Raw genomic sequence first — 115,343 nt, 5'->3', positions numbered from 1 at the left:
GTCTTGGAGATGCTGGAGACCGCTTGTTCGGTACTAAATAAAATCCCAAAGTAAATAGTGAAATTAGAAGTTCGTTTTTGACTTGAAAGGAGGTTGAGTTTTTGTTTCTGTTTAGAGAATAGAGCAAAAAATTGACCTTTTTTGACCAAAAAGATATAATAGTTCTGTATTGAGTCGTAAGACTAAGAAAATTCAACATAAAACATAAAAGGAGAAATGAATGATTCCTGTAGTTATTGAACAAACAAGCCGTGGAGAACGTTCCTATGATATTTACTCTCGTCTTCTGAAAGACCGCATCATCATGCTAACAGGTCCAGTTGAAGACAACATGGCCAACTCCGTTATCGCCCAATTACTTTTCTTGGATGCCCAAGACAGCACAAAAGATATTTACCTTTATGTCAATACACCTGGGGGCTCTGTTTCAGCTGGTTTGGCAATCGTTGATACCATGAACTTTATCAAGGCAGATGTCCAAACAATCGTTATGGGGATGGCTGCATCCATGGGGACTGTTATTGCATCAAGTGGCGCCAAAGGCAAACGTTTCATGCTTCCAAATGCGGAGTACATGATTCACCAACCAATGGGTGGTACAGGTGGTGGTACCCAACAAACCGATATGGCAATCGCTGCAGAGCACTTGCTCAAAACTCGTAAGACTTTGGAGCAAATCCTTGCAGATAACTCTGGTAAATCAGTCGAGCAAGTTCATGCAGATGCGGAACGTGATTACTGGATGAGTGCCCAAGAAACACTTGAATATGGCTTTATTGATGAAATCATGGCCAACAATTCTTTAAGCTAAGCAACCTAGAAAGCAAACTCGACGGAGTTTGCTTTTTTTGGTATAATAGAGGAAGATTTCTTAGAAAGAGGATTCCTCATGTTTGAAAAAACAAATCGATCAGGATTAATCATCTATCTCTACTATAATCGAGATGCAAAAAAACTTCAGGAATACGGTGATATCTGTTACCATTCCAAAAAACGTCGTTACTTGCAGCTCTATGTTCCAACTGAGGAGCTAGATGAGTTGGTTGAGAGATTAGGTAAGGAAAGATATATCAAGAAAATTAGACGTTGCCATATCCAAGAGCTAGAAACCCCCTTCGTTGGGAATCTCTATCGGAATGAAGAAAACGTTATCATTTAAAAAAGTTAAACAAATACATTGACAATTTTCTGATAATTCGGTATATTCTTAACATACAATTTTTGAAACAACTATAAGGAGATTAAAAATGAAGAAAAAATTTGCCCTATCTTTTGTGGCTCTTGCTAGTGTGGCTCTTCTTGCTGCCTGTGGAGAGGTCAAGTCAGGAGCGTCAAACATAACTGGAAATCCAGTAGACGAAAAAACAATTAAAATCGGTTTTAACTTTGAAGAGACAGGTGCTGTAGCAGCTTACGGTACAGCTGAACAAAAGGGTGCCCAACTTGCTGTAGACGAAATCAACGCTGCAGGTGGAATTGATGGAAAACAAATCGAAGTTGTAGACAAAGACAACAAGTCAGAAACTGCTGAAGCAGCTTCTGTTACAACAAACCTTGTTACCCAATCAAAAGTAGCAGCTATTGTAGGACCTGCGACATCTGGTGCAACTGCTGCAGCTGTAGCTAACGCTACTAAAGCTGGAGTGCCATTGATTTCACCAAGTGCTACTCAAGACGGTTTGACTAAAGGTCAAGATTACCTATTTATCGGAACATTCCAAGATAGCTTCCAAGGGAAGATTATTTCTAACTATGTAACAAATAAATTGAATGCTAAGAAGGTTGTTCTTTATACTGACAACGCTAGTGACTATGCAAAAGGTATTGCTAAATCTTTCCGCGAAGCTTACAAGGGTGAGATTGTAGCAGATGAAACATTCGTAGCAGGTGATACTGACTTCCAAGCAGCCCTTACTAAAATGAAAGACAAAGAGTTTGACGCTATCGTAGTTCCAGGTTACTACACAGAAGCTGGTAAAATTGTAAACCAAGCTCGTGGTATGGGAATTGATAAGCCAATCATTGGTGGTGATGGATTCAACGGTGAAGAATTTGTTCAACAAGCAACTGCTGAAAGAGCATCAAACATTTACTTCATCTCTGGATTCTCAACAACAGTTGATGTTTCTGCAAAAGCTAAAGCTTTCCTTGAAGCATACCGTGCTAAATACAACGAAGAGCCTTCAACATTCTCAGCTTTGGCCTATGACTCAGTTTACCTAGTAGCAAATGCTGCAAAAGGTGCTAAAAACTCAGGTGAAATCAAGGACAACCTTGCTAAAACCAAAGATTTTGATGGTGTAACTGGTCAAACAAGCTTTGATGCTGACCACAATACAGTGAAAACTGCTTACATGATGACCATGAACAATGGTAAAGTTGAAGAAGCAGAAGTTGTAAAACCATAACATTAGAATAGTAATTGAAATGGGGAATGAGCCTTTGACTCACTCCCTGTTTCGGTGTTTATGAACTTGTGAAAATAATGAAATTTTCTAAAAAATAACGATAGAAAAGAGTGAATGCTATGCTCCAACAACTTGTGAATGGTCTAATTCTGGGTAGTGTTTATGCACTTTTGGCTCTGGGTTATACCATGGTTTATGGAATTATCAAACTCATCAACTTCGCCCACGGTGATATTTACATGATGGGTGCCTTTATTGGTTACTTTTTGATTAATTCTTTCCAAATGGATTTCTTTTTAGCTTTAATTATTTCAATGGCAGGGACAGCACTACTTGGTGTTGTGATTGAGTTTCTTGCCTACCGTCCTTTACGACACTCTACACGTATTGCTGTATTGATTACTGCCATCGGAGTGTCTTTCCTACTGGAATACGGAATGGTTTATTTAGTAGGTGCCAATACTCGTGCCTTTCCTCAAGCAATTGAAACAGTCCGCTTTGACTTGGGACCAATTAGCTTGACAAACGTTCAATTGATGATTTTAGCAGTTTCTGTCCTCTTGATGGTTTTGCTACAATTGATCGTCCAAAAAACAAAAATGGGGAAAGCCATGCGTGCGGTATCAGTTGATAGTGATGCTGCTCAATTGATGGGAATTAATGTAAATCGTACAATCAGTTTCACCTTTGCTTTGGGTTCAGCCCTTGCTGGTGCGGCAGGTGTCCTCATTGCCCTTTACTACAACTCTCTTGAACCTTTGATGGGTGTGACTCCAGGTCTAAAATCATTCGTTGCGGCCGTTCTTGGTGGTATCGGTATTATTCCTGGTGCAGCTCTAGGGGGATTTGTGATTGGCTTATTGGAAACTTTTGCTACTGCCTTCGGTATGTCTGATTTCCGTGATGCTATCGTGTATGGAATCTTGCTTTTGATTCTGATTGTTCGACCTGCAGGTATCCTTGGTAAGAATGTGAAAGAGAAGGTGTAAACAATGAAGACAAATCTTAAAGTAAATATTCTCTGGTTATTCCTTCTGTTAGCGGGTTATGGATTGATTAGTGTACTGGTTTCTGCTGGTGTTCTCAATCTATTCCATGTCCAAATTTTAGAACAAATTGGGATTAATATCATCCTTGCAGTAGGTTTGAACTTAATCGTTGGTTTTTCAGGCCAATTCTCACTCGGTCATGCAGGTTTTATGGCAATTGGGGCTTATGCAGCAGCGATTATTGGTTCAAAATCACCAACCTATGGTGCTTTCTTTGGAGCGATGGTCTTGGGCGCTTTGATTTCTGGTGCAGTCGCTTTGCTCGTTGGAATTCCAACTCTACGCTTGAAGGGGGACTATTTGGCCGTCGCGACACTAGGTGTTTCAGAAATCATTCGTATCTTTATCATTAATGGTGGAAGTTTGACCAACGGTGCTGCTGGTATCTTGGGTATCCCTAACTTCACAACTTGGCAAATGGTTTACCTTTTTGTTATTATCACAACTATTGCAACCCTTAACTTCTTACGTAGTCCGATTGGACGCTCTACTCTATCTGTTCGTGAGGATGAGATTGCTGCGGAGTCCGTTGGGGTAAATACTACAAAGATCAAGATTATCGCTTTTGTCTTTGGTGCCATTACAGCAAGTATTGCTGGTTCTCTTCAGGCAGGATTTATCGGTTCAGTTGTACCAAAAGATTATACTTTCATCAACTCAATCAACGTTTTGATCATTGTTGTATTTGGAGGACTTGGTTCTATTACAGGTACGATTGTTTCTGCGATTGTTTTGGGAATTTTAAATATGCTCCTTCAAGATGTGGCTAGCGTACGTATGATCATTTACGCTTTGGCTCTTGTATTGGTTATGATTTTCAGACCAGGTGGACTTCTTGGAACATGGGAATTGAGTCTATCACGTTTCTTTAAAAAATCTAAGAAGGAGGGACAAAACTAATGGCATTACTTGAAGTTAAACAGTTAACCAAACATTTTGGCGGTCTAACAGCTGTTGGAGATGTCACTCTTGAATTGAACGAGGGAGAATTGGTTGGTTTGATTGGACCAAACGGAGCTGGAAAAACAACCCTTTTCAATCTCTTGACGGGTGTTTATGAACCAAGCGAAGGTACTGTCACATTAGATGGTCACCTCCTAAATGGGAAAACTCCCTATAAGATTGCGTCACTTGGTCTCAGTCGTACTTTCCAAAATATTCGTTTGTTCAAGGACTTGACAGTTTTGGAAAATGTTTTGATTGCATTTAGTAATCATCATAAACAACATGTCCTTGCGAGCTTCCTACGCCTACCAGCTTTTTATAAGAATGAGGAAGAATTAAAAAGCAAAGCTTTGGACTTGCTGAAGATTTTTGATTTGGATGGCGACGCAGATACTCTTGCTAAGAATCTGGCCTATGGCCAACAACGTCGATTAGAAATCGTTCGTGCTCTAGCAACTGAACCTAAAATTCTCTTTTTGGATGAACCTGCAGCTGGTATGAATCCACAAGAAACAGCTGAATTGACAGAATTGATCCGTCGTATCAAAGATGAATTTAAAATTACCATCATGCTTATCGAACATGATATGAATTTGGTTATGGAAGTCACTGAGCGTATCTATGTTCTTGAATATGGTCGGTTGATTGCTCATGGGACTCCGGATGAGATTAAGAACAACAAACGCGTTATCGAAGCTTATCTAGGAGGTGAAGCCTAATGTCTATGTTAAAAGTTGAAAACCTCTCTGTGCATTACGGTATGATCCAAGCAGTTCGTGATGTAAGTTTCGAGGTTAATGAAGGTGAAGTTGTTTCCTTGATTGGTGCTAATGGTGCTGGTAAAACAACCATTCTTCGTACCCTTTCAGGTTTGGTTCGTCCAAGTGCTGGTAAAATTGAGTTTTTGGGAAAAGAAATTCAAAAGTTGCCTGCGCAAAAAATCGTGGCAGGTGGTCTTTCACAAGTTCCTGAGGGACGCCATGTTTTCCCAGGTTTGACTGTTATGGAAAACTTGGAAATGGGAGCTTTCTTGAAGAAAAATCGTGAAGAAAATCAAGCTAACTTGAAAAAAGTTTTCTCACGCTTCCCACGTCTTGAAGAGCGTAAAAACCAAGATGCGGCAACTCTTTCAGGTGGTGAACAGCAGATGCTGGCTATGGGACGCGCTCTCATGTCTACACCTAAGCTCCTTCTCTTGGATGAGCCGTCAATGGGACTTGCCCCGATCTTTATCCAAGAAATTTTTGATATCATTCAAGATATTCAGAAGCAAGGAACAACGGTTCTCCTAATTGAACAGAACGCTAACAAGGCCCTTGCTATCTCTGACCGTGGTTATGTACTTGAAACAGGAAAGATTGTCCTATCAGGAACAGGAAAAGAACTCGCAGCATCAGATGAAGTCAGAAAAGCATATCTAGGTGGCTAAAAAGGTCCGGGGGACCTTTTTGGTCGGCGGATAAGAATTGTGCAGCAATTCTCCTCTAGTCTGGGAGACTAGTTTAGGTTGCGGATGGAGATTGCGTAAGCAATTCTCCTTTAGTCCGGGGGACCTTTTTAGTCGGAGGATAAGGATTGCATAAGCAATTCTCCTCTAGTCTGAGAGACTAGTTTAGGTTGTGGATGGAGATGATAATAGGTTTTCAATACTAGTTGCTAGTATCCTTAACAACTGAAAGAAATATAAATAATGATTGCTAACTTGCACATATAGAGCTCTAGATTAGAGCTCTTTTTTGTAAAAGACTCAGATTATTCAAAATCTTGAAAAAGAGATGAAAGCGTTTGATAGATTTTCTAAGAAAGTGTATAATAAAAGTAGCAATATAGAAGGAGAAGTCTCATGGCAGTTAAAGATTTCATGACCCGTAAGGTAGTTTATATCAGTCCAGATACGACTGTAGCACACGCAGCAGATTTGATGCGCGAGCAAGGTTTGCACCGTTTACCTGTTATCGAAAACGATCAATTAGTCGGATTGGTAACAGAAGGAACCATTGCGGAAGCCAGCCCATCTAAAGCAACCAGTCTCTCTATCTATGAGATGAATTATCTTCTGAATAAAACCAAAGTAAAAGATGTAATGATTCGAGATGTCGTGACGGTTTCTGGCTATGCTAGTCTAGAAGATGCGACCTACCTGATGCTGAAAAATAAAATTGGGATATTACCAGTCGTAGACAATCATCAGGTCTACGGCGTCATTACAGACCGCGATGTTTTTCAGGCTTTCTTGGAAATCGCTGGATACGGAGAAGAGGGGATTCGCGTTCGTTTCATTACAGAAAATGAAGTAGGAGTGCTGGGAAAAATTGTAGCTCTAATTGTAGAAGAGGATTTAAATATTTCCCATACTGTTAACATTCCACGTAAGGATGGCAAGGTCGTTATCGAAGTTCAAATTGATGGAAAAATCGATTTAACTGCATTAAAGGACAAGTTTGAAAAAGAAGGAATTCAAGTGGAGGAGATCACTCATACCTCTGCTAAAGTCCTTTAAACCAGAGGCTTTAGAGCCTCTTTTCTTTTGCCGTCAAAAGCGGTGAAAAGCAAAATATGGAAAGAAATGAGAGATTATGGTATAATAAAACGATATGAAAAGGAGTATCTATGGACATTTCAGAAATTCGTCAAAAAATTGACGCAAATCGTGAAAAATTAGCTTCTTTCAGGGGGTCTCTTTGACCTCGAAGGCTTAGAGGAAGAGATTGCCATCTTGGAAAACAAGATGACAGAACCTGATTTTTGGAACGATAATATCGCGGCCCAAAAAACGTCGCAAGAATTAAATGAATTAAAAAACACCTATAACACCTTCCGTAAAATGGAAGAGTTGCAGGATGAAGTTGAGATTTTATTGGACTTTTTAGCAGAAGACGAGTCAGTCCATGATGAACTGGTCGAACAGTTGACAGAACTGGATAAGATGATGACCAGCTACGAGATGACCCTTCTCTTGTCAGAACCTTATGACCATAATAATGCAATCTTGGAAATCCATCCAGGATCTGGTGGTACTGAGGCACAGGATTGGGGCGATATGTTGCTTCGTATGTATACTCGTTATGGAAATGCCAAAGGCTTTAAAGTAGAAGTTTTGGATTACCAAGCTGGTGATGAAGCAGGTATCAAGTCTGTGACCTTGTCTTTTGAAGGACCCAATGCTTATGGCCTACTTAAATCAGAAATGGGTGTTCACCGTTTGGTTCGTATTTCGCCATTTGACTCTGCCAAACGCCGCCATACTTCCTTTACATCCGTAGAGGTTATGCCTGAGTTGGATGATACCATCGAAGTGGAGATTCGTGAAGATGATATCAAAATGGATACCTTCCGTTCAGGTGGTGCTGGTGGACAAAACGTCAATAAGGTTTCAACAGGTGTGCGTTTGACACACATTCCTACGGGAACTGTCGTCCAATCAACGGTCGATCGTACCCAGTATGGAAATAGAGATCGTGCCATGAAGATGTTGCAGGCTAAGCTCTATCAAATGGAGCAAGAAAAGAAAGCTGCGGAAGTTGATTCCCTTAAAGGTGAGAAAAAGGAAATCACATGGGGAAGCCAAATCCGTTCATATGTTTTCACGCCTTATACTATGGTAAAAGATCACCGTACAAGCTTTGAAGTTGCTCAGGTAGATAAGGTGATGGATGGAGACCTTGATGGTTTTATCGATGCCTACCTCAAGTGGCGAATCAGCTAAGATAGAAAGGAACTCATATGTCAATCATTGAAATGAGAGATGTTGTCAAAAAGTATGACAATGGAACGACTGCCCTGCGTGGAGTATCTGTTACCATTGAACCAGGAGAGTTTGCCTATATCGTAGGACCTTCTGGGGCAGGTAAGTCAACCTTTATTCGAGCTTTATACCGAGAAGTAAAGATCGAAAAAGGAAGCCTAACAGTTGCAGGCTTTAATTTAGTTAAAATTAAGAAGAAAGATGTCCCACTGCTACGTCGTAGTGTCGGGGTAGTCTTTCAGGATTACAAACTCTTGCCTAAGAAGACTGTTTATGAGAATATTGCCTATGCAATGGAAGTAATCGGTGAGAGCCGTCGCAACATCAAAAAACGTGTTATGGAAGTATTGGACCTGGTTGGTTTGAAACATAAGGTTCGCTCTTTCCCTAATGAACTCTCAGGTGGAGAGCAACAACGGATTGCGATTGCTCGTGCGATTGTCAACAATCCTAAAGTATTGATTGCCGATGAGCCAACAGGAAACTTGGACCCAGATAATTCATGGGAAATTATGAATCTGTTGGAACGCATCAATCTCCAAGGTACTACTGTCTTGATGGCAACCCACAATAGCCAGATTGTAAATACCTTGCGCCACCGTGTCATTGCCATTGAAAATGGCCGTGTCGTTCGTGACGAAGCTAAAGGAGAATATGGATACGATGATTAGTAGATTTTTTCGCCATTTATTTGAATCATTAAAAAGTTTAAAACGAAATGGCTGGATGACAGTAGCAGCAGTGAGTTCGGTTATGATTACCTTGACACTTGTTGCCCTGTTTGCATCTGTAATTTTTAATACAGCAAAACTGGCTACCGATATTGAAAACAACGTTCGGGTCATGGTTTACATTCGTAAGGATGTAGCTGATAACAGTGAAACGATTGAAAAAGAAGGTCAGACAGTTACCAATAATGACTACCACAAGGTCTATGATGCTTTGAAAGCTATGCCTGCTGTTAAGAGTGTTACCTTCTCAAGTAAAGAAGAACAGTACGAAAAACTAACGGAAACAATGGGTGACGATTGGAAGGTCTTTGAAGGGGATGCAAACCCTCTCTATGATGCTTATATCGTCGATACAAATTCTCCGAGTGATGTTAAAACGGTAGCTGAAGAAGCTAAGAAAATTGAGGGAGTATCAGAGGTTCAAGATGGTGGAGCCAACACTCAACGACTTTTTGAACTAGCTTCCTTTATCCGTGTTTGGGGATTGGTTATTGCAGGGCTCTTGATTTTTATCGCAGTCTTCCTCATTTCCAATACCATTCGTATCACTATTATTTCACGTAGTCGTGAGATTCAGATCATGCGTCTTGTAGGAGCGAAAAATGGCTATATCCGTGGTCCATTCTTGCTAGAAGGTGCTTTTATTGGCTTGCTTGGTGCAGCAATTCCTTCAGTCCTTGTATTCTTTGTTTACAATATGGTTTATCAATCGGTCAATAAATCCTTGGTAGGTCAAAACTTGTCAATGATTACGCCAGATGTGTTTATCCCTTTGATGACAGTCCTATTATTTATAATCGGAATTTTCATTGGTTCAATTGGTTCAGGGATTTCAATGCGTCGATTCTTGAAGATCTAGTTGGATTTAAATGCAAATTGCAGAACAAATCAGAAAAATAATACATATTTAAAAGAGAAGTTTTCGTAAACTTCTCTTTTTCCTTTCTAAAAATTAAAAAAATAGACAATTTTTTTATAAAAGCCTTTACAAAAAAAATAAAAGTGGTATAATTAATACATAACCAAATGCAAACGTTTTCGTAAAACGTTTGCCTAAATAAAATAAAGGAGATTTGAATGATGAAAGCTACATTCAAAAATGTCTTGTCTTTCGAATTTTGGCAAAAATTCGGTAAGGCTTTAATGGTGGTTATCGCCGTTATGCCAGCGGCGGGATTGATGATCTCAATCGGTAAATCAATCGTGATGATCGACCCAAACCTTGCTCCTCTAGTGATTACAGGTGGAATCCTTGAGCAAATTGGTTGGGGGGTTATCGGTAACCTTCATATCTTGTTTGCCCTTGCTATTGGGGGAAGCTGGGCAAAAGAACGTGCAGGTGGTGCATTTGCAGCCGGACTTGCCTTTATCTTGATTAACCGTATCACAGGTACTATCTTCGGTGTTACAGGTGATATGTTGAAAAACCCTGAAGCAATGGTTACTACTTTCTTTGGTGGTTCAATCAAGGTTGCTGACTACTTTATCAGCGTTCTTGAGGCACCAGCGCTTAACATGGGGGTTTTCGTAGGGATTATCTCTGGTTTTGTTGGGGCAACAGCTTATAACAAATACTACAACTTCCGTAAACTTCCTGATGCCCTTTCATTCTTCAATGGTAAACGTTTCGTACCATTCGTCGTTATTCTTCGTTCAACTATTGCTGCAATTGTACTTGCTGCCTTTTGGCCAGTAGTTCAAACAGGTATCAACAACTTTGGTATTTGGATTGCCAACTCACAAGAAACTGCTCCAGTTCTTGCACCATTCTTGTATGGTACTTTGGAACGTTTGCTCTTGCCATTCGGTCTTCACCACATGTTGACTATCCCAATGAACTATACAGCTCTTGGTGGAACATACGAAGTGTTAACTGGTGCTGCAAAAGGAACACAAGTATTTGGTCAAGATCCACTTTGGCTTGCATGGGTAACTGACCTTGTTAACCTTAAAGGTTCAAATGCTGACCAATACCAACACCTTCTTACAACAGTCACTCCAGCTCGTTTCAAAGTTGGACAAATGATCGGTTCATTTGGTATCTTGATGGGTGTCATCGTTGCTATCTACCGCAATGTTGATGCTGACAAGAAACACCAATACAAGGGTATGATGATTGCGACAGCCCTTGCAACATTCTTGACAGGGGTTACTGAACCTATCGAGTATATGTTCATGTTCATCGCAACACCGCTTTACCTTGTTTATTCAGTAGTTCAAGGTGCTGCCTTTGCTATGGCAGATATTGTTCACCTTCGTGTCCACTCATTCGGTTCAATTGAATTCTTGACTCGTACACCATTGGCAATTAATGCTGGTATTGGTATGGATATCGTTAACTTTATCTGGGTAACTGTTCTCTTTGCGGTTATCATGTACTTCATTGCCAACTTCATGATCAAGAAATTCAACTACGCAACTCCAGGACGTAACGGAAACTACGAAACAGCTGAAGGAACATCAGAAGAAGCAGCTCCTGGAACTCCAAAAGTTGCAGCAGCTTCTCAAGCCGTAAACATCATTAACCTTCTTGGTGGTCGTGCAAATATCGTAGATGTGGATGCATGTATGACTCGTCTTCGTGTAACTGTTAAAGACGCAGATCGCGTTGGTACTGAGGAACAATGGAAAGCAGAAGGAGCTATGGGTCTTGTCATGAAAGGACAAGGTGTCCAAGCTATCTACGGACCAAAAGCTGACGTATTGAAATCTGATATCCAAGATATCCTTGACTCAGGTGAAGTAATTCCTGAAACTCTTCCAAGCCAAATGACAGAAACTCAACAAAATACTGTACACTACAAAGGTGTAACTGAAGAAGTTTACTCAGTAGCTGACGGTCAAGTTGTTGCTTTAGAACAAGTGGAAGATCCAGTTTTTGCTCAAAAAATGATGGGTGATGGATTTGCAGTAGAGCCAGCAAATGGTAACATTGTATCTCCAGTTACTGGTACTGTATCAAGTATCTTCCCAACAAAACACGCTCTTGGTCTTGTCACTGACTCAGGTCTTGAAGTGCTTGTTCATATTGGTTTGGATACAGTAAGTCTTGAAGGAAAACCATTTACTGTTCATGTCTCTGAAGGACAAAAAGTGGCCGCTGGTGACCTTCTTGTCACAGCTGACTTGGATGCTATTCGAGAAGCAGGACGCAAAACATCAACAGTGGTTGTCTTCACAAATGGTGATGTCCTCAAATCAGTTAAATTAGAACAAACAGGTTCTCTTGCAGCTAAAACAGCAGTTGCTAAAGTAGAATTGTAATATACTTGGGGTTGGAAGCTGTTTTCCAACCTCTTGTTTTAGGAGAAAAGCATGAAATTTCTAACACTCAATACCCACAGTTGGATGGAGAAGGAAGCAGAGGAAAAATTCCAAATCTTACTCCAAGACATTCTTGATAAGGATTATGATTTGATTTGTTTCCAAGAAATCAATCAAGAAATGACTTCGCCTGAGGTAGAGGTTAACAATCACTATCAAGCTTTACCATCAGCAGAACCCATTCATCAGGATCACTATGTCCGACTTCTGGTTGAAAAATTGGCTGAGAAAGGGAAAAACTACTACTGGACTTGGGCTTATAATCATATTGGTTATGACCGTTACCATGAAGGCGTAGCTATCTTATCTAAAACACCGATTAAAGCCAGAGAAATTTTAGTTTCGGATGTAGATGATCCAACAGACTATCATACTCGCCGCGTTGCCTTGGCTGAGACAGAGGTTGAAGGTAAGGAACTTGCTCTTGCAAGCGTTCATCTCTCTTGGTGGGATAAAGGTTTCCAAGAAGAATGGGCACGATTTGAGGCTGTACTAAAAGAGTTGAACAAACCTCTAATTTTAGCGGGTGATTTTAATAATCCAGCTGGTCAGGAAGGCTATCAAGCGATTTTAGCTAGCCCATTAGGATTACAAGACGCGTTTGAAGTTGCGAAAGAAAGAAGTGGTAGCTATACCGTTCCACCAGAAATTGATGGCTGGAAAGGCAATACCGAGCCACTACGAATCGACTACGTCTTTACGACCAAAGAGTTGGAAGTAGAGAGTTTACAAGTAGTTTTTGATGGTCAAAATAGTCCACAAGTCAGTGATCACTATGGTTTGAATGCTGTATTGACCTGGAAATAATGAAAGAGGTTGGAATCAGAGGTTCCAACCTTTTAATCTATTCGAATCTTTACTACAGGACTGAGACTCAAATGGGGCTACTGCAATAGGACAAAATATGGTATAATTGAAAGGATAGAATCGAGGATAGTATGTCATTTAAGAAATTTCAATTTAAAAATTATATAGTAGAAGCCTTGGAGGAGTTGAAGTTTACGACTCCTACCGAAGTTCAGGAAAAGTTGATTCCTATTGTCTTGGCAGGTCGTGACTTGGTGGGCGAGTCAAAAACAGGTTCAGGAAAGACTCATACTTTCTTGTTACCCATTTTCCAGCAATTAGATGAAACTAGCGATAGTGTGCAAGCAGTGATTACGGCTCCAAGTCGTGAGTTGGCTACTCAAATCTACCAAGCAGCTCGTCAGATTGCAGCTCACTCAGATGTCGAAGTTCGTGTGGTTAATTATGTAGGTGGTACGGATAAGGCGCGTCAGATTGAAAAACTTGCCAGCAACCAACCACATATCGTTATCGGAACGCCAGGTCGTATCTATGACTTGGTCAAATCTGGTGATTTGGCTATTCACAAGGCCAAGACCTTTGTAATTGATGAAGCCGATATGGCCTTGGATATGGGATTCTTGGAAACCGTTGATAAGATTGCAGGGAGCCTTCCAAAAGACTTGCAATTCATGGTCTTTTCAGCAACGATTCCACAAAAATTGCAACCGTTCTTGAAAAAATACTTGTCAAATCCTGTCATGGAAAAAATCAAGACTAAGACAGTTATCTCAGATACCATTGATAATTGGTTGATTTCGACCAAGGGCCGCGACAAGAATGCTCAAATTTACCAGCTGACTCAGTTGATGCAGCCTTATTTGGCAATGATTTTTGTTAACACCAAAACGCGTGCTGATGAATTGCATGCCTACTTGACTGCTCAAGGATTGAAGGTAGCTAAGATTCATGGAGATATTGCTCCTCGTGAACGCAAACGGATCATGAATCAGGTGAAAAATCTGGATTTTGAGTACATTGTTGCAACAGACTTGGCAGCGCGTGGGATTGACATTGAAGGTGTTAGTCATGTTATCAATGATGCCATTCCGCAAGACTTGTCCTTCTTTGTTCACCGTGTTGGACGAACTGGGCGCAACGGACTGCCTGGTACGGCTATTACCCTTTACCAGCCTAGTGATGACTCGGATATCCGTGAGTTGGAAAAATTAGGTATCAAGTTTACTCCTAAGATGGTCAAAGACGGAGAGTTTCAAGATACCTATGACCGTGATCGTCGTGCTAATCGTGAAAAGAAGCAGGATAAGCTTGATATTGAAATGATTGGCTTGGTTAAAAAGAAAAAGAAAAAAGTCAAACCTGGCTATAAGAAGAAGATTCAATGGGCGGTGGATGAAAAACGTCGCAAAACCAAGCGTGCTGAAAATCGTGCACGTGGCCGTGCAGAGCGAAAAGCCAAACGCCAAACATTTTAAAAACTCAGTAGAATTACCTGATTCTACTGAGTTTTTATTTCCTGAACTATTCAAAGTAGCCAATAATTATATATTCAAAATAATTTGATTAATAAAATAGTAATTGCTTTAAAACTTGTTTTTAGTCCAATATTTTATTGAAATCGTAAGGAAAAAATTGAAAACTATACAATTTTGTGTTATCAAATTATAAAACAATCGGATTATATAATATGATCCGTGAAAAGAAAAGGGGACTTCTATGGATAAATCATTTATGAAACAACAACGTTTTTCATTCCGTAAAATGAAAGTTGGGTTGGCTTCTGTAGCAATTTTGTTTGCTTTTGCTCAGGTCGGACAAGTGTCTGCAGATGAAACAACAAAACCGGCATCTGCTTCAACTGAAACAGTAAAGAAAACTGAAGCAAGTAAATCGGCAGTCGAAGCTGCTGTGGCAGAAATTAAAGCTGATGAGGCGAAACCAGTCGTTAACAAATCAGATGCAAAACCTGGAGAGCTTGTTGATGTTTCTAAGAAGGTTTCACCTATTGACGTGAAAGAACGCCAAGAAGGTGATCAAAAGATTCATGAAGAAAGTGCAACTGTTGAAGTCACAAAGACAGAAGTGGCACCTGTAAAAAGCGAAGAACTTCCTGCTCCAAAGACTGAAACAACTGAGAGCACTTTGACTGGGAAAGACGAAGAGGGAAATTCTTATACTCAATATGAACGTGTTGATAAAACTACGTCCGTAGAGATGATAAAAGATACAAAAACGATTTCCAAATCAGGATCAGCAGATATCGTATTTGTTGTTGACCGTTCTTTATCAATGAAGAGTAATATTGATACTGTAAGAGATAATGTCAATAAATTTGTCGATAATCTCGCGAATAATGGGGTAACTGCACGCTTTGGTTTAGCTACATTTAGCGATGAGCTTTATGGCCGCACGTATAATTTAACTGATGAAGGTACAATTCTAACTAAGTTTGGTGACTCTTATTTCACATCTAATCCAGACGAACTAAAAAAAGCGCTCGCTGCAATTGAACTTGCTAATGGAGGTGATCCAGCAGAAACGCCGACACCTGCACTCAATCAAATTGTTTCGACATATGATTGGTCAAAATCACCTAAAAATAAAAGGTTTGCTGTCCTATTATCCGATTTTCCAATTAAGGAGAATCCGTCAATTCCAACGATTGCAGACACAATTGCAACATTAACTGCAAATGGTATTGAGAGAATTGTAGCAACCTCAAGTCCTTACCAAAAATATTACAAAGGTTTTACTAATGATAATAGAATTTTGGATTTAAGTGAGCAATTTGGAGATACCTTGACTAAAGATGTGGCGTCTTTGATTGTTGAAACTGTGACTGAAGGACACAATTATAAGGTAACGAAAGATAATTACCAATTCTACCTAGAACGTCGTACAACACTACCAGTTGTTCAGACAGAGAATCCGATTCAAACGACCTCTCTTCCAGTAGCTACAGCTCATAAACAAGAAGCAGCTAAACTCCCTGATACAGGAAGTAATGATACAGCGAACTATGGTATTGTGGGAATTGGCCTCCTAATGGCTGGACTTGGCTTAACTGTAAGCAATAGAAAGTCAAAGGAACAGTAAACCTAACTGGAAGATTGTTTGTAAAAACATTGTGATAAAAAATAGGTAGTTTGTAGATGAAGTATGCAGATAAGCATAGGTATGACCTTCTGTATTATGGAGCACAAGCCGAAATTTTATGACGAGAAAAGAGCCGTAAGGTTCTTTTTTCGATTTCGAGAAAATACTGCAAAAAAAAGCAAGAAGTGGTATAATGATAAGGTTATATAGTCCCGATAAGATGGTAGAAATTTCTATCAGTACTTTGTACTCGCAAAGAATGACGACTCCAAAGTCGCTCGTCCTTCTACGGTTGCCGCTATAACGCGGTCACCCTATGCGCCTTACTAGCTTCAGAAATAAAAAAACATCGTTTTTATTTCTTTCGCGTCGTAACTCTTAGACTATAGAAATACCTATCAGTACTTTGTAACTCTATAACAATATTTTTTAAGGGGGGACATTTTTATGTCAGAACGTAAATTATTCACGTCTGAATCTGTATCTGAGGGGCATCCAGATAAGATTGCAGACCAAATTTCAGATGCGATTTTGGATGCTATTTTAGCTAAAGATCCAGATGCGCACGTTGCTGCTGAGACAGCTGTCTACACTGGTTCCGTCCATGTTTTTGGTGAAATTTCTACACATGCTTATGTGGATATTAACCGTGTGGTTCGTGACACCATTGCAGAGATTGGTTATACGAATACAGAATATGGTTTTTCTGCGGAGACGGTGGGAGTTCATCCGTCACTTGTTGAGCAGTCACCAGATATCGCCCAAGGGGTTAACGAAGCCTTGGAGGTTCGTGGAAATGCAGATCAAGATCCGCTTGACTTGATTGGAGCTGGAGACCAAGGGCTCATGTTTGGATTTGCGGTGGATGAGACAGAAGAACTCATGCCATTGCCAATCTCACTCAGCCACAAGCTAGTTCGTCGTTTGGCAGAACTTCGTAAGTCTGGTGAAATCAGCTATCTCCGTCCAGATGCTAAATCACAAGTTACAGTTGAGTATGATGAAAATGACCGTCCGGTACGTGTGGACACAGTCGTGATTTCAACTCAGCACGATCCAGAAGTTAGCAATGAACAAATTCACAATGATGTGATTAGCAAGGTTATCAAAGAAGTTATTCCAGCCTCTTACTTGGATGAGCAAACAAAATTCTTCATCAATCCAACTGGTCGCTTTGTAATCGGTGGACCTCAAGGGGACTCAGGTTTGACTGGTCGTAAGATCATCGTGGATACCTATGGTGGCTATTCTCGTCATGGCGGTGGTGCCTTCTCTGGTAAGGATGCGACGAAGGTGGACCGTTCAGCCTCTTATGCAGCTCGCTACATTGCCAAGAACATCGTTGCAGCAGGTCTTGCTAAGAAGGCAGAAGTACAATTGGCCTATGCCATCGGTGTGGCCCAGCCTGTTTCCGTTCGTATCGATACTTTTGGTACAGGAACAGTAGCTGAAAGCAAGCTTGAAAAAGCAGCGCGTCAAATCTTTGACCTTCGCCCTGCAGGAATTATTCAAATGCTGGACCTTAAACGTCCAATTTACCGTCAAACAGCGGCTTATGGACATATGGGACGTACAGATATTGACCTTCCATGGGAACGTTTGGACAAGGTAGAGGCTTTGAAAGAAGCTGTGAAATAAAATGAAAAAGATTGGTAGTTGTGTACTACCAATCTTTTTTGCAAAAGAAAACCAGCTTTTGGCTGGTCTTCTTATTTTATAGGGATTGAAATCTCAATCAATTTATCAGAATAAAGCGTCTTGATATTGGCTTCATCAATGCTTTCCTTGTCGATTTTACGTTTTAAGAAGAAGTCTTGGATAGTTTCGATTTCAGGTTCACGAATAGCACGGTGTTTGTTGGAAATGAGGATTTCATAGTGAAGCGGGGCTTGTGTGAAAACTACATCTGTGTTTCCAGCAGAATAGACCTCGACAAGAGTTGCGTCTGTGCTTTCTAATTGGCTTTTAACAAGTTGCGAGTGTGAATTAGTCGTGTTGATAAGCTTCATAACAGTTCCTCCGATTTTCTAACTCTATTATAGCACTTTTTGGATAAAATCGTGTATTTTAGCCAATTCCATGCTGGATTTTCCAAGCTTCAATTCCCCATTTATGGCTACCACGTTTGAGTTTTTCAATAGCCTCGTCAATAGGAAACCAAGCAATATGATTAAAATCTTCCAATGGTTTTTGTACTTCTTGGAAAGAAATAGCTTCATAGAGATAAGCTGGATTGTAGTAGTAGGTATCACGGTGGCGAGAGTAAAAATACTCATCAGCTTGTCCATAATAGATTCCGATTTCAGCTGTAAAGCCAAGTTCTTCGATTAGTTCTCTCTTCAGTGCTTCTTGATGATCTTCGCCTGCTTCAATCTCTCCACCTGGCAAGAACCAAGCACCATTGGGAGCTTGAACTAGGACAATTTGTTTTTTCTCCGCATCCGGAATAACTGCGTACACACCATAGCGGGGCTGGTAAGTCACATTCTCTTTTTTATCACCATAAGTTGGGTTTGCCATTGCATTTTCCTCATTCTCTAGTATCTTTATTATTATCATAATGGACGAGGCGCTAGCTGTCAAGAATAAACCAACGAACTGGTGCAGAAAAAGCTACTTTGTCTTGGTCAATCCTTGTCTCGTTAAACTTTCCAACCCTAGCTCTTTAACTGGTATAATAAAAGAGAGGTGATTATATGGCCGAATCAAGACTATTTCGTATCCTATATCTACTTTTAGAAAAAGGCAGTGCAACAGCTCCTGAATTAGCCCGATTATTTGAAGTATCTGTACGAACGATTTATCGCGATATTGAGCGGTTGAGTATGGCGGGGATTCCCCTTTATTCGATACCTGGAAAGACGGGCGGAATCTTTTTAATGAAGGACTTTGTTCTGGATCGTACTCTCGTGTCGGAGGATGAAAAATTAGAACTTCTATCAGCTTTGCAAGGAATTCAAGCCCTGACAAATGACAGGCAAGATATGTTACTTGAAAAGTTGGAATCTATTTTTCAAGTTTCTACCAGCCCTTGGATAGAAGTAGACATGACTGACTGGAGGAAGCGAGAAGGTCAAAAAGAATTATTTGATAACATCAAACATGCTATTCTAGAGAAAAGGCAACTGGTGATTACTTATCTAGGTGGGAGTGGTCAGAAAACGATTCGTACAGTCGAACCCTTTAAACTCGTATTTAAAAAGAGAGATTGGTACCTTCATGCCTACTGTTGTTTGAAAGAAGAGTGGCGTTTTTTCAAATTATCTAGAATTAGGAATTATCATCTAACAACTGAAACTATGAAGCAGAAAAATGTGCTGGATTGCATCGATAGTTCAGATCAAGTGGCACATCAAATCAAAGTTTCCTTGAAGTTTAGTCCCAAGCTTGCTTTCCGGGTTTATGAAGATTTTTCAGAAGATGAGATTAGCTTGGGGAAAGATGGGTGTTATTATGTCAAGACAGTCCTACCAGAGCATGAAAGTCTGTATACTTACCTCCTGTCTTATCTAGATGGGGTGGAAATACTCGCCCCCAATCATCTGAAGAAGGAATTGCTTTCTAGATTAGAAAAAATCCAAAAACTTTACAAACCTTGACAAAAGATGTCAGGGTTTTGGTGCTATACTAGAGATAGAAAGGAGAAGAACCAAATGAAATACGAATGGAGAAAAGAAGCAAAAAATCTTTATCAAGTGAAAGCTAGGCCCAGCATCTTGCAGGTGCCAGGTCAATCCTATATCGTGATTGATGGTAAAGGTGATCCAAATCAAGAAGATTTTTCAGAACGCGTAGGGGCCTTATATGCCTTAGCCTATGCGATAAAGATGAAGTATAAAAAAGCTCCTCTGGATGAGGTTTACACGGATTTTACAGTCTTTCCTTTAGAAGGTGTATGGAAAAAGGAGAAGGAGGGAGAACTGGTAAAAAGTGAGCTTTCTTATAGCATTATGATTGGGCAACCCGATTTTATTACGCGAGAACTATTTGAGGTAGCTCTGAACGAGGTCAAAATCAAGAAGCCAAATCCTCTCTATGAGGCTATTCGTTTTGAAATGATAGAAGAAGGCCAAATCCTTGCTATGCTTCATGTAGGACCTTTTGATACTGAAAATGAGACTTTTGCAGAGATGGAGCATTTTTGTCAACTTCATAAACTCAAAAGAACTTCGGAAGTCCACCGAGAAATTTATCTCAATAACCTTCATCGAACGGAGCCAAGCAAATTAAAAACAATTCTTCGCTATCAAGTTCAAGAAGAGAATTAAAAAAAAGAACAGGAAATCTTGTTTCCTGTTCTTTTTATGAGATTTATTCTTCTATTTCAGAAGCAATCTCTTCTGTTTTCTCAGTTTTTTTGGCAGATTTGATTTGAATATTGCCATTGCTTGTCATAACTGCCTTGAGGTCTTTTTCACTTGGGTTTTCAAGGTAGAAGTCAGTGATGGCATCCTCGATATGGTCTTGAATAGTACGGCGGAGTGGGCGTGCCCCCATTTTTGGATCATAACCTAAGTCAACCAACTTTTCCTTGACCTTGTCTGTCACATCGAGGTGGATATTGTTGCTAGAGAGGCGTTTGTTGACATCCGCTAGCATGAGTTCGACGATTTGGAGAAGGTTGTCCTTGCTGAGAGGTTTAAATTCGATGATGCCGTCAAAACGGTTCATAAACTCTGGGCTAAAGAAGTTACCGAGTTCACCGAGGACAGAGTTGGTTCGACCTTCACGAGCAGCTCCAAAACCAACGCTGGCTTCGGCCTTACCGGTACCCGCATTTGAAGTCATGATAATGATAGCATCTTTAAAGCTAACTGTTCGTCCTTGCCCATCAGTCAAACGACCATCGTCCAATACTTGAAGGAACATGTGCATCACATCTGGGTGGGCTTTTTCAACTTCATCGAGAAGGATGAGAGAGTAAGGATTGCGACGAACTTTTTCAGTCAGTTGACCAGCTTCGTCATAGCCTACATAGCCTGGAGGGGCTCCGACCAATTTAGCCACACTGTGTTTTTCCATGTATTCACTCATATCAAAGCGAATCATGCTGTCAGCAGAACCAAAGAGCTCAATGGCTAGTTGTTTGGAAAGTTCTGTCTTACCGACACCAGTTGGTCCGACAAAGAGGAAGCTTCCGATTGGGCGGTTAGGAGTTCCAAGTCCAACACGATTACGACGGATGGCCTTAGCAATCTTATCGACAGCTTCATCTTGACCAATGACATGAGCTTTGAGGTCGTCTGCTAGATGGATAAGCTGAGACTGTTCTTTTTCTTTGAGTTCTCCAACAGGGATATTGGTTTTCTGCTCAATGATATGTTCGATTGTTTTCTCGCTAATGATAGGAGTATCCTGATCGGTCACCTTGTTCTTCTGCATTTCCTTGTACTTGGCAATCTGATCGCGGAAATAGGCAGCCTTTTCAAAGTCTTCCTCTCGAGTAGCTTGAGCCTTGAGATTCTCAGCTTCAATTAAACGCTGATCAATCACTTTAGGATCAACAAAGTTCAGCGTCAGATTCATCTTAGAACCAGCTTCATCTAACAGGTCAATAGCCTTGTCTGGCAAGAAGCGGTCTTGGATATAGCGATTGGAAAGATTTGCAGCAGCTTCGATAGCAGCGTCTGTGTACTTGACGTGATGGTAGTCTTCGTATTTCTTTTGAACCCCTTTGAGGATGATAATGGTTTCTTCGACAGTTGGTTCATCAACTTTGACAGGCTGCATACGGCGTTCCAAAGCAGCATCTTTTTCAATGATACGGTATTCATTGAGAGTAGTGGCTCCGACCATTTGCAATTCACCACGGGCAAGGGCTGGTTTGAGGATATTGCCTGCATCCATATTGCCATCACCTGCTGACCCTGCACCAACAATTTCATGGATTTCGTCGATAAAGAGGATGATGTCCTCGCGTTTGCGAATTTCTTCCATGAGCTTTTGCATACGTTCTTCAAATTGGCCTCGAATACCTGTTCCTTGGACTAGACTGACTACATCCAGACGGATGACCTGCTTGCCTTGGAGTTTATAGGGAACATCGCCATCGACAATCTTCTGAGCTAGCCCTTCGACAACGGCTGTTTTACCAACACCTGGTTCTCCGATAAGGACAGGGTTGTTCTTGGTTCGACGGTTTAGGATTTCGATAACGCGGATAATCTCCTCATCTCGACCGATAACAGGGTCAATATCTCCCCGACGAGCAATCTCAGTAATATTGATACCATATTCCTCTAGGAGTCCTTTTTCTTGACTAGGAGGTGTTTGAAGTGGGCCTCGGTTTTGAGGTCCATAACCACCGTTTCCTCCATATCCTCCACCAGATTGAGTTGGAGGGACGTTATTAGAAGAAGGTTTGAAATTGTTCAAATCATTGAAAAAGTCGCCGAAAGGATCAAAGTCATGATTGTTTAAGTCAGTCATTCCTTTAAAGAGGGTATTATTTGGATCTGTTTTGATAATTTTATAGCAATTTTGACAGAGATCAATTTGCTTTTGCTGTCCATTGATATTGGTATACAGATGAATTGTTGAGTCGTTAATTTTACAGTTTTGACAGAGCATACATCTACCTCATTTCATTCTTATTCTTGGTCTAAGAAAAAGGTCAAGAATAGTCAAAGTTTTATACTCTCATTATAGCATGATTAAGGTGTAAAGCAAGTAAAAAGATTGGGAAGTGGTCGTTTTTAAAAGAGGGATTTATGAAGAATCCAGCGACATTGAAGGTAAGAAAAAATCCCATTTGTGGTGACAAAAAGGATTCTCATTTATCGGGCCCTACTGCCCGTTGTTTTTATATTAGTAAAGGAGTTCGTAGATCTCCATTGCAATCAAATCAATGCTATCAAATGTATAAGTTTCACGAGCTTCTACATCGCGAAGGGTGAAGAGTGATCCGTTTTCTTCGTCATGGCTGTATGCAACTTCTGCGACAACAACACCTTCACGTTCAAAATTACGTTTTAGATTTCCACCATCTTTTGTCATTGCTTCTAGGCGGTTAATGATTCTAACCAAATGTGATTCCATTTTGATTCTCCTCCATTTCTTATCGTTTCTATTTTACCATAAACAAGAGGTAGTTGACTAGAAAAAAACTGTGATTTCTCTCTATTTCTCTATTCTATCAAGTTAATTGTTAAAATTAGGGAAAAAGGATTGCATTTTAATTCAATTCATGTTATAATCATACAATCTAATACATAGAAAGTTGATTGAATATGAATTTTTCTTTTTTACCAAAGTATTTACCATATTTTAACTATGGTGCTCTGATTACCGTATTGATTTCCATCCTTGTTGTCTGCTTAGGGACCATTATAGGTGTGTTACTGGCCTTTGCCCAACGTTCACGCTTTAAACCGCTCGTTTGGTTTGCAAATGTGTATGTTTGGATCTTCCGTGGTACTCCAATGATGGTTCAAATAATGATTGCCTTTGCCCTTATGCATATCAATGCTCCGACTATTCAAGTGGGAATTTTAGGAGTTGATCTTTCTCGTTTGATTCCTGGTATTCTGATTATTTCTATGAACAGTGGTGCTTATGTTTCAGAAACTGTTCGTGCGGGGATCAATGCGGTTCCTAAAGGGCAGTTAGAGGCTGCATATTCTCTAGGTATTCGTCCGAAAAATGCCATGCGTTATGTCATTTTGCCACAAGCTATCAAAAATATTCTTCCAGCTCTTGGAAACGAATTTATCACCATTATCAAGGATAGTTCCCTCTTATCAGCGATTGGGGTGATGGAGTTGTGGAATGGTGCAACGACAGTAGCAACAACAACTTATTTACCGTTGACTCCTCTTTTATTTGCAGCCTTTTACTATTTGATTATGACCTCTGTTTTGACAGTGGCGTTGAAAGCATTTGAAAAACATATTGGACAAGGAGACAAGAAATAATGACAGAAACCTTGATTAAAATTGAAGAACTACATAAGTCTTTTGGGAAAAATGAAGTTTTAAAAGGCATCAATCTTGAGATTAAACGTGGAGAAGTTGTGGTCATTATTGGTCCGTCAGGGAGCGGGAAATCAACCCTCCTTCGTTCGATGAATCTCCTTGAAGAAGCAAGTAAAGGTAAGGTTATCTTTGAAGGAGTTGATATCACAGATAAGAAAAATGACCTTTTTGCCATGCGTGAAAAGATGGGCATGGTATTCCAACAATTCAACCTCTTTCCCAATATGACAGTGATGGAAAATATCACTTTGTCACCAATTAAAACCAAAGGTGAAAGCAAGGAAGTTGCGGAGAAAAGAGCACAGGAACTGTTAGAAAAAGTTGGCTTGCCAGATAAGGCGACGGCTTATCCACAGAGTTTGTCAGGTGGTCAGCAGCAACGGATTGCCATTGCACGTGGACTTGCTATGGAACCAGATGTTTTGCTCTTTGATGAGCCGACTTCAGCCCTAGACCCTGAGATGGTTGGAGAAGTTCTAGCTGTTATGCAAGACCTCGCTAAATCAGGGATGACCATGGTGATTGTGACTCATGAAATGGGCTTTGCGCGTGAGGTAGCAGACCGTGTTATCTTTATGGCGGATGGGGTTGTTGTCGAAGATGGAACGCCAGAGCAAGTCTTTGAACAAACCCAAGAACAAAGAACCAAAGATTTCTTGAGTAAGGTTTTGTAATACCTCATTTTTAGAAGAAATGGAGTAGGCATCATGGCTTCCAGTAAAGAATATTTAGATTTTATTCTCGAACAGCTATCAGAGCTAGAGGAGATGAGTTATCGTCCAATGATGGGAGAGTATATCCTTTATTATCGTGGGAAGATTATTGGAGGAATTTATGATAATCGTTTGTTACTGAAGCCTGTGAAGGTGGTCATGGATCAACTGGGACAGACTAGGCTTGAACGTCCTTATGAAGGAGCTAAGGAGATGATTTTGATAGAAGACATTGAAGATAAATCATTTCTAATGAAATTAATTAAGGAGATGTATGAAGTCTTACCGGCTCCAAAAGTCAAAAAGAAAGCATGACAGATTTACCTAGTATAAATAGGCATAAAAGCTCGACAAGGGCTTTTTCTTATAGTTTCAGACTATAAGGTCCATTAGGCAAGAAGTGTTAGGATGGCGAGTTATTTTTTGATATAATAGAGGATATTTGATAGAAAAGAGAAGAGATATGGCTCAGATTATTGATGGGAAGGCTCTTGCGGCTAAGTTACAAGGACAGTTGGCTGAAAAGACGGCCAAACTAAAAGAAGAAACAGGTCTAGTTCCAGGATTGGTAGTGATTTTGGTGGGGGACAATCCTGCCAGCCAAGTCTACGTTCGCAATAAGGAACGGTCAGCTCTCGCTGCTGGCTTCCGTAGTGAAGTAGTGCGAGTTCCAGAGGCCATTACCCAGGCGGAATTGTTAGACTTGATTGCCAAATACAATCAAGATCCAGCTTGGCATGGGATTTTGGTTCAATTACCTTTGCCAAAACATATTGACGAAGAGGCAGTTTTATTAGCTATTGACCCCGAAAAAGATGTGGATGGTTTCCATCCCCTAAACATGGGGCGTCTCTGGTCTGGTCATCCAGTTATGATTCCTTCGACACCTGCAGGAATTATGGAGATGTTTCATGAATATGGGATTGATCTAGAAGGTAAAAATGCGGTTGTTATCGGTCGCTCAAATATCGTTGGGAAACCAATGGCTCAGCTTCTTTTGGCTAAGAATGCGACTGTGACCTTGACCCACTCACGCACCCATCATCTTGCCAAGGTGGCTGCTAAGGCGGATATTCTTGTCGTTGCAATCGGTCGTGCTAAGTTTGTGACAGCTGACTTTGTCAAACCGGGAGCGGTTGTCATTGATGTTGGGATGAACCGAGATGAAAATGGCAAGCTTTGTGGAGATGTTGATTATGATGCTGTTGCACCACTTGCTAGCCACATCACACCTGTACCGGGTGGAGTTGGTCCTATGACGATTACCATGCTAATGGAGCAAACCTATCAGGCAGCGCTTCGAACACTAAATAAGGACTAGGAAGATGAAATTCGTATTTGACCTGGATGGAACGCTATCTTTTGACTACATGACCATAGATGAGGAGATTCAGCAGGTTCTTTTAAAGGCTGAAGATTATGGGCATGAGCTTGTGTTTGCCTCGGCTCGCTCTTATCGGGATTGCTTGGGTTTATTAGGCCCTGAACTCAGTCAGCGCTTGGTCATAGGTTTGAATGGTGGCGTAGCCTATCATTTGGGGAAGGCTATCTTCGAAAGGAATCTCGATGCTAGAGTTTATCATGCGCTAGTGGATTATTGCCAGACTTATAATCTCCCTTTTTTTGCAGATGATTGCTTTGACTATAGTGGACAGATTGTAGAGAAGATTCCATTTATTTCCAGTGTGGATCCCCTAAAGGTAGCTCGTCATCAGAAACTCGAGGACTTAGGTACTCCGATTAAGGTAGTCGTTTATATGGGTGACCATGAGGAGTTGCTTGATGATCTGCTTGGTCAGCTAGAAAGACTAGGACAGGCTCATCTCTCCTATCATGCGCATGAAAAGTGCCTTTATGTTAATCCCTTGGATACTCATAAGGCGACAACTGTTGAAAAGTTATGCGGGGAGAACTTCATCGCTTTTGGAAATGACCAAAACGATATTGAACTATTTAAAACATCGCTCTATTCTGTCCAGATAGGAGATTTTGCTGGCCTTACTCCATATGCAGATGACACGTTAGAGATAAAAGGAGCTCCTTCTCCAGCAGTGGCAGCTAAAATCTTACAGACCTTTGCGGAATTTAAGGGAAAATAGTGTAGAAGGAGGTTTGCCCCTCCTTTTGTAGTATAATGGAGTGAGAGGAAAAATCGATGAAAGTGATTGATCAAACTTTATTAGAAAAAGTTATTATTGAACGTTCTCGTACCAGTCATAAAGGAGACTATGGCCGTCTGCTCTTGCTTGGTGGGACCTATCCTTATGGTGGAGCCATCATCATGGCTGCCTTGGCAGCTGTCAAAAGCGGGGCAGGTTTGGTGACCGTTGGAACAGATAGGGAAAATATCCTTGCTCTACACAGTCATTTACCTGAGGCCATGGCATTTTCTCTTCAAGATCAGCAATTGTTAAAAGAGCAGTTGGAAAAGGCAGAAGTTGTCTTGCTAGGTCCGGGTTTGCGAGAGGATGCATTCGGAGAAGAACTCGTAAGAAGGTTCTTTGACAGCCTTAGAAAAGACCAGATTTTGATTGCAGATGGCGGTGCTTTGGGCATCTTAGCAAAAGCTCATTTGACATTCCCATCTAGTCAGCTCATCCTAACTCCCCACCAAAAGGAATGGGAAAGACTGTCTGGTATAGTTCTTGACCATCAAAATACAGAGGCGACTGCTAGGGCTCTTTCTGCTTTTCCTCAAAGGACGATTCTAGTCGAGAAGGGTTCAGCGACTCGTATCTGGAAAGCTGGTCAGTCTGAATATTATCAGTTACAGGTTGGAGGTCCCTATCAAGCAACTGGTGGGATGGGAGATACTCTGGCTGGGATGATTGCAGGTTTTGCAGGTCAGTTTCACCAAGTCAGTCTCTATGAGAGAGTGGTGGCAGCAACTCACCTTCATTCAGCTATTGCGCAAGAACTAGCTCAAGAAAACTACCTTGTCTTGCCTACCGAAATTAGTAAAGCTCTTCCGAAAACAATGAAAAAAATATCTCAAAAAGGCAGCTAATACCTTGGTTGCCTTTTTATGTTGATGTAGCTTTGTTGATAAGGTTTTCAAATACCTCAGAACTAGCGACCAACTGCTGAACTTGCGTGAAATTCTCACTTTTAAGGTCTTGATTTTTACTCAAACTCGCAAGGAAAGCGAGATTGTTATCAAAGTTGAGGGGTGTCAAATCATGCTTTTTTTGATATAATTTTTAATGATGAATGCGAGAAATGATCGGTATGTGGTCGTTGATTTAGAGGCGACCAGCACCGGAAGCAAGGCAAAAATTATTCAAGTAGGCATTGTGGTGATTGAGAATGGTGAAATCATTGATCAGTATGCGACCGATGTCAATCCCCATGAACCCTTGGATTCTCATATCAAAGAATTAACGGGTCTGACCGATCAGCGTTTGGCTGCGGCACCAGAGTTTTCTCAGGTGGCCGGAAAAATTTTTGAATTGGTTAAGGACGGTATTTTTGTTGCGCACAATGTACAGTTTGATGCCAACCTTCTTGCAGAATTTCTCTTTTTTGAAGGATATGAATTGCGTACACCGCGGGTGGATACAGTTGAGCTTGCCCAAGTTCTATATCCTCAGTTTGAAAAGTATAACTTAGGTATCCTTTGTCAAGAGTTGGGCATTGAGCTGGAACATGCCCATACTGCCCTGTCAGATGCTCAGGCAACAGCTGAACTCTTGCTCTACATGCGTCAAAAACTATTTGAGTTACAAAAAGGGCTCTTAGAAAGCTTGCTAAAACTTGCAGACAACCTTCTCTATGAAAGTTATCTGGTGATTGAGGAGGTCTATCAGCAACAATCTCTCTTATCTTCGCCCGACTTGATGGAACTTCATGGGCTTTTCCTCAGAAAGGAAAGCAAAGCCTTAGTCCCACAAAAGTTATCCAAAGACTTTGCTAAAAACATTTCTTTATTGGGGCTGGAGGAACGTCCACAGCAGCTGGATTTTGCGGAGAAGGTTGAGCAATTATTGGAAGAACACCAAACTTCCTTTATCCAAGCCCAAACGGGACTGGGCAAGACTTATGGTTATCTCCTTCCAGCTTTGAACTCGGAGAGTGAAGCTGGAATCCTAGTGAGCGTTCCGACCAAAATTCTTCAAAATCAAATCATGCAAGAAGAAGGTCAGCGCTTAAAAGAGGTCTTCCATCTGGAAATTCATAGTCTCAAGGGGCCTCAAAATTACTTGAAACTGGATGCCTTTCACCGAGTCCTCCATCGACCGGAGTCCAATCGCCTTTTCACACGTTTTAAAATGCAACTGCTCATCTGGTTAACAGAGACAGAGACTGGTGACTTGGACGAAATCGGGCAGCTTTATCGCTACCAGCACTTTCTGCCGGAACTAGTCCACGATGGTAAGCTTTCAAAGAAAAGTTTATTTGCTACAGAGGATTTTTGGAAACGAGGGCAGGAAAAGGCCAAGACCAGTCGCGTTCTCTTGACTAATCATGCCTATCTGGTCACTCGTTTGGAAGACAATCCAGAGTTTGTCGACAACCGTTTGGTGATCTTGGATGAAGCTCAAAAAATGCTGCTAGCCCTTGAAAATCTAGCCCAGCAGGCTTACCGCCTTGAGGAACTTGTAACTCAAATTGAAAAGTCCTTGGAGTCAGTGGAGGATTTGGTTCAGAAACGCTTGCTTGAGAGTATCGGCTTTGAATGTCGTTACTTGATAGAGCACTATCAGTCAGGTCTGAAGAATGGAAAGTGGTTGGATTCTCTTGAAGAGTTGCGCCAGCATTTTTCGGAGTTAGCTCTCCCAGAGTATAGAGAGACTGCAAACTTTTTCACGTCGGACCGTGAATTTTGGCTTGCTACAGCAGAAAAATCGAGCAAGGATGTCTTGATTTGTTCAAGCAAAAAAGGCCGCTTTATACTAGCAGACCTATTGCCAGAAGATTGTAGGCTCCTAGGAGTATCGGCCACTCTTGAAATCAGCAATCGGGTTTCCTTAGCAGATTTACTGGGATTCCCAGATGCTCCACTTGTTAGGCTTGATGTAGCAAAGCAGGAACAACAAGAAGTCTATCTAATTGATGACTTTCCTCTCGTTACCGAAGTTTCACCTGTTGACTATGCTAGTGAAGTGGCTTCTGTCATTCGAAGCTTACAAGCCTTTCAAGAACCCTTATTGGTCTTGTTTACCTCAAAAGAAATGTTGCTGGCAGTTTCGGACCTGCTCGACCAACCTCATCTAGCTCAGTATAAAAATGGGGAACCAAGCCAACTGAAAAAACGTTTTGAAAAAGGTGAGCGCCAGATCTTGCTTGGAACAGGTAGTTTCTGGGAAGGGGTTGATTTTTCAACCCATCCTTGTGTAATTCAAGTGATTCCGAGATTGCCTTTCCAAAATCCCCATGAACCGTTAACCAAAAAATTAAACCAGGAACTGCGTCAAGAAGGGAAAAATCCTTTCTATGATTATCAGTTGCCGATGGCGATCATTCGGCTAAAACAAGCCTTGGGTCGTACTGTTAGACGATCTGACCAAGGTTCGGTCGCTGTAATCTTAGACAGCCGTGTTGTCAGCAAGCGTTACGGCAAACAAATCGCTCAGGCCTTGTCAAAAGAAAGGGCTGTTCAGGTTCTTTCTAGAGAACGGCTAGAGCCTGCTGTAGCTGATTTTCTCCAATCCCATCGCAATAGAATGAAAGAAAAATCTAAGAAAGAGAAAAGGTAAAAAATATGAAACGTTCCTTCGACTCTCGAGTCGATTATAGCCTCCTCCTACCAGTGTTTTGTTTACTGGTGATTGGAGTAGTGGCCATTTATATAGCAGTTAGTCATGACTATCCAAATAATGTATTACTAATTCTAGGTCAGCAAATCGCTTGGATTTCCTTGGGCCTTGTCATTGGTTTTGTGGTCATGTTCTTTAATACCGAGTTTTTATGGAAGGTGACTCCCTATCTTTATGGTCTAGGGCTAGCTTTGATGATCCTACCTCTTGTTTTCTACAATCCAAATCTTGTAGCGTCAACAGGTGCCAAGAACTGGGTATCGATTGGTGGAACGACACTTTTCCAGCCATCGGAATTCATGAAGATTTCCTATATCTTGATGTTGGCTCGAGCCATTGTAAGATTCACTCAAAAACACAAGGAATGGAGACGGACTATTCCCTTGGATTTCCTACTGATTGGTTGGATGATCGCCTTTACCATACCAGTCTTGATACTCTTAGCCCTACAAAGTGACTTGGGGACTGCCTTGGTCTTTGTAGCTATTTTTTCCGGTATGGTTCTCCTTTCAGGTGTTTCGTGGAAGATCATCATTCCGGTTTTTGCGACAGGAGTGACTGCAGTTGTAGGTTTTATGGCCATCTTTATAAGCAAGGATGGACGTGCCTTCTTGCATCAGATTGGGATGCCAACTTACCAGATCAACCGCATCTTGGCTTGGCTCAATCCCTTTGACTTTGCACAAACAACAACATATCAACAGGCGCAGGGACAAATTGCGATTGGAAGTGGTGGCTTGTTTGGACAAGGTTTCAATGTGTCCAATCTCCTCATTCCAGTACGCGAGAGCGATATGATTTTCACCGTAATTGCTGAAGACTTTGGCTTTATTGGTTCAGTCTTTGTGGTTGCTTTATACTTGCTTCTCATCTACCGTATGTTGAAGATTACGCTCAGGTCAAATAACCAGTTCTACACCTACATTTCGACTGGTTTTATCATGATGTTGCTCTTCCATATCTTTGAAAATATCGGTGCCGTGACAGGCTTACTTCCTTTGACAGGGATTCCTCTGCCATTTATTTCTCAAGGGGGATCCGCAATTATTAGTAACCTCATCGGTGTCGGTCTCCTCTTGTCTATGAGTTACCAGACCAATCTAGCAGAAGAGAAAAGTGGAAAAGTTCCATTCAAACGAAAGAAAGTCGTCCTAAAACAAATCAAATAAGGAGGCCACTATGGCAACAGTAGCAGTTATTTTAGCCCAGGGTTTTGAAGAAATTGAAGCCTTGACAGTAGTCGATGTCTTGCGTCGAGCAAACATTTCTTGTGATATGGTAGGATTTGAAGAGCAGGTGACAGGGTCACATGACATTCAGGTAAAAGCTGACCGTATCTTTGATGGTGATTTGTCCGACTATGACTTGGTAGTTCTTCCAGGTGGTATGCCAGGCTCAGCTCACCTACGAGATAATCAAGCGCTCATTTCACAGATTAAAGCCTTTAACCAAGCAGGAAAGAAAATTGCTGCCATCTGTGCAGCCCCAATCGCTCTTCATCAAGCAGGTGTCCTGAAAGACAAGCACTTTACTTGTTATGACGGAGTTCAGGAGCAAATTACTGACGGAATTTATCAAAAGCAAACAGTAGTTGTGGATGGCAATCTAACAACTAGCCGAGGACCGTCAACCGCACTTGCCTTTGCCTATGAATTGGTAGAGCAATTAGGAGGAGATGCTGAAAGTTTACGAGACGGCATGCTCTATCGAGATGTCTTTGGAAATCAACAGTAAGACGAGAGTTCGGCTCTCGTTTTTTAATTTACTCCATGTCTAAAAAATGTTTCATATGATTGTCTTGCGATTTTATATCAAACTTTTATAAATCAATCAAGATTCGTTTAACATAAGAAGGAATCTATCTCTAGAAATGTTAGTGTTTTCAAGTTGTTAGATAGAATAGTTCAGATTTCTACTGAAATCAATAGATTCATGAAAAGATATAATATTCAATAAATGCTATATTAAACGGTCTTATCATGCGAATTAATCTGCTTGTATTAATTTGAAATATAAAGTACTTTCTCTGTAATATAATTGAAACATGTTACTAGTATATTAAAATTAGTAAGAATTTTTTGCATATACGAAACTGGGGGAGTGATATGTTGAAAGCATTTGGAAAAATATTCAAAGTCATTAGAGAATCAAAAAAAATGTCCCTGAAAGAGGTAGCTGCTGGTGATATTTCCGTAGCTCAGCTATCCCGTTTTGAACGGGGAGTTAATGGGATCACACTTGATTCTTTTTATTGCTGTTTAAAAAATATGGCCGTTTCCCTAGAGGAGTTTCAGTATGTTTACCATAATTACATTGATTCAGATGATGTGCTGTTTTCAAAAAAAGTAGCTGATGCATATCAGGAAAACAATGTTGTCAAGCTCCAAAATATTTTGTCAAGCTCAGAAGCTTTGACCGAACAGTTTCCTGAGAAGAAAAACTATAAACTCAATACGATCATTGTCAGAGCTCTTCTGTCTTCCTGTTGCTCAGATTTTCAGATTAGCAAGAAGGATATAGAATTCCTGACGGATCATCTCTTTTCTGTTGAGGAGTGGGGACGTTATGAACTCTGGCTTTTTACAAACAGTGTTGATTTGATGACCTTGGAAACGTTGGAAACCTTCGCTAGTGAGATGATCAATCGTACCCAGTTTTATAACAACCTACCTGAAAATCGCCGCCGTATTATCAAGATGCTACTTAATGTCATTAGCGTCTGTATAGAAGGAAACCATCTGCTAGTTGCTATGAGGTTTCTCAATTATCTCGACCACTCTAAAATCCCTGAAACAGATCTATATGATCGAACGCTGATTAAGTATCATAGGGCTCTGTATGCCTATAAGGTCGGGAATACTAATGCTCTCAGTGATATCGAGCAATGCCTATCTTTTTTTGAATTTTTAGATTCCTTTGGTGTTGCCCAAAAGCTTAAAGAACAGTTTGAAAGAATTTGCCTTTCATAGTTGTAGATGTGCAACAAAAAAAGATCATTTTGAAAAATATACTAGAATAAGGGCATAACTTTATACTAAATTCAGAAGGAGGTTTTATGATGGAGAAAAAGATTCATTATAAGATGCATAAAGTTAAGAAAAACTGGGTAGCCATTGCTTTGACTACCTTGGCCCTTATTGTAGCACCAAAGGTACTTGGTCTAGAACCAGGCGTTGTCCATGCGGATGATGTAAAGCAGGTTGTGGTTCAAGAACCTGCTACAGCTCAGACTAGTGGTCCGGGTCAGCAAACTCCAGCCCAAGCTAACGTAGCTTCTGAGAAAGAAGCAGAAAAAGCAACCCCTGCAGACAAGGTGACAGGCGATGTTGCTGCTAGTGAAAAACCTGCTAAACCAGCAGAAAATACGGAAGCAACAGTTCAAACCAATGCTCAAGAGCCTGCTAAACCAGCAGATACGAAAGAAGCATCTACAGAAAAGGCTGCTGTTGCAGAAGAAGTTAAAGCTGCTAATGCAATCACAGAAACTCCTAAAACAGAAGTAGCAGAGCAGAATAAACAAGCAGGGCCAACAACTGCCCAAGACCAAGAAGGCGACAAACGAGAAAAATCGGCTGTTGAAGACAAGATTGTTGCAAATCCAAAGGTTGCAAAGAAAGATCGCTTGCCCGAACCTGCTCAAAAACAAGGAGCAGTAGCTGAAAGAATGGTGGCAGATCAGGCTCAACCTGCACCTGTAAATGCTGACCATGATGATGATGTCCTATCTCATATTAAGACCATTGATGGTAAAAATTACTATGTTCAGGACGATGGTACAGTTAAAAAGAACTTTGCAGTTGAACTTAATGGTAGAATACTTTATTTTGATGCAGAAACTGGTGCCTTAGTTGATTCAAATGAATATCAGTTCCAACAAGGAACCAGCAGTCTCAATAATGAATTCTCCCAAAAGAATGCTTTCTATGGTACGACTGACAAGGATATTGAAACTGTAGACGGTTATTTGACAGCAGATAGCTGGTATCGTCCAAAGTTCATCTTAAAAGATGGAAAAACATGGACGGCTTCGACAGAAACAGACTTACGTCCTCTTTTGATGGCTTGGTGGCCTGATAAACGTACTCAGATTAATTACCTCAACTATATGAACCAGCAAGGTCTGGGAGCAGGTGCTTTTGAAAACAAAGTTGAACAAGCTCTCCTGACAGGAGCTTCTCAGCAGGTTCAGCGCAAAATTGAGGAAAAAATTGGTAAAGAAGGCGATACCAAATGGTTGAGAACGCTGATGGGTGCCTTTGTCAAAACCCAGCCAAACTGGAATATCAAGTCAGAGTCTGAAACAACTGGTACTAAAAAGGACCACTTGCAGGGTGGAGCTTTGCTTTATACTAATAATGAGAAGAGCTCTCATGCTGACTCTAAGTTCCGTCTGCTTAACCGTACCCCTACTAGTCAAACAGGTACACCTAAGTACTTCATTGACAAGTCAAACGGTGGTTATGAGTTCTTGCTCTCTAGCGACTTTGACAATTCTAATCCAGCTGTTCAGGCCGAACAACTCAACTGGTTGCATTTTATGATGAACTTTGGAAGCATCGTAGCCAATGATCCGACTGCTAATTTTGATGGAGTTCGTGTCGATGCGGTGGACAATGTCAACGCAGACTTGCTCCAAATCGCATCTGACTACTTCAAGTCTCGCTACAAGGTTGGAGAAAGTGAAGAAGAAGCTATTAAGCATTTGTCTATCTTGGAAGCTTGGTCTGATAACGATCCTGACTACAACAAAGATACTAAGGGTGCTCAACTAGCAATTGACAACAAGCTACGCTTGTCCTTGCTTTATTCATTCATGCGTAATCTATCTATCCGTAGCGGAGTAGAGCCAACGATTACAAATAGTCTAAATGACCGTTCTTCTGAAAAGAAAAATGGCGAACGAATGGCTAACTATATCTTTGTTCGGGCTCATGATAGTGAAGTACAAACTGTTATTGCCGACATCATTCGAGAAAATATCAATCCAAATACGGATGGTTTGACCTTTACCATGGATGAACTCAAGCAAGCCTTCAAGATCTACAACGAAGATATGCGCAAGGCGGACAAGAAATATACGCAGTTCAACATCCCAACTGCTCATGCTCTCATGCTCTCCAATAAAGACTCTATCACTCGGGTCTACTATGGTGATCTCTATACCGATGATGGTCAATACATGGAGAAAAAATCTCCTTACCACGACGCTATCGATGCCTTGTTGCGTGCTCGTATTAAGTATGTAGCAGGTGGACAAGACATGAAAGTCACTTATATGGGTGTACCTCGTGAGGCTGATAAATGGTCTTACAATGGTATTTTGACTTCTGTGCGCTACGGTACGGGTGCTAATGAAGCAACAGATGAAGGAACAGCAGAAACTCGTACTCAAGGGATGGCTGTTATTGCTTCAAACAACCCTAACCTCAAGTTAAATGCGTGGGATAAACTGCAAGTCAATATGGGAGCAGCCCATAAGAATCAATACTATCGCCCTGTGCTTTTGACGACCAAAGATGGTATTTCCCGCTATCTAACTGACGAAGAAGTGCCGCAATCGCTCTGGAAGAAGACAGATGCTAATGGTATTTTAACCTTTGATATGAATGATATTGCAGGCTACAGCAATGTACAGGTTTCTGGATATCTGGCTGTTTGGGTACCAGTTGGCGCTAAGGCAGATCAGGATGCTCGTACAACAGCAAGCAAGAAGAAAAATGCCAGTGGTCAGGTTTACGAATCTAGCGCAGCCCTTGATTCTCAGTTGATTTACGAAGGATTTTCTAACTTCCAGGACTTTGCAACACGCGATGACCAATATACCAATAAAGTCATTGCTAAAAATGTCAACCTCTTCAAGGAATGGGGAGTAACTTCATTTGAGCTACCACCTCAGTATGTATCTAGCCAAGACGGTACTTTCTTAGATTCTATCATTCAGAATGGTTATGCCTTTGAAGACCGCTACGATATGGCCATGAGTAAGAACAATAAATATGGTTCTTTAAAAGATTTGCTCAATGCTCTCCGTGCGCTTCACAGTGTCAATATCCAAGCCATCGCGGACTGGGTACCAGATCAAATCTATAACCTACCAGGTAAGGAAGTAGTAACAGCAACACGTGTCAACAACTATGGAACCTACCGTGAAGGCGCAGAAATTAAGGAAAAACTCTATGTAGCTAATAGTAAGACCAATGGGACTGATTTCCAAGGTAAGTACGGTGGAGCCTTCTTGGATGAGCTTAAAGCTAAATATCCAGAAATCTTTGAACGAGTACAGATTTCCAATGGTCAAAAAATGACAACAGATGAGAAGATTACCAAGTGGTCGGCTAAGTACTTCAATGGTACCAATATCTTAGGTCGTGGTGCTTACTATGTTCTTAAAGACTGGGCTAGCAACGACTACCTCACTAACAAAAATGGCGAGATCGTATTGCCTAAGCAATTAGTTAATAAGAATGCTTACACAGGATTTGTTAGTGATGCCAATGGTACTAAGTTCTATTCAACTAGTGGTTATCAAGCTAAAAATTCCTTTATCCAAGATGAAAATGGAAATTGGTATTACTTCGATAAACGAGGTTATCTTGTAACAGGTGCTCATGAAATTGATGGCAAGCACGTTTATTTCTTGAAGAATGGTATTCAACTTCGTGATTCTATCCGTGAAGATGAAAATGGTAATCAGTACTACTATGATCAAACTGGTGCCCAAGTTCTCAACCGTTACTACACTACTGATGGTGAAAACTGGCGTTACTTTGATGCCAAGGGCGTTATGGCTCGAGGTCTTGTCAAGATAGGAGATGGACAGCAATTCTTTGATGAAAACGGCTATCAGGTTAAGGGCAAGATTGTGAGTGCTAAGGATGGCAAACTTCGTTACTTTGACAAGGATTCAGGAAATGCTGTTATCAATCGTTTTGCTCAGGGTGATAACCCAAGTGATTGGTACTATTTTGGAGCAGATGGAGTTGCTGTGACAGGTCTTCAAAAGATTGGTCAACAAACACTTTACTTTGACCAAGATGGCAAGCAAGTCAAGGGTAAAATCGTGACACTTTCAGATAAGAGTATCCGTTATTTTGATGCTAACTCAGGAGAAATGGCAGTCGGCAAGTTTGCAGAAGGTGCCAAGAACGAATGGTATTACTTTGACCAAACTGGAAAAGCAGTGACAGGTCTTCAAAAGATTGGCAAACAAACACTTTACTTTGACCAAGATGGCAAGCAAGTCAAGGGGAAAGTAGTAACTTTAGCTGATAAATCCATCCGTTACTTTGATGCTAACTCAGGAGAAATGGCAGTTGGCAAGTTTGCAGAAGGTGCCAAGAACGAATGGTATTACTTTGACCAAACTGGAAAAGCAGTGACAGGCCTTCAAAAGATTGGCAAACAAACACTTTACTTTGACCAAGATGGCAAGCAAGTCAAGGGTAAAATCGTGACACTTTCAGATAAGAGTATCCGTTACTTTGATGCTAACTCAGGAGAGATGGCAACCAACAAGTTTGTCGAAGGTTCCCAAAATGAGTGGTACTATTTTGACCAAGCTGGAAAAGCAGTGACAGGCTTGCAGCAGGTTGGTCAACAGACTCTCTATTTCACGCAAGACGGCAAGCAAGTCAAAGGAAAAGTTGTTGATGTGAATGGGGTTAGTCGATATTTCGATGTCAATTCAGGAGATATGGCTCGAAGCAAATGGATTCAACTTGAAGATGGAAGTTGGATGTATTTTGACCGCGATGGTAGAGGTCAAAACTTCGGAAGAAACTAATCGAATTTAGCTCAATAAAAATCAAACTTTATCTGATGATATACAAAAACGATAACACCTTAAAAGGACGTTATCGTTTTTTGCTTGTTTGGAGAATAAATTACAATTGAAAAGAAAGATGGAATCATTGGAAACTGTAATGAATTAACAAGAGATTCCATATTGGAATAATCTTTTTCTGCACTCTATTGTGGTATTCAAAGCAATGAGGGTTCTATTTTTAAAGTTTGGAAATCCAAAAGCGTTTCGTTTGCGAATAATGACGCGGTTGTTAGTAGTTTCTATTTTTTAATTTGTACATTTGAGATAGGAAAGATTTTGCTTTATTATTCATAGAGGAGCTATTCTTCACAAAAAGGCTCCATCGATGCAATAGTGTTTTACTCTCTATAGAAATTATAGAGCCGAAAAATCTAGGAAATCATCGCTTTTTTCATAAAAAAATGGTATAATGAAGGGTATGAAATATCACGACTATATATGGGATTTAGGTGGTACCCTATTGGATAATTATGAGACTTCTACTGCAGCCTTTGTAGAAACCTTAGCCCAATATGGAATAGAGCAAGAACACGACCGTGTCTACGAAGCTTTGAAGGTTTCGACAGCTTTTGCCATCGAGAAGTTTGCACCAGATATCGAGGATTTTTTAGAGAACTACAAAGAAAATGAAGCGCGTGAGCTAGAACATCCAGTTTTGTTTGAGGGAATTCCAGAATTACTCAAAGACATTTCGGACAAGGGTGGCCGCCATTTCTTGGTTTCTCATCGAAATGACCAAGTTCTAGAACTTCTTGCTAAGACCCAGATAGCGAACTACTTCACCGAGGTGGTGACTGCCAGTTCTGGCTTTAAACGGAAACCAGATCCTGAGTCCATGATTTATTTACGTGATAAATATCATATTACATCTGGTTTGGTCATTGGTGACAGAAATATTGATGTAGAAGCAGGTAAAGCTGCTGGCTTAGATGCCTATCTTTTTAATAACGTTGCGACATTGAGACAAGCAATAGACATGTAAGAAAAGGGAAAAAATGACAGAAGAAATCAAAAATCAACAGGCACAGGATTATGATGCCAGTCAAATTCAAGTTTTGGAGGGACTTGAAGCTGTTCGTATGCGTCCAGGTATGTATATTGGATCGACTTCAAAAGAAGGTCTTCACCATCTAGTATGGGAAATCGTTGATAACTCAATTGACGAAGCCCTAGCTGGATTTGCCAGTCACATCCAAGTCTTTATAGAGCCTGATAATTCCATCACCGTTGTGGATGATGGGCGTGGAATTCCTGTTGATATTCAGGAAAAAACAGGACGTCCCGCTGTTGAGACCGTCTTTACAGTTCTTCACGCTGGAGGAAAATTCGGCGGTGGCGGATACAAGGTTTCAGGTGGATTGCACGGTGTAGGTTCATCAGTAGTAAACGCTCTTTCAACTCAACTAGATGTTCATGTCCATAAAAACGGTAAGATTCATTACCAAGAATACCGTCGTGGTCATGTTGTTGCTGATCTTGAGGTGGTTGGAGATACGGATAAAACGGGAACAACAGTTCACTTCACACCAGATCCAGAGATTTTTACAGAAACAACAACTTTTGACTTTGAAAAATTAAACAAACGTATTCAAGAACTAGCCTTTTTGAACCGAGGTCTTCAAATCTCCATCACAGATAAGCGTGAAGGTCTCGAACAGACTAAACATTACCACTATGAGGGTGGGATTGCTAGCTACGTTGAATATATCAACGAGAACAAGGATGTTATCTTTGATACACCAATCTACACAGACGGTGAGATGGATGATATCACAGTTGAAGTAGCCATGCAGTACACAACCGGTTACCACGAAAACGTCATGAGTTTCGCCAATAACATTCACACCCATGAAGGTGGTACGCATGAGCAAGGTTTCCGTACAGCGCTGACACGTGTTATCAATGATTATGCTCGCAAGAATAAACTGCTAAAAGACAATGAAGATAACCTAACAGGGGAAGATGTCCGTGAAGGCTTGACTGCAGTTATCTCAGTTAAGCATCCAAACCCGCAGTTTGAAGGACAAACCAAGACCAAACTGGGGAATAGTGAAGTAGTCAAGATTACCAATCGCCTCTTCAGCGATGCCTTCTCTGATTTCCTCATGGAAAATCCACAGATCGCCAAGCGTATCGTGGAAAAAGGGATTTTGGCTGCCAAGGCTCGTGTAGCTGCCAAGCGTGCGCGTGAAGTCACTCGCAAGAAATCTGGTTTGGAAATTTCCAATTTGCCAGGAAAACTAGCAGACTGTTCTTCAAACAACCCAGCTGAAACCGAACTCTTCATCGTTGAAGGAGACTCAGCTGGTGGATCAGCCAAATCTGGTCGTAACCGTGAGTTTCAGGCTATCCTTCCAATTCGTGGTAAGATCTTGAACGTTGAAAAAGCTAGCATGGATAAAATCCTTGCCAACGAAGAAATTCGAAGCCTTTTCACAGCCATGGGAACAGGATTTGGTGCAGAAATTGATGTCACTAAGGCTCGTTACCAAAAACTCGTTTTGATGACCGATGCCGATGTTGATGGAGCCCACATTCGAACACTCCTGCTAACCTTGATTTATCGCTATATGAAACCAATCTTAGAGGCTGGTTATGTCTACATTGCCCAACCACCGATTTATGGGGTTAAAGTTGGAAGTGAGATTAAAGAATACATTCAACCTGGTGCAGATCAAGAAATTAAACTCCAAGAAGCCTTAGCACGTCACAGTGAAGGGCGTTCAAAACCAACCATCCAACGTTATAAAGGTTTGGGAGAAATGGATGACCACCAATTGTGGGAAACAACCATGGATCCTGAACATCGCTTGATGGCGCGTGTTTCGGTAGATGATGCTGCCGAAGCAGATAAAATCTTTGATATGTTGATGGGAGATCGAGTAGAACCTCGTCGCGAATTTATCGAAGAAAACGCTGTTTACAGTACACTTGACGTCTAAAAAATGTGGGAAATAGTTCCCTTGGTTTAAAAAATATGATATAATCATTACGATTGTTTCTAGTATAAAAGGAGTTTGATATGTCTAATGGACAACTAATTTATCTAATGGTTGCAATTGCAGTCATTCTGATCTTAGCTTATGTAACAGCTATCTTTTTACGTAAGCGTAATGTAAGCAGATTAACGGCCCTTGAAGAAAGAAAAGAAGAACTCTACAACCTTCCTGTAAATGATGAGGTTGAGGCCGTTAAAAACATGCACTTGATTGGTCAAAGTCAGGTGACCTTCCGTGAATGGAATCAAAAATGGGTTGATTTATCTCTGAACTCATTTGCTGATATCGAAAATCACCTCTTTGAAGCTGAAAGCTACAATAATTCTTTCCGTTTCTTTAAGGCAACACACAAGATTGATCAGATTGAGAGCCAAATCGGCTTGATTGAAGAAGACATTGCTGCTATTCGCAATGCTCTCTCAGAACTTGAAAAGCAAGAATCTAAGAATAGTGGCCGTGTCCTTCATGCCTTGGACTTGTTTGAATCCCTTCAACATACCGTTGCAGAAGATTCAGAGAAGTATGGTAAGGCCCTTCCTGAGATTGAGAAGCAATTGGAAAACATCCAATCTGAATTCTCTCAATTTGTTACCCTAAATTCATCAGGTGACCCGGTTGAAGCTGCAGCAATTCTTGATTCAACTGAAAATCATATTCTTGCTTTGACACACATCGTTGAGCGAATTCCAGCTCTTGTTGAAACCTTGACAAAGGAATTGCCAGACCAATTGGCAGATTTGGAAGAAGGCTATCGCAAGCTGTTGGATGCCAACTACCACTTTACAGAAACAGATATCGAGTCTCGTTTCCAACTTTTGCATGAATCTCTGAAAAATAATCAAGAAAATATTCGTCAGTTGGAATTGGACAATGCAGAGTATGAAAATAATCGCATCCAAGAAGAAATCAACGCACTTTATGATATCTTCACTCGTGAAATTGCAGCTCAAAAAGTGGTTGAAAGTCTTCTTGCTACATTACCAACTTATCTCAACCACTTGAAAGAAAATAATCAGGTGCTTGTTCAGGACCTTGAACGCTTGACTAAAACCTACCTTCTTCCTGAAAGTGATGGCAATCATGTTCGTCGTCTTCAAGCAGAATTGGCTGCACTTGATACAGCTATCTTAGAGGTAACAGAAGACCAAGGCGAGCCAACTCAAGCCTTCTCTGTTCTTGAAGAACAGTTGGAAATGCTTCAAAGCAACCTCAAGGATATAGAGGATGAGCAAATCTCTGTTAGCGAACGACTTGCGCAAATTGAAAAAGACGACCTCAATGCTCGCCAAAAAGCAAATGTCTATGTGAACCGTTTGCATACTATCAAACGTTACATGGAGAAGAGAAACTTGCCAGGTATTCCTCAAAGTTTCTTGAAACTTTTCTTTACTGCAAGTCATAACACAGAAGATTTGATGGCAGAGTTAGAACAACCACAAGTGAATATTGAATCGGTTAAACGAATTCTTGAAGTCGCAACAAATGATATGGAAGCACTTGAAACAGAAACCTATGATATCGTTCAATATGCAACCTTGACTGAACAACTACTCCAATACTCAAACCGTTACCGTTCATTTGATGAGCGTATCCAAGAGGCCTTCAACGAAGCGCTTGAAATTTTTGAAAAAGAGTTTGACTACCAGGCGTCATTTGAAAAAATTTCACAAGCCTTGGAAGTTGCTGAACCAGGAGTCACAAACCGTTTTGTAACTTCATATGAGAAAACACGTGAAACGATTCGTTTCTAAACGAGAAGCTTAGATATTTCTAAGCTTTTTTATTTTTCTAAAAAGAAATCAGAATTCTTGTTTATCATTGAAATAATAGCCTCGATTTGATATGATGGAAATATGAAAAAAAATAGAGCGAAACGTGTTTCTCACGATAAAACGAGAAGGCTATTGCTTTCCCTTGTTGGAATCTTAGGAGTTGCTACGATTCTATTAGGGAGTGCTATTGGTTATAAGCTACTACAAAAGCAATCTTACGAACAAAAAATTGAAGCGCTAAAAAGCGAAAAGGACCAGCAATTCAACTCAGGTAGTCAGAAGGACCATTTCCGAAAAGGTCAAGCTGAGGTGATTGCCTACTACCCTCTGCAAGGAGAGGAAGTCATTGCGTCTGTTAGAGAAAAAATCAACCAGGATATCAAAGAAAAGCTGGAAGATAAAGAGGATTTGGTTTTTTATTATAGTGAGCAGTTGGACCCAGTCTTAAAGGGAGTTGTTGCTCGTAGTATCAGTAAGCAAGTCTACGATTTGTCTGCATCAAAGGTTGAAGAAAAAGAAAAGACTTCTTTAGGGAAAATTTTCTTGACTGAAGATGGGAAAGATTTTGACCTCAGCAAACTCTTCAAAGATGCAAGTAAGGCTAAGGAACTCTTACTGAGTCAAATCAAATCAACTCTAGAAGATAAGAAACTTGACCAGGCAAAAATTGATCAAGTTATAAAGAGCTTCACAGACCAAGAATTGACATCTTGGAGCTTTGATTATAAGGATAGTCAAATCATCCTTTATCCTGCTAATGCTGGAGAGACTGTTGAGGAAATTGCTTTGCCCATATCCAGTTTCTTTGATGTATTGGAGTCCTCTTATCTATTAGAAAAGGATGCTGAACTTTACCAAGCATACTTTGCTAAGAAAAATAAAAAAGTTGTAGCCTTGACCTTTGACGATGGTCCAAATCCAACTACAACCACGCAGGCTTTGGATACTTTAGCTAAATATGGTGTAAAAGCAACCTTCTTTGTACTTGGTAAAAACATTGCAGGTAATGAAAATCTTCTAAAACGAATGAAATCAGAAGGTCATGTTGTAGGAAACCACAGCTGGAGTCATCCCGTTCTTTCACAACTTTCGCTCGAAGATGCTAAAAAGCAAATCACTGATACAGAAGATTTGTTAACTCAAGTTTTAGGATCAAGCTCTAAACTGATGCGTCCACCTTATGGTGCCATCACTGATGATATTCGAAACGGCCTTGATTTAAGCTTCATCATGTGGGACGTGGATAGTTTGGACTGGAAGAGTAAAAATGAGACAGCCATTTTGACAGAGATTCAACGTCAGGTTCGCAATGGTTCTATCATTCTCATGCATGATATCCATGGTCCTTCAGTTAATTCTCTACCAAGTGTCATTGAGTATTTAAAGGGTGAAGGGTATACATTTGTGACCGTTCCTGAATTGCTCAATTCTCGCTTAAAAGCTCACGAGATCTATTACGATCGTGATCAATAATTGTTAAAATCTAAAGGGGCAAGTGTTCTGATAATCAGGATTTTGTTTCTTTAGATTTTCTTCACATAGAAAGGAGAAACGATGAAATCTTATACCCTTAATAATGGAATTTCAATCCCAGTTTTAGGATTTGGGACCTGGAAAGCTGAAAATGGAGAAGTAGCCTACCAAGCTGTTTTAGACGCATTGAAGGCTGGTTACCGCCATATCGATACTGCAGCTATCTATAAAAATGAGGAAAGTGTTGGTCGTGCTATTCGAGATAGCGGTATTCCAAGACAAGAAATCTTTGTAACGACCAAACTCTGGAATACCAATCACAGCTATGATGAAGCTCGCCAAGCATTTGAAGAATCAATGGAAAAACTGGGATTGGATTATCTAGATTTGTACCTTATCCATTGGCCAAATCCAAAACCTTTAAGAGAAAATGACAAATGGAAAACTCGCAATGCTGAAGTCTGGAGAGCGATGGAGGATCTTTACCAAGAAGGCAAAATCCGTGCCATCGGCGTTAGTAACTTCCTCCCCCATCATTTGGATACCTTGCTTGAAACAGCAAGAATCATTCCAGCGGTCAATCAGGTGCGCTTGGCACCAGGAGTTTATCAAGAGGAAGTGGTTGACTACTGTAGAGAGAAAGGAATTCTCTTAGAGGCTTGGGGACCTTTTGGCCAAGGAGAGTTGTTTGAACAGAAAGAAGTCCAAGAAATTGCTGCGAAACATGGGAAATCAGTGGCTCAAATTGCCTTGGCTTGGAGTTTGGCAGAAAGTTTTTTACCCCTACCTAAGTCAGTGACAGTCTCTCGTATCCAGAGCAATCTCGACTGTTTTGGGATTGAACTCAGCAATGACGAGCGAGAAGTCTTAAAGACAATTTCAGTGACTTCGGGCGCACCTCGTGTGGATGAGATGGATTTTTAGTTTGTAAAATCTATTTATACTGAAATAACAAAGACTAGGAATTTTAAATCCTAGTCTTTTTGTGTATAAAAAATCTAGATTGTTTGTATAATGAAATAATTTCATGGATTGAAATATAGGAACAAATTTAGAAAATATTGGTTTGATGGAGAAAATAACACGAATGATAAAATTCAATAAGTAAAATATATACGTAAATATTACATTTTTGTGACAATTCAGATTTTTATGAAAATTTATGATTATTTGCGTTATAATAGGTATACTTTAAAGAAAAAGGAGATTATTTATGAATAGACGACAACGTTTTTCATTACGGAAATACAAATTTGGTCTTGCTTCAGTCTTACTGGGGACTGCTTTGGTTTTTGGAGCAAGTCAAGTCAGTGCCAATGAGCAGAGTACAGGTGAAAATCAAGCTCAAACTCAGGAAATTAAGACAGAGCTAAAAGACGATAAACACTCAAACTCTTCAACTGACCAAACCAATACTAATGGGATAGCACCAGTAGTTGGAAAGAAACAAGAAGCTGAAACTTCTAAAGAGGATGCTAGTAAACAAGATGCTAAGGTAGAAGCTCCGGTTGATAAAACTGCTGAAGCCCAAGAATCAGGAAAAGATAGCGCAGTTGCAAAAGAAGTAGATCAAGGTGTCGTTCAAAAAGAAACAACAGTCGATACCAGTACAGCGCCTGCTACTGAGAAGTCCTCTACCATAGAGAAAAAAGAGGCTAAAGCAACGACAGCTCCTAAAACTACTGGAGAAACAGCAACTACTGAAAAAGAACAAGAAAAAGCTGAGTCTGCAAAACCCAATAGTCTTTCAAGCAATGATATCATCACAGTACCGAAAACTTGGAAGGCTGGTTACAAGGGGACAGGGACCGTTGTTGCCATTATTGACTCAGGGCTTGATTTGAATCATGAGGTTCTTCGAATTTCAGACCCGTCAAAAGCAAAATTTAAAAACAAGGAAGCCATCGAAGCAGCTAAAAAGGCTGCTGGAATCGACTACGGTAAATGGTATAGTGATAAGGTTGTCTATGCCTATGACTACTTTGACGGAACAGATAAGATCAAAGAAGCAGAAAGAACTTCTCATGGGATGCACGTAACAGGGATTGCTACTGGAAACCCTGATAAAGAAGCACCGAATGGTGAAAAAGTTTATGGTGTTGCCCCAGAAGCGCAAGTCATGTTTATGCGTGTCTTTTCAGATCGCCAAAAGACGACCAGTTCTGCTCTTTATGTAAAAGCGATTGATGACGCAGTTGCCTTAGGAGCAGATGCCATTAATATGAGTTTGGGATCTAGCACTGGTTCTATGGTCGATGCTGGTTCTGATATTGTCGATGCTATCAAACGGGCTCGTGCCAAGGGAGTTTCTGTTCTTATCTCAGCAGGAAATAGCAATACATTCGGAAATGGTTATTCAAAACCACTAGCTGAAAACCCAGACTATGGCTTGGTTGGAAATCCATCCACTGTTGAGGATTCGATTTCAGTTGCTTCTGTCAACAACAAAACATTGACGACAGCAGTTTTTGAAGTCAAAGGTCTAGAGGGAAATGCCGGCCTTCATAACGGAAAATTTGATTATAATCAACCTGAAGCAGATAAGGACTTTGAAAAAGGAAAAGAGTACGAATACGTCGAAGCAGGGTTAGGTCGTGAAGAAGATTTTGCGAAGTTGGATTTAACTGGGAAACTTGCCCTCATTCAGCGTGGAGCCATGAACTTTTCAGAGAAGATCAAAAATGCACGAAAACACGGTGCACTTGGTGCTTTGATCTACAATAATGTAGAAGGTGCAAACATCAATATGTCTATTGATGATGAAGCAAAGAAAATTCCTTCTGTATTTATTTCTAAACAGTATGGTGAAGCCTTAAAATCAGGAAACTACAAGATTGTTTTTAATGGTAAGATGGATAATCGTCCTTCTGATGTAGCCAATCAGCTATCTGACTTTTCAAGTTGGGGAGTGACTACCGATGGACAATTGAAACCGGACGTGACAGCTCCTGGCGGCAATATCTATTCATCCTTTAATGACAATACCTATGGTAGTATCAGCGGAACCAGTATGGCGGCTCCTCACGTTACGGGTGTTGCAGTTCTGGTTAAGGAATACCTTCAAAAACACCATCCAGAATTGACTCCTGAGCAAGTATCAGAGACTGTCAAGGCCTTGATCATGTCAACTGCAAAACCACATGTTAATAAGGACACAGGCACTTATACCTCTCCTCGTCAGCAAGGTTCTGGTATTGTGGACACAGCTGCTGCAGTGTCAACAGACCTCTATGTAACGGGTGAAAATGGTTATCCAAGTGTGACTTTGGGAAATGTTGGAGATCAATTTACTTTCAAGGTCACTGTACACAATATTTCAGATACTGACCGTACTCTCAAGATGGTGGTGAATACCAATACAGACGAAGTTCAAGATGGAAAATTCACCCTTCGACCTCGAAAATTAACAGAGACAGTCTGGCCTGAAGTGACGGTCAAAGCCCACAGCAGTCAAACAGTCACTGTTAAAGTAGATGCTCGAAAATTTGCTGCTGAACTCAGCAAACAAATGCCAAATGGCTATTTCCTTGAAGGGTTTGTTCGCTTTGTAGATCCAGCAGATGATGGAGATATTGTGAGTCTTGCATTTATGGGCTTCCGAGGTGAATTCCAAAATCTCCCCGCTGTCGAAAAACCAATTTACAATCTTGTTCGAGAAGGGAAAAATGGATTTTACACAGAGGTAGACAAGGAAAATCCTGCCGTTAATTACTCTAATGATGCTACCTATCTCGCAACCTTGCAAAATGACCTTCTAGTTTCTAAAGGTCAACGCCAAGGACGCCGAATTACCGTTCTTGGAATCGAACAAAATGCTGAAGGTAAGCATGTTCTTCAGTTGGACGAAAAAGGGAATGTCCGTATTGCTATTTCTCCAAACGATGATGGAAACAAAGACCTAGTTGAATACAAAACGGTTGCTTTGAGAAATCTTGTAAATCTTCGTGCAACAGTTTATGCGGCTACGGATACCAAGCATGAACATCCTATTTGGGAGGGCGATGCAAAGGATCTTCGTAAAAATTATTTTGATGGTGACAGTAGAAATCTGAAGAGTTATATTCTAGATAATACTGCTTGGAGAGGTCAGGATTTTGATGGCAATACCGTTGCAGATGGTTTATATGACTATGTTATTAGTTACACACCAGACGTTCCAGGAGCCAAAGAACAATACACGACCTTCAAAATTCAAATTGATACTCAAAAACCTGTCATCACAAGTGGTTATATTCGCTTTAAAGATGGAAACCAAGAATTCGTAGCTCGCAAACCAAAAGATGTCGGTCAAGGTGGTATCCTTTCAGAAAAAGTCTTCTATATCACACCATTTGACCAGAAAGGGACCATGGTTCTAACTGGGAAAGACCAGTCTGGAACTCGTGCGCTTGAAAACACCCATCTGATTAAGGCCAATGCTGATGGTAGTTATACACTTCCTAAGGATGTTGACAAGGCTAATATTTACTATCTTGTAGAGGATTATGCAGGAAATGTAGACTATATCTCACTTGCTGAACTTGTCCGCGATCAAAATAGTGGTCGAGTGAAAATTGCCTTGAAGGATGCAAAAACAAACCAGGATATTGATACCCTTTACGTCTATCGAATCAAAAATAGCAAGGGGCAATATGTTGATGTTGACAAGACAAAAGCGATTCATTTCTTACAGCTTGGTCATTATACAGCAGAAATTTTCAGTTATGACCGAACAGAATTGAAATTTATCAGTGCCTTATCCCAAGAGTTTGACTTGACGGAAGAAAATAGTTTCCAAACCATTACCTTCCTAGCAAATCTCCTAGAATATGCACCTGTGTCTGTTTCCTTCAATCAAGCAGTTCCAAAGACGACTACTGTGGTTCTGAAAGGAGAAGATGGGACAAGTATCACTCTTCCTGCTGAAAAATACGGTCAATACGCCTTTGGTAAGAAAGTTGCTACAGGTCGTTATGCTGTACAAGTCACCTTGCCAAATGGATATGAACTCCTTGAAGATCTTGTTTCCTTGCTCGTTCAGCCCGGTAGAAATAATACTTTGCGCCTATCTGTTGTGTCTAAGTTGGCCTTGCTTGCCTTGGTAAATCAACAAAAAGAACTGGTAGAAACATCTCGTTACTTTAATAGTAGTGCAGATAAGAGGAGAGCTTATGATCAAGCTTTCCAAGTTGCGCGGTCAGCCTTGTCAAGCAAGTTGAAGCAAGAATTGATTGATGGAGTTCTCGCTAGTCTTGAAGCTGCTGGTAAGGCTTTGGATGGAAAAGATTCGAATGTTGCAGCTTTGAAAGAAGCCATGAAAGCTTACTATGCAACGACTAAAACTGGAAGATATGCTAATGCCAAGGAAAAAGTACGTCGAGCTTATGATCGTGCCTTCCAAGAAATTGCCTTACTAGCTGTAGATCCTAAAGTCAAACAGGATCAAATTGACCAATCTCTCATTGCCCTAGCAACAGCTAAAAGCAAACTAAATGGCAAAGCTACTGACTTCTCTAGTCTGAAGAAACTGGTCAAAGATGAACGTCTTTTCCAAGAAAAAAATGCGAGATTTATCTACGCAGATAAGAAAGAAAAAGCTGCTTATCTTCTAGCCTTTAAAGAAGCTCAGGAACTCTTGAATGATCCAGGAGCGAGCCAAGAAGATGTTAAAGATGCCATTACAGCATTGAAACATGCCAAGCGAAATCTACATGGCAAAAAACCAAAAGCAAGAAGACATCCTTAAACAGGAGTTTCTGAAGCTTTACTGATAAATGAGTCTGGAACTTTGTTTTCAGACTCATTTTTGGTTTACACTAGCTAGAAAATCTGCTATAATACTAGCTAGGAAAGAAAGTCTTATGGCGTTCTTCAAGCGAGCTTGGGACAGTGGGAGCCAAGTAGAACAAGCTAAGAAACTGGCGCTTTCTGTCGTATTTTTTTAAAAAAAATGAAGTAATAAATTAGGGTGGAACCGCGTTTCTGACGCCCCTAGTCGCAAGGCTTGGGTGTTGAAATTCGGTTCTTTTTGAATTTCGTCTAATGCCTAAGTAGAAAGGAGCATAATGCTTAAAGGATCTTGTTTATGCAAAGCAGTGACCTACACTTTGGATGAGGAATTGTCGGAATTAGTTTTTTGCCACTGCTCATTCTGTCGGAAAGCAACTGCGTCTGCCTATACAGTGAATGCCAAAGTTAGTAGTAAAAACCTAGTATTGCATGGAAAAGAACAGTTGGTTACCTATAGTTCATCTCCAGGAAAACAACGCTATTACTGTCAGAACTGTCATAGTCAAATTTTCACTGCTCAAGAAAATATACCAGAAGTCTGTGCTTTGAAACTAGGTACAATAGACGAATGCGATCAGAATTTACAAACTGTTCCCAAACGTCATATTTTTCAGGACCCAGCTTTTTCTTGGTTGCTTGATGAATAAAGCTAAAAAGATAATATAAATTAAAGGAGTAAACAATGTCTAAGAAATTAACATTTCACTGCGTCAGTGGCAGAGACCTCCTTACAGTCGGATTGCCCCACGCTCAGCACTAGAGTGCTGAGCTAGACGCAGTACTAACTTGTCTTGCCTCGTATAATCGACGAGGCAGACTCGTGTCGCAAGTATTTTATAGAAAAAGGAGTAAATAATGTCTAAAAAATTGACTTTCCAGGAAATCATCCTTACTTTACAACAATTTTGGAATGACCAAGGTTGTATGCTTATGCAGGCTTATGATAATGAAAAAGGTGCAGGGACAATGAGTCCTTACACTTTCCTTCGTGCTATTGGGCCTGAGCCATGGAATGCGGCTTATGTAGAGCCATCACGTCGTCCTGCCGACGGTCGCTACGGGGAAAATCCTAACCGTCTTTACCAACACCACCAATTCCAAGTGGTCATGAAGCCTTCTCCATCAAATATTCAAGAACTTTACCTTGAATCTTTGGAAAAATTGGGAATTAATCCTTTGGAGCACGATATTCGTTTTGTCGAGGACAACTGGGAAAATCCATCAACTGGATCTGCTGGTCTTGGTTGGGAAGTTTGGCTTGATGGGATGGAAATCACTCAGTTTACTTATTTCCAACAAGTCGGTGGATTGGCAACTGGCCCTGTGACTGCGGAAGTTACTTATGGTTTGGAACGCTTGGCTTCTTACATCCAAGAAGTAGACTCTGTTTACGATATTGAGTGGGCTGATGGTGTAAAATATGGAGAAATCTTTATCCAGCCTGAGTACGAGCATTCAAAATATTCATTTGAAATTTCGGACCAAGAAATGTTGCTGGAAAACTTTGATAAGTTTGAAAAAGAAGCTGGTCGCGCCTTGGAAGAAGGTTTGGTTCACCCTGCCTATGACTATGTTCTCAAATGTTCACACACCTTTAACCTACTTGATGCGCGTGGTGCTGTATCCGTAACCGAACGCGCAGGCTATATCGCTCGTATTCGTAACTTGGCCCGTGTCGTAGCTAAAACCTTTGTCGCAGAACGCAAACGCCTAGGCTACCCACTTTTGGATGAAGCAACACGAGCTAAACTCCTAGCAGAAGACGCAGAATAAAGAGAGTGACAAATTACGAAAATGGGCGAACAGAGTGAGCCCTGAGCCAGTTGCCGCAGTGATGAAGGTATCCTTAGTGAAGCTAAGGATACTAGGCAAAATTGGAGACTTTTGGCTCCAATTTTAGCAATGAAACGACGAAGTCGGTTGCTTGCGTGCCAATCACATAAGGCAAACTGGAAAATAAAAAGATACTTTTCGGAGAAAAATATGATAAAAAACTTATTAGTAGAACTCGGTCTTGAAGAGTTACCAGCCTACGTAGTAACCCCAAGTGAAAAACAACTAGGTGAAAAAATGGCAGCCTTCCTCAAGGAAAACCGCCTGTCCTTTGAAGACATTCAAACCTTCTCAACACCCCGTCGTTTGGCTGTTCGTGTGACTGGTCTTGCAGACAAACAGTCTGATTTGACAGAAGATTTCAAGGGTCCAGCAAAGAAAATTGCTTTGGATAGTGATGGAAACTTCACCAAAGCAGCCCAAGGATTTGTCCGTGGAAAAGGATTGACAGTTGAAGATATCGAATTCCGTGAAATCAAGGGTGAAGAATACGTCTATGTTACCAAGGAAGAAGTGGGTCAAGCAGTTGAAGCCATTGTTCCAGGTGTAGTAGACGTCTTGAAGTCACTGACTTTCCCTGTCAGCATGCACTGGGCTAACAACACCTTTGAATACATCCGCCCTGTACACACTTTGACAGTTCTCTTGGACGAGCAAGAGTTTGACTTGGATTTCCTTGATATCAAGGGCGGTCGTGTAAGCCGCGGTCATCGTTTCTTGGGACAAGAAACTAAGATTCAGTCAGCATTGAGCTATGAAGAAGATCTTCGTAAGCAGTTTGTAATCGCGGATCCTCGTGAACGTGAGCAAATGATTGTTGACCAAATCAAATCAATCGAAGCTGAACATGGTGTAGGTATCGAAATTGATGCGGATTTGCTTAATGAAGTCTTGAACTTGGTTGAATACCCAACTGCCTTCATGGGAAGTTTTGACGCCAAATACCTTGAAGTGCCAGAAGAGGTCTTGGTGACTTCGATGAAGGAACACCAACGCTACTTCGTTGTCCGTGATCAAGACGGTAAACTCTTGCCAAACTTCATTTCAGTCCGTAACGGAAACGCAGAGCATTTGGAAAATGTTATCAAGGGAAATGAAAAAGTCTTGGTTGCCCGCTTGGAAGACGGAGAATTCTTCTGGCGTGAGGACCAAAAATTGGTTATTTCTGACCTTGTTGAAAAATTGAACCATGTGACCTTCCACGAAAAGATTGGTTCTCTTCGTGAACACATGATTCGTACTGGTCAGATTGCCATTCTCTTGGCAGAAAAAGCTGGCTTGTCAGTGGATGAAACAGTTGACCTTGCTCGTGCAGCAGCCATTTACAAGTTTGACTTGTTGACGGGGATGGTTGGTGAGTTTGATGAGCTCCAAGGGATTATGGGTGAGAAATATGCCCTCCTTGCTGGGGAAACTCCAGCAGTTGCGGCTGCTATTCGTGAACACTACATGCCGACAGCTGCTGAAGGAGCTCTTCCAGAGAGTAAGGTGGGAGCCATTCTAGCCATCGCAGACAAATTGGATACGATTTTGAGTTTCTTCTCAGTAGGCTTGATTCCATCAGGTTCTAATGACCCTTATGCCCTTCGTCGTGCGACGCAAGGTGTGGTTCGTATCTTGGATGCTTTTGGTTGGCACATTGCTATGGATGAGTTGATTGATAGCCTTTACAGTTTGAAATTTGACAGCTTGACTTATGAAAATAAAGCAGAGGTCATGGACTTTATCAAGGCTCGTGTTGATAAGATGATGGGTTCTACTCTAAAAGATATCAAGGAAGCAGTTCTTGCAAGTTCAAACTTTGTTGTGGCAGATATGCTAGAAGCAGCAAGTGCTCTTGTCGAAGCAAGCAAGAAAGAAGATTTCAAACCATCTGTCGAATCCCTCTCTCGTGCTTTCAACTTGGCTGAAAAAGCCGAAGGAACTGATACTGTTGATCCTGCTCTCTTTGAGAATGAAGAAGAGAAAGCCTTGGCAGAAGCTGTAGAATCTCTTGTTTTGTCAGGGGCTGCAAGTCAGCAATTAGAACAACTCTTTGCGCTTAGTCCAGTTATTGATGCTTTCTTTGAAAATACTATGGTAATGGCTGAAGATCAGACTGTTCGACAAAATCGTTTGGCTATCTTGTCGCAACTAACCAAGAAAGCAGCTAAACTTGCTCGTTTCAACCAAATTAATACTAAATAAACTCAGTCAAACGAACTGTATCTTATCACAAAGGAGAAGAAATGGATCCGAAAAAAATCGCTCGTATCAACGAGCTTGCTAAAAAGAAAAAAACAGAAGGTCTAACTTCTGCTGAAAAAGTGGAACAAGCTAAGCTTCGTGAGGAATACATCGAAGGCTATCGTCGTTCTGTTCGCCACCACATTGAAGGAATCAAAGTTGTGGACGAGGAAGGAAATGACGTTACACCAGAAAAACTACGCCAAGTACAACGTGAAAAAGGTTTACACGGCCGTAGTTTAGATGATCCTAACTCATAAAACGAAAGGGGTTTGTAGATGATTTACAAGCCTCTTTTCTGTTGCAATTAAAAAGGAGCCAAGTGGCTCCTTTTTGATTTCTTAGTTACTTGCACCAGAAGTAGCGTCTGCGCCACCACCGTGGCCTCCAGCGTCACCTGAATCAGAAGCGCCAGAAGTAGCATCAGCATCTCCATGTCCTCCAGCAGCAGGAGCAAATGGTCCGCTACCACCTACCAAACGTTGACCCGTTTCTTTTAGGTACCAGTCAAGCCATGGTTGGAAGTTAAAGACGATTTCATTGATACCAGCGTATGATCCATCAGGATAGTACATTGCTTGGTAGTTGTGAGTGTTGATAACACCTGCAGGAGATCCTGGAACGATTGTACGTACGTATTCTTGGTTTCCGTTGCGAAGTGTTCCGATAACCCACTCTACATTCTTCATACGTGCTGGTGGAAGAGAACCATGCACAGTTGACATACGGCTACCTGATTGAGGTGGTACACGTTTGGCAAACATGGTGTCTGGATCTTGGTGAGCGTTATTGTAGTAGAGGAATTGGTTGTTGTCATCAGCATATGTCAATTCAAATGGCATAGCTTTCAAGAACATATCGATTTGGTTAACTGTCAGGATACCGTGGTCTAATTTGACATAGGTATCACCAGAAACAGCACCAGTGATTGCTGCAACTTTTTCTACCCATTCTGGATCGTCAGGGTCAACTTCTGTAATGGTTGTAGCAATTGGTTTTCCACAATCCAAGTCTTCTGGTTCGATTGGTTTTGGTTTTTTCAATTTCGAAACGACTCCTACGTATTTAACAAAGTTATCTAAGCAAGTTTCAAGGAATTTAACAGTTCCTTCGTTGGTGATGTTTCCATTGTTATCAAAAGCTTCTTTGGCTTTACCAAGAAGGAATTCGTTACCTGGAAGCGTGTAGGCATTAACACCTGGAGCGTCAAGGATTTTACGAAGGTGAACTTGGGCACGTGATGTTCCTTGGTCATAGTATGATGCACCCACAATCATAACAGGCTTGTTTTCAAATGGATGAACTTCGTATGAAAGCCATTCAAGTACAGATTTGAGTGAAGCTGAGATAGTGTGGTTGTGCTCAGGAGTCGCAATGATGACACCATCAGCACGTGTAATTTTGTTATACAAGAATCGCAATTGGAAGCTTTCGTCCCATTTTTCGTCTTGGTTAAACATTGGAACTTCGTCAATTTCAAGAACTTCTAATTCAAATTTGAATTTGAAATTGCGACGGATAAATTCCAAGAGTTTGCGGTTATATGATTGATCGTAGTTTGATCCTACAAGTCCAACAAATTTCATTCTTTCGGTCTCCTATCTTACAAATTTTCCCAGTCAAATTCTTCTGCATCTTTGCGAAGCAATTCTTGCGCATTGCGCAATTTCTCAGTAATCTTCACAAAGATACGGAAGTCATCAAAGATGGCATCCAATTTCTTGATGACGTCAAGGTCAACCAAGTCACCACTTGGGTTAAATGCTTGAAGAGAGTGTGAGAGCAAGAATTCATCTGGAAGAACATTTGCCTTGATTTCAGGAGCATTCAAGATTTGACGAAGTTGCAATTGGGCACGAGATGAACCAAGTGTACCGTAAGAAGCACCAGTGATCATGATTGGTTTGTTCAAAAGTGGGTAGATACCGTAAGATAGCCAAGCAAGAGCGCTCATCAATACCGCAGTGATAGAGTGGTCGTACTCAGGAGTACCGATAATCACACCATCAGCCTCTTCAATTTTAGCTGCAATCTCAAGAATTTCAGCTGGAAGTTGCTTATCTGCTGGTTTGTTGAAAACAGGGATATCCTTGATTTCAACGAGTTCAATTTCAGCTTTATCAGCAAAGTGTTTTTGCATGTATTGGAGCAATTGGCGGTTTGTAGAACGTTTAGAGTTCGTTCCAACAATGGCAATAAGTTTTAGCATGAGGTTTCCTTTCTCTTTTTACATAATACAATTTTGAAGGCCTGAAGAACATGCAAGGCGTCCCTCTTTGTCGATGAGGATGGCTTCAATACCATCTATACTTTCGACTTGCCAGAGGATAGAAGCGCTTCGTTCTCCGAAAAGGCGCGTTGTCCAAATCTCACCATCAACGGATTTATCAGAGATAATCGTTAGGCTAGCGAGATCGGTTTCGACAGGGAATCCTGTCTCACTATCAAAGATATGGTGATAGTCTTTTCCATCTACTGTCAGGTGGCGTTCATAGATACCTGAAGTGACAACGGATTTGTTAGAAGCAGGGATAGTTAGGAGATTATTGCCACGAGGATTTTGCGGATCTTGAATCCCAATCTGCCAGGCTTTCCCTTCTTTGGCTTGGTTATTCCCGATGGTGAGGATATTTCCTCCGAGATTGATCAAGGCAGAGGTGACACCGTGTTCTTTCAAATACTGGGCAACCTTATCTGCACTATAGCCCTTAGCTAAGCAACCTAAATCAAGCTTCATTCCTTTCTTCTCTAAAAAGACAGTAGAGCTAGTCGGATCCAACTTGATAAAATGCGGGTCAACTAGAGATAAGACAGCTTCGATTTCGTCTAACTCTGGAAGCCGTGCATCTGCAAATCCGATTCGCCAGGTTTGAATCAAGGGACCAATACTGATATTTAGATGGCTAGACGGAGCTAGGCTATGCTCCAGTCCAAGAGCAATCAGTTCAAACAGGTCAGGATGAACCTTAACAGGTGCGATTCCAGCCTGGTAGTTGATTTCCATCAGTTCGGATTCTTGACTGTTGGCGTTAAAGCGGTATTCGAGCTCCTTGAGCAAATCAAAGGCTCCTTGAAGTAGGCAATCAGCCTGTTCATCTACTAATGAAATCGTGATCGTTGTTCCCATTAGCCGTTCAGAACGTGAATGAAGAGGCAAGCTACCAGCTCCTTTCTCTTTATAGGAAATCATTCAATATAAGGTCGTCAAAGAAAAATTAAACCCCTTACATTTTCTCTCCATGTATCTAGCATATCATAAAGTCAGCGTTTTCACAAATGAATTTTGACAAAAAGTCAAGAAATATGCTCAAAATTAATATGAAAACGATAGAAAAATTAGATTTATCAATGTTAAGTGTATTTTTTTCTGAAAAAAAGAGAATTCTGAGCAAATGCCTTGTAAACGCTAACAGTAAATGATATACTAGGAAGGTAAATCAAAAATTAAAGGTAGGAATTTTTCTATGAGTAAAATCGTTGTAGTTGGTGCTAACCACGCTGGTACAGCTTGTATTAATACCATGTTGGACAACTTCGGACATGAGAACGAAATCGTAGTGTTTGACCAAAACTCAAATATTTCATTCCTTGGTTGTGGAATGGCGCTTTGGATCGGGGAACAAATTGATGGCCCAGAAGGCCTCTTCTACTCTGATAAAGAAAAATTGGAAGCAAAAGGTGCTAAAGTTTACATGAACTCACCAGTTCTTTCAATTGACTACGATAACAAAGTTGTGACTGCAGAAGTTGAAGGTAAAGAACACAAAGAGTCTTATGATAAATTGATCTTTGCAACTGGTTCAACTCCAATCTTGCCTCCAATCGAAGGTGTTGAAATCGTTAAGGGCAACCGCGAATTCAAAGCGACTCTTGAAAATGTACAATTTGTTAAATTGTACCAAAACGCTGAAGAAGTTATTGAAAAACTTGAAGACAAGAGCAAACACCTTGAGCGCATTGCCGTTGTTGGTGGTGGTTACATCGGTGTAGAACTTGCCGAAGCTTTCGAGCGTCTTGGAAAAGAAGTAGTGCTTGTCGATATCGTAGACACTGTCTTGAACGGCTACTATGACAAAGACTTCACTCAAATGATGGCGAAGAACTTGGAAGACCACAACATCCGATTGGCTCTTGGTCAAACAGTTAAAGCCATCCAAGGTGATGGAAAAGTTGAACGCTTGGTAACAGACAAAGAAACATTTGATGTAGATATGGTGGTTCTTGCTGTTGGCTTCCGTCCAAACACAGCTCTTGCTGATGGTAAGATTGAACTCTTCCGTAACGGTGCCTTCCTTGTAGATAAGAAACAAGAAACATCTATCCCAGGTGTATACGCTGTTGGTGACTGTGCAACTGTTTATGACAATGCACGTAAAGATACAAGCTACATCGCTCTTGCTTCTAACGCTGTACGTACTGGTATCGTTGGTGCTTACAATGCTTGTGGACATGAATTGGAAGGAATCGGAGTTCAAGGATCAAACGGTATTTCTATCTACGGTCTTCACATGGTTTCGACTGGTTTGACTCTTGAAAAAGCCAAAGCTGCAGGCTATAATGCAACTGAAACTGGCTTTAACGATCTTCAAAAACCAGAATTTATCAAACATGACAACCATGAAGTTGCCATCAAGATTGTTTTTGACAAAGACAGCCGCGAAATTCTTGGCGCTCAAATGGTATCACGTGATTCTGCTATCAGCATGGGAATTCATATGTTCTCACTTGCTATCCAAGAACATGTGACAATTGATAAATTGGCATTGACAGACCTATTCTTCTTGCCACACTTTAACAAACCATACAACTACATCACAATGGCTGCACTTACAGCTGAAAAATAAAAAATGATGAGCTATCTGGCCTTAGCTGAAGGTCAGATAGTTTTTTATGTTGCTGTACCCGGACAATTATTGTTTTTCTAACTTGTACTTCATTCTAATCTGGCTTAAAATAAAATGGTAGCTACCAATACAAATGATGAGGATTAAGAAATGACTGAAAATCGTTATGAACTAAATAAAAACTTGGCGCAGATGCTTAAGGGCGGTGTTATTATGGATGTGCAGAACCCTGAACAGGCTCGTATCGCAGAGGCTGCTGGTGCGGCAGCTGTTATGGCCTTGGAGCGGATTCCAGCTGATATTCGTGCAGCTGGTGGAGTTTCCCGTATGAGTGATCCAAAGATGATTAAGGAAATCCAAGAAGCGGTCAGCATTCCAGTGATGGCCAAGGTCAGAATCGGGCATTTTGTTGAAGCTCAGATTTTAGAGGCTATTGAGATTGACTATATCGATGAGAGTGAAGTGCTGTCTCCAGCTGACGACCGTTTCCATGTGGATAAGAAAGAATTCCAAGTTCCTTTTGTCTGTGGAGCTAAGGATTTGGGTGAAGCCTTGCGCCGTATCGCTGAAGGAGCTTCTATGATTCGTACCAAAGGAGAACCGGGGACAGGTGACATCGTTCAAGCCGTTCGCCATATGCGTATGATGAATCAGGAAATTCGTCGCATTCAAAATCTACGCGAAGATGAACTTTATGTAGCTGCTAAGGACTTGCAAGTCCCTGTTGAATTGGTCCAATACGTTCATGAACATGGAAAATTGCCAGTTGTAAACTTTGCAGCTGGAGGTGTGGCAACGCCAGCAGATGCTGCGCTGATGATGCAATTGGGGGCAGAGGGCGTCTTTGTCGGTTCAGGTATTTTCAAGTCAGGAGATCCTGTTAAACGAGCAAGTGCTATTGTCAAAGCCGTAACCAACTACCAAAATCCTCAAATTCTGGCTCAAATCTCTGAAGACCTAGGGGAAGCCATGGTTGGTATCAATGAGAATGAAATCCAAATTCTCATGGCTGAGCGAGGAAAATAGATGAAAATTGGAATATTGGCCTTGCAAGGTGCCTTTGCAGAACATGCAAAAGTGATAGATAAACTAGGAGTCGCTAGTGTCCAAATAAGAAATTTGGATGATTTTCAACAACATCAGAGTGACTTGGTGGGTTTGATATTACCTGGCGGTGAGTCTACAACCATGGGCAAGCTCTTGTGCGACCAGAACATGCTGCTTCCCATCCGAGAAGCCATTCTATCTGGATTACCCGTTTTTGGGACCTGTGCGGGCTTAATCTTGCTAGCTAAGGAAATCACTTCTCAGGAAGAAAGTCATCTAGCGACTATGGACATAGTAGTAGAGCGCAATGCCTATGGGCGCCAACTAGGAAGTTTTTATACAGAGGCAGAATGTAAGGGAGTCGGTCAGATTCCCATGACCTTTATCCGTGGTCCGATTATCAGTAGTGTTGGAGAGGGTGTAGAAATTCTAGCAACAGTTGATGATCAAATCGTTGCTGCGCAAGAAAAAAATATGCTGGTAACGTCTTTTCATCCAGAATTGACAGATGATGTTGGCTTACACCAGTATTTTATCAATATGTGTAAAGAAAAAAGTTGAGAAAAGATTCTCAACTTTTTTACATGTAATAAACAATCGCGATATATTGAAGTGCAGATGCCGCTAGGATAAAGAGATGCCAAATCATGTGGAAATAAGGTTTTTTCTTAGCGTAAAATCCAGCTCCAACTGTATAACAAAGTCCACCGGTTACCATGAGACTCCAGAAAATTGGTGTTGTTTGACTGATAATGGCAGGAATGATAGCCAGAACCAACCAGCCCATAATCAGGTAAAGGGCAAGGCTGAACTTCTCATTGACCTTTTTAGCAAAGATTTTATAGAGGATGCCAAAGATGGTCGTTCCCCACTGAATGGCAATAATCAGATAGCCAAACCAGTTATTCATCAAAGTCAATACGACCGGCGTATAAGAGCCTGCGATAGCCACATAAATCATAGAATGGTCGATGATTCGCAAGACGTATTTGTGGGTCGAACCATAGGCCATAGAGTGGTAAATGGTTGATGAGAGGAACATGAGAAAGAGACTGATAACAAAGATTGAAACACCAAAAGATGATAAAAATCCGTGTGCTTCATAACTATAGGTGGATGAAATAGGGAGCAAGATGAGCATGATAACGGCACCCACAGCATGGGTCACGCTATTGGCAATCTCCTCTCCAAAACTGAGTTTTTTACTGAGCTTTAGACTGGTATTCATTGGATTTCCTCCTCTTCTTTGATAAGGATTAAGTCTAGAGTTTGATGATAGAGTTTAACCGTTTGACAGCTAGTTTGGATAATAGGATTTTCTGGATCAATCCCATGGTTCATGTAGTCTACAAAAGCATCGTAGAGCTGGTCTGAGCTCGCTTGAGTTTGCAGAGTATTGAGGGTCTGAGCGATTTCTTGGATCGAAAAGACAGACTTGAGAGTGGTGATGGCAATCAAACGGGCAATCTGTCTGCGTTGGTATTTTTTCTTGTCTGGCTTTGTCAGGTAACCATGTTTGACATAGTTATTGACCATGGATGCTGTTAGTCCCTTGTCTTTATCTGGAGAGATAGGGGCACAGACTTGATTGACATAAAGCAAAACCTGATCCAGATAGAGGTCAATATTTGGAATGTCTTCCCATTTTGGGTAGGAAAAGTTAGAATTCATTTCCAACTCCTTTTTATCTAGTTTTGATAACTAGATTATAAAATAATAAAAAACAAAAGTCAAGTTTCAACTGCTTGTAGAAAGCTTTAAATTATGCTATGATGAGAGAAAATAATTAGAAATGAGGGGAAAAGATGGAGATTCGTTTAGCTTTTCCAAACGAAGTAGATGCGATTATGCAGGTGATGGAGGATGCTAAAAAGTGCTTAGCCAAGTCCGGTAGTGACCAGTGGCAAAATGGCTATCCAAATGCCGACATCATTATCGATGATATCATCTCAGGTCAAGCTTATGTGGCCTTGGAAGAAGGAGAACTGCTAGCTTATGCTGCTGTGACCAAGAGCCCAGAGGAAGCCTATGAAGCCATTTATGAAGGGAGTTGGCAGGGGGGAGAATCAGAATATCTGGTCTTTCACCGTATCGCTGTGGCAGCAGATGTCCAAGGACAAGGTGTTGCTCAGACTTTCCTAGAAGGCTTGATTGAAGGTTTTGATTATCTAGATTTTCGTTCAGATACGCATGCAGAAAACAAGGTTATGCAGCATATCTTTGAAAAGCTAGGCTTCCAAAAGGTTGGTAAGGTTCCAGTTGATGGGGAACGTTTGGCCTATCAGAAATTAAAAAAATGAAGCAGAAAAAGTACGCAAAAATGCTCTACCCGTCGCCAATTGGAACCTTATCCTTAGTTGCTGACGAGCAATATCTGTATGGAATTTGGGTACAGGACCAAACCCATTTTGAGAGGGGATTAGGGGATGAAACGATAGAAGAAGTTGCTAGCCATCCTGTATTAGAGCAAGTTATTTCCTATTTAGATACCTATTTCGAAGGCAGTGTTCAGGACCTATCAGACTTACCTTTGGCTCCTATTGGAACGGATTTTGAAAAGCGAGTCTGGACTTATTTACAGGCCATTCCTTATGGTCAGACAGTAACTTACGGACAAATAGCGCAAGACCTGCAAGTGGCTTCTGCTCAAGCTATTGGCGGAGCAGTGGGGCGTAATCCTTGGTCCATACTCGTACCCTGCCATCGTGTGCTGGGATCAGGCAATCGTCTGACAGGCTATGCATCTGGAGTCGAAAAGAAAGCCTGGCTCTTGCAACATGAAGGTGCAGCATTTCAAGAAAATAAAAAATAGAAAGAAAAGAAGATGTTAGAATTTATCGAATATCCAAAATGTTCAACTTGTAAGAAAGCAAAAAATGAATTGGATAAACTTGGACTGGAATACCAAGATGTCCACATCGTAGAAGAAACACCAAGTGAAGAAGTGATTTTGAACTGGTTGGAATCTTCCGGTTTTGAAGTGAAACAATTTTTCAATACTAGCGGGATCAAATACCGTGAACTGGGCTTGAAAGATAAGGTGGGAAGTTTGTCAAAACAAGAAGCAGCCAAGCTTCTAGCGAGTGATGGTATGTTATTGAAACGTCCAATTTTGGTGGAGAATGGTGCTGTTAAACAAATCGGCTATAGAAAAACCTATGAGGACTTAGGTTTGAGATAGTTTTTATTTATCTCCTTGATAGGTAAAATATATAGCCTCCCTGTTTTAAAGTGTGATAAACTAGAAGATAGACAAAGTCTGAGCAGCCCGTAGCAAATAATTTGCTTGCGCGCAGAAGTATGATAGAATGAATCATTATCAGGAGAGGATGTTTTTATGACTGTTACAACATTTTTAGCATCAGATTGGTACCAAAGTTTGATGCAATTCATTCCGGATGGTAAGCTCTTTAGTTTGCGTTCGGTCTTTGATGGAATTCCAAGGATTGTCCAACAATTGCCTACAACCTTGATGTTGACGCTTGGAGGTGCACTCTTTGGTTTGCTACTTGCCCTAATTTTTGCCATTGTTAAGATCAATCGTGTTAGGATTTTATATCCCTTGCAAGCCTTTTTCGTTAGCTTCTTAAAAGGTACCCCAATCCTAGTTCAACTTATGTTGACCTACTATGGAATTCCTTTGTTACTGAAAGCTATCAACCAACAATGGGGAACTGGTCTCAATATCAATGCGATTCCAGCAGCGCTTTTTGCGATTGTGGCCTTTGCTTTTAATGAGGCGGCTTATGCAAGTGAAACGATTCGTGCGGCCATCCTTTCTGTTAATCCCGGTGAAATTGAGGCGGCACGCAGTTTGGGTATGACGCGAGCGCAAGTTTATCGTCGCGTGATTATTCCAAATGCGGCGGTAGTTGCGACTCCAACCTTGATTAATTCCCTCATCGGTTTGACCAAGGGGACTTCTCTAGCCTTTAGCGCAGGTGTTGTGGAGGTCTTTGCCCAAGCTCAGATTTTAGGTGGAGCTGATTATCGCTATTTTGAACGTTTCATCTCCGTAGCCCTTGTCTATTGGGTAGTCAATATCGGAATTGAAAGCCTCGGCCGTTTCATCGAGAGAAAAATGGCTATCTCAGCACCGGATACAGTGTCTACAGATGTGAAAGGAGACCTTCGTTAATGATTAAGATTTCGAATTTAAGCAAATCCTTTTCAGGACAGACAGTCTTGAATCATCTGAACTTGGATATCCAAAAAGGTGAGGTAGTGGCTTTGATTGGTTCATCTGGAGCTGGGAAATCAACCTTTCTTCGAAGTTTAAATTATCTTGAAACTCCAGATAGTGGAACGATTCAGATTGACAATTTTAAAGTTGATTTTTCTCAGATTAGCCAAGAAGAAATTCTAACCCTTCGTCGCAAGTTGTCTATGGTTTTCCAACAGTTTAATTTGTTTGAACGCCGAACTGCTCTTGACAATGTCAAGGAAGGTTTGATTGTCGTTAAAAAATTATCGGACGAGGAAGCAACAAAAATCGCTAAGGAAGAGTTGGCCAAGGTTGGTCTTTCTGATCGTGAAAACCATTATCCTCGCCATTTATCAGGTGGACAAAAGCAACGGGTTGCCCTCGCGCGTGCGCTTGCTATGAAACCAGATGTCTTGCTCTTGGACGAACCAACATCAGCTCTTGATCCAGAATTGGTCGGAGAAGTGGAAAAATCTATTGCAGATGCCGCTAAGTCTGGTCAGACCATGATCTTGGTTAGTCACGATATGTCTTTTGTAGCCCAAGTGGCAGATAAGATTTTGTTCCTAGATAAAGGGAAAATCATCGAGTCAGGCACACCGGATGAAATCATCAATCATCCGAAAGAAGAACGGACAAAAGAATTTTTTGCTAGTTACAAACGGACTTATATTTGATATAATAGAAAAAGGAAAACTCAGTTAGTTGGACTAGCTGAGTTTACTCTTTAAAAAAGATAGAAACGAGAGAGATCATGCTACTGCATTTATTTTCTTTATATTTCGAGAGTTTGATCTTAACGACCATCCTTGTCGTGATTTTTCTGGGGATTTGGATTGGATTGAGAGCCATGTCTGGTGTGGACAAGACAGCCAAAGCTCGCCAAGCTCATCTCTATGATATGATTATGATTGGAGTTTTGGTCGTTCCGGTGTTATCCTTTGCCGTCATGAGTTTGCTCTTGGTTTTCAAGGCATAATCCTTGCGTGACTAGCAAGAATGAGTTAGAATAAAGATAGTTACAACAAGAAAGAAGGAATCGAAATGTACGATACGATTATTGTCGGTGCTGGACCTGCGGGAATGACCGCTGCCTTATATGCTGCTCGCAGCAATCTGAAAGTGGCTTTGATTGAAGGTGGTCTGCCAGGCGGGCAAATGAATAACACATCTGATATTGAAAACTATCCAGGTTATGCCAATATCAGTGGACCTGAATTGGCTGAAAAGATGTTTGAACCACTTGAAAACCTTGGAGTGGAGCATCTTTATGGCTATGTTGAAAATATTGAAGACCAGGGTGACTATAAGAAGGTAATCACTGATGATCAAGTTTACGAAACCCGTACGGTCATTGTGGCAACTGGGTCAAAACACCGTCTTTTGGGTGTACCTGGAGAAGAAGAACTGAACAGTCGTGGTGTTTCTTACTGTGCCGTATGTGATGGAGCCTTTTTCCGTGACCAAGACTTGCTCGTAGTCGGTGGTGGAGATTCAGCGGTAGAAGAAGCTCTGTTCTTGACTCGCTTTGCCAAGACTGTCACTATTGTTCACCGTCGAGATGAACTTCGTGCCCAAAAGGTTTTGCAAGACCGTGCTTTTGCAAATGAGAAAGTCAACTTTATCTGGGATTCTGTTGTCAAAGAAATCAAAGGTGAAAACCGAGTAGAATCTGTCGTATTTGAAAATGTAAAAACGGGTCAAGTGACAGAGCAAGCCTTCGGTGGTGTCTTTATATATGTTGGTTTGGATCCTGTTAGCGATTTTGTTAAAGAATTGAATATTCAAGACCAGGCAGGCTGGATTGTAACAGATAATCACATGAAAACTGCCGTTGACGGTATCTTTGCAGTTGGAGATGTTCGCCAGAAAGACCTTCGCCAAGTGACAACAGCAGTTGGAGATGGGGCTATCGCTGGTCAAGAAGCCTATAAATTTATCACAGAACATAGTTAAGAAAAAAGTTTCCAATCAAGTGATTGGAAACTTTTTTTATAGTCTGTTTCGGAAAACTTCGTACATGAGAATGGCTGCAGCAACACTGGCATTGAGGCTTTGAACATGCCCATTCATGGGAATGGTAATCATTTCATCGACCTGTTTTTTGATGTTGCTGGAGATGCCTTTTCCTTCATTTCCGATGATGAGGGCGATTTTCCCTTTTGTATTCCACTTGTGGCAAGGGGTACCGTTCATATCCGTTCCAAAGGTCCAGAAGCCTTCATCCTTGAGTTTATCTAAGGTTTGACTGAGGTTGGTCACTCGCGCAATCGGTACATGCTCAATAGCACCTGTGGCCGTTTTGGCAACGACAGGAGTCACTCCGACAGCACGGTGCTTGGGAATGATGACACCTGAAACATTGGTCGCATCAGCTGTTCGCAAGATTGAACCCAGATTATGAGGGTCAGTTAGACCATCCAGAATCAATAGCAAAGGATTTTCTTCTTGACGTGTTTTTGCAAGGATGTGATCCAGCTCGCTATAGGCAAATTCTGACACTCGTAGAACAAAACCTTGGTGAACAGCGCCTTCGGTCATCTCAGACAGGGATTTTTTTGAAGTCCAAGAAATGGACACCTTTTTTTCTGTAGCCAGTTCCTTGACCTTCTCAACATTCTTACCTCGAAGATCTTCTTGGAGGTAGAGTTTATTTCCAGTGTTTGCAAGGAGGGCTTCTGTAACGGCGTGGACGCCATAGACAATATCATTTGTTTTCATGCCTCTATTATAACACAAAACCCCGTCTTGCAACGGGATTTTCTTTATTCGAGGATGAGGAGTCCATCTTTGACAGCAAATGGGTCTTTTTCGTTGATACGATCGTAAAACATGATTCCGTTTATATGATCAATTTCATGTTGGACAACGATAGAGTTGTATCCCTTGAGCTTGATTCGGTGTTTTTCGCCATCCTTGTCAAAGTAATCAACAGTGACACGGGCATGACGGACAACATAGCCAGGCACATTTCGGTCAACAGAAAGACACCCTTCTCCTTCGCCAAGAGCAGCGTCCTGAACAGAGTGAGATACAATTTTTGGATTGTACATAATAGCTTGCAAGTCGTAGGCTTCCTGTGGAGTTTCACCTTCTTCCACAATATTTGGGACCAAGACGGCAATAATGCGTTTTGAAATATCGAGTTGGGGAGCAGCCAGCCCAACACCACCGCGGAGCCCCATTTTCTCAGCCATAACAGGATCTTGGGAATGTTTGAGGAATTGCATCATCTTTTCACCAAGGATGATTTCCTGGTCAGACAGTGGGAAAGTGACCTCCTCAGCAACTGCGCGAAGAGTTGGATTCCCCTCGCGGATAATATCGTTCATATCAATTAAGTGAGCAGCTTTTGTAATACGTTCTATTGTAGACATTTTCTCTCCTTTCATTACCTCTACATGATAACACAAAATAGGCGAGAAAGAAAGTCGCAGAAGTTCCTAAAAAATAATATAATAAACGGTATTCCTCTTTTGTCTGTGGTATAATAAAAGAAAAGACTTGCACCAAAAAGCAAGGGGGAATAAAGATGGAAAAGCGACAAGATAGACGGTCTCAGGGCTCTCTTTATGGGGTGTGGAGAACTAGTGTGGATTTCTTTCGGAATTATAAATCCTGGACCAATGCCCAGTTTATTATTGTGTTATTGCTTGCAGTTGCCTTATCCATGGGGGGGAACTTATTAGTTCGAGCAGTACAAGGTAGTAAGGGAACAAGCCCTGGTAGCCAAACTCTTGATTCAGCTAGTACATCTGGTCAATCCAAGGAAGATCAGTCTGGTGAAACAACGGCACGTATCATGGCAAATGGTGACCTTCTTTATCATATCCCTATCTACCGAACAGCTCTTAAAGAAGATGGGACCTATGATTTCCATGAAAATTTTGAGTATGTAAAACCCTGGCTCAAACAAGCGGATTTGGTGATTGGTGACTTTGAAGGAACGGTGAACAAGGACCACTACTTGGCAGGTTATCCTCTTTTTAATGCACCAGGGGAAGTCATGGATGCGATCAAGGATGCAGGCTACCAAGTTCTAGACTTGGCTCATAATCATATTTTGGATTCTCAAATTGAGGGAGTGGTTTCAACGGCTCAAGCTATTGAAAAGGCTGGAATGACACCCATCGGAGTCTACACACATGAATCCCGTGACCAAGCCCCTATAGTCATCAAGGAAGTCAATGGTATCAAGGTAGCTCTCCTGGCCTATTCTTATGGTTTTAATGGCATTGAGCAGTATATCTCTCAAGAGGACTATAATCGCTATCTTTCTGATTTGAATGAAGATAAGATGAAGGCAGAAATCGAGCGCGCAGAGAAAGAAGCGGATATTACTGTCATCATGCCTCAGATGGGAATTGAGTACCAGCTAGAACCAACGGAAGAACAGAAAACACTGTACCATAAGATGATTGACTGGGGAGCTGATATTATCTTTGGAGGACATCCTCACGTCGTTGAACCTGCCGAAACAGTTGAAAAAGATGGTGACAAAAAACTGATTATCTATTCCATGGGAAATTTCCTCTCAAATCAACGCATTGAAACCATGCAAGACGAGGAAAATGCCAAGTGGACAGAGCGCGGTGTTCTTATGGATGTGACCATTAAGAAAAAAGATGGAAAGACAAGGATTGAAACCGCCAAAGCGCATCCTACTTGGGTCAATCGAACACCTAAAGGAACTTACTCTCCAGAAGGCTATCCGCTTTTCCTCTATCAGACCTATATCCTAGAGGACTTCATCGAGGGGGGCAGTCACCGTGACAAGTTGGACGAGGCGACCAAGGAACGAATTGACACGGCCTATAAAGAAATGAATGAACATGTAGGGTTGAAGTGGTAGACGCTCGCCCTAAAGGAGACGAGATGACGATTAAATTAATTGCAACGGATATGGATGGAACTTTGCTGGATCCAAGAGGGCAACTGGACTTGCCGCGTTTAGAAAAGATTTTAGACCAATTAGATGAACGAGGTATCCGTTTTGTCATTGCGACGGGGAATGAAGTTCACCGTATGAGGCAATTACTAGAACACTTGGCGAGTAGAGTAGTTCTAGTCGTTGCCAATGGGGCGCGTATTTTTGAAAACAATGAACTGATTCAAGCGCAGACCTGGGATGATGCTATGGTTGACAAGGCTCTCCTTCATTTTAAAGGGAGAGAGTGCCGAGATCAGTTCGTCGTCACTAGTATGAACGGGAGTTTTGTCAAGGAAGGGACTGTTTTTACAGACCTAGAAAAATTTATGACACCAGAGATGATTGAAAAACTTTACCAAAGGACCAATTTTGTGGATGAGCTAAACTCAGACCTCTTTGGAGGAGTTCTAAAGATGAGCATGGTCGTTGGTGAAGAACGTTCTAGTTCAGTTTTGCAGGAAATCAATGATCTCTTTGATGGTCATGTAAGGGCTGTTTCTAGCGGTTATGGCTGTATTGATATCCTGCAAGCTGGGGTTCACAAGGCTTGGGGATTGGAAGAATTACTCAAGCGCTGGAATTTGACATCGGAACAAATCATGGCTTTTGGTGATAGCGAAAATGATGTTGAGATGTTGGAACTGGCTGGGATTGCCTATGCTATGCAAAATGCAGCTGATGAGGTTAAGGCAGTTGCGACTGCCCTAGCACCAGCTAACAACCAGGCAGGCGTTTATCAAGTTCTAGAGAATTGGTTAGAGAAAGAGGGATAGGGTGGCAGTACAGTTATTAGAGAATTGGCTCTTAAAGGAGCAGGAAAAAATTCAAACCAAGTATCGTGAATTGAATCAAGTATCTGTTCTAGAGCCAGATATCATCTTTATTGGTGATTCGATAGTGGAATATTACCCTCTTCAAGAGTTATTTGGGGATGCCATGACGATTGTTAATCGGGGCATCCGAGGCTACCAGACGAGACTTTTATTAGAGAATTTGGATGCCCATCTTTATGGTGATGCTGTGGATCAAATTGTTCTCTTGATTGGGACAAACGATATCGGAAAAGATGTTTCCATGAATGAAACCTTGGATAATCTTGAGCGTGTGATCCAATCGATTGCCCGAGAATATCCGCTGTCACAAATAAAGCTCCTTTCGATTTTGCCAGTCAATGAGGGAGAGAAATACAAGCAGACAGTATATATTCGTACCAATGAAAAGATTAGAGAATGGAATCAAGCCTATGAGGCTCTAGCATCCGCCTATGTGCAGGTAGATTTTGTGTCGATTTATGATAGTTTGACAGATACAGAAGGACAACTTCAATCAGCCTATACAACGGATGGTCTCCATCTAAGTGTAGCCGGTTATCAAGCCTTATCAGAAGCCTTAAAAGGGGTTCTTTTCTAAAGAAACGGCTTGATTTTGCATTTTTTTTGAAGATAGGTTATAATAGTTCTAACATCCTGGGGTCGTTACGGATTCGACAGGCATTATGAGGCATATTTTGCAACCCGTGTGGCGACGTAAACGCTCAGTTAAATATAACTGCAAAAAATAACACTTCTTACGCTCTAGCTGCCTAAAAACCAGCAGGCGTGACCTGATTTGGATTGCTCGTGTTCAATGACAGGTCTTATGATTAGCGAGATACGATCAAGCCTTGTCTAGTGGTTTGATAAGAGAATAATAGACTCGCAGTTCCTAGGCTTGAGTTATGTGTCGAGGGACTGTTAAAATAATACATAACCTATGGTTGTAGACAAATATGTTGGCAGGTGTTTGGACGTGGGTTCGACTCCCACCGGCTCCATTATGAACAGGTATACAGTAGATTTTTTCCAAATTGTATCCTTTGTTGTATCCTTCGTTGTATCCTATTTATTCTAGTATGTTAGTGGAGAATTACTCAAGAGGCTGAAGAGGACGGTTTGCTAAATCGTTAGGTCGGGTAACTGGCGCGGGGGTTCGAATCCCCCATTCTCCGTTAGATAAACCCAGTGTTTTTCTAAATAACTATCCTTGGAGGTAGTCTCCAAGAGTAAATTTTCATAATGAGGTGAAACATGAAAAAGATCAAGTTACTAAGTATCTTAGCACTTTCAACAGTTGTCTTGGGTGCATGTTCTGTATTTTCTAATCAGTCATCTGAAGCTTCTTCTGATAACAAGGAGAATACGGAACAAGTTGAGAAGAAAGATGAAGCAGCAGAAGTTAAAGAAAAAGTTACAAAAGATGCTGAGATTCTCTTAGACTCAGTTCTTACTAGCGACTCTGCTCGATTTAAGAAGATTTATGGCGACACTTATGAAAAATGGACTGAGGCAGTATTTGCTGTACAAACAAGTGAAAAAATCAAAGAAGAAGGTCTTTCACCTGCATCTACCTATTCAGTACAATGGCACAAAGATTTCCCTGTAGAAACTCCAGAAGAAACCATTTCAGGTTTCTTGAAGATGAGACGTAGATTATATCAAGATATCGGTTCTTACACTGTTAAAGACGTGAAGGTTGATGAATCAGGAAATACAGCGACTGTTACCTTCAACTCTAAGAAGTTGCACTCTAAAGGATTGGCTTCATCTACAAGGGAAGTTCTCACTACTCTTATTGGAGGTGTTGATAACCTAGGTAAATACAATCAAGCTGGTTCAAACGTTGACATCAAGCGTTACCAAACATTGGTTTCTTACTGGATTTTTGAGCATCTATTTAAGAAAGATTTCTCAACCTACAGTGACGTTGATCCTAACTTAGCTCATACACCTTTCACTACTGGTGATTTTGATACAGAAATCAAATTAACCAAGGATAAGGATGGAAACTGGCTGATTTCACAAGAAGATTACCGTACTTTGGCAACAGAGTTGCTTGATGATACAGAAGGTTATGATAAAATTGTCCGTAAAAACTCAACTAAGTCTAATGATAAATCAACAGACAAGTCTTCAGATAAATCTTCAAACAAATCCACTGATAAATCAACAGACAAATCTTCAGATAAAAAAGATAAAAGTAATATCTAATCCTAAGATTTAGAAGAAAAACAAGTAGTCTTAATAAACTACTTGTTTTTTTATGAATTAGGATAGGGGAGGATACAGACAAATATGGTGTGATAGTTAGAGTAACTCAGCCTTTCATTTCTAGATATTATTCTTAGAACGATAAAAAAACTGCATTGAGGTGCAGTTTTTCTTTTTCTACGGAAGACATGGGATTCGAACCCACGCACGCTGTTACACGCCTACCGCGTTTCCAACACGGCCTCTTAAGCCTCTTGAGTAATCTTCCAATACTTACTCAAATAGTCTACCATAAAGCCACTTATCTTGCAATAAAAATTTTGGAAATAAGAAAAATGATAGAATTTGAAAGAAAATGATAAAAAATGCTTGACTTTAGTAGAGAATGTGCTAGAATGAATAGTGTAAACGATAACAGGAGGTGATTTGGTGTTAAAAACTGAGCGGAAGCAATTGATTTTAGAAGAGTTAAATCAACATCATGTAGTTTCCCTAGAAAAATTGGTTAATCTATTAGAAACATCAGAATCGACAGTACGAAGAGATTTGGACGAGTTGGAGGCGGAGAACAAGCTTCGCCGTGTACATGGAGGAGCAGAATTACCCCACTCCTTGCAGGAAGAAGAAACCATCCAAGAAAAATCTGTCAAAAACCTTCAAGAGAAGAAGCTACTGGCTCAAAAAGCAGCATCCCTTATTAAGGAAAAAGATGTCATCTTTATCGATGCTGGAACGACAACTGCTTTTTTAATCAGGGAATTGGTTAATAAGAATATCACAGTTGTGACCAACTCCATTCACCATGCGGTTCAGTTGGTTGAAAAACAGATTCCAACTGTCATGGTTGGAGGGAGTGTCAAGATGGCAACAGATGCATGTATCGGTGGAGTTGCTCTTAATCAAATTAACCAATTGCACTTTGACCGTGCCTTTATCGGGATGAATGGTGTCGACGATGGTTATTATACGACTCCAGATATGGAGGAGGGAGCCGTTAAGCGTGCTATTTTAGAGAATGCCAAACAAACCTATGTCTTGGTTGATTCGTCAAAGATTGGTCAAACTTGCTTTGCCAAGGTAGCGCCACTTAAACGCGCTATTGTCATCACAAGTCAAGGGCATGAGCTCTTGCAGGCTATTAAGAAGAAAACGGAGGTAATAGAAGTATGATTTATACAGTCACACTCAATCCATCCATTGACTATATCGTGCGCTTGGACCAAGTTCAAGTCGGCAGTGTCAATCGTATGGACAGTGATGATAAGTTTGCTGGTGGGAAAGGAATCAATGTCAGTCGAGTTTTGAAACGCTTGGGTATTCCAAATACAGCGACTGGATTTATCGGAGGTTTTACTGGTAAATTTATCACAGATACTTTGGCAGAAGAGGAAATCGAAACTCGTTTTGTCCAAGTAGCAGAAGATACTCGTATCAATGTTAAAATCAAAGCAGACCAAGAAACAGAAATCAACGGGACTGGTCCTAATGTTGAACCGGCTCAGCTAGAAGAATTGAAAGCTATCTTATCTAGTTTAACAGCAGAAGATACAGTGGTGTTTGCAGGTTCAAGTGCTAAGAATCTAGGTAATGTTATCTACAAAGATTTGATTGCCTTGACACGCCAGACTGGTGCGCAAGTGGTTTGTGACTTTGAAGGACAGACCTTGATTGATAGTTTGGACTACCAGCCACTTTTGGTTAAACCAAACAATCACGAACTTGGAGCTATCTTTGGAGTGAAACTCGAAAGTTTAGATGAAATCGAGAACTATGCTCGTCAGTTACTGGCCAAAGGTGCTCAAAACGTTATCATCTCTATGGCTGGCGACGGTGCTCTTCTTGTCACATCTGAGGGATCTTACTTCGCCAAACCTATCAAGGGAACAGTCAAAAATTCAGTGGGAGCTGGCGACTCAATGGTTGCTGGATTTACCGGTGAATTTGTCAAATCAAAAGACGCAGTAGAAGCCTTCAAATGGGGAGTGGCTTGTGGAACAGCAACTACCTTCTCGGATGACTTGGCAACAGCGGAATTTATTAAAGAAACATATGAAAAAGTTGAGGTAGAAAAACGATGAAAATTCAAGACCTATTGAGAAAAGATGTCATGTTGCTGGATTTGCAGGCAACTGAAAAAACAGCTGTCATCGAAGAGATGATTAAAAGTTTGGTAGATCACGGTTACGTGACGGATTTTGAAACCTTTAAAGAAGGAATCTTAGCGCGTGAAGCTCTAACTTCCACTGGTTTGGGTGATGGAATCGCTATGCCTCACAGCAAGAACTCTGCAGTTAAAGAAGCTACGGTTCTCTTTGCTAAGTCAAACAAGGGTGTTGACTACGAAAGCTTAGATGGGCAACCAACAGATCTCTTCTTCATGATTGCAGCTCCAGAAGGTGCCAATGATACTCACTTGGCAGCCTTGGCAGAATTGTCTCAATACTTGATGAAAGACGGATTTGCTGACAAACTTCGTCAAGTAACATCTGCAGATCAAGTTATCGAACTCTTTAACCAAGCTTCAGAAAAAGCTGAGGAGCCTGTTCAAGTACCTGCTAATGACTCTGACGACTTTATCGTAGCTGTTACAGCTTGTACGACAGGTATTGCCCACACATACATGGCTCAAGAAGCCCTTCAAAAAGTGGCTGCTGAAATGGGTGTTGGGATTAAGGTTGAAACAAACGGAGCTAGCGGTGTTGGTAACCAACTAACTGTAGAGGACATCCGCAAGGCTAAAGCTGTTATCATCGCTGCTGACAAGGCTGTAGAGATGGATCGCTTTGATGGAAAACCTTTGGTTAACCGTCCAGTTGCAGACGGTATCCGTAAGACAGAAGAGCTGATCAACTTGGCTCTTTCAGGAGATGCTGAAGTTTATCGTGCTGCTAATGGAGCAAAAGCTGCAACAGCATCTAATGAAAAACAAAGTATCGGTGGAGCTTTCTACAAACACTTGATGAGTGGTGTATCTCAAATGTTACCATTCGTTATCGGTGGTGGTATCATGATTGCCCTCGCCTTCTTAATCGACGGAGCTTTTGGTGTGCCACAAGATAGTCTTGGCAACCTCGGATCCTACCATGAACTAGCTTCTATGTTCATGAAAATCGGTGGGGCTGCCTTTGGCTTGATGCTTCCAGTTTTTGCAGGATACGTAGCCTACTCTATCGCTGAAAAACCAGGTTTGGTAGCTGGTTTTGTGGCTGGTGCTATTGCCAAAGAAGGTTTTGCCTTTGGTAAAATTCCTTATGCCGCAGGTGGTGAAGCAACTTCAACCCTTGCAGGTGTCTCATCTGGTTTCCTAGGCGCCCTTGTTGGTGGATTTATCGCAGGTGCTTTAGTTCTTGCCATCAAGAAATACGTAAAAGTTCCTCGTTCACTTGAAGGTGCTAAATCAATCCTTCTCTTGCCACTTCTTGGAACAATCTTGACTGGATTTGTTATGTTAGCTGTCAACATCCCAATGGCAGAAATCAACACTGCTATGAATAACTTCCTAGGCGGTCTTGGGGGAGGTTCAGCTGTCCTTCTTGGTATCGTTCTTGGGGGCATGATGGCTGTTGATATGGGTGGGCCAGTTAATAAAGCGGCTTATGTCTTTGGTACAGGTACGCTTGCAGCGACTGTTTCTTCAGGTGGTTCTGTAGCTATGGCAGCAGTTATGGCTGGAGGAATGGTTCCACCACTTGCTATCTTTGTCGCAACCCTTCTTTTCAAAGATAAATTTACCAAAGAAGAACGCAACTCTGGTTTAACAAACATAATCATGGGCTTGTCATTCATCACTGAAGGAGCGATCCCATTTGGTGCAGCAGACCCAGCTCGTGCGATTCCAAGCTTCATCCTTGGTTCTGCAGTAGCAGGAGGACTCGTTGGTCTTGCAGGAATCAAACTCATGGCACCACACGGAGGAATCTTCGTCATCGCCCTTACTTCAAATGCCCTTCTCTACCTTGCCTTTGTTTTGGTTGGCGCAATTGTAAGTGGTGTGGTTTATGGTTACCTACGCAAACCACAAGCATAAAAAGGATTAGAATAGAAAGATTGTTACCATTTGGTGCAATCTTTTTCTCTATTCGAAATGGCTGTGAAATATGGTATAATAAAAGAATGGCAAACAAGAATACTACGAAAACAAGACGGAGACCGTCTAAAGCAGAACTTGAAAGAAAACAGGCTATCCAGAGGATGTTGATTTCCTTAGGGATTGCCTTATTGTTGATTATTGCAGCCCTTAAACTCGGTGCAGCAGGTGTCACTCTTTACAATCTCATTCGACTGGTGGTCGGAAGTTTGGCCTATGTGGCCATAGGTGGTCTCCTTATCTATCTTTTTCTTTTTAAATGGATACGCAAGCAAGAGGGACTTCTGTCAGGATTTCTTTGTATCTTCGCTGGCTTACTCTTAATTTTTGAGGCTTATCTTGTCTGGAAATTTGGCTTGGAGCAGTCAGTCCTAAAAGGGACCCTGTCTCAAGTTATGACGGACCTGACTGGTATGCGAGTGACTAGCTTCGCTGGTGGAGGCTTGCTTGGTGTCGGACTTTATATTCCCATAGCCTTTCTTTTCTCCAATATCGGATCATACTTTATTGGAGTTCTCTTGATTCTAGTTGGGGCACTCTTGGTTAGTCCCTGGTCTATTTACGATGTTGCAGCCTTTATTGGAGCTCAGTTCAGATCCTTCATGGAAAAACAGGAACAGAGAAAACAGGAACGCTTCATCAAGAGAGAAGAAGAGAAGGCTCGTCAAGAAGCTGAAGAAGCAGCCAGAATTCAGAGAGAACAAGAAGAACAGGATGCGCTGCCACTTCCTCCTGTAGATCCTGAAACGGGAGAAATCTTATCTGAAGTACCAGACTACGATTTCCCACCAATTCCTGAGGAAGAGTGGATCGAACCGGAGATTATCCTCCCTCAAACAGATTTTGACGTTCCTGATGTGGAAGAGGATTTTGAGGATGAAGAGGTACAGGTTGATTTTTCTGCCAAGGAAGCCCTTGAATACAAGTTACCAAGCTTGCAACTCTTTGCGCCAGATAAACCCAAAGATCAGTCCAAGGAAAAGAAGATTGTTCGAGAAAATATCAAAATCCTAGAAGAAACCTTTGCTAGCTTTGGTATCAAGGTGACGGTGGAACGGGCTGAAATTGGGCCATCAGTAACCAAGTATGAAGTCAAGCCAGCAGTTGGAGTACGGGTTAACCGTATTTCCAATCTGGCAGACGACTTAGCGCTGGCTCTGGCGGCCAAGGATGTTCGGATTGAGGCTCCGATCCCTGGTAAATCCTTAGTCGGAATTGAAGTACCCAACTCTGAGATTGCGACCGTTTCCTTCCGTGAACTCTGGGAACAGTCTCAAACTAAACCAGAAAATCTCCTCGAAATTCCTCTAGGTAAGGCTGTCAATGGAACTGCTCGCACCTTTGACCTTTCCAAGATGCCCCACCTACTCGTTGCAGGTTCGACGGGATCAGGGAAGTCAGTCGCAGTTAACGGTATTATCGCCAGCATTCTGATGAAAGCAAGACCAGATCAGGTCAAGTTTATGATGGTGGATCCAAAGATGGTTGAGTTATCCGTTTACAATGACATTCCTCACCTCTTGATTCCAGTTGTGACCAATCCACGCAAGGCCAGCAAGGCTCTGCAAAAGGTTGTGGATGAGATGGAAAACCGTTATGAACTCTTCGCTAAGGTTGGTGTGCGAAATATCGCTGGTTACAATGCCAAGGTCGAGGAATTTAATAGCCAATCTGAGTATAAACAAGTACCCCTGCCTTTGATTGTTGTCATTGTAGATGAGTTGGCAGACCTCATGATGGTGGCTAGCAAGGAAGTAGAAGATGCCATCATTCGTCTCGGACAGAAGGCGCGTGCTGCAGGGATTCACATGATTCTCGCAACGCAACGTCCATCGGTTGATGTTATCTCTGGTCTTATCAAGGCCAATGTCCCATCTCGTGTGGCTTTTGCAGTTTCATCAGGTACAGATTCACGAACCATCTTGGATGAGAATGGAGCAGAAAAACTGCTCGGTCGAGGAGATATGCTCTTTAAACCAATTGATGAAAATCATCCAGTCCGTCTGCAAGGTTCCTTTATCTCGGATGATGATGTTGAACGTATCGTAAACTTCATCAAGGCTCAGGCAGATGCGGACTACGATGACAGCTTTGACCCAGGAGATGTTCCTGAAAATGAAGGAGATTTTTCTGATGGTGAAGCTGGTGGCGATCCGCTTTTTGAAGAAGCTAAGGCTTTGGTTATCGAAACCCAGAAAGCTAGCGCTTCAATGATTCAGCGTCGTTTGTCAGTTGGATTTAATCGTGCGACCCGCCTTATGGAAGAACTCGAAATGGCAGGTGTCATCGGTCCAGCTGAGGGAACCAAACCACGAAAAGTATTGCAACAATAAAAAATAGCTTCTTTCCAAATTTGGAAAGAAGCTATTTTGGTGATTACTGGTTCGTTTTAGTTTCAGAACTCGTCGTATTTGACTGTGTTCCATTATCGCTTGTTTCTTTTGTTGAGGAAGGTGTAGAAGGATCCTGAGTTGTTGTTTTCTGTTCTTCTTTTTTCTCCTCTTTTTTATTGGATTGAGAAGTTTCTTCTTGCGGAGTATTTTCTTTAGTAGGAGTGTTGTCCCTGTTAGGTGTAGTATTTTCCTGAGGGGCTTCTTTTTGAATTTCCTTGACAACAGTTGTTTGGGTTGTCGTCGGTTCTTTTTTGTTGTTTTTGTTATTATCCATGGCGTTCATGATGGTAATAGTAGCGGTGATGAGACCAAGGATACTACCGATGGTAGCAATCGTTTTTTGAAAGACAGTAAAGCCCTTTTTGATGTGTTCTGTTTTTGGTTTTGAAGTTCTACGATAGTTAGACATGATACTCTCCTTTAATTATGATTTATTATACCTCATTTCTTTAAAAAAATCTTAAAAAAAGAGAAACCTCCCTTTCTTGTCGCAGGTCTCTTTTCGTGATACAATAGAAGGAGTGATTTTAGAAAGCGTGAGAAAACATGATCTACTTTGATAATTCGGCGACAACCAAGCCTTATCCTGAAGCACTTGAAACTTACATGCAGGTCGCTTCAAAAATTGTAGGAAATCCGTCTAGTCTCCATCGTTTGGGAGATCAGGCAACACGAATTTTAGATGCTTCCCGGCAGCAAATTGCAGATTTGATTGGAAAGAAGAGTGATGAAATCTTCTTTACCTCAGGTGGAACAGAAGGAGATAACTGGGTCATCAAGGGTGTGGCCTTTGAAAAAGCCCAGTTTGGCAAGCACATCATTGTGTCAGCTATTGAACATCCAGCAGTCAAGGAGTCAGCACTCTGGCTGAAAAATCAAGGTTTTGAAATAGATTTTGCTCCAGTTGATGAGAAAGGATTTGTGGATGTTGAAGCATTAGCAGATTTGATACGTCCTGATACGACTCTCGTCTCCATCATGGCAGTTAACAACGAAATTGGCTCTATCCAGCCTATTGAGGCTATTTCGAAACTGTTAGCAGATAAGCCGACCATTTCCTTCCATGTTGATGCGGTTCAGGCACTTGCTAAGGTTCCGACTGAAAAATACCTGACGGATCGAGTGGATTTCGCGACCTTTTCGAGCCATAAGTTTCATGGCGTCCGAGGTGTTGGATTTATCTATATCAAGTCTGGTAAGAAGATTACGCCTCTTTTAACTGGTGGTGGTCAGGAGCGAGACTATCGTTCGACAACTGAAAATGTGGCAGGGATTGCAGCGACAGCCAAAGCTCTCCGTTTATCTATGGAAAAGTTAGCTATCTTTGCTAGTAAGACAGGGCAGATGAAGGCAGTCATTCGCCAAGCCCTTCTGGATTATCCAGATATTTTTGTCTTTTCAGATGAGGAAGACTTTGCCCCTCATATCCTGACTTTTGGGATTAAAGGTGTTCGTGGTGAAGTCATTGTTCACGCTTTTGAAGACTATGACATTTTCATCTCCACAACCTCTGCTTGTTCATCCAAGGCAGGAAAACCTGCAGGCACCTTGATTGCCATGGGAGTGGACAAGGATAAGGCCCAGTCAGCTGTGCGTCTAAGCCTAGACTTGGAAAATGACATGAGTCAGATCGAGCAGTTCTTGACCAAGCTAAAATTAATTTACAATCAAACTAGAAAAGTAAGATAGGAGCATTTATGCAGTATTCAGAAATTATGATTCGATACGGAGAATTGTCAACCAAACACAAAAATCGTATGCGTTTCATTAATAAACTTCGTAATAATATTTCAGACGTTTTGTCTATCTATCCTCAAGTTAAGGTAACCGCAGATCGCGACCGTGCCCACGCTTACCTCAATGGAGCTGATTATACAGCAGTTGCAGAATCGCTCAAACAAGTCTTTGGAATTCAAAATTTTTCTCCTGTGTATAAGATTGAAAAGTCAGTGGACGTTTTGAAGTCTGCTGTCCAAGAGATTATGAAGAAAATCTACAAGGAAGGGATGACCTTTAAAATCACTAGCAAGCGTAGCGACCACAACTTTGAATTGGATAGTCGTGAACTCAATCAAACTCTCGGTGGAGCTGTTTTCGAGGCCATTCCAAACGTGCAAGCTCAGATGAAAAATCCAGATATTAATCTTCAGGTTGAGATTCGTGAGGAAGCGGCCTATCTTTCCTATGAAACTTTTCGTGGAGCAGGAGGATTACCTGTGGGAAGTTCTGGTAAAGGTATGCTCATGTTGTCAGGAGGGATTGACTCACCTGTAGCAGGTTATTTAGCTCTTAAACGTGGTGTAGATATTGAGGCGGTTCACTTTGCCAGTCCGCCATACACGAGTCCTGGTGCCCTCAAGAAAGCCCACGATTTGACTCGGAAATTGACCAAGTTTGGTGGCAATATCCAGTTTATCGAGGTGCCTTTCACTGAGATTCAAGAGGAAATCAAGGCTAAAGCGCCAGAAGCCTACCTCATGACCTTGACGCGTCGTTTTATGATGCGGATTACCGACCGTATTCGTGAGATACGAAATGGTTTAATTATCATCAATGGGGAAAGTCTTGGTCAAGTAGCCAGCCAGACCTTGGAAAGCATGCAGACTATCAACGCTGTGACTAACACTCCCATCATCCGCCCTGTGGTTACGATGGACAAGTTGGAAATCATTGACATTGCGCAGGAAATCGATACCTTTGAAATTTCAATCCAGCCTTTTGAAGACTGTTGTACAATTTTTGCGCCTGACCGTCCTAAGACTAATCCTAAGATAGAGAATGCTGAGCAGTATGAAAAACGCATGGATGTTGAAGGCTTGGTTGAGCGAGCAGTGGCTGGAATTATGATCACTAAGATCACACCTCAAGCTAAAAAAGATGAAGTCGATAACTTGATTGACAATCTCCTCTAATCAGAAAATCCAGAAGAATTCAGAAAAACAAATGAAGAAAGTTAGTTATTTATCCTTAAAATGGACAATTACTGACTTTTTTTCTATTTTTATGGTATAATGAGATAAAATTTTGAATATAGAGAGTTTTCTGACAATGAATCATTCCTACTTTTACTTAAAAATGAAAGAACACAAACTCAAGGTTCCTTATACTGGAAAAGAGCGTCGTGTGCGTGTGCTCCTGCCAAAGGATTATGAGAAAGACACCGACCGTTTTTACCCAGTTGTTTACTTTCATGATGGGCAAAATGTCTTTTACAGCAAGGAGTCTTATATTGGACACTCATGGAAGATCATTCCGGCTATTAAACGAAATCCTGACATCAGTCGCATGATTGTCGTTGCCATAGATAATGATGGTATGGGACGGATGAATGAGTATGCGGCTTGGAAATTTCAAGAATCTCCTATCCCAGGCCAGCAGTTTGGCGGTAAGGGTGTGGAGTATGCTGAGTTTGTCATGGAGGTGGTCAAGCCTTTTATCGATGAAACCTACCGAAGCAAAGCTGATCGCCAGCATACGGCTATGATTGGTTCGTCACTGGGAGGCAATATTACTCAGTTTATAGGACTAGAGTACCAAGACCGAATTGGTTGTCTAGGTGTCTTCTCATCTGCTAACTGGCTTCACCAAGAAGCCTTTAACCGCTATATTGAGCGCAAGAAATTGTCGCCTGAACAGCGCATTTTTATCTATGTTGGAACGGAAGAAGCGGATGATACGGACAAGACTCTTATGGCTGGCAATATCAAGCAAGCCTATATTGACTCATCGCTTCGCTATTACCGTGATTTGATTGCAGGTGGAGTACACTTGGATAATCTTGTCTTGAAAGTTCAGTCTGGTGCTATCCATAGTGAAATCCCTTGGTCGGAAAATTTGCCAGATTGTCTCCGTTTTTTTGCAGAGAAATGGTAAGTTAGGAAAGGAGAAAGCTAATGCATATTGAAAACCTTAGCCACTGGAGTGGCCACCTCAACCGAGAAATGTACCTCAACCGTTATGGACATGCTGGGATTCCAGTTGTTGTTTTTGCTTCATCTGGTGGTAGTCACAACGAATACTATGATTTTGGCATGATTGACGCCTGTGCTTCCTTTATCGAGGAAGGGCGAGTGCAGTTCTTTACTCTCTCCAGTGTTGACAGTGAGAGTTGGCTGGCTACTTGGAAAAATAGTCATTATCAAGCGGAGATGCATCGTGCCTACGAACGCTATGTGATTGAGGAGGCCATTCCTTTTATCAAGCACAAGACAGGTTGGTTTGATGGCATGATGACGACAGGTTGCTCAATGGGGGCCTACCATGCACTCAATTTCTTTCTCCAGCATCCTGATGTCTTTACCAAGGTGATTGCCCTCAGTGGTGTTTACGACGCACGTTTCTTCGTTGGCGATTACTACAATGATGATGCTATTTACCAAAACTCACCTGTAGATTATATATGGAATCAAAACGACGGATGGTTTATCGATCGTTACCGTCAGGCAGAAATCGTCATTTGTACGGGCCTTGGTGCCTGGGAACAAGACGGTCTATCATCTTTCTACAAGCTTAAAGAAGCCTTTGACCAGAAACAAATTCCAGCCTGGTTTGCTGAATGGGGACACGATGTCGCCCACGACTGGGAATGGTGGCGTAAACAAATGCCTTATTTTCTTGGACACCTGTATCTATAAAAGGAGTTGCCTATGAATTACCTTGTTATTTCTCCCTACTATCCGCAAAACTTTCAACAGTTTACCATCGAGCTAGCCAATAAGGGCATCACTGTTTTGGGGATTGGTCAGGAACCTTACGAACAACTAGATGAACCTTTGCGCAATGGCCTAACCGAGTATTTCCGTGTAGATAATCTTGAAAACATAGACGAAGTCAAGCGTGCTGTTGCCTTTCTTTTCTACAAGCATGGACCAATCGACCGCATCGAGTCCCACAATGAATACTGGCTTGAGCTGGATGCAGCACTTCGTGAGCAATTCAATGTTTTTGGTGCCAAACCAGAGGATCTCAAAAAGACAAAGTTTAAGTCTGAGATGAAGAAACTTTTCAAAAAAGCAGGTGTCCCTGTGGTACCTGGTGCTGTTATCCAGACGGAAGCAGATGTGGACCAAGCAGTTGAGACGATTGGCCTACCAATGATTGCCAAACCTGATAATGGAGTGGGAGCGGCAGCAACCTTTAAACTTGAGACAGAAGAAGATGTAAATCACTTTAAGGCTGAATGGGATCATTCAACCGTTTATTTCTTTGAAAAATTTGTCACTTCTAGCGAAATCTGTACCTTTGACGGGCTTGTGGACAAGGATGGCAACATCGTCTTTTCAACGACTTTCGATTATGCCCATACACCACTTGATCTCATGATTTATAAGATGGACAATTCCTACTATGTGCTTAAGGATATGGATCCCAAACTGCGCAAGTATGGTGAGGCCATTGTCAAGGAATTTGGTATGAAAGAGCGCTTTTTCCATATCGAGTTCTTCCGTGACGGGGATGACTACATTGCCATTGAGTACAATAACCGTCCTGCAGGTGGCTTTACCATTGATGTTTATAACTTTGCCCACTCCTTGGATCTCTACCGAGGTTATGCAGCTATTGTCGCAGGAGAAGAGTTCCCAGCATCAGAGTTTGAACCTCAATACTGTCTAGCTACTTCACGTCGTGCCAATGCAAATTATGTCTATTCAGAAGAAGACTTGCTTGCTAAGTACAGCCAGCAATTCAAGGTCAAAAAAATCATGCCAGCAGCCTTTGCAGAGCTACAAGGGGATTACCTTTATATGTTGACCACTCCAAGTCGCCAAGAGATGGAGCAGATGATTGTAGACTTTGGTCAACGTCAAGAATAACGATTAGGATGAAAGGAGTTTGACTCCCTTTGTACTTTTCTCAAAGATAAGTTAAATAAAGCGTTTTCCATAGATTCTTTTAGAAAAGATATTGCTAAAAGGCCTAAAAATTGATAGAATAAGGATTGTCTAAAAAAATTTAAGGAGAATCTATCAAATGGATTTTACATGGGCTATTAAATATGCCACAGAATTCTTGGGAACTGCTATTTTGATCATTCTTGGTAATGGTGCAGTTGCTAACGTTGAACTTAAAGGTACGAAAGGTCACCAAAGTGGCTGGCTCGTTATCGCGGTTGGTTATGGTATGGGGGTTATGATTCCAGCCTTGATGTTTGGTAATGTATCTGGTAACCACATCAACCCAGCCTTCACTCTTGGACTTGCTGTGAGTGGACTTTTCCCTTGGGAACAAGTACCATATTACATCCTTGCGCAAGTTTTAGGAGCGATTTTTGGTCAAGCTATGGTTGTGGCAACTCACCGTCCTTACTACTTGAAGACAGAGAATTCTAATAACATTTTGGGTACTTTCTCAACGATTTCAAGTGTTGATCACGGTACAAAAGAATCACGTTTTGCAGCAAGTGTAAATGGTTTTATCAACGAGTTTGTCGGTTCGTTTATTTTGTTCTTTGCAGCCCTAGGAATGACTAAAAACTTTTTTGGAGCTGAATTAGTAGCGAAAGCTCAGGCGACAATTAATGACCAAGTAGCTCAAGCAGCAGCGCAAGGAACAACGATCCCTCAAGAACAAGTAACAGCAGCGCTTGAGCAAGCAAAAAACCAAGCCGCTCCATTTTTGGCACCAGGTCTTGGAATTGCGCACTTGGCACTTGGTTTCCTAGTAATGGCCTTGGTAACTTCACTCGGTGGACCTACTGGACCTGGTTTGAACCCAGCTCGTGACTTTGGACCACGTCTTCTTCACGAACTCCTTCCAAAATCAGTTCTTGGTCAACACAAGGGTGATTCAAAATGGTGGTATGCATGGGTTCCAGTTGTAGCTCCAATTGCAGCGGGTATTGCGGCAGTAGCACTATTTAAACTACTTTACCTATAAGAAATGAAACTGGGGTATCCCAGTTTTTTTGTTATAAAATTTCTAAATAAAATAGATATGGCTTGTAAAATATTCGAAAATCCTTTAAAATAAAAGAGTTGGAGGAATTTATGAATGTGAATGAGATTGTTCGGATCGTTCCGACTTTAAAAGTTAATAATCGAAAATTAAATGAAAGATTTTACATTGAAACCCTGGGGATGAAACCTTTGCTGGAAGAGTCTGCCTTTATTTCCTTAGGCGATCAGACAGCTACGGAGAGATTGATTTTAGAAGAGGCTCCAAGCATGCGAACACGCAGAGTTGAAGGGCTTAAAAAGCTAGCTAGACTCTTGATAAAGGTTGAGAATCCTTCTGAAATCGAGGCCCTTCTTTCTCAAATGAAGTCTCTTCCTCGCCTATTTAAAGGTAACCGTGGGTATGCTTTTGAGATTGTTTCTCCTGAAGAGGATGTGATCCTTGTTCATGCAGAAGATGATATAAGAGATTTGGTTCCACTGGAAACTGTTCCTGAATTTTATTCAAATACAAGTATAAAATACGTGAGCCAATTTGAGGTCTCTATGGAGTTGCGTTTGCCTGAAGGGACAGAGAGTTTACTTTATCCCGAAGGAGTAGCGCCAGTAATTACCTTTACTAAAGGACAAGGACCAGATTTGGCTGTTGAAAACAATGTCACTTGGGACCTGACGATGTTAAAATTTTTAGTCAAGAATTTTGATCTAACCAGTCTTCGTCAGAAATTTGAAAAGACAGGCTACTTTGTCCCTAAGTCTGAAAAATTCTTCCTTGGTAAAGATACCAATAACATTGAATTGTGGTTTGAAGAAGCATGAAGTGGGAAAAAATTCTAAGAAAAATAGAAAATCAAATTGAGGCAGGGATTTATCCCGGAGCCTCTTTTGCATATTATAAGGATGGTGAATGGAAAGAGTCTTATCTAGGATTGAGTGATCCAGAACGAGACTTGAAGACAGAAACCGGTTTGGTTTATGATTTGGCAAGTGTGAGTAAAGTCGTGGGAGTGGGGACGGTTTTTACCTTCTTGTGGCAGCAGGACAAATTAGATATTAATCGACCGGTAACGGATTTTTTACCGGAGTGTGATTATCCTGATATTACTATACGGCAGCTTCTGACCCATGCCACAGACTTGGACCCCTTTATTCCCAATCGAGACAAGTTAAGTGCAGAGGAATTAAGAGAAGCCATGTTTCACCTCAACAGACGAAATCAGCCAGCCTTCCTATACTCGGACGTTCATTTTTTACTCTTGGGCTTTCTTTTGGAAAAAATCTTTGACCAAGATTTGGATCAGATTATAAAAAAACAAGTTTTGGAAGCATGGAGGATGAAGGAGACCAAGTTCGGCCCCGTTGAGCAAGCTGTACCAACAGTGAGAGGAGTAGAGGCCGGAATCATTCACGATCCCAAAGCTCGTCTATTAGGGAAACACGCTGGAAGTGCTGGTTTGTTTTCGACTGTTAAGGATTTGCAGATCTTTCTGGAACATTACTTGAAAGATTATTTTGCTGCAGAATTGAGCCGAAATTTTTCTCCTTTAGATGATAAGGAGCGGTCTCTAGCCTGGAATCTGGAAGGAGCTTGGCTTGACCATACGGGTTATACAGGTACCTTCATTATGTGGAATCGGGAGAAGCAGGAAGCGGCTATCTTTTTATCCAATAGAACGTATGAGAAGGATGAGCGTGCCCAGTGGATAGTCGATCGAAACCAAGTCATGGAAATGATTCGTCAAGGGGAGTAGGGAGAAGAATGTCAAAAACCGTAAAAGGAACTCTGTATACAGTAGTGGCAGGGATTGCTTGGGGCTTGTCTGGAACCAGTGGCCAGTACCTAATGGCACACGGGATTTCCGCTCTAGTCTTGACCAATTTGCGACTTATCATTGCAGGTTTGGCACTGGTAGTCTTATCCTATACGACTGCAAAGGATAAACTCTATGCTTTTTTAAAAGACAGAAAAAGTCTACTATCTCTGTTACTATTTGCAGTTTTCGGGCTTTTCTTAAACCAGTTTGCCTATCTTTCTGCTATTCAGGAAACCAATGCTGGAACAGCGACAGTTCTCCAGTATGTATGCCCCGTTGGGATCTTGGTTTATACCTGTATCAAGGACAAGGTGGCGCCTACTCTGGCTGAGATTATTTCGATTGGTTTAGCAATTGGAGGAACGTTTCTTATCGCGACGCATGGGAAACTTGACCAGTTGTCTGTCACACCTGCTGGACTTTTCTGGGGCCTCTTTTCAGCATTGACCTATGCTCTCTATATTATCCTTCCCATCGCTTTGATTAAGAAGTGGGGCAGTATTTCGGTGATTGGTGTTGGGATGGTTATTTCTGGTTTAGTGGCTATTCCTTTCACAGGAGTCTTACAGGCTAGCATACCAACCAGCTTAGATTTTCTCTTTGCATTTGCTGGGATTATCATCATCGGAACGGTTTTTGCCTATACAGCTTTCCTAAAGGGAGCTAGTCTGATAGGCCCTGTTAAGTCTAGTTTATTAGCTTCCATAGAGCCAATTTCTGCCGTTTTCTTTGCCTTTCTGATTATGAAGGAACAGTTTTATGCGATTGATTTTGTCGGTATGGCTATGATTTTACTAGCCGTAACCATTATTTCATTGAAAGATTTACTGTTGGAAATAAAGAGTAAGTAATTAAAAAATCCACTCAATCGAGTGGATTTTGTTATGTGACTACTAGTCCGTCTCGCTCCGCAAGGTGCGAGACAAATAAACCACCCGCTATGCGGGTGCGCATCGAAGGTTATACCAAAAAACTCCAAACGCGATACAATAAAGGTGTTCAAGCCAATTGTAAAGCGAAAGGAGAAAAATATGGCACAAAAGGCACATAGTTTATCACACACAAAGTGGATGTGTAAATATCACATTGTGTTCACCCCTAAGTATAGACGAAAAGTAATTTATAATCAATATCGAAGCAGTTTGGGAGAAATATTCCATCGATTATGTAGTTATAAAGGTGTTGAGATTATCGAAGGTCACTTAATGCCAGACCATGTACATATGTTAGTCAGTATTCCACCGAGGATAAGTGTTTCAAGTTTCATGGGGTATTTAAAAGGTAAAAGTGCACTCATGATGTTTGACAAACACGCCAACCTCAAGTACAAGTTTGGGAATCGGCATTTCTGGGCAGAAGGTTATTATGTAAGTACAGTAGGGCTTAATGAAGCCACAATTAAGAAATATATTCAAGAACAGGAAAAGCATGATATAGCACTAGATAAATTAAGTGTAAAAGAATATGAGGATCCCTTTAGGGATAGTGGTAAGTAGTACCAAGGTCTCTTTAAGAGGCAAGTGACGAGTCAAGAGCAATGAGGCTTGAACAACGTGAAAGCCAGCGTCTTTAGGCGCTGGCTGGTGATTTGGGCTTATAGCCCTGGTGCAAACCACCCGTTAGACGGGTGGTTATGATTTGTATAGATGATTAGTCTTTATTTTCGTGTGGCAAGATCAAGTTCAAGATGATTCCTGTCATGGCTGATAAAGCAGTACCTGAAAGTGTAACTGGCCCAAGTTTGAGGATGGCTCCCCCAAGTCCAAGTACTAACATGGCACTAGCAATGATGAGGTTACGCATTTGACTGAAGTCAACGCGTTCTTTAATCAAAACTTTCAAACCATTGCTGGCGATAACTCCGTAGAGAAGGATGGACATGCCACCAAGCACAGCATTTGGAATGGTTGAAATCAAGGCAGTGAACTTACCTAGGAAGCTAAGAGCAATGGCGATAAAGGCTGCGTTACGGATAACTGAGACAGAAGCGATACGAGTCATCCCGATAACCCCTGTATTTTCACCGTAAGTCGTATTGGCTGGTCCACCGAGGAAAGCAGATACAGATGTTGCAATACCGTCACCGAGAAGCGTACGGTGAAGTCCTGGTTCTTTCAGGAATTGACGGCCACAGATTTGGCTCAAAACTGTGTGGTCTCCGATGTGTTCTGAAATTGTTACAATAGCGATTGGCAAGATGGCGATTGTTTCAGGACCGAAGTACAAGTTGTACTCTTTAAAGGCACCACCTGTACTAAATGGCAAGTAGAAACCAGGAATTTCAAACCAGTTTGCTTGAAGGACTGGGGTAAAGTCAACCAAACCAAGCATCATAGCGAAGATGTACCCACCGATGATGGCAAAGAGGAAAGGAATGATACGGAGGAAACCTTTTCCTTTTGTATTGATAAAGGCGGCAATCAAGAATGTAACAACGGCTACAAGGGCGTTTTTCCAGTTTCCGTCTGCTACAAGTCCAGCATTCGTTACAGCAGAACCAGCAAGACCAAGACCGATAACGATAATCATAGGTCCGATAATGATTGGGGGCAAGAGTTTATCAATCCATTTTGTACCTGCAAAACGAACACTTGCTGCTACAAGGACATAGACCAAACCAGTCAAGATTACCCCCGTTTGAGCAGCAGATACATCGCCCCCCATTTCTTTCATGGCTAGAGACATAGCCGTGATAAAGGCGAATGAAGAACCTAGATAAACTGGAACCTTAAAGCCAGTAGAAATCATGTAGATAAGTGTTCCAATACCGGATGCAAAGAGAGCAACCGATACGGGCATTCCCAAAATTAAGGGAACGAGAATGGTTGCACCAAACATGGCAAATACGTGCTGGAAGCTTAGAAGAATACCTTTACCAGCAGAAGGACGTTGATCAACGTCTAGTAACAAGTCAACAGTTGATTCCTGTTTCATAAAAACCTCACTTTTGGGCACCAAAAAAGAGCCCATTATTTTGCAGCAATAGGCCCTCAGAGTAAGACTTTTTAAAAAATAGCTATCTTTTAAAAATTTATATAAATCTGCGCCTTCGTCACCTCACAGGATGACATTAAAAACCTTTGCTTGTGATAGTATAGCAGAAAAAAATGATTTTGTAAATCATTTTTTCCCGAGCCCGGAAATGCGAGAGCGAGGTTTGATTTTGTAAATCATTTTTTCCCGAGCCTAGAAATACGAGAGCGAGGTATGATTTTGTAAATCATTTTTTTCCCGAGCCTAGAAATGTGAGAGCGAAGTTGATTTTGTAAATGGTTTTCTGAACTTTAAACAAGGGTGCACCATTGTTTAAAGCGGGCGTTTATTGGGCATGCCAGCCTTTCTTGGGTACTTGTTAGGCGTCTCCTTTTTCTTTTTGACCACAGTGATGTAGCGCGGATCTCCATTTGGTAGAGCGTAGCTGAGATTGTCTTCGACCTTGCTGAAGAGGAGGTTGAGAGCGTTCTTGGCTTCTAGCAATTCCTCAGGAGCATTGCTGGCCTTGAGTGCCAATAGTTTTCCGCCGACTTTAAGATAGGGAATGGTCAGTTCAGACAAAACCTGCATGCGGGCAACCGCACGAGCCGTCACCACATCAAATTGGGCACGGAAGTTCTTGTCTTGGGCAAAGTCTTCTGCCCGTCCATGGTAGAAGTGAACACCTTCCAAATCCAGCTCTTGAGCCAAAAGCTGAAGGAAGTTGATGCGCTTATTTAGCGAATCAATGATGGTTACATCTAACTGAGGATAGAGGATTTTCATGGGTAGACTAGGAAATCCTGCCCCCGCTCCGATATCAAGAAGTTTGATAGTTTCATTTGAAATCAAGCCTTGCAGAATAGGTGCAATCGAATCATAAAAATGTTTGAGATAAACTTCCTCTTTATCTGTAATAGCGGTCAGGTTAATCTTTTCATTCCACTCGACCAAGAGCTCAAAATACCGTTCAAATTGGTTCTTTTGCTGGTCCGAAAGTGGAATATTTTGCTCAGCGAGCAAGCTGTAAAATGTTTCTGGTTTCATAGTCTTTTTCTTTCTCTAGTATCATCTTATTTTACCATATTCAATAAAATTTTGATATACTGGTAGTAATCTAAAAGCAGAAAGGAATAAGATTATGACTTGGATTATTCTTGGAGTTTTGGCTCTGATTGTTATTTTTGTGATTGTTAGCTATAACGGTTTGGTTAAAAATCGTATGCAGACCAAGGAGGCTTGGAGCCAGATAGATGTTCAGTTGAAGCGTCGTAATGATCTCCTCCCAAACTTGATTGAAACAGTCAAAGGCTATGCGAAATATGAAGGTTCTACCTTGGAAAAAGTAACAGAACTTCGTAGACAAGTAGCCGCAGCAACTTCACCAGCTGAAGCTATGAAGGCCAGTGATGCCCTTACCCGCCAGATTTCTGGTATCTTTGCAGTAGCAGAGAATTACCCAGACTTGAAAGCTAGTGCCAACTTTATCAAATTGCAAGAAGAGTTGACCAATACAGAAAATAAAATTTCTTACTCTCGTCAACTCTACAACAGTGTTGTCAGCAACTACAATGTAAAACTTGAAAGTTTCCCAAGTAACATCATCGCAGGACTATTTGGCTTTAAAGCTGCAGACTTCCTTCAAACACCTGAAGAGGAAAAGGCAGTTCCTAAAGTTGACTTTAGTGGTTTAGGTGACTAAGATGTTGTTTGATCAAATTGCGAGCAATAAACGAAAAACCTGGATTTTGTTGCTGGTTTTCTTCCTACTCTTGACCTTGGTTGGTTATGCGGTTGGCTATCTCTTCATGCGCTCAGGTCTTGGTGGCATGATTATTGCCTTGATTATTGGTCTTATCTACGCTCTGACCATGATCTTTCAATCGACAGAGATTGTCATGTCTATGAATGGGGCGCGTGAGGTTGATGAGCAAACAGCCCCAGACCTCTACCATGTAGTAGAAGATATGGCCATGGTCGCTCAGATCCCCATGCCACGTGTTTTCATCATTGAGGATTCTTCTTTAAATGCCTTTGCGACAGGTTCAAACCCGCAGAATGCAGCTGTCGCAGCCACTTCGGGCCTTCTGGCTATCATGAATCGCGAGGAACTGGAAGCTGTTATGGGCCATGAGGTCAGTCATATCCGAAACTACGATATCCGTATTTCGACAATTGCTGTTGCCCTTGCCAGTGCCATTACCCTTTTGTCTAGTATGGCAGGACGGATGATGTGGTGGGGTGGCGCAGGTCGCAGACGGAGTGATAATGATCGCGATGGAAATGGTTTGGAGATTATCATGCTTATCATCTCTCTATTAGCCATTGTTCTAGCACCTCTCGCAGCAACCTTGGTGCAACTTGCCATTTCCCGTCAGAGGGAATTTCTGGCGGATGCATCCAGTGTGGAGCTGACTCGCAATCCTCAAGGGATGATCAATGCCTTGCGTAAGTTGGAAAATAGCGAGCCGATGCATCACCATGTTGACGATGCCAGTAGCGCTCTTTATATCAATAATCCTAAGAAAGGTGGCGGACTTCAAAAACTCTTTTATACCCATCCACCTATCTCAGAACGGATTGAACGTTTGAAACAGATGTAAACAAAATCCAGAGATCGTCTCTGGATTTTTGCTATGTTCAAAAATTATAAATCTTGTAAAGCGACGACTTCCAAACCATTTTCTGTCAAGCGATAGATACTCGTACAGACCTCTTTTAAGAAGCGTCTGTCATGCGAAACAGTGATCAGACCGCCGGGATAGGAGGCAAAGAGTTTTCTGATTTCGGGTTGGGAAGTTGGTGAGAAATTTCGGGTAGGCTCATCCAGAATGAGAAAGTTTGGTTTGCGCAACACTAAATCTACAAGTAGGAGCTTGCCTTGTTGCCCGCCAGATAGCGAGCGGATTTGGTGGTGCATCTCTGGATAGTTGAAATTGAGACTGGCTAGGTGAGATTGGATTTTCTGTAGTTCCTCTTTTTGTCCAGTTTGGCTGAGATAGGCTACTGGAGATAGATCCAATTGCAGCTTTTTATGGTAATCTTGTGGCATAAAACCAAGTGAAATCTCTCTTTTGGCGCTTAGTAGTTGCCGCAACTTGGCTAACAGAGTTGATTTCCCAACACCATTTGGCCCGATGATACCGATTTTATCTTGGCCACGGACCGTTAGTTGTAACTCCTGAGCTAAAATACGCTCGCCAATGGACAAATTTTCTTTTTCCAGTTGGACTAAGACTTTAGAAGATGCTAATGGTTGGATGTCTGAAAAGAAAAGTTGGATTTGTTCCTCTTCAAGTGGTTTTTGGGTCATGGACTGAGCTTCCTTTTCAAAGCGTTTTTCTTGAGAGAGAACAGTTTTCATCTTTTTAGCCAATAGGCGACCAGCAGTACTGTCTTTGGTTGCTCGAAGTGCAGTTTCTACATTTTGCTTAACGCGGCGATGTTTTTCCATGGTTTTGTCATAGGCTCTCTGGTCGTTAGCAGCTTGCTGACTTTGTCTGGCAAAATTAGCCTTTCTCTGCTCACTATAGCGATCATAGTCTAAATGCTCGACTAGTGTTTCTGCTTCTTTCCGATGCTTGACCAGTCGCAAGTGGACAATAGTATCTGCCGTTTGAGAAAGAAAGTCTTCATCATGGGAAATGAAAATAACAGTTTGCCTAATCTTTTGAATCTGTCTTTTTAGCCAATCAACCGTCTCAAGGTCTAGGTCATTTGAAGGTTCATCTAAAAACAGAACCTCAAAAGGTTTGGCTAACTCGTGGATGAGCTGAATTTTCAATGCTTCGCCCCCTGATAGACTGCCAATCTCTTGGTCGCTAGCAAAACGGTCGCTATCAAAGTGCAATTCCTCCGCCAAACGATAAAGAATGCTGTAGTCTAAATCAGCAGAATCCAAAAAGAAGTAGTCATGTAGAGTCCTATTTTTCAGGAACTCGGGGAGTTTTTGAGGAATGTAGGCCAGTGATTGAAGGTCAGACTGGATGTCGCCCTTGATGGTAAAATCAGGTAATGCTTCTCTCATTAAAGCTCGTAGTAAAGTCGATTTACCATTTCCTTCTTCACCAATAATAGCAACCTTTTCTCCGTCTTGGATAGTCGTGGTTAGGTCAGATACAAGATCTCGTAGATCTTTGTTTTGCGTGATAGTTAGATGATTGATTTTTATCATATTGTTGCCCTTTCTAGAATGTCGATAGTGCATAACAAAAAGCTCTACTTTATCTAGTAGAGCCCAAAGTCACTGTCCAAAACTCTATTATCCTCGTTGAAAAACTCGTCAAACTAGCTTGGAGCTGCCTACCCCAACCCAAGAGGAGCATAGCTTTCTAGTTTTTTGATTTTCAATGAGGACAAGATACTAGAAAATCTAGTATAAAAAGAGCACACAATAAAGAGACAAAAACAAGATCTACTAAATAAAGATTCTTTATTTGATAGACTTAGTTGTTCATGTCTCCCTTACCTCCGAGTATTAGTACCTCTATCCTATACCTTTCAGGAAATTTTGTCAACAGAAAACAAGTAATTTCAAACTCTAAAAACCGAAAACAGGCCCATAGAGAGTTAGCACGTGTTTGACATGTTCGTAGTGGAACTTGTCATAGTTTCGCCAAGCAATACGAGCTTGATCGTTTAGTTTTAGGCTCCCTAGTCCAATAAGAAGACTGGTACGTTGGTAAAATTTCTCAAGGTCGATTAAGATACTGTTGTCCAGTTTTTCTGCTGTTTTTAGTTCCTTAAGAGTGGTGTTCAGCAGCTCTTGCAGTCGAAGATCATCAGCTGTTCCTTGTTTACAGCTTTGGTAGCTTTTATTTAACTCGGAAAGGAGTTGGTAAGCTTCAGTGATGAGTGCTTTGTCCTCCATATGAGCATCCTCCTTGCTCTGATGTATTCTTGCCTATAGTATAGCACTAATAGGAAAGTTTGTCATAGTAAATATGTTAAAAAATGAGATTTTAATATCAAAGTTTGGGAGGCTGACTTATAGCCTTTTCATGGTATAATCAAGTGAGTACATCTTTATGGAGGAAATATGAAGTTAAACATTCAAGAAATTCGTAAGCAACCTGAAGGCCTGCATTTTGAACAAGCTTTGGACCTGGCAGCAGACTTGCGTAAACGGAACCAAGAGATTTTAGATGTCAAAGATATCCTTGCAGTGGGGAAGGTACAGTATGAAGACCGTCTGTATTTCTTAGACTATCAGCTATCTTATACCATTGTTCTTGCTTCCAGCCGCAGTATGGAGCCAGTTGAGTTGGCTGAGTCTTATCCAGTGACAGAAGTTTTCATGGAAGTAGCGACCAACCAACTGGACCAGGAAGTTCTTGATGATGACTTGGTCTTGCCTATTGAAAATGGGGAAATAGACCTTGCTGAGAGCGTAGCAGATAATATTCTGCTCAATATCCCAATCAAGGTCTTGACGGAAGAAGAAGAGGCGGGCCAAGGGTTTGTGTCTGGAAATGACTGGCAAATCATGACTGAAGATGAATACCAAGCCCAACAAGCAGTCAAGAAAGAAGAAAACAGTCCATTTGCTGGCTTGCAAGGACTGTTTGATGGAGACGAGTAGATGGTTTTATCTAAGAAACGTGCCCGTCATGTCATAGAGGAAATTATTGCCCTCTTTCCAGATGCTAAGCCTAGTCTTGATTTTACCAATCATTTTGAACTCTTGGTTGCAGTGATGTTGTCAGCTCAGACCACAGATGCAGCGGTAAATAAGGCCACGCCAGGTCTCTTTGCTGCTTTTCCGACACCACAAGCCATGTCTGTAGCGACAGAGAGTGAAATTGCTTCACACATTTCTCGCCTGGGACTGTATCGAAATAAGGCCAAATTCCTTAAAAAATGTGCCCAACAGTTACTAGACGATTTTGATGGTCAAGTGCCTCAGACTCGAGAGGAATTAGAAAGTCTAGCTGGTGTTGGTCGTAAGACAGCCAATGTTGTCATGAGTGTGGGCTTTGGGATTCCTGCTTTTGCAGTGGATACTCATGTGGAGCGTATCTGCAAGCATCACGATATCGTTAAAAAATCAGCTACGCCACTTGAAGTAGAAAAACGTGTTATGGATGTCTTGCCACCAGAAGAGTGGTTAGCAGCCCACCAGGCCATGATTTACTTTGGACGAGCTATCTGCCATCCCAAAAATCCAGAATGTGACCACTATCCCCAATTATATGATTTTAGTAATGTTTAAGGGGACTCTGAAAAAGTTTTTGCTTGATTTTAAGGGTGCTTTGTGCTATAGTAAATGGTAACTAAATAGTCCTTTAAACCTGTCCCGTGAGGCAGGCAAGGAGCGCGATAAAGTAGAAGGGTGAAGTCTATACTGTTTACAGTAGGGCTCGCTTGGCTATACATTTCAAGTCTCCTTGTAGAAGGAGACTTTTCTTTTTGGAGGTTTGTCATGAAGGCAAAAGAAGTTGTAGACGAATTGACCGTCAAACGCGCGATTACGCGAATTACTTACGAGATTATTGAGCGCAATAAAGATTTGAATAAAATTATCCTAGCTGGGATAAAAACGCGTGGTGTTTTCATCGCTCATCGTATCAAAGAACGCTTGGAGCAGTTGGAAAACATCACTGTTCCTGTTGTGGAATTGGACACCAAGCCTTTCCGTGATGATGTTAAAAGCGGAGAAGATACTTCTTTGATTTCTGTTGATGTGACTGACCGTGAGGTTATCTTGGTGGATGATGTGCTCTATACAGGCCGTACTATCCGTGCTGCGATCGATAATATTGTTGGCCATGGTCGTCCTGCGCGCGTGAGTCTTGCGGTGCTAGTTGACCGTGGACATAGAGAATTGCCTATCCGTCCAGATTACGTTGGGAAAAATATCCCAACCAGTCGTTCTGAAGAAATCATCGTAGAGATGACAGAACTTGATGGCCAAGACAGAGTTCTGATTACTGAAGAAGCTTAGAAAGCTGAAGGAGTAGCCATGTCAGAAAACCAACAAGCATTGAACCATGTGGTTTCTATGGAAGACCTTACAGTTGATCAAGTGATGAAATTGATCAAACGAGGAATCGAGTTTAAAAATGGAGCCCAACTTCCCTACGAGAACAAACCTATCGTGTCTAATCTCTTCTTTGAAGATTCTACACGGACACATAAGTCCTTTGAAGTGGCAGAGATTAAGCTAGGATTGGAGCGACTGGACTTTGATGTGAAGACTAGCTCAGTCAATAAGGGTGAGACATTGTATGATACCATCTTGACCCTATCTGCTCTAGGAGTGGATGTCTGTGTGATTCGCCACCCAGAGGTAGACTATTACAGAGAGTTGATTGTGAGTCCGACGATTACAACTTCTATTATCAATGGTGGGGATGGCTCAGGTCAACATCCTAGCCAGAGCTTGCTTGATTTGATGACTATTTATGAGGAATTTGGCCACTTTGAGGGTCTCAAGGTTGCTATTGCAGGCGACTTGGACCACTCACGCGTTGCCAAATCCAATATGCAAATTTTGAAACGCTTGGGAGCTGAACTGTACTTTGCAGGACCTGAGGAATGGAGAAGTCAAGAGTTTGCGGACTATGGACAGTTTGTAACTATTGATGAGATTGTTGATCAGGTGGATGTTTTGATGTTACTCCGAGTTCAACATGAACGCCATGAAAGTGGAGCCGTTTTTTCAAAAGAAGACTACCATGCTCAACACGGCTTGAACCAAGAACGCTATAATCGCTTAAAAGAAACAGCAATCATTATGCATCCTGCTCCAGTGAATCGAGATGTGGAAATTGCTGACCACTTGGTTGAAGCACCAAAATCACGCATTGTCCAACAAATGACCAACGGTGTCTTTGTTCGAATGGCAATCTTAGAATCCGTACTGGCGAGTAGAAACGCCAACTAAAACACAAGACGTTAAAAGACGCCAGTGAGCGTCCACGAGAGGTGAAAATATGACAAAAAGACTTCTAGTATTAGAAGATGGCACAGTTTTTGAAGGTAAGGCCTTCGGAGCAGATATTGATGTAACAGGCGAAATCGTCTTTAACACAGGGATGACCGGCTACCAAGAATCCATTACAGACCAGTCTTATAATGGACAAATCTTGACCTTTACCTATCCTTTGGTGGGAAATTATGGAATTAACCGTGATGATTACGAATCCATCATTCCAACTTGTAAAGGAGTTGTCGTTTTCGAAGAGGCGCGTCGAGCTAGCAACTGGCGCAACCAAATGACCTTGGACGAATTCTTGAAAGCCAAGAAAATTCCAGGTATCTCAGGGATTGATACGCGTGCCCTTACTAAGATTATCCGTAAGCATGGTACGATGCGTGCAACCTTGACCCATGTTGGAGACAGTATGGACCATGTGACGGACCAGCTCCAAGCAACAGTCTTGCCGACAGACAATATCAAACAGGTTTCCACTAAAACTTCCTATCCAGCTCCTGGAGTTGGTTTGAGCGTGGTCTTAGTAGACTTTGGTCTCAAGCACTCAATCTTACGTGAACTTTCTAAGCGTAACTGTAACGTGACCGTCGTTCCGTATTCAACAACGGCAGAAGAAATTCTCCACCTAAATCCTGATGGAGTTATGTTGTCAAATGGTCCAGGTAACCCAGAAGACGTTCCAGAAGCACTGGACATGATTCGTGGTGTGCAAGGGAAAATTCCAATTTTCGGTATTTGTATGGGACACCAACTTTTTGCCATGGCAAACGGGGCGAAGACCTACAAGATGAAATTTGGTCACCGTGGATTTAACCACGCGGTACGTGAAATTGCAACAGGACGCGTAGACTTTACCAGCCAAAACCACGGTTATGCAGTTAGCCGTGAGGACTTGCCAGAGCATTTGATCATTACCCACGAAGAAATCAATGACAAGTCAGTTGAAGGAGTTCGCCACAGATACCAACCAGGTTTTTCTGTACAATTCCACCCAGACGCAGCTCCTGGTCCACACGACGCAAGCTACCTATTTGATGAATTTATCGAGATGATGGAAGCTTTTAAACAAGCAAACTAAAAACGAGTAAAAGCTCGTCGGAGAATTTATGTAACTGAACACGGACGGAAAGCTCGGAATTTAGAGAAACCAACTTGGATTGTCAATCCTTCCTTGATTTCCTAAAATTTAATCGCTTTCTATTCGTCCTTTGTATCTTATTTAATGTCGCTCTGTGAGGCGACGAATAGAAAGGAGAAGATACATTGTTCGCGGAAGTGAACACGCCCTAAGAACTGTGTGAAAAAGATAAACATCGTCTTGACGCTAAAGGCGTCTGCACCGAGTTTCCTATTTTCACTGTGTTCTTTACGGGCTTTGTATCATAAACTATGCCTAAACGTACTGATATTCAAAAAATTATGGTGATTGGTTCTGGTCCGATTATTATTGGTCAGGCTGCTGAGTTTGACTACGCGGGGACCCAGGCCTGCTTGTCTTTGAAAGAGGAAGGTTATGAGGTTGTCTTGGTGAACTCAAACCCTGCCACCATCATGACGGACAAGGAGATTGCGGATAAGGTCTACATCGAACCGATTACACTTGAGTTTGTGACACGTATTCTCCGTAAGGAACGTCCAGATGCTTTGCTTCCAACTCTTGGAGGTCAGACAGGGCTCAATATGGCCATGGAATTGTCTAAAAATGGCATTCTAGATGAGCTTGGGGTAGAGCTTTTAGGTACTAAATTGTCTGCCATCGACCAAGCAGAGGACCGTGACCTCTTTAAACAATTGATGGAAGAGCTTGAGCAGCCAATTCCAGAATCTGAAATTGTCAACACAGTAGAAGCAGCTGTTGCCTTTGCGGCATCAATCGGCTACCCTGTTATCGTTCGTCCAGCCTTTACCCTTGGTGGTACTGGTGGTGGTATGTGTGCCAACGAGGAAGAATTGCGTGAAATCGCTGAAAATGGGTTGAAACTGTCACCTGTTACCCAATGTTTGATTGAACGTTCAATCGCAGGTTTCAAGGAAATCGAGTACGAAGTGATGCGAGACTCAGCTGATAATGCCCTTGTTGTTTGTAACATGGAAAACTTTGACCCAGTTGGGATTCACACAGGAGACTCCATCGTATTTGCCCCAGCACAAACCATGTCAGACTATGAAAACCAAATGCTTCGTGACGCGAGCTTGAGCATTATCCGCGCTCTCAAGATTGAAGGTGGATGTAACGTTCAGTTGGCACTTGATCCTCATAGCTTTAAGTATTATGTCATCGAAGTAAACCCTCGTGTATCTCGTTCATCCGCCCTTGCTTCTAAGGCGACGGGTTATCCAATCGCTAAATTGGCTGCTAAGATTGCAGTAGGATTGACCTTGGATGAGGTTATTAACCCAGTTACAGGATCAACCTATGCTATGTTTGAACCAGCGCTTGACTATGTTGTTGCTAAGATTCCTCGTTTCCCATTTGACAAGTTTGAAAAAGGTGAACGCCGTCTCGGAACTCAGATGAAAGCGACTGGGGAAGTCATGGCCATTGGTCGTAACATCGAGGAATCTCTTCTAAAAGCCTGTCGTTCACTTGAAATTGGGGTTCACCACAATGAAATGCCTGAACTGGCAACCGTTTCTGATGATGCCTTGATTGAAAAGGTTGTCAAGGCCCAAGATGACCGTCTCTTCTACGTATCAGAAGCTATTCGCCGTGGTTACACACCAGAAGAAATCGCTGAGCTTACGAAAATTGATATCTTTTATCTTGATAAACTCTTGCACATCTTTGAAATTGAGCAAGAATTAGGTGCCCATCCACAAGATCTAGAAGTCTTGAAAACTGCTAAACTTAATGGTTTCTCAGACCGTAAGATTGCGGAACTCTGGAAAACGACAGCTGAGCAAGTTCGTCAACTTCGCTTGGAAAACAAGATTGTCCCAGTTTACAAGATGGTCGATACCTGTGCGGCAGAATTCGACTCTGAAACACCATATTTCTATTCAACCTATGGTTGGGAAAATGAGTCTATCAAGTCTGACAAGGAATCTGTACTTGTCCTAGGTTCAGGTCCAATCCGTATCGGACAAGGGGTTGAGTTTGACTACGCAACCGTTCACTCTGTTAAGGCGATTCAGGCTGCTGGTTATGAAGCGATCATCATGAACTCAAATCCAGAGACCGTTTCTACCGACTTCTCGGTATCAGACAAACTTTACTTTGAACCATTGACATTCGAAGATGTGATGAATGTCATTGATTTGGAGCAACCAAAAGGCGTTATTGTTCAGTTTGGTGGTCAAACAGCTATCAACCTTGCAGAGCCTTTGGCAAAAGCAGGTGTGACCATTCTTGGTACCCAAGTAGCTGACTTGGATCGTGCCGAAGACCGCGACCTCTTCGAGCAAGCCCTCAAAGACTTGGATATTCCACAGCCACCAGGACAAACAGCAACTAATGAAGAAGAAGCGGTGCTTGCTGCTCGCAAGATTGGCTTCCCAGTCCTCGTTCGTCCATCTTATGTCTTGGGTGGACGTGCTATGGAAATCGTCGAAAACGAAGAAGACCTTCGTTCTTACATGCGTACCGCTGTTAAGGCCAGTCCAGACCATCCAGTCCTTGTCGATTCTTACATCGTTGGGCAAGAGTGTGAAGTCGATGCCATCTCAGACGGGGAAAATGTCCTCATTCCTGGTATCATGGAGCATATCGAACGTGCCGGTGTCCACTCAGGTGACTCAATGGCCGTTTATCCTCCACAAACCTTGTCGCAAAAGGTTCAGGAAACCATTGCAGACTACACCAAACGCCTAGCAATTGGTCTTAACTGTCTTGGTATGATGAACATCCAGTTTGTTATCAAGGATGAAAAAGTCTACGTTATTGAGGTTAATCCACGTGCCAGCCGTACAGTTCCATTCCTTTCAAAAGTAACCAATATCCCTATGGCTCAGGTAGCAACTAAGCTCATTCTTGGTCAAAGTTTATCAGAACTTGGTTACCAAGATGGACTTTACCCTGAAAGTACTCGCGTTCATATCAAGGCTCCAGTCTTCTCCTTCACCAAGTTAGCTAAGGTAGATAGCTTACTTGGTCCTGAAATGAAGTCAACAGGGGAAGTCATGGGTTCTGATGCTACTCTAGAAAAAGCTCTCTATAAAGCCTTTGAAGCTTCTTACCTCCATTTGCCAACTTTCGGAAATGTAGTCTTCACCATTGCAGATGATACCAAAGAAGAAGCCTTGGACTTGGCTCGCCGTTTCCAAAATATCGGTTACGGTATCCTCGCGACAGAAGGAACTGCAGCCTTCTTTGCTAGCCATGGATTGCATGCCCAGCCTGTTGGTAAGATTGGTGATGATGAGAAGGATATCCCAAGCTTTGTTCGTAAAGGAAAAATCCAAGCGATCATCAATACTGTCGGAACCAAGCGAACTGCTGACGAAGATGGTGAGCAAATCCGCCGTTCAGCCATTGAACATGGTGTGCCACTCTTTACAGCACTAGACACAGCAAATGCCATGCTTAAGGTGCTAGAAAGTCGTAGTTTTGTCACAGAAGCGATCTAGTTGAGAAAGAATTTTTACAGTTTTAAAGCCAGCGTCAGAAAACGCTGGCTTTTGCAATACTGATATTGCTTCTTTCAACTATCATTTTTTTTATTTGTAATCATTCTAAAATGTGATATAATAAGCGTGAATTGGAAATAGGTAAACTATTTTCATCATTCTTTCAAAAAATATTCTATTAAGAAATATGTAAAGACAGATTAGAAAGTGTAAAATCCCTATGTCCTCTTATAAAAAAGTCTCTCTTTCTGAGATCAATCAATCTATTGAGACTCCAAATAACAATCATTTTTGGCAAAATCTAAAAGCATTCTTAGGACCTGGAGCTCTTGTGGCAGTTGGCTACATGGATCCAGGAAACTGGATCACCAGTGTGGTTGGTGGTGCTTCCTACAAATATAGTCTCTTATTTGTTATTTTGATTTCATCCATCATTGCCATGCAACTACAACAGATGGCTGGAAAGCTCGGTATCGTAACTAAGATGGACCTAGCACAGGCAACTGCACATCATGCTCCCAAGTGGCTTCGTTATAGTTTATGGGTGATTTTAGAATTAGCTTTAATGGCGACCGACTTAGCTGAGGTTCTAGGCTCAGCGATTGCCTTAAATCTTTTATTTAAAATACCAATTATGGTCGCTATCCTCTTAACCGTTTTAGACGTATTTCTTTTGTTGTTGTTGATGAAATTTGGCTTCAAAAAAATTGAAGCCATTGTTACGACCCTTATTTTAACCATATTAGCCATCTTTACCTATCTGGTGGCTTTATCCAATCCAAGTATTCAGGGTATTTTGGGTGGTTATTTACCGACTCCAACATTATTTGAAACACCATTACCAGGTCATGAAAGCCAATTGACTTTGGCTCTAGGAATTGTGGGAGCGACAGTCATGCCCCATAATCTCTATCTTCATTCATCCCTATCCCAAACAAGGAAAATCAATCACAAAGATAAGAAGGATGTTCGAAAAGCCGTTCGTTTTATGACCTGGGATTCAAATCTTCAGTTGTCCCTCGCCTTTATTGTCAATTCCTTACTGCTCATTTTAGGGGCCTCTCTCTTTTTTGGTCATGCATCTGAAATTTCAGCTTTCTCCCAAATGTACAATGCTTTACAGGATTCGACAATAGCAGGAGCTATAGCTAGCTCAACTCTGTCAACTTTATTTGCCCTAGCTCTCTTAGCAAGTGGACAAAATTCGACCATTACAGGTACCTTAACAGGACAGATTGTCATGGAAGGCTTCTTGCATCTGAAATTGCCTCAGTGGATGATCCGTATCGGTACCCGTATTTTTGCATTGCTACCTGTGATTATAGTCGCCGTTTTGTTTGGACATCAAGAAAAAACCTTGGATCAGTTATTGGTCTATTCACAGGTCTTTCTGTCAATCGCTCTTCCGTTTTCAATCTTCCCTTTAATCTATCTGACCTCTAAGAAGTCACTGATGGGAGAATTCACCAATGCCAAGTGGAACACCATCCTAGGTTACGCAGTTTCAATCATCTTGACCATTCTCAATATCAAGCTTCTTTTCGATATTTTTTAAACTCGTTTGAAATCAATTATAGTGTCAGCGTGAAGGTTGACAACATAGAAAGTAGTAGTGATTGGTTCATAAAAAGAAGTACAAAAAAAGAACAGTGGTAACTGTTCTTTTTTATCATTATTTGAGACCGTATTTTTTGTTGAAACGATCCACGCGTCCATCTGCTTGAGTGAACTTTTGACGTCCAGTGTAGAATGGGTGTGAGTCTGATGAAATTTCCACACGGATCAATGGGTAAGTTTCGCCTTCGAACTCAACAGTTTCGTTAGAGCGTTTTGTTGAACCGCTAAGGAATTTGTAACCAGTAGTTGTGTCCATGAAGACAACTGGGCGATATTCTGGATGGATATCTTTTTTCATTTTGCAATATTTCCTTTCTGCCATGGTCTCTTTGCGAGCCATAGATTGTTACCATACTAGTCTATCAGATTCTGATAAGTTTGGCAAGTCTTTTCCCTGATTTTATTAAAAATCTTGATAAAAAATCACTCCAGTGTTTACTGGAGTGAGGGTAGAAGAATGATTAATTCTCTTGATTTGGAGCTTTTTCTTCTTGTTGATTTTTTACTTCTGTTTCTTTTACTGGTTCTGCGTTTTCTTCTGCTGATTTAGCCTCTTTTTCAGTTTCAGTAGGTTCTGTTTCCGTTGATTCTGTTACAGTTTCAGCTTCAGCCTCTGTTTCTGTTGGTTCGGCTACTGGCTCAGCTTCTGTTTTTGTTTCAGATTCAGTAGTTTCTTCTTTTACTGGTTCTGCGTTTTCTGCTACTGATTCAGCCTCCACATTAGCTGGTTCCTTAGCTTCTTCTGTTTGCTCGGTTTCCTCTTTAGCAGTCTCTGTTTTCTCAGCAGTAGTTTCTTCTTTTTTACGTTCTTGAGATTCTTTTTTGATTTCTTCGACTGCAGTTTTAACGGTAGAGCTTGTTACACGTCCGACAGTTTGAGCAAAATCTTTACCAGACTCAGCTAATTCAGTAAATGACTCTTTTGTAATTTTACCACCTGACATTGCCAAGAGACCAGTTACAACAAGTGCAATGCTAGCAAGAATAGCCAAAATCAAACCAAAGCCGATTGAAATGCCATATCCACCAAAGTTAGACATGTACTTATTTACATTAAAGAGACTATTTAGTGTGACGAGAGTTGCAATTGCACCCGCAACAATGACACCAATTGAGAACCCTTTAGACATTGCTTTATTCATATTATTCAAGCATGCAAGAACAATAGACACAATAGCCGCGATAATGACAAACCAACCATCACCTTGGTAACCATTCACGCTATAGGACCCAAAAGAACCTGCATTTAAACTAGCCCATGGCAAGAGTGAACCAAGAATGGCTACTCCAGCAGAAATGAGAATATACAAACGATTTTTTTCCATTATTAAGTCTCCTTTTATTCAGTTTGATTTATTATACCATAAACTGAGGTACAAAGAAACCGTATATTTTAAGAATCTAGCATATAAAAGGCCAAGAAAATTCTTTCTTAGCCTTGGTGAATCTGTAGAGCCTCTTTCAGTTCTTTATATATTTGTTCGTTTTCTTCTAGACTATAGGAATTGGCGCCACTGGCTAATGGATGCCCTCCCCCGTCATGTCGTTTGGCTATCTCATTGATAGGGGTGATTTTACTGCGCATTCGCACACGGAAGTGGCCATCAGCTTGTTCAACAAAGATAGCCCAAGCCTTAACAGTATCAATTCGACCAGGTGCCCCAACAATCGCTGCTGTTTCAGCATCCGTAACCTTATATTTTTCCAAGATGTCTTGAGTAAGCAGAACGCGTGCAGCCCCATTCTCATCAACTTCTAAGTGATCATAAACATACCCTTGCAATTTTGCAATCTTGAAGCTCATGGTATCCATTTGACGAGACAGTCCAGCAAAGTCAAAATCAATTTCTCGGAGCTGGCCAGCTATTCTAAAGGTACGGGCACTAGTTGAAGGGTAGAGAAAACGCCCTGTGTCCCCGACAATTCCTGCATAGAGAAGTCGTGCCGCTTCACTAGACAAAGTTAGCTGATTTTCTTGAGCAAATAATGCAATCATCTCACTGGCGCTGCTTGAACTTGTATCCACCCAAGATAGGTCACCATAGATGTCATCATTTGGATGGTGATCGATTTTGATGGTGAAATTAGCTTGTTCGTAGCGTTTATCATCGATACGAGGACGATTCGCTGTATCACAAATAATAGCAAGAGCTCCGTGGTAGTCACTGTCTTGGACAGTATCCATTTCCGCCATCCAGGTTAGAGTTGGTTCGTTATAACCGACTGCTTTGATGGTCTTTTCTGGAAAATGGTGTGTGAGAAGAGCTTTTAAACCTACCTGACTCCCTAAGGCATCTGGATCTGGTTTCATGTGACGATGAATGATAATGGTATCGTATTCTTTGATTTTCTCTAATATTTGCTGGCAAATTTCCATAAACAACCTCAATTCTTTCTCATTTCATTGTAGCACAAGAATTTTTATTTTTAAAATGAAAAAGATATGATATAATGGAGAAAGATAAATTGAGGAGGACGATATGGCATTAGCAAAAATTGTATTTGCCAGTATGACCGGTAATACCGAGGAAATTGCAGATATTGTAGCAGATAAATTGCGTGACTTGGGCTTGGATGTCGATGTGGATGAATGTACGACTGTTGACGCTTCAGACTTCTTGGAAGCGGATATCGCAATTGTTGCGACTTACACCTACGGAGATGGAGAATTGCCTGATGAGATGATGGACTTCTACGAAGACCTAGCTGATCTCAACTTGAATGGCAAAATCTACGGAGTGGTCGGTTCAGGAGATACCTTCTACGACGAATTCTGTAAGGCTGTTGATGACTTTGATCGCGTTTTTGTAGCGACAGGAGCTGAAAAAGGTTCAGAGTGCATTAAAGTAGACCTTTCTGCCGAAGAAGAAGATATTGAACGCTTGGAACAATTCGCAGAAGAATTGGCTGCAAAAGTAGGATAAGAATCAAACTGCGCTGACTGGAAGAAGTCAGTGCGTTTTTTTATTAATTATTTTGGGATTTTACTAGCCTATTTGGTAGCTTTTTGATACAATAATTCAAATAAAGGAGGAGATGCCATGGATTTAGATATTATTCGGCAAGAAATTGATCAAATCGACGACCAAATCGTTAAGCTCCTAGAAGAACGAATGCATTTGGTTGAGGGAGTAGTTGCCTATAAGAAAGCCTCAGGAAAACCTATTTTAGATACTAAGAGAGAAGAAGTTATTTTTGAGAAAGTCAAAAATCGAGTAGAAGATAAGCGCTATCAGGAGACCATTGTTGCAACTTTTTCAGACATACTCAAACGTTCGCGTGATTATCAGGATCAAAACATTAAATGAAAAAAGAACAATTTTATCCGCTAGGGATTTTTCTAGCTGCAATGGTGGGAGGCCTTGCCCGCTATCTCATTTCCACTTGGTTACCAGCTAGCCCAGACTTTCCTTGGGGGACCCTTCTCGTCAACTATCTGGGAATATTCTGCTTGGTCTATCTGGTAAAAGGCTATCTGGCCTATAAGGGAACCAGCAAAGGCTTGGTTTTGGCGCTGGGGACGGGATTTTGTGGTGGCTTGACAACTTTTTCTAGCCTAATGCTTGATGCAGTAAAACTGCTTGATACCGGGCGTTATTTGAGCTTGGTAATCTACCTAGTATTGAGTATTGGCGGAGGGCTTTTATTTGCTTATTGTCTAGGGAGGAAGAAATGGTAGTATTTTATCTAGCGCTTGCTTGTGGACTGGGTGCCCTTGTCCGTTATTTCTTTTCCCGTTATAATCATGGGTCAGGACTACCACTAGGAACACTCATAGCCAATCTTCTAGGTTGCTTTTTGATTGGATTATGCTACAACCATGTGGAGTCCAAGGAAGTCTATACCATCCTAGCTACAGGATTTTGTGGAGGTTTGACGACTTTTTCAACTTTGAATGAAGAGCTACAGAGACTGCTTAGTGACAAGAAGGTGTTTTACAGCTATTTTCTCTTAACTTACTTAGGAGGTTTAGTAGCGATTTTTTTAGGAATTCTGCTATAAATTTCTTTACTTTTAGGTGGAAATTTGGTAAACTGTATCTTGTGTGTAATGGACATACAAAAATACAGTTTATCCGCTGAGGAAGGTTCCTCAAGATTGACAAAGATAGGAGAAAAAAATGAATCCATTAATCCAAAGCTTGACTGAAGGTCAACTTCGTACAGATATCCCATCATTCCGTCCTGGTGACACTGTTCGTGTACACGCGAAAGTTGTCGAAGGAAACCGTGAACGTATCCAGATTTTTGAAGGTGTTGTTATTGCACGTAAAGGTGCTGGCATCTCAGAAAACTACACAGTTCGCAAAATCTCTAACGGTGTAGGTGTTGAGCGTATCTTCCCAATCCACACTCCACGTGTTGAAAAGATTGAAGTTGTTCGTTACGGTAAAGTACGTCGTGCGAAATTGTACTACTTGCGTGCTCTTCAAGGTAAAGCAGCTCGTATCAAAGAAATCCGTCGTTAATTCGACTAAAAAACTCTGCTCACCCAGCAGGGTTTTTCTCTAGCTCCCTTAGTTCAATGGATATAACAACTCCCTCCTAAGGAGTAGTTGCAGGTTCGATTCCTGCAGGGGGCAGTAAACTAGAAACAAAACACTGGATAACCAGTGTTTTTTCTTTGACCAAACTTTAAACATTTAATATGATATCCATGGTGTGGTATAATAGGAGAAAGTATCAGTGCTTATTTGAAGGGGAATTTCTCTCCTTATTATGAGTATTAGGATTTAGTTTTCTGAGAAAAATAATGATGTTTGAGTAAAGAAGGAAATGGAATGAAAATTTCTGGGACAAGTGGTAACGTTACTTTTGACTATGAAAATGGCTATGTTCTAAAAGCAGAGGGAGAGTTGTTGACTGATGGTAGCTTTATTGTATATAGGTCAAGCATACAGAATTGGGAACCAACTTACAATCACATTCTTATCACACAGAACGAGATAGATAAACTTGTCGAGGAAGTGAACTCCAGGATGACGGAGCAATCAATTCAGATCGAATTTATCTGAGTTAGAGTAGGAGAAGAATGATGAAAATCGATTACAGTGAACAGATGCTTACATGGGAATGGGATGGTTGTGTAATAAAGATAGAACTACCAGATATCATTCATGCGGAATATCATAAAGATGAGAACATGGTGATGGTTTATAGTGGAGAAAACTTTGTAAGCAAAATCATTTTCTACTTTAGTTTAGAAGGAAAACTGTTAGGGAAACAAAATCTACTAGAAGGAACCCTAGATTGGAATCATAATGGCAAACATCAGATTGGTTTTCATCATTTACATCATCTTCGATTTAGTCCTAAATATCAGCGTATCTTCAGTATATTTCGCTCATCCAGCGATTTTGACCTTCCATCAGAACTAGAGGTTTATAATTTAGAAGGTGAGAGAATCGACCAAATTGAATCTCCTGCAGGGTATACAATGCTATACATTTCTGAGATAAGTAAGAAGAAACTGAGAATTGTATGTGAAGCTCTTAAAGAAGATTGTTTTGATAGTTCTGGTCGAAGTGATTTCTATTTTAATGTGGATTTAGAAACTAGAAAATGGATAAAAGATGGCATCGCCTATTAAGGAAGAGAAATAGAAGACGGATTTTTATGATATTTTATGCTGAGAGATAATTGCACTAGGAGAATACAAATGAAACCAACAAAACTACAATGGGAAGATGTTATCCAGTTTGAAGAAGTAAAAGGTTATGGAAAATCCATCTGGAGAAATGATAACAAGTATTATTTAGTTTCAGAAGAGGGAACCGTAGCTTCTTGGTTAGTTGTCTATGAATTACCACAAGAATTATTTACCTTACTAGATAGTGGAGAGCGGACTCTACTTGAAATATCTTGGAAGGTTCAAAACGATTGTTGGCCACCGACGGAAGAAGAAAAGAAAGCTAGTGAGAAACGATTCATAGAAGAGAGTCCCACATCATTAATTGATTTACCTGAAACTAGAGAGTTATTTACTCAGGAAGAGCTTGAAAGATTAATTCCAATTGCTGAGCAAATGTGGATTGACTGGAGAGGCAAACTTCCAGATGATTATGTATCACCACTTAAGTAAGGAATGTATAAATGAAACCAACAAGACTACAATGGGAAGATGTTATCCAGTATGAAGAAGTAAAAGGTTACGGTCAGCATATCTGGAAAGATGAGGACAAGTATTATTTAGTTTTAGAAGAGGGAACCGTAGTTTCTTGGTTAGTTGTCTATGAATTACCACAAGAATTATTTATCTTACTAGAGAGTGGAAAACGGACTCTACTTGAAATATCTTGCAAAGTTAAGCACGATTATTGGCCACCGACAGAAGAAGAAAAGAACGAAATTAGAAAAGATAGAGCTAGAAAAAAGCCAATTGTGCTGATTTCCAACCGTAAAAATCAGTTGCTTTTTAGTGATAAAGAACTTGAAATGCTTATTCCCCAAGCCGAACAACAATGGATAGAATCAATGGGCAAAGTTCCAGATGATTATGTATCGCCACTCAAGTAAAAGAGATATATAATGAAACTGAATTCCAGATATTAGAGAGCTCTAATCCAGTTCACTGAAGCTATGAAAAAGCTTATATCATTTGATTATGGTTAGAAAGGGAGTGGAAATGATAGAAAAGAGAAAACATTATAAAGAACTAGTTCATCTAGGAGAATTTAAGAACAAATTAGTCTATTATGACTTAAAGGCAAAGAAATTGTATTTTTCAATTTCAGAAAGAATTTCTAAGAGTCAACAGTACGTTATACTTTCCCTGGTGTTGTTCGTTCTTCATTTTATCAGATTTCTGAATGTTTTGACAATCTTCAGTATACCTGCTCACAAGTACCTTTATTTGATTTTATTCTCTTGTATTTCCTTGCTTTTCGGGAAATTGCTGGATATCTATTTTAAGAAAGATTTGGATTTGTATCCTGCTCTATTTACAGATTTGGAGTACTTAGAATTCTTAGAGGTAGTAAAGAAAAGTGGAGCTGTTGTTTCTTCCGTAATTCGTGGTAGCGTTATTAGTTTGTTAGTATCTTTAGTCGTCTTCCTGTTATATCCTAGTTTTTTGCCATTATTTTTCCACTCGATACTTTTGTTTATTCTCTATTTGTGTATAGCAAATAATTTGCATAGGTGAAAGAGGGTAATGGGTAGCTTGATAAGAAATGTACGCACCAACTAGATCTTTTTTGCCTATGATAAAGAAGAATTAAAAAAGTAAAGAAAGTTGATTTATATGACAACAGAAATATTGCAATACAAAAATTGTACGGTATTAAAAAACAATAATGATTATCAGATTCTGTGGAGTAGAGGGAAAGAAATGCTTAATTTTCCCATTAGCCAGGAATTAGCAGAACGTGTTTCAAAATCAGAAAAAGACTCTTTAGAGGTAATGTTTTATTGTGAACATCATCGTTGGCCAGAGAAAGAAGAGTTAGAGGATTATAATCATTCAGATACGATTGTACATAAAGGCGATGGATTTGTTGTATATGAGACAAATGGTTATTACGAAATTGGCTTCTTTAAAGAAATTGGAGGAGCCATGGGTCCAGAAGTTTGCTATCCTATCAATAAGGAACTGATGGTTAAAGCATTTGAATCTTCTAGGGGAGCATATGAAGTCATGATTTATGCTGAAACAGGGCGCTGGCCCTTAAGTAAGCAAGATGATATTGATAGAAACTACATACGTAATCATCCTGAAACTATGCTATCAAATATAGAAGATCAACGTGAGTTGTTTGATGTTGAAGAGTTTAAAGCTCTTGTAAAAAAAGCCATCTCTTCAGAACTCAAGCCAACTGAACTTGATGCTATTGGTACAGTTGATAATCATTTAGAGGTTCTTCTGGTGGATTCAGTCGGCTGGCAGGAAGAGATAGAAACAGTTCATCTTGAAATTCTGCAGGAAAAAATTAACAATTATATCTACTTCCTCGAAAGCAAGCAGTATGTAGAGCGATATGGTGATAAGTTTGACAAAAAAGTCATCCATATCACATTCCAGTACTCTCCATCTGATAACGGATTGGCCTTTCTTGCGGCGGTTCAGAAGGTGTTACAACCCACAGATATGAGTTTGAAGGTGGAATTGCCGGAGTAAAGAGGGAGCGGAAACGCTCTCTTTTTGTGGTATAATGAGACTATATTTATAAAAAGATTATTTAGCATTTCTAAATAGCGAACTACTTATGCCAACGATTGACACAACGGGGCATTCTTACGATGATTTTCTATCTGCGATTGAACGTCAAGGCTATTATGAAATCAAAAATCCACGTGTCTATAAGCCTGGCACTAATGAAACTGAGCAAGTTGAGGGGATTTTTAGAATTAATCAATGGAGTAACTAAATGAAAATATATGAATTACCAGAGCCTAAAGATTATCAATCTTTTATTAATTTTTATCGTAATGTGATGGAAGAAGGGAAAGAGGAAGAAGCTTTTTTAGGCACAAATCCAAAATATCGTATATGGCAAAGGGACTCTTATGAACTTGATAGTACAGATATTGGAGTATTAATGGAATATTGCTTATTCCCTCTGTATGCAGAAGGTGATAGGGATATAGTGAGAAGAACCTTTGAAATCTTAAAAGATTTTAGCTTATCGGTTGACCTAGTCAAATTAGATAAGGTAACTGATTATATTTCTATGCAAGGCAGTCGTTTAAGAAGATATACAAGCCTTCCCTTTGTTATTGAAACAGATGAGTTGGTAAGAAATATTATAGAAAGTATTTCAAAATTATCAGATGAACAGAAACGTACTTATACCTATGAAAGACTATGTAATGTATTAGACCGTAGTCCGTTATACAGACAGTGTGATGAAGAAAAGGTAGAGAAGATTCTTAAGGAATTCAAGGAAAAATACTACAATCCACCTAAGGTAGTAGAAACCATTAAAACAGTTGAGAAAATTGAACTAGACGTTACGAGTATAGATGCGATGGGTGTTTCAGATGACCATCTAGAGTTGTTGTTGATTGATGAAAACAAATGGATAGAATCTCTGGAAGAAGAACACTTGTTGAAGCTTCAAGAAAAACTCAATAACTATATCTACTTCCTCGAAAGCAAGCAGTATGTAGAACGATACGGTGATAAGTTTGACAAAAAAATCATCCATATCACATTCCAGTATTCTCCATCAGACAACGGTCTAGCCTTCCTCGCAGCTGTTCAGAAAGTATTGCAACCCACAGATATGAGTTTGAAGGTAGAATTGCCTGAGGATGACACTTTACCAGAGAAGAAGAACTTATCAGTAAATGTAAGTCATTCAAATCATGATCAAGAAAAGGTATCTCAAGAGCGATATCTCCAGATTAAAAAAGAATATAAAATTCGCTTAGGATTAGTGATATTTCTATTTACTATATTTGCAATACTAAGCATAGTACTCATTTTTAATCTTTCTAGATTTATCCCACTTGCAGCAACAGCTATGGCAACAGTTGTGCCTTTTAATCATTTTCTGCTAGTTCCGCTATGGGAACAAAAAAAAGAGATAGAAGAGGAACATCCTGAATGGAAGAAACTGAGTACAAGTGGCGTCAAAGTTCCTTCGTCAGAATCGAGTAAAAGAACTTTGGCGTGTATAGGAACAGTTGTAGCCTTATTCTTCTCTTTTGCGATGCTCTACAGACCGGTTAAAGCGAATAAGCCAATACCTAGTATTGAGGAAATCAATAAGATACCAAAATTGGACCGCAAAACACCTAAAACATCAAGCTCTTCTAGTTCTGAAAGAGCTAACTCTTCAGATTCTGGAGCATCGTCTTCTACTGAAGAGAGCACGAAAGCAGAAAGTTCAGGAACGGAATCTTCAAAAGAAGAGACACATAACTATGATTTCCATCTTCCCGGAGTTGATGATGAGGAATTGCGTAGAGTCATTGATAGATCCAAAAAAGATTTTAGAGAGAACCATGCTAAAGAACAGACTACGGAATAGATAGATATAAAAGTAGAATTACTAGCTTAATTGAGGGAGCGAAAACCGCTCTCTTTTTGTGGTATAATGGAATATGTGGAGGGTTAGTATGCGTAAAGAATTTCTAGTTTACCAAAATAAAGTATACTCGAATTTTGTGAATTATATAAATGACTATATCCTACTTTCAAAAGATCCAGCGATGTTGGAAGAAGGATACGTTCCCTATAGTTTCTATGTAGATGATGCCGGAGAAGGCGTATACGGGAAGCTTGTGCCTTATAGTGAGGTTAGTCAGAGGTATTCGGTTTATGATCGTGTCCTATATAAAGGTCAGGAATTTACAATGGCTGGTCACAAGCATGGGGATGATGATTTTACAGCACCTGATTCTTATGTGCGACTCCTGGTTTTTGATAAAGAATTTCTAATTGAAAACAATTTAGCTGATGATGCGGAATTATTGGATGAGAAATATGGCGAGACAATGTATGCATCAGGAAAAATCCCTGTCAGCGAAGTAACGATTCTACGTCGTAGAAAGGATTTGCCAGTAGACCGAAGGAGAAAAATATGAAATCAGTTATTTTTACAATAAAAAACAACCAATCACTAAG

108 protein-coding genes, 3 tRNA genes, 1 other RNA gene and 2 pseudogenes (2 of these 114 running past the window's edge) are annotated in these 115,343 nt (G+C 41.1%); 94 read left to right on the top strand and 20 right to left on the bottom strand.

What is annotated here, in order from left to right; all coding sequences use genetic code 11:
- The 17 genes from upp to metK form a co-directional block, all read left to right on the top strand.
- Positions 1 to 41: the 3' end of a uracil phosphoribosyltransferase gene (gene upp, locus CO686_RS06345; protein WP_000515974.1), read on the top strand. 589 nt of this gene lie to the left of the window's left edge; only the last 41 of its 630 coding nucleotides appear in the window; the start codon falls outside the window, past its left edge; it ends in the stop codon at positions 39 to 41.
- Positions 42 to 220: 179 nt separating this feature from the next.
- Positions 221 to 811, top strand: a complete 591-nt coding sequence (gene clpP, locus CO686_RS06340) for an ATP-dependent Clp protease proteolytic subunit ClpP (RefSeq protein ID WP_000613468.1) — start codon at positions 221 to 223, stop codon at positions 809 to 811.
- 78 nt (positions 812 to 889) lie between these two features.
- The gene (locus CO686_RS06335; protein ID WP_000462109.1) at positions 890 to 1,159 is read left to right on the top strand and encodes a YlbG family protein; all 270 of its coding nucleotides are present in this window, start codon (positions 890 to 892) and stop codon (positions 1,157 to 1,159) included.
- Positions 1,160 to 1,247: 88 nt separating this feature from the next.
- The gene (locus CO686_RS06330; RefSeq protein WP_000726124.1) at positions 1,248 to 2,408 is read left to right on the top strand and encodes an ABC transporter substrate-binding protein; all 1,161 of its coding nucleotides are present in this window, start codon (positions 1,248 to 1,250) and stop codon (positions 2,406 to 2,408) included.
- A 119-nt stretch (positions 2,409 to 2,527) separates the two neighbouring features.
- Entirely contained in the window at positions 2,528 to 3,397 is an 870-nt protein-coding gene (locus tag CO686_RS06325; protein WP_000941413.1) for a branched-chain amino acid ABC transporter permease, read from the top strand.
- A gap of 3 nt (positions 3,398 to 3,400) precedes the next feature.
- Entirely contained in the window at positions 3,401 to 4,357 is a 957-nt protein-coding gene (locus CO686_RS06320; RefSeq protein WP_000856263.1) for a branched-chain amino acid ABC transporter permease, read from the top strand.
- Positions 4,357 to 5,121 carry an ABC transporter ATP-binding protein gene (locus tag CO686_RS06315; protein WP_001186014.1) on the top strand — a complete coding sequence of 255 codons (765 nt, stop codon included), beginning with the start codon at positions 4,357 to 4,359 and terminating at the stop codon, positions 5,119 to 5,121. Before CO686_RS06320 ends, CO686_RS06315 begins: the two co-directional genes overlap by 1 nt.
- On the top strand, positions 5,121 to 5,831 hold the full coding sequence (locus tag CO686_RS06310; RefSeq protein ID WP_000062204.1) for an ABC transporter ATP-binding protein: 711 nt from the start codon (positions 5,121 to 5,123) through the stop codon (positions 5,829 to 5,831). The genes CO686_RS06315 and CO686_RS06310 overlap by 1 nt, the downstream gene beginning before the upstream one ends.
- Before the next feature lie 414 nt (positions 5,832 to 6,245).
- Entirely contained in the window at positions 6,246 to 6,902 is a 657-nt protein-coding gene (locus CO686_RS06305; RefSeq protein WP_000268643.1) for a CBS domain-containing protein, read from the top strand.
- Positions 6,903 to 7,012: 110 nt separating this feature from the next.
- Positions 7,013 to 8,108, top strand: a protein-coding gene (gene prfB, locus CO686_RS06295; RefSeq protein WP_096753628.1) for a peptide chain release factor 2 whose coding sequence is annotated in 2 segments (ribosomal slippage) — positions 7,013 to 7,084 and positions 7,086 to 8,108 — 1,095 coding nt in all. Because the reading frame shifts where the segments join, the coding sequence is not laid out codon by codon here.
- 17 nt (positions 8,109 to 8,125) lie between these two features.
- A complete protein-coding gene (ftsE, locus tag CO686_RS06290) occupies positions 8,126 to 8,818 on the top strand; it encodes a cell division ATP-binding protein FtsE (protein ID WP_000022275.1) in 693 nt (230 codons plus the stop codon).
- Positions 8,811 to 9,737 (top strand): permease-like cell division protein FtsX, encoded by a 927-nt coding sequence (gene ftsX / locus CO686_RS06285; protein ID WP_000625556.1) that lies wholly within the window; start codon positions 8,811 to 8,813, stop codon positions 9,735 to 9,737. The genes ftsE and ftsX overlap by 8 nt, the downstream gene beginning before the upstream one ends.
- A gap of 218 nt (positions 9,738 to 9,955) precedes the next feature.
- A complete protein-coding gene (locus CO686_RS06280) occupies positions 9,956 to 12,142 on the top strand; it encodes a PTS transporter subunit IIBC (protein ID WP_080976194.1) in 2,187 nt (728 codons plus the stop codon).
- Between the two features lie 51 nt (positions 12,143 to 12,193).
- Positions 12,194 to 13,009 carry an endonuclease/exonuclease/phosphatase family protein gene (locus tag CO686_RS06275; protein WP_049500093.1) on the top strand — a complete coding sequence of 272 codons (816 nt, stop codon included), beginning with the start codon at positions 12,194 to 12,196 and terminating at the stop codon, positions 13,007 to 13,009.
- 131 nt (positions 13,010 to 13,140) lie between these two features.
- Positions 13,141 to 14,484 carry a DEAD/DEAH box helicase gene (locus tag CO686_RS06270; protein ID WP_096753627.1) on the top strand — a complete coding sequence of 448 codons (1,344 nt, stop codon included), beginning with the start codon at positions 13,141 to 13,143 and terminating at the stop codon, positions 14,482 to 14,484.
- A gap of 241 nt (positions 14,485 to 14,725) precedes the next feature.
- Positions 14,726 to 16,105 carry a VWA domain-containing protein gene (locus tag CO686_RS06265; protein ID WP_096753626.1) on the top strand — a complete coding sequence of 460 codons (1,380 nt, stop codon included), beginning with the start codon at positions 14,726 to 14,728 and terminating at the stop codon, positions 16,103 to 16,105.
- Between the two features lie 447 nt (positions 16,106 to 16,552).
- Positions 16,553 to 17,743, top strand: a complete 1,191-nt coding sequence (metK, locus tag CO686_RS06255; RefSeq protein WP_049549844.1) for a methionine adenosyltransferase — start codon at positions 16,553 to 16,555, stop codon at positions 17,741 to 17,743.
- A 71-nt stretch (positions 17,744 to 17,814) separates the two neighbouring features.
- Here metK and CO686_RS06250 read toward each other — a convergent pair whose 3' ends face one another.
- Together CO686_RS06250 and CO686_RS06245 are read right to left on the bottom strand one after the other, a co-directional pair.
- Positions 17,815 to 18,114: a DUF1827 family protein gene (locus CO686_RS06250; protein WP_000767203.1), complete on the bottom strand. Its 300-nt coding sequence runs from the start codon at positions 18,112 to 18,114 to the stop codon at positions 17,815 to 17,817.
- 58 nt (positions 18,115 to 18,172) lie between these two features.
- Complete coding sequence (locus CO686_RS06245) at positions 18,173 to 18,625, bottom strand: NUDIX hydrolase (RefSeq protein ID WP_049549843.1); 453 nt, start codon at positions 18,623 to 18,625, stop codon at positions 18,173 to 18,175.
- A 176-nt stretch (positions 18,626 to 18,801) separates the two neighbouring features.
- On the opposite strand from CO686_RS06245, the gene CO686_RS06240 reads away from it, so the two are divergent.
- Positions 18,802 to 19,704: a helix-turn-helix transcriptional regulator gene (locus CO686_RS06240; protein ID WP_049549842.1), complete on the top strand. Its 903-nt coding sequence runs from the start codon at positions 18,802 to 18,804 to the stop codon at positions 19,702 to 19,704.
- Positions 19,705 to 19,758: 54 nt separating this feature from the next.
- Complete coding sequence (locus CO686_RS06235; RefSeq protein ID WP_065371690.1) at positions 19,759 to 20,373, top strand: GyrI-like domain-containing protein; 615 nt, start codon at positions 19,759 to 19,761, stop codon at positions 20,371 to 20,373.
- 43 nt (positions 20,374 to 20,416) lie between these two features.
- Here CO686_RS06235 and CO686_RS06230 read toward each other — a convergent pair whose 3' ends face one another.
- Both CO686_RS06230 and CO686_RS06225 read right to left on the bottom strand, forming a co-directional pair.
- Entirely contained in the window at positions 20,417 to 22,675 is a 2,259-nt protein-coding gene (locus tag CO686_RS06230) for an ATP-dependent Clp protease ATP-binding subunit (RefSeq protein WP_084936956.1), read from the bottom strand.
- Positions 22,676 to 22,912: 237 nt separating this feature from the next.
- A complete protein-coding gene (locus CO686_RS06225) occupies positions 22,913 to 23,143 on the bottom strand; it encodes a DUF1797 family protein (RefSeq protein WP_000443577.1) in 231 nt (76 codons plus the stop codon).
- Between the two features lie 191 nt (positions 23,144 to 23,334).
- On the opposite strand from CO686_RS06225, the gene CO686_RS06220 reads away from it, so the two are divergent.
- The 21 genes from CO686_RS06220 to CO686_RS06120 all read left to right on the top strand — a co-directional run bounded on the left by CO686_RS06220 (position 23,335) and on the right by CO686_RS06120 (position 54,704).
- The gene (locus CO686_RS06220) at positions 23,335 to 24,018 is read left to right on the top strand and encodes an amino acid ABC transporter permease (RefSeq protein WP_001011622.1); all 684 of its coding nucleotides are present in this window, start codon (positions 23,335 to 23,337) and stop codon (positions 24,016 to 24,018) included.
- Positions 24,018 to 24,752, top strand: coding sequence for an amino acid ABC transporter ATP-binding protein (locus CO686_RS06215; protein ID WP_049549839.1), 735 nt, complete (start codon positions 24,018 to 24,020; stop codon positions 24,750 to 24,752). Before CO686_RS06220 ends, CO686_RS06215 begins: the two co-directional genes overlap by 1 nt.
- A 33-nt stretch (positions 24,753 to 24,785) precedes the next feature.
- Entirely contained in the window at positions 24,786 to 25,106 is a 321-nt protein-coding gene (locus CO686_RS06210; protein ID WP_049549838.1) for a TfoX/Sxy family protein, read from the top strand.
- A gap of 148 nt (positions 25,107 to 25,254) precedes the next feature.
- Entirely contained in the window at positions 25,255 to 26,112 is an 858-nt protein-coding gene (locus tag CO686_RS06205) for a bifunctional methylenetetrahydrofolate dehydrogenase/methenyltetrahydrofolate cyclohydrolase (RefSeq protein WP_049549837.1), read from the top strand.
- Between the two features lie 4 nt (positions 26,113 to 26,116).
- The gene (locus CO686_RS06200; RefSeq protein ID WP_096753625.1) at positions 26,117 to 26,890 is read left to right on the top strand and encodes an HAD hydrolase family protein; all 774 of its coding nucleotides are present in this window, start codon (positions 26,117 to 26,119) and stop codon (positions 26,888 to 26,890) included.
- A gap of 56 nt (positions 26,891 to 26,946) precedes the next feature.
- The gene (locus tag CO686_RS06195; protein ID WP_049549835.1) at positions 26,947 to 27,798 is read left to right on the top strand and encodes an NAD(P)H-hydrate dehydratase; all 852 of its coding nucleotides are present in this window, start codon (positions 26,947 to 26,949) and stop codon (positions 27,796 to 27,798) included.
- A 199-nt stretch (positions 27,799 to 27,997) separates the two neighbouring features.
- Complete coding sequence (locus tag CO686_RS06190) at positions 27,998 to 30,487, top strand: bifunctional DnaQ family exonuclease/ATP-dependent helicase (RefSeq protein ID WP_436404988.1); 2,490 nt, start codon at positions 27,998 to 28,000, stop codon at positions 30,485 to 30,487.
- A gap of 5 nt (positions 30,488 to 30,492) precedes the next feature.
- Complete coding sequence (locus CO686_RS06185) at positions 30,493 to 31,716, top strand: FtsW/RodA/SpoVE family cell cycle protein (RefSeq protein ID WP_096753623.1); 1,224 nt, start codon at positions 30,493 to 30,495, stop codon at positions 31,714 to 31,716.
- Positions 31,717 to 31,726: 10 nt separating this feature from the next.
- Positions 31,727 to 32,281, top strand: coding sequence for a DJ-1 family glyoxalase III (locus CO686_RS06180; protein ID WP_049549834.1), 555 nt, complete (start codon positions 31,727 to 31,729; stop codon positions 32,279 to 32,281).
- Between the two features lie 371 nt (positions 32,282 to 32,652).
- Positions 32,653 to 33,516 (top strand): helix-turn-helix domain-containing protein, encoded by an 864-nt coding sequence (locus CO686_RS06175; RefSeq protein ID WP_000909920.1) that lies wholly within the window; start codon positions 32,653 to 32,655, stop codon positions 33,514 to 33,516.
- Positions 33,517 to 33,602: 86 nt separating this feature from the next.
- Complete coding sequence (locus tag CO686_RS06170) at positions 33,603 to 38,330, top strand: glycoside hydrolase family 70 protein (RefSeq protein WP_096753622.1); 4,728 nt, start codon at positions 33,603 to 33,605, stop codon at positions 38,328 to 38,330.
- Positions 38,331 to 38,790: 460 nt separating this feature from the next.
- Positions 38,791 to 39,354, top strand: coding sequence for an HAD-IA family hydrolase (locus CO686_RS06165; RefSeq protein ID WP_008278047.1), 564 nt, complete (start codon positions 38,791 to 38,793; stop codon positions 39,352 to 39,354).
- A gap of 13 nt (positions 39,355 to 39,367) precedes the next feature.
- Entirely contained in the window at positions 39,368 to 41,314 is a 1,947-nt protein-coding gene (gene gyrB / locus CO686_RS06160; RefSeq protein ID WP_049500713.1) for a DNA topoisomerase (ATP-hydrolyzing) subunit B, read from the top strand.
- Between the two features lie 80 nt (positions 41,315 to 41,394).
- The gene (gene ezrA / locus CO686_RS06155) at positions 41,395 to 43,122 is read left to right on the top strand and encodes a septation ring formation regulator EzrA (protein ID WP_049550335.1); all 1,728 of its coding nucleotides are present in this window, start codon (positions 41,395 to 41,397) and stop codon (positions 43,120 to 43,122) included.
- 102 nt (positions 43,123 to 43,224) lie between these two features.
- Entirely contained in the window at positions 43,225 to 44,616 is a 1,392-nt protein-coding gene (pgdA, locus tag CO686_RS06150; RefSeq protein ID WP_049500835.1) for a peptidoglycan-N-acetylglucosamine deacetylase PgdA, read from the top strand.
- An 81-nt stretch (positions 44,617 to 44,697) separates the two neighbouring features.
- On the top strand, positions 44,698 to 45,540 hold the full coding sequence (locus CO686_RS06145; protein WP_049550336.1) for an aldo/keto reductase: 843 nt from the start codon (positions 44,698 to 44,700) through the stop codon (positions 45,538 to 45,540).
- A 289-nt stretch (positions 45,541 to 45,829) separates the two neighbouring features.
- On the top strand, positions 45,830 to 50,341 hold the full coding sequence (locus CO686_RS06140) for a S8 family serine peptidase (RefSeq protein ID WP_096753621.1): 4,512 nt from the start codon (positions 45,830 to 45,832) through the stop codon (positions 50,339 to 50,341).
- Between the two features lie 319 nt (positions 50,342 to 50,660).
- Positions 50,661 to 51,032, top strand: a complete 372-nt coding sequence (locus tag CO686_RS06135) for a GFA family protein (RefSeq protein ID WP_000912017.1) — start codon at positions 50,661 to 50,663, stop codon at positions 51,030 to 51,032.
- A gap of 208 nt (positions 51,033 to 51,240) precedes the next feature.
- Positions 51,241 to 52,158: a glycine--tRNA ligase subunit alpha gene (glyQ, locus tag CO686_RS06130; RefSeq protein ID WP_000038733.1), complete on the top strand. Its 918-nt coding sequence runs from the start codon at positions 51,241 to 51,243 to the stop codon at positions 52,156 to 52,158.
- Positions 52,159 to 52,368: 210 nt separating this feature from the next.
- Complete coding sequence (glyS, locus tag CO686_RS06125; RefSeq protein ID WP_049550338.1) at positions 52,369 to 54,405, top strand: glycine--tRNA ligase subunit beta; 2,037 nt, start codon at positions 52,369 to 52,371, stop codon at positions 54,403 to 54,405.
- A gap of 41 nt (positions 54,406 to 54,446) precedes the next feature.
- Entirely contained in the window at positions 54,447 to 54,704 is a 258-nt protein-coding gene (locus CO686_RS06120; protein ID WP_049478328.1) for a DUF896 family protein, read from the top strand.
- 81 nt (positions 54,705 to 54,785) lie between these two features.
- Here the strand turns inward: CO686_RS06120 and CO686_RS06115 are convergent, their stop codons facing one another.
- Genes CO686_RS06115 through CO686_RS06105 form a run of 3 tightly spaced genes read right to left on the bottom strand, consistent with a single transcriptional unit; the run spans position 54,786 to position 57,601 of the window.
- The gene (locus CO686_RS06115; protein ID WP_049501180.1) at positions 54,786 to 56,030 is read right to left on the bottom strand and encodes an NAD(P)H-dependent oxidoreductase; all 1,245 of its coding nucleotides are present in this window, start codon (positions 56,028 to 56,030) and stop codon (positions 54,786 to 54,788) included.
- A gap of 17 nt (positions 56,031 to 56,047) precedes the next feature.
- Positions 56,048 to 56,653: an NADPH-dependent FMN reductase gene (locus CO686_RS06110; RefSeq protein WP_049501179.1), complete on the bottom strand. Its 606-nt coding sequence runs from the start codon at positions 56,651 to 56,653 to the stop codon at positions 56,048 to 56,050.
- 18 nt (positions 56,654 to 56,671) lie between these two features.
- Positions 56,672 to 57,601 (bottom strand): FAD:protein FMN transferase, encoded by a 930-nt coding sequence (locus CO686_RS06105; RefSeq protein WP_049550353.1) that lies wholly within the window; start codon positions 57,599 to 57,601, stop codon positions 56,672 to 56,674.
- 307 nt (positions 57,602 to 57,908) lie between these two features.
- Here CO686_RS06105 and nox point away from each other — a divergent pair, with 307 nt between their 5' ends.
- From nox to pdxT, 3 genes are all read left to right on the top strand, one after another.
- Entirely contained in the window at positions 57,909 to 59,288 is a 1,380-nt protein-coding gene (gene nox, locus CO686_RS06100; protein ID WP_000036764.1) for a H2O-forming NADH oxidase, read from the top strand.
- A 150-nt stretch (positions 59,289 to 59,438) separates the two neighbouring features.
- Positions 59,439 to 60,314 (top strand): pyridoxal 5'-phosphate synthase lyase subunit PdxS, encoded by an 876-nt coding sequence (gene pdxS / locus CO686_RS06095; protein ID WP_000138520.1) that lies wholly within the window; start codon positions 59,439 to 59,441, stop codon positions 60,312 to 60,314.
- Positions 60,315 to 60,896: a pyridoxal 5'-phosphate synthase glutaminase subunit PdxT gene (pdxT, locus tag CO686_RS06090; RefSeq protein ID WP_049550339.1), complete on the top strand. Its 582-nt coding sequence runs from the start codon at positions 60,315 to 60,317 to the stop codon at positions 60,894 to 60,896.
- A 19-nt stretch (positions 60,897 to 60,915) separates the two neighbouring features.
- Here pdxT and trhA read toward each other — a convergent pair whose 3' ends face one another.
- Both trhA and CO686_RS06080 read right to left on the bottom strand, forming a co-directional pair.
- Positions 60,916 to 61,563, bottom strand: coding sequence for a PAQR family membrane homeostasis protein TrhA (gene trhA, locus CO686_RS06085; RefSeq protein ID WP_001097972.1), 648 nt, complete (start codon positions 61,561 to 61,563; stop codon positions 60,916 to 60,918).
- On the bottom strand, positions 61,560 to 62,006 hold the full coding sequence (locus CO686_RS06080) for a DUF1836 domain-containing protein (protein WP_049550340.1): 447 nt from the start codon (positions 62,004 to 62,006) through the stop codon (positions 61,560 to 61,562). The genes trhA and CO686_RS06080 overlap by 4 nt, the downstream gene beginning before the upstream one ends.
- A gap of 134 nt (positions 62,007 to 62,140) precedes the next feature.
- Here CO686_RS06080 and CO686_RS06075 point away from each other — a divergent pair, with 134 nt between their 5' ends.
- From CO686_RS06075 to trxB, 7 genes are all read left to right on the top strand, one after another.
- The gene (locus CO686_RS06075; protein ID WP_049550341.1) at positions 62,141 to 62,635 is read left to right on the top strand and encodes a GNAT family N-acetyltransferase; all 495 of its coding nucleotides are present in this window, start codon (positions 62,141 to 62,143) and stop codon (positions 62,633 to 62,635) included.
- Positions 62,632 to 63,147 (top strand): methylated-DNA--[protein]-cysteine S-methyltransferase, encoded by a 516-nt coding sequence (locus CO686_RS06070; RefSeq protein WP_049520740.1) that lies wholly within the window; start codon positions 62,632 to 62,634, stop codon positions 63,145 to 63,147. The genes CO686_RS06075 and CO686_RS06070 overlap by 4 nt, the downstream gene beginning before the upstream one ends.
- Positions 63,148 to 63,159: 12 nt before the next feature.
- Complete coding sequence (locus tag CO686_RS06065; RefSeq protein ID WP_049550342.1) at positions 63,160 to 63,516, top strand: arsenate reductase family protein; 357 nt, start codon at positions 63,160 to 63,162, stop codon at positions 63,514 to 63,516.
- A gap of 156 nt (positions 63,517 to 63,672) precedes the next feature.
- A complete protein-coding gene (locus CO686_RS06060; protein WP_000219157.1) occupies positions 63,673 to 64,473 on the top strand; it encodes an amino acid ABC transporter permease in 801 nt (266 codons plus the stop codon).
- Positions 64,473 to 65,216: an amino acid ABC transporter ATP-binding protein gene (locus CO686_RS06055; protein ID WP_000590996.1), complete on the top strand. Its 744-nt coding sequence runs from the start codon at positions 64,473 to 64,475 to the stop codon at positions 65,214 to 65,216. The genes CO686_RS06060 and CO686_RS06055 overlap by 1 nt, the downstream gene beginning before the upstream one ends.
- A gap of 77 nt (positions 65,217 to 65,293) precedes the next feature.
- A complete protein-coding gene (locus CO686_RS06050) occupies positions 65,294 to 65,518 on the top strand; it encodes a DUF4059 family protein (protein ID WP_000924294.1) in 225 nt (74 codons plus the stop codon).
- A 65-nt stretch (positions 65,519 to 65,583) separates the two neighbouring features.
- Complete coding sequence (gene trxB / locus CO686_RS06045; RefSeq protein WP_000272345.1) at positions 65,584 to 66,495, top strand: thioredoxin-disulfide reductase; 912 nt, start codon at positions 65,584 to 65,586, stop codon at positions 66,493 to 66,495.
- A 36-nt stretch (positions 66,496 to 66,531) separates the two neighbouring features.
- Here trxB and rlmB read toward each other — a convergent pair whose 3' ends face one another.
- Both rlmB and def read right to left on the bottom strand, forming a co-directional pair.
- A complete protein-coding gene (rlmB, locus tag CO686_RS06040; RefSeq protein WP_000855742.1) occupies positions 66,532 to 67,260 on the bottom strand; it encodes a 23S rRNA (guanosine(2251)-2'-O)-methyltransferase RlmB in 729 nt (242 codons plus the stop codon).
- A gap of 44 nt (positions 67,261 to 67,304) precedes the next feature.
- Positions 67,305 to 67,916 carry a peptide deformylase gene (def, locus tag CO686_RS06035; RefSeq protein WP_065371699.1) on the bottom strand — a complete coding sequence of 204 codons (612 nt, stop codon included), beginning with the start codon at positions 67,914 to 67,916 and terminating at the stop codon, positions 67,305 to 67,307.
- Between the two features lie 155 nt (positions 67,917 to 68,071).
- On the opposite strand from def, the gene CO686_RS06030 reads away from it, so the two are divergent.
- The 6 genes from CO686_RS06030 to CO686_RS06005 all read left to right on the top strand — a co-directional run bounded on the left by CO686_RS06030 (position 68,072) and on the right by CO686_RS06005 (position 72,495).
- Complete coding sequence (locus CO686_RS06030; RefSeq protein WP_083306903.1) at positions 68,072 to 69,391, top strand: CapA family protein; 1,320 nt, start codon at positions 68,072 to 68,074, stop codon at positions 69,389 to 69,391.
- Positions 69,392 to 69,414: 23 nt separating this feature from the next.
- Positions 69,415 to 70,242 carry a Cof-type HAD-IIB family hydrolase gene (locus tag CO686_RS06025; RefSeq protein WP_070535467.1) on the top strand — a complete coding sequence of 276 codons (828 nt, stop codon included), beginning with the start codon at positions 69,415 to 69,417 and terminating at the stop codon, positions 70,240 to 70,242.
- Position 70,243: 1 nt separating this feature from the next.
- Positions 70,244 to 70,879 carry an SGNH/GDSL hydrolase family protein gene (locus CO686_RS06020; RefSeq protein ID WP_070535464.1) on the top strand — a complete coding sequence of 212 codons (636 nt, stop codon included), beginning with the start codon at positions 70,244 to 70,246 and terminating at the stop codon, positions 70,877 to 70,879.
- Positions 70,880 to 70,937: 58 nt separating this feature from the next.
- Positions 70,938 to 71,285, top strand: a transfer-messenger RNA (tmRNA) gene (gene ssrA, locus CO686_RS06015).
- A gap of 83 nt (positions 71,286 to 71,368) precedes the next feature.
- A tRNA-Ser gene (locus CO686_RS06010) sits at positions 71,369 to 71,456 on the top strand.
- A gap of 79 nt (positions 71,457 to 71,535) precedes the next feature.
- The gene (locus CO686_RS06005; protein ID WP_000721422.1) at positions 71,536 to 72,495 is read left to right on the top strand and encodes a hypothetical protein; all 960 of its coding nucleotides are present in this window, start codon (positions 71,536 to 71,538) and stop codon (positions 72,493 to 72,495) included.
- A 180-nt stretch (positions 72,496 to 72,675) separates the two neighbouring features.
- Here CO686_RS06005 and CO686_RS06000 read toward each other — a convergent pair.
- Positions 72,676 to 72,763: transfer RNA gene (locus CO686_RS06000), tRNA-Ser, on the bottom strand.
- 161 nt (positions 72,764 to 72,924) lie between these two features.
- On the opposite strand from CO686_RS06000, the gene CO686_RS05995 reads away from it, so the two are divergent.
- From CO686_RS05995 to CO686_RS05980, 4 genes are all read left to right on the top strand, one after another.
- Positions 72,925 to 73,665, top strand: coding sequence for a DeoR/GlpR family DNA-binding transcription regulator (locus CO686_RS05995; protein ID WP_000920628.1), 741 nt, complete (start codon positions 72,925 to 72,927; stop codon positions 73,663 to 73,665).
- Positions 73,662 to 74,573, top strand: a complete 912-nt coding sequence (gene pfkB, locus CO686_RS05990; RefSeq protein WP_096753620.1) for a 1-phosphofructokinase — start codon at positions 73,662 to 73,664, stop codon at positions 74,571 to 74,573. Before CO686_RS05995 ends, pfkB begins: the two co-directional genes overlap by 4 nt.
- Positions 74,570 to 76,522, top strand: a complete 1,953-nt coding sequence (locus CO686_RS05985) for a PTS fructose transporter subunit IIABC (RefSeq protein ID WP_049501585.1) — start codon at positions 74,570 to 74,572, stop codon at positions 76,520 to 76,522. Before pfkB ends, CO686_RS05985 begins: the two co-directional genes overlap by 4 nt.
- 86 nt (positions 76,523 to 76,608) lie before the next feature.
- Positions 76,609 to 78,915, top strand: coding sequence for a DNA translocase FtsK (locus CO686_RS05980; RefSeq protein WP_080979141.1), 2,307 nt, complete (start codon positions 76,609 to 76,611; stop codon positions 78,913 to 78,915).
- 43 nt (positions 78,916 to 78,958) lie between these two features.
- On the opposite strand, the gene CO686_RS05975 is transcribed toward CO686_RS05980, so the two are convergent.
- A complete protein-coding gene (locus tag CO686_RS05975) occupies positions 78,959 to 79,384 on the bottom strand; it encodes a DUF6556 family protein (protein WP_049501330.1) in 426 nt (141 codons plus the stop codon).
- A 137-nt stretch (positions 79,385 to 79,521) separates the two neighbouring features.
- On the opposite strand from CO686_RS05975, the gene CO686_RS05970 reads away from it, so the two are divergent.
- From CO686_RS05970 to tnpA, 10 genes are all read left to right on the top strand, one after another.
- Complete coding sequence (locus CO686_RS05970; protein ID WP_049501331.1) at positions 79,522 to 80,664, top strand: cysteine desulfurase family protein; 1,143 nt, start codon at positions 79,522 to 79,524, stop codon at positions 80,662 to 80,664.
- 8 nt (positions 80,665 to 80,672) lie between these two features.
- On the top strand, positions 80,673 to 81,887 hold the full coding sequence (thiI, locus tag CO686_RS05965) for a tRNA uracil 4-sulfurtransferase ThiI (protein ID WP_065371708.1): 1,215 nt from the start codon (positions 80,673 to 80,675) through the stop codon (positions 81,885 to 81,887).
- 136 nt (positions 81,888 to 82,023) lie between these two features.
- Positions 82,024 to 82,848, top strand: coding sequence for an alpha/beta hydrolase (locus CO686_RS05960; protein WP_096753619.1), 825 nt, complete (start codon positions 82,024 to 82,026; stop codon positions 82,846 to 82,848).
- Between the two features lie 20 nt (positions 82,849 to 82,868).
- Entirely contained in the window at positions 82,869 to 83,609 is a 741-nt protein-coding gene (locus CO686_RS05955; protein WP_096753618.1) for an esterase family protein, read from the top strand.
- A gap of 12 nt (positions 83,610 to 83,621) precedes the next feature.
- Positions 83,622 to 84,788 carry an ATP-grasp domain-containing protein gene (locus CO686_RS05950; RefSeq protein ID WP_065371710.1) on the top strand — a complete coding sequence of 389 codons (1,167 nt, stop codon included), beginning with the start codon at positions 83,622 to 83,624 and terminating at the stop codon, positions 84,786 to 84,788.
- Between the two features lie 157 nt (positions 84,789 to 84,945).
- Positions 84,946 to 85,851 carry an aquaglyceroporin Gla gene (gene gla, locus CO686_RS05945; protein WP_065371711.1) on the top strand — a complete coding sequence of 302 codons (906 nt, stop codon included), beginning with the start codon at positions 84,946 to 84,948 and terminating at the stop codon, positions 85,849 to 85,851.
- Positions 85,852 to 85,961: 110 nt separating this feature from the next.
- Positions 85,962 to 86,687 (top strand): CppA N-terminal domain-containing protein, encoded by a 726-nt coding sequence (locus CO686_RS05940; RefSeq protein ID WP_065371712.1) that lies wholly within the window; start codon positions 85,962 to 85,964, stop codon positions 86,685 to 86,687.
- Positions 86,684 to 87,619 carry a serine hydrolase domain-containing protein gene (locus tag CO686_RS05935; RefSeq protein WP_065371713.1) on the top strand — a complete coding sequence of 312 codons (936 nt, stop codon included), beginning with the start codon at positions 86,684 to 86,686 and terminating at the stop codon, positions 87,617 to 87,619. Before CO686_RS05940 ends, CO686_RS05935 begins: the two co-directional genes overlap by 4 nt.
- A gap of 8 nt (positions 87,620 to 87,627) precedes the next feature.
- The gene (locus CO686_RS05930; RefSeq protein ID WP_000048010.1) at positions 87,628 to 88,533 is read left to right on the top strand and encodes a DMT family transporter; all 906 of its coding nucleotides are present in this window, start codon (positions 87,628 to 87,630) and stop codon (positions 88,531 to 88,533) included.
- 180 nt (positions 88,534 to 88,713) lie between these two features.
- Complete coding sequence (gene tnpA / locus CO686_RS05925; protein WP_000057440.1) at positions 88,714 to 89,178, top strand: IS200/IS605 family transposase; 465 nt, start codon at positions 88,714 to 88,716, stop codon at positions 89,176 to 89,178.
- Between the two features lie 154 nt (positions 89,179 to 89,332).
- Here the strand turns inward: tnpA and CO686_RS05920 are convergent, their stop codons facing one another.
- Both CO686_RS05920 and rsmG read right to left on the bottom strand, forming a co-directional pair.
- Positions 89,333 to 90,616, bottom strand: a complete 1,284-nt coding sequence (locus CO686_RS05920) for a uracil-xanthine permease family protein (RefSeq protein WP_000808282.1) — start codon at positions 90,614 to 90,616, stop codon at positions 89,333 to 89,335.
- Between the two features lie 372 nt (positions 90,617 to 90,988).
- Positions 90,989 to 91,702 carry a 16S rRNA (guanine(527)-N(7))-methyltransferase RsmG gene (gene rsmG / locus CO686_RS05915; protein WP_000801948.1) on the bottom strand — a complete coding sequence of 238 codons (714 nt, stop codon included), beginning with the start codon at positions 91,700 to 91,702 and terminating at the stop codon, positions 90,989 to 90,991.
- A gap of 94 nt (positions 91,703 to 91,796) precedes the next feature.
- Here rsmG and CO686_RS05910 point away from each other — a divergent pair, with 94 nt between their 5' ends.
- Positions 91,797 to 92,357, top strand: a complete 561-nt coding sequence (locus CO686_RS05910; protein WP_000219838.1) for a LemA family protein — start codon at positions 91,797 to 91,799, stop codon at positions 92,355 to 92,357.
- 1 nt (position 92,358) lies between these two features.
- On the top strand, positions 92,359 to 93,258 hold the full coding sequence (htpX, locus tag CO686_RS05905) for a zinc metalloprotease HtpX (protein WP_049550416.1): 900 nt from the start codon (positions 92,359 to 92,361) through the stop codon (positions 93,256 to 93,258).
- A 44-nt stretch (positions 93,259 to 93,302) separates the two neighbouring features.
- Here htpX and CO686_RS05900 read toward each other — a convergent pair whose 3' ends face one another.
- Both CO686_RS05900 and CO686_RS05895 read right to left on the bottom strand, forming a co-directional pair.
- Positions 93,303 to 94,862 (bottom strand): ATP-binding cassette domain-containing protein, encoded by a 1,560-nt coding sequence (locus CO686_RS05900; RefSeq protein WP_049501340.1) that lies wholly within the window; start codon positions 94,860 to 94,862, stop codon positions 93,303 to 93,305.
- Between the two features lie 333 nt (positions 94,863 to 95,195).
- On the bottom strand, positions 95,196 to 95,525 hold the full coding sequence (locus tag CO686_RS05895) for a hypothetical protein (RefSeq protein ID WP_049501341.1): 330 nt from the start codon (positions 95,523 to 95,525) through the stop codon (positions 95,196 to 95,198).
- A 168-nt stretch (positions 95,526 to 95,693) separates the two neighbouring features.
- Here CO686_RS05895 and CO686_RS05890 point away from each other — a divergent pair, with 168 nt between their 5' ends.
- From CO686_RS05890 to CO686_RS05860, 7 genes are all read left to right on the top strand, one after another.
- A complete protein-coding gene (locus CO686_RS05890; RefSeq protein ID WP_049501342.1) occupies positions 95,694 to 96,236 on the top strand; it encodes a YceD family protein in 543 nt (180 codons plus the stop codon).
- Complete coding sequence (gene nth / locus CO686_RS05885) at positions 96,237 to 96,866, top strand: endonuclease III (RefSeq protein WP_000244437.1); 630 nt, start codon at positions 96,237 to 96,239, stop codon at positions 96,864 to 96,866.
- A gap of 210 nt (positions 96,867 to 97,076) precedes the next feature.
- A complete protein-coding gene (gene pyrR, locus CO686_RS05880) occupies positions 97,077 to 97,598 on the top strand; it encodes a bifunctional pyr operon transcriptional regulator/uracil phosphoribosyltransferase PyrR (protein WP_049485335.1) in 522 nt (173 codons plus the stop codon).
- 18 nt (positions 97,599 to 97,616) lie between these two features.
- The gene (locus tag CO686_RS05875; RefSeq protein ID WP_049501343.1) at positions 97,617 to 98,540 is read left to right on the top strand and encodes an aspartate carbamoyltransferase catalytic subunit; all 924 of its coding nucleotides are present in this window, start codon (positions 97,617 to 97,619) and stop codon (positions 98,538 to 98,540) included.
- A gap of 49 nt (positions 98,541 to 98,589) precedes the next feature.
- Positions 98,590 to 99,669, top strand: coding sequence for a carbamoyl phosphate synthase small subunit (locus tag CO686_RS05870; RefSeq protein WP_000166847.1), 1,080 nt, complete (start codon positions 98,590 to 98,592; stop codon positions 99,667 to 99,669).
- A 311-nt stretch (positions 99,670 to 99,980) separates the two neighbouring features.
- The gene (carB, locus tag CO686_RS05865) at positions 99,981 to 103,157 is read left to right on the top strand and encodes a carbamoyl-phosphate synthase large subunit (protein WP_049501344.1); all 3,177 of its coding nucleotides are present in this window, start codon (positions 99,981 to 99,983) and stop codon (positions 103,155 to 103,157) included.
- A gap of 220 nt (positions 103,158 to 103,377) precedes the next feature.
- Entirely contained in the window at positions 103,378 to 104,712 is a 1,335-nt protein-coding gene (locus CO686_RS05860; protein WP_049501345.1) for an Nramp family divalent metal transporter, read from the top strand.
- Between the two features lie 117 nt (positions 104,713 to 104,829).
- On the opposite strand, the gene CO686_RS05855 is transcribed toward CO686_RS05860, so the two are convergent.
- The 3 genes from CO686_RS05855 to CO686_RS05845 all read right to left on the bottom strand — a co-directional run bounded on the left by CO686_RS05855 (position 104,830) and on the right by CO686_RS05845 (position 107,151).
- Positions 104,830 to 105,072 carry a type B 50S ribosomal protein L31 gene (locus tag CO686_RS05855; protein WP_000710762.1) on the bottom strand — a complete coding sequence of 81 codons (243 nt, stop codon included), beginning with the start codon at positions 105,070 to 105,072 and terminating at the stop codon, positions 104,830 to 104,832.
- Positions 105,073 to 105,235: 163 nt separating this feature from the next.
- Complete coding sequence (locus CO686_RS05850) at positions 105,236 to 106,099, bottom strand: lantibiotic ABC transporter permease (RefSeq protein ID WP_049550417.1); 864 nt, start codon at positions 106,097 to 106,099, stop codon at positions 105,236 to 105,238.
- A gap of 107 nt (positions 106,100 to 106,206) precedes the next feature.
- Positions 106,207 to 107,151, bottom strand: coding sequence for a DHH family phosphoesterase (locus tag CO686_RS05845; RefSeq protein WP_096753617.1), 945 nt, complete (start codon positions 107,149 to 107,151; stop codon positions 106,207 to 106,209).
- Positions 107,152 to 107,254: 103 nt separating this feature from the next.
- Between CO686_RS05845 and CO686_RS05840 the strand changes: the two genes are divergently transcribed.
- The 15 genes and pseudogenes from CO686_RS05840 to CO686_RS05765 form a co-directional block, all read left to right on the top strand.
- Entirely contained in the window at positions 107,255 to 107,698 is a 444-nt protein-coding gene (locus CO686_RS05840) for a flavodoxin (protein ID WP_070838201.1), read from the top strand.
- Between the two features lie 117 nt (positions 107,699 to 107,815).
- Positions 107,816 to 108,082: a chorismate mutase gene (locus tag CO686_RS05835; RefSeq protein ID WP_000362439.1), complete on the top strand. Its 267-nt coding sequence runs from the start codon at positions 107,816 to 107,818 to the stop codon at positions 108,080 to 108,082.
- Complete coding sequence (gene crcB, locus CO686_RS05830; protein ID WP_000712108.1) at positions 108,079 to 108,453, top strand: fluoride efflux transporter CrcB; 375 nt, start codon at positions 108,079 to 108,081, stop codon at positions 108,451 to 108,453. Before CO686_RS05835 ends, crcB (CO686_RS05830) begins: the two co-directional genes overlap by 4 nt.
- Entirely contained in the window at positions 108,447 to 108,776 is a 330-nt protein-coding gene (crcB, locus tag CO686_RS05825) for a fluoride efflux transporter CrcB (protein WP_000260097.1), read from the top strand. Before crcB (CO686_RS05830) ends, crcB (CO686_RS05825) begins: the two co-directional genes overlap by 7 nt.
- A gap of 118 nt (positions 108,777 to 108,894) precedes the next feature.
- Positions 108,895 to 109,242: a 50S ribosomal protein L19 gene (gene rplS, locus CO686_RS05820; RefSeq protein ID WP_001068669.1), complete on the top strand. Its 348-nt coding sequence runs from the start codon at positions 108,895 to 108,897 to the stop codon at positions 109,240 to 109,242.
- 42 nt (positions 109,243 to 109,284) lie between these two features.
- A tRNA-Arg gene (locus CO686_RS05815) sits at positions 109,285 to 109,356 on the top strand.
- A 198-nt stretch (positions 109,357 to 109,554) separates the two neighbouring features.
- Positions 109,555 to 109,788, top strand: a complete 234-nt coding sequence (locus tag CO686_RS05810) for an Imm74 family immunity protein (RefSeq protein WP_000703149.1) — start codon at positions 109,555 to 109,557, stop codon at positions 109,786 to 109,788.
- 20 nt (positions 109,789 to 109,808) lie between these two features.
- Complete coding sequence (locus CO686_RS05805) at positions 109,809 to 110,363, top strand: hypothetical protein (protein WP_049550022.1); 555 nt, start codon at positions 109,809 to 109,811, stop codon at positions 110,361 to 110,363.
- A 69-nt stretch (positions 110,364 to 110,432) separates the two neighbouring features.
- The gene (locus tag CO686_RS05800) at positions 110,433 to 110,855 is read left to right on the top strand and encodes a hypothetical protein (RefSeq protein WP_049490227.1); all 423 of its coding nucleotides are present in this window, start codon (positions 110,433 to 110,435) and stop codon (positions 110,853 to 110,855) included.
- An 11-nt stretch (positions 110,856 to 110,866) separates the two neighbouring features.
- Positions 110,867 to 111,289, top strand: a complete 423-nt coding sequence (locus CO686_RS05795) for a hypothetical protein (protein WP_000805398.1) — start codon at positions 110,867 to 110,869, stop codon at positions 111,287 to 111,289.
- Between the two features lie 886 nt (positions 111,290 to 112,175).
- Positions 112,176 to 112,889, top strand: coding sequence for a DUF6572 domain-containing protein (locus CO686_RS05785; protein ID WP_225893252.1), 714 nt, complete (start codon positions 112,176 to 112,178; stop codon positions 112,887 to 112,889).
- 88 nt (positions 112,890 to 112,977) lie between these two features.
- The gene (locus CO686_RS10345; protein WP_001142078.1) at positions 112,978 to 113,139 is read left to right on the top strand and encodes a hypothetical protein; all 162 of its coding nucleotides are present in this window, start codon (positions 112,978 to 112,980) and stop codon (positions 113,137 to 113,139) included.
- Positions 113,140 to 114,024: pseudogene (gene ifs, locus CO686_RS05780) on the top strand (NAD glycohydrolase toxin immunity factor); the annotation flags it as partial.
- A gap of 811 nt (positions 114,025 to 114,835) precedes the next feature.
- A complete protein-coding gene (locus tag CO686_RS05770; protein WP_049490225.1) occupies positions 114,836 to 115,303 on the top strand; it encodes a UCP033725 family protein in 468 nt (155 codons plus the stop codon).
- Positions 115,300 to 115,343: pseudogene (locus CO686_RS05765) on the top strand (DUF4299 family protein) (it continues 834 nt past the right edge of the window). Before CO686_RS05770 ends, CO686_RS05765 begins: the two are co-directional and overlap by 4 nt.

This window comes from Streptococcus oralis (assembly GCF_002386345.1).
In the GTDB taxonomy this organism is placed as follows: Bacteria; Bacillota; Bacilli; order Lactobacillales; family Streptococcaceae; genus Streptococcus; species Streptococcus oralis_S.
The sequence above is the reverse complement of the archived record's forward strand: the minus strand, read 5'-3'. Positions and strand labels throughout refer to the sequence as shown.

Coding starts and splice junctions, on each gene's coding strand:
- clpP (WP_000613468.1), top strand. CDS start 221: ATGATTCCTGTAGTTATTGAACAAACAAGCCGTGGAGAACGTTCCTAT.
- CO686_RS06335 (WP_000462109.1), top strand. CDS start 890: ATGTTTGAAAAAACAAATCGATCAGGATTAATCATCTATCTCTACTAT.
- CO686_RS06330 (WP_000726124.1), top strand. CDS start 1,248: ATGAAGAAAAAATTTGCCCTATCTTTTGTGGCTCTTGCTAGTGTGGCT.
- CO686_RS06325 (WP_000941413.1), top strand. CDS start 2,528: ATGCTCCAACAACTTGTGAATGGTCTAATTCTGGGTAGTGTTTATGCA.
- CO686_RS06320 (WP_000856263.1), top strand. CDS start 3,401: ATGAAGACAAATCTTAAAGTAAATATTCTCTGGTTATTCCTTCTGTTA.
- CO686_RS06315 (WP_001186014.1), top strand. CDS start 4,357: ATGGCATTACTTGAAGTTAAACAGTTAACCAAACATTTTGGCGGTCTA.
- CO686_RS06310 (WP_000062204.1), top strand. CDS start 5,121: ATGTCTATGTTAAAAGTTGAAAACCTCTCTGTGCATTACGGTATGATC.
- CO686_RS06305 (WP_000268643.1), top strand. CDS start 6,246: ATGGCAGTTAAAGATTTCATGACCCGTAAGGTAGTTTATATCAGTCCA.
- ftsE (WP_000022275.1), top strand. CDS start 8,126: ATGTCAATCATTGAAATGAGAGATGTTGTCAAAAAGTATGACAATGGA.
- ftsX (WP_000625556.1), top strand. CDS start 8,811: ATGATTAGTAGATTTTTTCGCCATTTATTTGAATCATTAAAAAGTTTA.
- CO686_RS06280 (WP_080976194.1), top strand. CDS start 9,956: ATGATGAAAGCTACATTCAAAAATGTCTTGTCTTTCGAATTTTGGCAA.
- CO686_RS06275 (WP_049500093.1), top strand. CDS start 12,194: ATGAAATTTCTAACACTCAATACCCACAGTTGGATGGAGAAGGAAGCA.
- CO686_RS06270 (WP_096753627.1), top strand. CDS start 13,141: ATGTCATTTAAGAAATTTCAATTTAAAAATTATATAGTAGAAGCCTTG.
- CO686_RS06265 (WP_096753626.1), top strand. CDS start 14,726: ATGGATAAATCATTTATGAAACAACAACGTTTTTCATTCCGTAAAATG.
- metK (WP_049549844.1), top strand. CDS start 16,553: ATGTCAGAACGTAAATTATTCACGTCTGAATCTGTATCTGAGGGGCAT.
- CO686_RS06250 (WP_000767203.1), bottom strand. CDS start 18,114: ATGAAGCTTATCAACACGACTAATTCACACTCGCAACTTGTTAAAAGC.
- CO686_RS06245 (WP_049549843.1), bottom strand. CDS start 18,625: ATGGCAAACCCAACTTATGGTGATAAAAAAGAGAATGTGACTTACCAG.
- CO686_RS06240 (WP_049549842.1), top strand. CDS start 18,802: ATGGCCGAATCAAGACTATTTCGTATCCTATATCTACTTTTAGAAAAA.
- CO686_RS06235 (WP_065371690.1), top strand. CDS start 19,759: ATGAAATACGAATGGAGAAAAGAAGCAAAAAATCTTTATCAAGTGAAA.
- CO686_RS06230 (WP_084936956.1), bottom strand. CDS start 22,675: ATGCTCTGTCAAAACTGTAAAATTAACGACTCAACAATTCATCTGTAT.
- CO686_RS06225 (WP_000443577.1), bottom strand. CDS start 23,143: ATGGAATCACATTTGGTTAGAATCATTAACCGCCTAGAAGCAATGACA.
- CO686_RS06220 (WP_001011622.1), top strand. CDS start 23,335: ATGAATTTTTCTTTTTTACCAAAGTATTTACCATATTTTAACTATGGT.
- CO686_RS06215 (WP_049549839.1), top strand. CDS start 24,018: ATGACAGAAACCTTGATTAAAATTGAAGAACTACATAAGTCTTTTGGG.
- CO686_RS06210 (WP_049549838.1), top strand. CDS start 24,786: ATGGCTTCCAGTAAAGAATATTTAGATTTTATTCTCGAACAGCTATCA.
- CO686_RS06205 (WP_049549837.1), top strand. CDS start 25,255: ATGGCTCAGATTATTGATGGGAAGGCTCTTGCGGCTAAGTTACAAGGA.
- CO686_RS06200 (WP_096753625.1), top strand. CDS start 26,117: ATGAAATTCGTATTTGACCTGGATGGAACGCTATCTTTTGACTACATG.
- CO686_RS06195 (WP_049549835.1), top strand. CDS start 26,947: ATGAAAGTGATTGATCAAACTTTATTAGAAAAAGTTATTATTGAACGT.
- CO686_RS06190 (WP_436404988.1), top strand. CDS start 27,998: ATGAATGCGAGAAATGATCGGTATGTGGTCGTTGATTTAGAGGCGACC.
- CO686_RS06185 (WP_096753623.1), top strand. CDS start 30,493: ATGAAACGTTCCTTCGACTCTCGAGTCGATTATAGCCTCCTCCTACCA.
- CO686_RS06180 (WP_049549834.1), top strand. CDS start 31,727: ATGGCAACAGTAGCAGTTATTTTAGCCCAGGGTTTTGAAGAAATTGAA.
- CO686_RS06175 (WP_000909920.1), top strand. CDS start 32,653: ATGTTGAAAGCATTTGGAAAAATATTCAAAGTCATTAGAGAATCAAAA.
- CO686_RS06170 (WP_096753622.1), top strand. CDS start 33,603: ATGATGGAGAAAAAGATTCATTATAAGATGCATAAAGTTAAGAAAAAC.
- CO686_RS06165 (WP_008278047.1), top strand. CDS start 38,791: ATGAAATATCACGACTATATATGGGATTTAGGTGGTACCCTATTGGAT.
- gyrB (WP_049500713.1), top strand. CDS start 39,368: ATGACAGAAGAAATCAAAAATCAACAGGCACAGGATTATGATGCCAGT.
- ezrA (WP_049550335.1), top strand. CDS start 41,395: ATGTCTAATGGACAACTAATTTATCTAATGGTTGCAATTGCAGTCATT.
- pgdA (WP_049500835.1), top strand. CDS start 43,225: ATGAAAAAAAATAGAGCGAAACGTGTTTCTCACGATAAAACGAGAAGG.
- CO686_RS06145 (WP_049550336.1), top strand. CDS start 44,698: ATGAAATCTTATACCCTTAATAATGGAATTTCAATCCCAGTTTTAGGA.
- CO686_RS06140 (WP_096753621.1), top strand. CDS start 45,830: ATGAATAGACGACAACGTTTTTCATTACGGAAATACAAATTTGGTCTT.
- CO686_RS06135 (WP_000912017.1), top strand. CDS start 50,661: ATGCTTAAAGGATCTTGTTTATGCAAAGCAGTGACCTACACTTTGGAT.
- glyQ (WP_000038733.1), top strand. CDS start 51,241: ATGTCTAAAAAATTGACTTTCCAGGAAATCATCCTTACTTTACAACAA.
- glyS (WP_049550338.1), top strand. CDS start 52,369: ATGATAAAAAACTTATTAGTAGAACTCGGTCTTGAAGAGTTACCAGCC.
- CO686_RS06120 (WP_049478328.1), top strand. CDS start 54,447: ATGGATCCGAAAAAAATCGCTCGTATCAACGAGCTTGCTAAAAAGAAA.
- CO686_RS06115 (WP_049501180.1), bottom strand. CDS start 56,030: ATGAAATTTGTTGGACTTGTAGGATCAAACTACGATCAATCATATAAC.
- CO686_RS06110 (WP_049501179.1), bottom strand. CDS start 56,653: ATGCTAAAACTTATTGCCATTGTTGGAACGAACTCTAAACGTTCTACA.
- nox (WP_000036764.1), top strand. CDS start 57,909: ATGAGTAAAATCGTTGTAGTTGGTGCTAACCACGCTGGTACAGCTTGT.
- pdxS (WP_000138520.1), top strand. CDS start 59,439: ATGACTGAAAATCGTTATGAACTAAATAAAAACTTGGCGCAGATGCTT.
- pdxT (WP_049550339.1), top strand. CDS start 60,315: ATGAAAATTGGAATATTGGCCTTGCAAGGTGCCTTTGCAGAACATGCA.
- trhA (WP_001097972.1), bottom strand. CDS start 61,563: ATGAATACCAGTCTAAAGCTCAGTAAAAAACTCAGTTTTGGAGAGGAG.
- CO686_RS06080 (WP_049550340.1), bottom strand. CDS start 62,006: ATGAATTCTAACTTTTCCTACCCAAAATGGGAAGACATTCCAAATATT.
- CO686_RS06075 (WP_049550341.1), top strand. CDS start 62,141: ATGGAGATTCGTTTAGCTTTTCCAAACGAAGTAGATGCGATTATGCAG.
- CO686_RS06070 (WP_049520740.1), top strand. CDS start 62,632: ATGAAGCAGAAAAAGTACGCAAAAATGCTCTACCCGTCGCCAATTGGA.
- CO686_RS06065 (WP_049550342.1), top strand. CDS start 63,160: ATGTTAGAATTTATCGAATATCCAAAATGTTCAACTTGTAAGAAAGCA.
- CO686_RS06060 (WP_000219157.1), top strand. CDS start 63,673: ATGACTGTTACAACATTTTTAGCATCAGATTGGTACCAAAGTTTGATG.
- CO686_RS06055 (WP_000590996.1), top strand. CDS start 64,473: ATGATTAAGATTTCGAATTTAAGCAAATCCTTTTCAGGACAGACAGTC.
- CO686_RS06050 (WP_000924294.1), top strand. CDS start 65,294: ATGCTACTGCATTTATTTTCTTTATATTTCGAGAGTTTGATCTTAACG.
- trxB (WP_000272345.1), top strand. CDS start 65,584: ATGTACGATACGATTATTGTCGGTGCTGGACCTGCGGGAATGACCGCT.
- rlmB (WP_000855742.1), bottom strand. CDS start 67,260: ATGAAAACAAATGATATTGTCTATGGCGTCCACGCCGTTACAGAAGCC.
- def (WP_065371699.1), bottom strand. CDS start 67,916: ATGTCTACAATAGAACGTATTACAAAAGCTGCTCACTTAATTGATATG.
- CO686_RS06030 (WP_083306903.1), top strand. CDS start 68,072: ATGGAAAAGCGACAAGATAGACGGTCTCAGGGCTCTCTTTATGGGGTG.
- CO686_RS06025 (WP_070535467.1), top strand. CDS start 69,415: ATGACGATTAAATTAATTGCAACGGATATGGATGGAACTTTGCTGGAT.
- CO686_RS06005 (WP_000721422.1), top strand. CDS start 71,536: ATGAAAAAGATCAAGTTACTAAGTATCTTAGCACTTTCAACAGTTGTC.
- pfkB (WP_096753620.1), top strand. CDS start 73,662: ATGATTTATACAGTCACACTCAATCCATCCATTGACTATATCGTGCGC.
- CO686_RS05985 (WP_049501585.1), top strand. CDS start 74,570: ATGAAAATTCAAGACCTATTGAGAAAAGATGTCATGTTGCTGGATTTG.
- CO686_RS05980 (WP_080979141.1), top strand. CDS start 76,609: ATGGCAAACAAGAATACTACGAAAACAAGACGGAGACCGTCTAAAGCA.
- CO686_RS05975 (WP_049501330.1), bottom strand. CDS start 79,384: ATGTCTAACTATCGTAGAACTTCAAAACCAAAAACAGAACACATCAAA.
- CO686_RS05970 (WP_049501331.1), top strand. CDS start 79,522: ATGATCTACTTTGATAATTCGGCGACAACCAAGCCTTATCCTGAAGCA.
- thiI (WP_065371708.1), top strand. CDS start 80,673: ATGCAGTATTCAGAAATTATGATTCGATACGGAGAATTGTCAACCAAA.
- CO686_RS05960 (WP_096753619.1), top strand. CDS start 82,024: ATGAATCATTCCTACTTTTACTTAAAAATGAAAGAACACAAACTCAAG.
- CO686_RS05955 (WP_096753618.1), top strand. CDS start 82,869: ATGCATATTGAAAACCTTAGCCACTGGAGTGGCCACCTCAACCGAGAA.
- CO686_RS05950 (WP_065371710.1), top strand. CDS start 83,622: ATGAATTACCTTGTTATTTCTCCCTACTATCCGCAAAACTTTCAACAG.
- gla (WP_065371711.1), top strand. CDS start 84,946: ATGGATTTTACATGGGCTATTAAATATGCCACAGAATTCTTGGGAACT.
- CO686_RS05940 (WP_065371712.1), top strand. CDS start 85,962: ATGAATGTGAATGAGATTGTTCGGATCGTTCCGACTTTAAAAGTTAAT.
- CO686_RS05935 (WP_065371713.1), top strand. CDS start 86,684: ATGAAGTGGGAAAAAATTCTAAGAAAAATAGAAAATCAAATTGAGGCA.
- CO686_RS05930 (WP_000048010.1), top strand. CDS start 87,628: ATGTCAAAAACCGTAAAAGGAACTCTGTATACAGTAGTGGCAGGGATT.
- tnpA (WP_000057440.1), top strand. CDS start 88,714: ATGGCACAAAAGGCACATAGTTTATCACACACAAAGTGGATGTGTAAA.
- CO686_RS05920 (WP_000808282.1), bottom strand. CDS start 90,616: ATGAAACAGGAATCAACTGTTGACTTGTTACTAGACGTTGATCAACGT.
- rsmG (WP_000801948.1), bottom strand. CDS start 91,702: ATGAAACCAGAAACATTTTACAGCTTGCTCGCTGAGCAAAATATTCCA.
- CO686_RS05910 (WP_000219838.1), top strand. CDS start 91,797: ATGACTTGGATTATTCTTGGAGTTTTGGCTCTGATTGTTATTTTTGTG.
- htpX (WP_049550416.1), top strand. CDS start 92,359: ATGTTGTTTGATCAAATTGCGAGCAATAAACGAAAAACCTGGATTTTG.
- CO686_RS05900 (WP_049501340.1), bottom strand. CDS start 94,862: ATGCACTATCGACATTCTAGAAAGGGCAACAATATGATAAAAATCAAT.
- CO686_RS05895 (WP_049501341.1), bottom strand. CDS start 95,525: ATGGAGGACAAAGCACTCATCACTGAAGCTTACCAACTCCTTTCCGAG.
- CO686_RS05890 (WP_049501342.1), top strand. CDS start 95,694: ATGAAGTTAAACATTCAAGAAATTCGTAAGCAACCTGAAGGCCTGCAT.
- nth (WP_000244437.1), top strand. CDS start 96,237: ATGGTTTTATCTAAGAAACGTGCCCGTCATGTCATAGAGGAAATTATT.
- pyrR (WP_049485335.1), top strand. CDS start 97,077: ATGAAGGCAAAAGAAGTTGTAGACGAATTGACCGTCAAACGCGCGATT.
- CO686_RS05875 (WP_049501343.1), top strand. CDS start 97,617: ATGTCAGAAAACCAACAAGCATTGAACCATGTGGTTTCTATGGAAGAC.
- CO686_RS05870 (WP_000166847.1), top strand. CDS start 98,590: ATGACAAAAAGACTTCTAGTATTAGAAGATGGCACAGTTTTTGAAGGT.
- carB (WP_049501344.1), top strand. CDS start 99,981: ATGCCTAAACGTACTGATATTCAAAAAATTATGGTGATTGGTTCTGGT.
- CO686_RS05860 (WP_049501345.1), top strand. CDS start 103,378: ATGTCCTCTTATAAAAAAGTCTCTCTTTCTGAGATCAATCAATCTATT.
- CO686_RS05855 (WP_000710762.1), bottom strand. CDS start 105,072: ATGAAAAAAGATATCCATCCAGAATATCGCCCAGTTGTCTTCATGGAC.
- CO686_RS05850 (WP_049550417.1), bottom strand. CDS start 106,099: ATGGAAAAAAATCGTTTGTATATTCTCATTTCTGCTGGAGTAGCCATT.
- CO686_RS05845 (WP_096753617.1), bottom strand. CDS start 107,151: ATGGAAATTTGCCAGCAAATATTAGAGAAAATCAAAGAATACGATACC.
- CO686_RS05840 (WP_070838201.1), top strand. CDS start 107,255: ATGGCATTAGCAAAAATTGTATTTGCCAGTATGACCGGTAATACCGAG.
- CO686_RS05835 (WP_000362439.1), top strand. CDS start 107,816: ATGGATTTAGATATTATTCGGCAAGAAATTGATCAAATCGACGACCAA.
- crcB (WP_000712108.1), top strand. CDS start 108,079: ATGAAAAAAGAACAATTTTATCCGCTAGGGATTTTTCTAGCTGCAATG.
- crcB (WP_000260097.1), top strand. CDS start 108,447: ATGGTAGTATTTTATCTAGCGCTTGCTTGTGGACTGGGTGCCCTTGTC.
- rplS (WP_001068669.1), top strand. CDS start 108,895: ATGAATCCATTAATCCAAAGCTTGACTGAAGGTCAACTTCGTACAGAT.
- CO686_RS05810 (WP_000703149.1), top strand. CDS start 109,555: ATGAAAATTTCTGGGACAAGTGGTAACGTTACTTTTGACTATGAAAAT.
- CO686_RS05805 (WP_049550022.1), top strand. CDS start 109,809: ATGAAAATCGATTACAGTGAACAGATGCTTACATGGGAATGGGATGGT.
- CO686_RS05800 (WP_049490227.1), top strand. CDS start 110,433: ATGAAACCAACAAAACTACAATGGGAAGATGTTATCCAGTTTGAAGAA.
- CO686_RS05795 (WP_000805398.1), top strand. CDS start 110,867: ATGAAACCAACAAGACTACAATGGGAAGATGTTATCCAGTATGAAGAA.
- CO686_RS05785 (WP_225893252.1), top strand. CDS start 112,176: ATGTTTTATTGTGAACATCATCGTTGGCCAGAGAAAGAAGAGTTAGAG.
- CO686_RS10345 (WP_001142078.1), top strand. CDS start 112,978: ATGCCAACGATTGACACAACGGGGCATTCTTACGATGATTTTCTATCT.
- CO686_RS05770 (WP_049490225.1), top strand. CDS start 114,836: ATGCGTAAAGAATTTCTAGTTTACCAAAATAAAGTATACTCGAATTTT.